Origin of the sequence: Streptomyces sp. MS06 (assembly GCF_047200655.1) — a bacterium.
Taxonomy (GTDB): domain Bacteria; phylum Actinomycetota; class Actinomycetes; order Streptomycetales; family Streptomycetaceae; genus Streptomyces.
In genome coordinates this window covers 1-113,420 of sequence record NZ_JBJZOJ010000003.1, presented here as the reverse complement: position 1 = coordinate 113,420, position 113,420 = coordinate 1, and the positions used below count along the sequence as shown (strand labels likewise).

General features: G+C 72.8%; 100 protein-coding genes, 1 tRNA gene, 1 other RNA gene, 4 pseudogenes and 1 riboswitch (1 of these 107 running past the window's edge). Of the genes and pseudogenes, 48 read left to right on the top strand and 58 right to left on the bottom strand.

The genetic code is table 11. The features are described 5' to 3' along the window. Positions 1–366, top strand: partial view of a MerR family transcriptional regulator gene (locus ACL02U_RS02580; RefSeq protein WP_412788917.1) — the end only. The gene continues 477 nt to the left of window position 1, outside the view; only the last 366 of its 843 coding nucleotides appear in the window; its start codon lies off the left edge, out of view; its stop codon occupies positions 364–366. A 23-nt stretch (positions 367–389) separates the two neighbouring features. Here the strand turns inward: ACL02U_RS02580 and ACL02U_RS02575 are convergent, their stop codons facing one another. The 3 genes from ACL02U_RS02575 to ACL02U_RS02565 all read right to left on the bottom strand — a co-directional run bounded on the left by ACL02U_RS02575 (position 390) and on the right by ACL02U_RS02565 (position 5,434). After that, complete coding sequence (locus tag ACL02U_RS02575) at positions 390–3,188, bottom strand: helix-turn-helix transcriptional regulator (RefSeq protein ID WP_412788916.1); 2,799 nt, start codon at positions 3,186–3,188, stop codon at positions 390–392. A gap of 448 nt (positions 3,189–3,636) precedes the next feature. Beyond that, a complete protein-coding gene (locus ACL02U_RS02570; RefSeq protein ID WP_412788915.1) occupies positions 3,637–4,863 on the bottom strand; it encodes an epoxide hydrolase family protein in 1,227 nt (408 codons plus the stop codon). Between the two features lie 127 nt (positions 4,864–4,990). Further along, entirely contained in the window at positions 4,991–5,434 is a 444-nt protein-coding gene (locus ACL02U_RS02565; protein WP_412788914.1) for a nuclear transport factor 2 family protein, read from the bottom strand. Between the two features lie 328 nt (positions 5,435–5,762). Here ACL02U_RS02565 and ACL02U_RS02560 point away from each other — a divergent pair, with 328 nt between their 5' ends. Further along, positions 5,763–6,437 (top strand): TetR/AcrR family transcriptional regulator, encoded by a 675-nt coding sequence (locus tag ACL02U_RS02560; RefSeq protein ID WP_412788913.1) that lies wholly within the window; start codon positions 5,763–5,765, stop codon positions 6,435–6,437. 136 nt (positions 6,438–6,573) lie between these two features. Here ACL02U_RS02560 and ACL02U_RS02555 read toward each other — a convergent pair whose 3' ends face one another. Beyond that, positions 6,574–7,131, bottom strand: coding sequence for a TetR/AcrR family transcriptional regulator (locus tag ACL02U_RS02555; protein ID WP_412788912.1), 558 nt, complete (start codon positions 7,129–7,131; stop codon positions 6,574–6,576). A 430-nt stretch (positions 7,132–7,561) separates the two neighbouring features. Continuing rightward, positions 7,562–7,963, bottom strand: a complete 402-nt coding sequence (locus ACL02U_RS02550; RefSeq protein WP_412788911.1) for a nitroreductase/quinone reductase family protein — start codon at positions 7,961–7,963, stop codon at positions 7,562–7,564. 263 nt (positions 7,964–8,226) lie between these two features. Between ACL02U_RS02550 and ACL02U_RS02545 the strand changes: the two genes are divergently transcribed. After that, complete coding sequence (locus ACL02U_RS02545) at positions 8,227–9,654, top strand: aldehyde dehydrogenase family protein (RefSeq protein ID WP_412788910.1); 1,428 nt, start codon at positions 8,227–8,229, stop codon at positions 9,652–9,654. Positions 9,655–9,916: 262 nt separating this feature from the next. Here the strand turns inward: ACL02U_RS02545 and ACL02U_RS02540 are convergent, their stop codons facing one another. From ACL02U_RS02540 to ACL02U_RS02520, 5 genes are all read right to left on the bottom strand, one after another. Beyond that, the gene (locus ACL02U_RS02540; protein WP_412788909.1) at positions 9,917–11,710 is read right to left on the bottom strand and encodes a dolichyl-phosphate-mannose--protein mannosyltransferase; all 1,794 of its coding nucleotides are present in this window, start codon (positions 11,708–11,710) and stop codon (positions 9,917–9,919) included. Next, the gene (locus ACL02U_RS02535) at positions 11,707–12,504 is read right to left on the bottom strand and encodes a L,D-transpeptidase family protein (protein WP_412788908.1); all 798 of its coding nucleotides are present in this window, start codon (positions 12,502–12,504) and stop codon (positions 11,707–11,709) included. Before ACL02U_RS02535 ends, ACL02U_RS02540 begins: the two co-directional genes overlap by 4 nt. 168 nt (positions 12,505–12,672) lie before the next feature. Further along, on the bottom strand, positions 12,673–13,899 hold the full coding sequence (locus ACL02U_RS02530; RefSeq protein ID WP_412788907.1) for a CU044_5270 family protein: 1,227 nt from the start codon (positions 13,897–13,899) through the stop codon (positions 12,673–12,675). Next, entirely contained in the window at positions 13,896–14,465 is a 570-nt protein-coding gene (locus ACL02U_RS02525; protein ID WP_412788906.1) for an RNA polymerase sigma factor, read from the bottom strand. The genes ACL02U_RS02530 and ACL02U_RS02525 overlap by 4 nt, the downstream gene beginning before the upstream one ends. Before the next feature lie 96 nt (positions 14,466–14,561). Continuing rightward, positions 14,562–15,044, bottom strand: coding sequence for a transposase family protein (locus tag ACL02U_RS02520; RefSeq protein ID WP_412788998.1), 483 nt, complete (start codon positions 15,042–15,044; stop codon positions 14,562–14,564). A gap of 153 nt (positions 15,045–15,197) precedes the next feature. On the opposite strand from ACL02U_RS02520, the gene ACL02U_RS02515 reads away from it, so the two are divergent. Then, the gene (locus tag ACL02U_RS02515; RefSeq protein ID WP_412788905.1) at positions 15,198–15,701 is read left to right on the top strand and encodes a hypothetical protein; all 504 of its coding nucleotides are present in this window, start codon (positions 15,198–15,200) and stop codon (positions 15,699–15,701) included. Positions 15,702–16,052: 351 nt separating this feature from the next. Here the strand turns inward: ACL02U_RS02515 and ACL02U_RS02510 are convergent, their stop codons facing one another. From ACL02U_RS02510 to ACL02U_RS02485, 6 genes are all read right to left on the bottom strand, one after another. Beyond that, on the bottom strand, positions 16,053–16,244 hold the full coding sequence (locus ACL02U_RS02510; protein ID WP_412788904.1) for a hypothetical protein: 192 nt from the start codon (positions 16,242–16,244) through the stop codon (positions 16,053–16,055). Between the two features lie 436 nt (positions 16,245–16,680). After that, positions 16,681–17,229: a hypothetical protein gene (locus ACL02U_RS02505; protein WP_412788903.1), complete on the bottom strand. Its 549-nt coding sequence runs from the start codon at positions 17,227–17,229 to the stop codon at positions 16,681–16,683. After that, positions 17,207–18,502, bottom strand: coding sequence for a WXG100 family type VII secretion target (locus tag ACL02U_RS02500; protein ID WP_412788902.1), 1,296 nt, complete (start codon positions 18,500–18,502; stop codon positions 17,207–17,209). Before ACL02U_RS02500 ends, ACL02U_RS02505 begins: the two co-directional genes overlap by 23 nt. Positions 18,503–18,509: 7 nt before the next feature. After that, positions 18,510–18,815 (bottom strand): DUF6317 family protein, encoded by a 306-nt coding sequence (locus ACL02U_RS02495; protein WP_412788901.1) that lies wholly within the window; start codon positions 18,813–18,815, stop codon positions 18,510–18,512. Next, a complete protein-coding gene (locus ACL02U_RS02490; protein WP_412788900.1) occupies positions 18,815–19,264 on the bottom strand; it encodes an SAV_915 family protein in 450 nt (149 codons plus the stop codon). The genes ACL02U_RS02495 and ACL02U_RS02490 overlap by 1 nt, the downstream gene beginning before the upstream one ends. Positions 19,265–19,377: 113 nt before the next feature. Next, complete coding sequence (locus ACL02U_RS02485; RefSeq protein ID WP_412788899.1) at positions 19,378–20,556, bottom strand: tyrosine-type recombinase/integrase; 1,179 nt, start codon at positions 20,554–20,556, stop codon at positions 19,378–19,380. Between the two features lie 75 nt (positions 20,557–20,631). Here ACL02U_RS02485 and ACL02U_RS02480 point away from each other — a divergent pair, with 75 nt between their 5' ends. Together ACL02U_RS02480 and ACL02U_RS02475 are read left to right on the top strand one after the other, a co-directional pair. Next, positions 20,632–20,892 (top strand): hypothetical protein, encoded by a 261-nt coding sequence (locus ACL02U_RS02480; protein ID WP_412788898.1) that lies wholly within the window; start codon positions 20,632–20,634, stop codon positions 20,890–20,892. Positions 20,893–20,916: 24 nt separating this feature from the next. Next, entirely contained in the window at positions 20,917–21,360 is a 444-nt protein-coding gene (locus ACL02U_RS02475) for a hypothetical protein (protein ID WP_412788897.1), read from the top strand. 102 nt (positions 21,361–21,462) lie between these two features. On the opposite strand, the gene ACL02U_RS02470 is transcribed toward ACL02U_RS02475, so the two are convergent. Next, complete coding sequence (locus ACL02U_RS02470; protein ID WP_412788896.1) at positions 21,463–21,795, bottom strand: hypothetical protein; 333 nt, start codon at positions 21,793–21,795, stop codon at positions 21,463–21,465. A gap of 101 nt (positions 21,796–21,896) precedes the next feature. Between ACL02U_RS02470 and ACL02U_RS02465 the strand changes: the two genes are divergently transcribed. Continuing rightward, entirely contained in the window at positions 21,897–22,079 is a 183-nt protein-coding gene (locus tag ACL02U_RS02465) for a hypothetical protein (protein ID WP_412788895.1), read from the top strand. 70 nt (positions 22,080–22,149) lie between these two features. Here ACL02U_RS02465 and rnpB read toward each other — a convergent pair. From rnpB to ACL02U_RS02450, 3 genes and pseudogenes are all read right to left on the bottom strand, one after another. After that, positions 22,150–22,556: RNase P RNA component class A (gene rnpB / locus ACL02U_RS02460), an RNA gene on the bottom strand. Positions 22,557–22,671: 115 nt separating this feature from the next. Beyond that, positions 22,672–23,388: pseudogene (locus tag ACL02U_RS02455) on the bottom strand (DMT family transporter); the annotation flags it as partial. An 85-nt stretch (positions 23,389–23,473) separates the two neighbouring features. Beyond that, positions 23,474–24,301, bottom strand: a complete 828-nt coding sequence (locus ACL02U_RS02450; RefSeq protein ID WP_412788894.1) for an AraC family transcriptional regulator — start codon at positions 24,299–24,301, stop codon at positions 23,474–23,476. 355 nt (positions 24,302–24,656) lie between these two features. Between ACL02U_RS02450 and yaaA the strand changes: the two genes are divergently transcribed. Continuing rightward, entirely contained in the window at positions 24,657–25,439 is a 783-nt protein-coding gene (gene yaaA, locus ACL02U_RS02445) for a peroxide stress protein YaaA (protein ID WP_412788893.1), read from the top strand. Positions 25,440–25,584: 145 nt separating this feature from the next. Here the strand turns inward: yaaA and ACL02U_RS02440 are convergent, their stop codons facing one another. The 3 genes from ACL02U_RS02440 to ACL02U_RS02430 all read right to left on the bottom strand — a co-directional run bounded on the left by ACL02U_RS02440 (position 25,585) and on the right by ACL02U_RS02430 (position 28,645). Next, complete coding sequence (locus ACL02U_RS02440; RefSeq protein WP_412788997.1) at positions 25,585–26,979, bottom strand: bifunctional RNase H/acid phosphatase; 1,395 nt, start codon at positions 26,977–26,979, stop codon at positions 25,585–25,587. Positions 26,980–27,041: 62 nt separating this feature from the next. Next, positions 27,042–27,785, bottom strand: coding sequence for a zinc ribbon domain-containing protein (locus tag ACL02U_RS02435; RefSeq protein WP_412788996.1), 744 nt, complete (start codon positions 27,783–27,785; stop codon positions 27,042–27,044). After that, on the bottom strand, positions 27,782–28,645 hold the full coding sequence (locus ACL02U_RS02430) for a Nif3-like dinuclear metal center hexameric protein (protein ID WP_412788892.1): 864 nt from the start codon (positions 28,643–28,645) through the stop codon (positions 27,782–27,784). The genes ACL02U_RS02435 and ACL02U_RS02430 overlap by 4 nt, the downstream gene beginning before the upstream one ends. 199 nt (positions 28,646–28,844) lie before the next feature. Here ACL02U_RS02430 and ACL02U_RS02425 point away from each other — a divergent pair, with 199 nt between their 5' ends. Together ACL02U_RS02425 and ACL02U_RS02420 are read left to right on the top strand one after the other, a co-directional pair. Beyond that, positions 28,845–30,086, top strand: coding sequence for a hypothetical protein (locus tag ACL02U_RS02425; protein WP_412788891.1), 1,242 nt, complete (start codon positions 28,845–28,847; stop codon positions 30,084–30,086). A gap of 96 nt (positions 30,087–30,182) precedes the next feature. After that, the gene (locus ACL02U_RS02420; RefSeq protein WP_412788890.1) at positions 30,183–30,341 is read left to right on the top strand and encodes a hypothetical protein; all 159 of its coding nucleotides are present in this window, start codon (positions 30,183–30,185) and stop codon (positions 30,339–30,341) included. A 227-nt stretch (positions 30,342–30,568) separates the two neighbouring features. Here ACL02U_RS02420 and ACL02U_RS02415 read toward each other — a convergent pair whose 3' ends face one another. After that, a complete protein-coding gene (locus tag ACL02U_RS02415) occupies positions 30,569–31,585 on the bottom strand; it encodes a MaoC/PaaZ C-terminal domain-containing protein (protein ID WP_412788889.1) in 1,017 nt (338 codons plus the stop codon). 250 nt (positions 31,586–31,835) lie between these two features. On the opposite strand from ACL02U_RS02415, the gene ACL02U_RS02410 reads away from it, so the two are divergent. Next, complete coding sequence (locus ACL02U_RS02410; RefSeq protein ID WP_412788888.1) at positions 31,836–33,224, top strand: sensor histidine kinase; 1,389 nt, start codon at positions 31,836–31,838, stop codon at positions 33,222–33,224. Here ACL02U_RS02410 and ACL02U_RS02405 read toward each other — a convergent pair. After that, the gene (locus tag ACL02U_RS02405; protein WP_412788887.1) at positions 33,202–34,770 is read right to left on the bottom strand and encodes an alpha-L-arabinofuranosidase B; all 1,569 of its coding nucleotides are present in this window, start codon (positions 34,768–34,770) and stop codon (positions 33,202–33,204) included. The genes ACL02U_RS02410 and ACL02U_RS02405 overlap by 23 nt on opposite strands. A 490-nt stretch (positions 34,771–35,260) precedes the next feature. Here ACL02U_RS02405 and ACL02U_RS02400 point away from each other — a divergent pair, with 490 nt between their 5' ends. After that, complete coding sequence (locus tag ACL02U_RS02400; RefSeq protein WP_412788886.1) at positions 35,261–35,698, top strand: hypothetical protein; 438 nt, start codon at positions 35,261–35,263, stop codon at positions 35,696–35,698. A gap of 155 nt (positions 35,699–35,853) precedes the next feature. Here ACL02U_RS02400 and ACL02U_RS02395 read toward each other — a convergent pair whose 3' ends face one another. After that, entirely contained in the window at positions 35,854–36,978 is a 1,125-nt protein-coding gene (locus tag ACL02U_RS02395; RefSeq protein ID WP_412788885.1) for a DUF2235 domain-containing protein, read from the bottom strand. A 30-nt stretch (positions 36,979–37,008) separates the two neighbouring features. Next, a pseudogene (locus ACL02U_RS02390) lies at positions 37,009–37,926 on the bottom strand (DUF6424 family protein). Positions 37,927–38,109: 183 nt separating this feature from the next. On the opposite strand from ACL02U_RS02390, the gene ACL02U_RS02385 reads away from it, so the two are divergent. Continuing rightward, complete coding sequence (locus ACL02U_RS02385; protein WP_412788884.1) at positions 38,110–38,754, top strand: response regulator; 645 nt, start codon at positions 38,110–38,112, stop codon at positions 38,752–38,754. Between the two features lie 42 nt (positions 38,755–38,796). Here the strand turns inward: ACL02U_RS02385 and ACL02U_RS02380 are convergent, their stop codons facing one another. Together ACL02U_RS02380 and ACL02U_RS02375 are read right to left on the bottom strand one after the other, a co-directional pair. Further along, positions 38,797–40,224, bottom strand: a complete 1,428-nt coding sequence (locus ACL02U_RS02380) for an MFS transporter (RefSeq protein WP_412788883.1) — start codon at positions 40,222–40,224, stop codon at positions 38,797–38,799. 237 nt (positions 40,225–40,461) lie between these two features. Then, a complete protein-coding gene (locus ACL02U_RS02375) occupies positions 40,462–42,399 on the bottom strand; it encodes a BTAD domain-containing putative transcriptional regulator (protein WP_412788882.1) in 1,938 nt (645 codons plus the stop codon). A gap of 183 nt (positions 42,400–42,582) precedes the next feature. Here ACL02U_RS02375 and ACL02U_RS02370 point away from each other — a divergent pair, with 183 nt between their 5' ends. The 5 genes from ACL02U_RS02370 (at position 42,583) to ACL02U_RS02350 (ending at position 48,476) form a co-directional block, all read left to right on the top strand. Then, entirely contained in the window at positions 42,583–43,461 is an 879-nt protein-coding gene (locus ACL02U_RS02370) for an alpha/beta fold hydrolase (protein ID WP_412788881.1), read from the top strand. Between the two features lie 447 nt (positions 43,462–43,908). Further along, the gene (locus tag ACL02U_RS02365; RefSeq protein WP_412788880.1) at positions 43,909–45,450 is read left to right on the top strand and encodes an MFS transporter; all 1,542 of its coding nucleotides are present in this window, start codon (positions 43,909–43,911) and stop codon (positions 45,448–45,450) included. Between the two features lie 94 nt (positions 45,451–45,544). Next, entirely contained in the window at positions 45,545–46,195 is a 651-nt protein-coding gene (locus ACL02U_RS02360) for a class I SAM-dependent methyltransferase (protein WP_412788879.1), read from the top strand. Positions 46,196–46,569: 374 nt separating this feature from the next. Continuing rightward, complete coding sequence (locus ACL02U_RS02355; protein ID WP_412788878.1) at positions 46,570–47,529, top strand: N-acetylmuramoyl-L-alanine amidase; 960 nt, start codon at positions 46,570–46,572, stop codon at positions 47,527–47,529. A gap of 158 nt (positions 47,530–47,687) precedes the next feature. Then, positions 47,688–48,476 (top strand): hypothetical protein, encoded by a 789-nt coding sequence (locus tag ACL02U_RS02350; RefSeq protein ID WP_412788877.1) that lies wholly within the window; start codon positions 47,688–47,690, stop codon positions 48,474–48,476. Positions 48,477–48,743: 267 nt separating this feature from the next. On the opposite strand, the gene ACL02U_RS02345 is transcribed toward ACL02U_RS02350, so the two are convergent. Genes ACL02U_RS02345 through ACL02U_RS02335 form a run of 3 tightly spaced genes read right to left on the bottom strand, consistent with a single transcriptional unit; the run spans position 48,744 to position 52,002 of the window. Beyond that, the gene (locus tag ACL02U_RS02345) at positions 48,744–49,814 is read right to left on the bottom strand and encodes a prenyltransferase (protein ID WP_412788876.1); all 1,071 of its coding nucleotides are present in this window, start codon (positions 49,812–49,814) and stop codon (positions 48,744–48,746) included. Further along, positions 49,811–50,608 (bottom strand): class I SAM-dependent methyltransferase, encoded by a 798-nt coding sequence (locus tag ACL02U_RS02340; protein ID WP_412788875.1) that lies wholly within the window; start codon positions 50,606–50,608, stop codon positions 49,811–49,813. The genes ACL02U_RS02345 and ACL02U_RS02340 overlap by 4 nt, the downstream gene beginning before the upstream one ends. Continuing rightward, positions 50,602–52,002, bottom strand: coding sequence for a glycosyltransferase family 4 protein (locus ACL02U_RS02335; protein WP_412788874.1), 1,401 nt, complete (start codon positions 52,000–52,002; stop codon positions 50,602–50,604). The genes ACL02U_RS02340 and ACL02U_RS02335 overlap by 7 nt, the downstream gene beginning before the upstream one ends. A gap of 231 nt (positions 52,003–52,233) precedes the next feature. On the opposite strand from ACL02U_RS02335, the gene ACL02U_RS02330 reads away from it, so the two are divergent. Beyond that, positions 52,234–52,956 (top strand): TetR family transcriptional regulator, encoded by a 723-nt coding sequence (locus ACL02U_RS02330; protein ID WP_412788873.1) that lies wholly within the window; start codon positions 52,234–52,236, stop codon positions 52,954–52,956. Here the strand turns inward: ACL02U_RS02330 and ACL02U_RS02325 are convergent. Next, positions 52,940–53,527 carry a hypothetical protein gene (locus ACL02U_RS02325; protein WP_412788872.1) on the bottom strand — a complete coding sequence of 196 codons (588 nt, stop codon included), beginning with the start codon at positions 53,525–53,527 and terminating at the stop codon, positions 52,940–52,942. The two genes, ACL02U_RS02330 and ACL02U_RS02325, sit on opposite strands and share 17 nt — an antisense overlap. 127 nt (positions 53,528–53,654) lie before the next feature. Then, the gene (locus tag ACL02U_RS02320) at positions 53,655–54,320 is read right to left on the bottom strand and encodes a phosphotransferase (RefSeq protein ID WP_412788871.1); all 666 of its coding nucleotides are present in this window, start codon (positions 54,318–54,320) and stop codon (positions 53,655–53,657) included. Positions 54,321–54,409: 89 nt separating this feature from the next. Beyond that, positions 54,410–54,476: riboswitch (cobalamin riboswitch) on the top strand. Between the two features lie 135 nt (positions 54,477–54,611). On the opposite strand from ACL02U_RS02320, the gene ACL02U_RS02315 reads away from it, so the two are divergent. From ACL02U_RS02315 to ACL02U_RS02285, 7 genes are all read left to right on the top strand, one after another. Next, positions 54,612–55,850: a prenyltransferase/squalene oxidase repeat-containing protein gene (locus ACL02U_RS02315; protein ID WP_412788870.1), complete on the top strand. Its 1,239-nt coding sequence runs from the start codon at positions 54,612–54,614 to the stop codon at positions 55,848–55,850. After that, positions 55,847–56,539 carry an SCO2322 family protein gene (locus ACL02U_RS02310; RefSeq protein ID WP_412788869.1) on the top strand — a complete coding sequence of 231 codons (693 nt, stop codon included), beginning with the start codon at positions 55,847–55,849 and terminating at the stop codon, positions 56,537–56,539. Before ACL02U_RS02315 ends, ACL02U_RS02310 begins: the two co-directional genes overlap by 4 nt. Before the next feature lies 1 nt (position 56,540). Continuing rightward, a complete protein-coding gene (locus tag ACL02U_RS02305) occupies positions 56,541–57,686 on the top strand; it encodes an energy-coupling factor transporter transmembrane component T (RefSeq protein ID WP_412788995.1) in 1,146 nt (381 codons plus the stop codon). Next, positions 57,683–59,446 carry an ABC transporter ATP-binding protein gene (locus tag ACL02U_RS02300; RefSeq protein ID WP_412788868.1) on the top strand — a complete coding sequence of 588 codons (1,764 nt, stop codon included), beginning with the start codon at positions 57,683–57,685 and terminating at the stop codon, positions 59,444–59,446. The genes ACL02U_RS02305 and ACL02U_RS02300 overlap by 4 nt, the downstream gene beginning before the upstream one ends. Further along, entirely contained in the window at positions 59,443–60,279 is an 837-nt protein-coding gene (locus ACL02U_RS02295) for an ECF transporter S component (RefSeq protein WP_412788867.1), read from the top strand. Before ACL02U_RS02300 ends, ACL02U_RS02295 begins: the two co-directional genes overlap by 4 nt. Before the next feature lie 344 nt (positions 60,280–60,623). Continuing rightward, on the top strand, positions 60,624–61,049 hold the full coding sequence (locus ACL02U_RS02290; RefSeq protein WP_412788866.1) for a transglycosylase SLT domain-containing protein: 426 nt from the start codon (positions 60,624–60,626) through the stop codon (positions 61,047–61,049). Positions 61,050–61,154: 105 nt separating this feature from the next. Further along, complete coding sequence (locus ACL02U_RS02285) at positions 61,155–61,862, top strand: YoaK family protein (protein ID WP_412788865.1); 708 nt, start codon at positions 61,155–61,157, stop codon at positions 61,860–61,862. A gap of 222 nt (positions 61,863–62,084) precedes the next feature. Here ACL02U_RS02285 and ACL02U_RS02280 read toward each other — a convergent pair whose 3' ends face one another. Next, entirely contained in the window at positions 62,085–64,136 is a 2,052-nt protein-coding gene (locus ACL02U_RS02280) for a bifunctional glycosyltransferase 87/phosphatase PAP2 family protein (protein ID WP_412788864.1), read from the bottom strand. 353 nt (positions 64,137–64,489) lie between these two features. On the opposite strand from ACL02U_RS02280, the gene ACL02U_RS02275 reads away from it, so the two are divergent. After that, positions 64,490–65,161 (top strand): O-methyltransferase, encoded by a 672-nt coding sequence (locus ACL02U_RS02275; RefSeq protein WP_412788863.1) that lies wholly within the window; start codon positions 64,490–64,492, stop codon positions 65,159–65,161. Positions 65,162–65,188: 27 nt separating this feature from the next. Here ACL02U_RS02275 and ACL02U_RS02270 read toward each other — a convergent pair whose 3' ends face one another. Continuing rightward, the gene (locus tag ACL02U_RS02270; protein WP_412788862.1) at positions 65,189–65,581 is read right to left on the bottom strand and encodes a hypothetical protein; all 393 of its coding nucleotides are present in this window, start codon (positions 65,579–65,581) and stop codon (positions 65,189–65,191) included. A gap of 109 nt (positions 65,582–65,690) precedes the next feature. Here ACL02U_RS02270 and ACL02U_RS02265 point away from each other — a divergent pair, with 109 nt between their 5' ends. Further along, positions 65,691–66,098: a DUF1992 domain-containing protein gene (locus tag ACL02U_RS02265; RefSeq protein WP_412788861.1), complete on the top strand. Its 408-nt coding sequence runs from the start codon at positions 65,691–65,693 to the stop codon at positions 66,096–66,098. A 335-nt stretch (positions 66,099–66,433) separates the two neighbouring features. Here ACL02U_RS02265 and ACL02U_RS02260 read toward each other — a convergent pair whose 3' ends face one another. Both ACL02U_RS02260 and ACL02U_RS02255 read right to left on the bottom strand, forming a co-directional pair. Next, the gene (locus tag ACL02U_RS02260) at positions 66,434–67,144 is read right to left on the bottom strand and encodes a hypothetical protein (RefSeq protein WP_412788860.1); all 711 of its coding nucleotides are present in this window, start codon (positions 67,142–67,144) and stop codon (positions 66,434–66,436) included. A gap of 5 nt (positions 67,145–67,149) precedes the next feature. Beyond that, positions 67,150–67,854 (bottom strand): hypothetical protein, encoded by a 705-nt coding sequence (locus ACL02U_RS02255; RefSeq protein WP_412788859.1) that lies wholly within the window; start codon positions 67,852–67,854, stop codon positions 67,150–67,152. A gap of 930 nt (positions 67,855–68,784) precedes the next feature. On the opposite strand from ACL02U_RS02255, the gene ACL02U_RS02250 reads away from it, so the two are divergent. Continuing rightward, complete coding sequence (locus ACL02U_RS02250) at positions 68,785–69,765, top strand: peptidoglycan-binding domain-containing protein (protein ID WP_412788858.1); 981 nt, start codon at positions 68,785–68,787, stop codon at positions 69,763–69,765. A gap of 54 nt (positions 69,766–69,819) precedes the next feature. Here ACL02U_RS02250 and ACL02U_RS02245 read toward each other — a convergent pair whose 3' ends face one another. Both ACL02U_RS02245 and ACL02U_RS02240 read right to left on the bottom strand, forming a co-directional pair. Continuing rightward, a complete protein-coding gene (locus ACL02U_RS02245) occupies positions 69,820–70,494 on the bottom strand; it encodes an HAD-IA family hydrolase (RefSeq protein WP_412788857.1) in 675 nt (224 codons plus the stop codon). Between the two features lie 158 nt (positions 70,495–70,652). Beyond that, positions 70,653–71,234, bottom strand: a complete 582-nt coding sequence (locus tag ACL02U_RS02240) for a TMEM165/GDT1 family protein (protein WP_412788856.1) — start codon at positions 71,232–71,234, stop codon at positions 70,653–70,655. A gap of 380 nt (positions 71,235–71,614) precedes the next feature. Here ACL02U_RS02240 and ACL02U_RS02235 point away from each other — a divergent pair. Next, positions 71,615–71,995, top strand: a pseudogene (locus tag ACL02U_RS02235) (hypothetical protein); the annotation flags it as partial. Between the two features lie 260 nt (positions 71,996–72,255). Next, positions 72,256–72,732, top strand: a complete 477-nt coding sequence (locus ACL02U_RS02230; RefSeq protein ID WP_412788855.1) for a hypothetical protein — start codon at positions 72,256–72,258, stop codon at positions 72,730–72,732. Positions 72,733–72,751: 19 nt separating this feature from the next. Here ACL02U_RS02230 and ACL02U_RS02225 read toward each other — a convergent pair whose 3' ends face one another. Genes ACL02U_RS02225 through ACL02U_RS02210 form a run of 4 tightly spaced genes read right to left on the bottom strand, consistent with a single transcriptional unit; the run spans position 72,752 to position 77,768 of the window. Then, positions 72,752–73,894 (bottom strand): DUF6183 family protein, encoded by a 1,143-nt coding sequence (locus ACL02U_RS02225; RefSeq protein ID WP_412788854.1) that lies wholly within the window; start codon positions 73,892–73,894, stop codon positions 72,752–72,754. A gap of 52 nt (positions 73,895–73,946) precedes the next feature. Further along, positions 73,947–74,354 carry a DUF6262 family protein gene (locus tag ACL02U_RS02220; RefSeq protein WP_412788853.1) on the bottom strand — a complete coding sequence of 136 codons (408 nt, stop codon included), beginning with the start codon at positions 74,352–74,354 and terminating at the stop codon, positions 73,947–73,949. Then, positions 74,351–76,603: a tyrosine-type recombinase/integrase gene (locus tag ACL02U_RS02215; protein WP_412788852.1), complete on the bottom strand. Its 2,253-nt coding sequence runs from the start codon at positions 76,601–76,603 to the stop codon at positions 74,351–74,353. Before ACL02U_RS02215 ends, ACL02U_RS02220 begins: the two co-directional genes overlap by 4 nt. Next, positions 76,593–77,768: a tyrosine-type recombinase/integrase gene (locus tag ACL02U_RS02210; protein ID WP_412788851.1), complete on the bottom strand. Its 1,176-nt coding sequence runs from the start codon at positions 77,766–77,768 to the stop codon at positions 76,593–76,595. Before ACL02U_RS02210 ends, ACL02U_RS02215 begins: the two co-directional genes overlap by 11 nt. A gap of 132 nt (positions 77,769–77,900) precedes the next feature. Here ACL02U_RS02210 and ACL02U_RS02205 point away from each other — a divergent pair. From ACL02U_RS02205 to ACL02U_RS02190, 4 genes and pseudogenes are all read left to right on the top strand, one after another. Then, positions 77,901–78,182 (top strand): annotated as a pseudogene (locus ACL02U_RS02205) (HNH endonuclease family protein); the annotation flags it as partial. A gap of 148 nt (positions 78,183–78,330) precedes the next feature. Further along, complete coding sequence (locus ACL02U_RS02200) at positions 78,331–80,010, top strand: alkaline phosphatase D family protein (RefSeq protein WP_412788850.1); 1,680 nt, start codon at positions 78,331–78,333, stop codon at positions 80,008–80,010. A 144-nt stretch (positions 80,011–80,154) separates the two neighbouring features. Then, positions 80,155–80,793, top strand: a complete 639-nt coding sequence (locus tag ACL02U_RS02195; RefSeq protein WP_412788849.1) for a DedA family protein — start codon at positions 80,155–80,157, stop codon at positions 80,791–80,793. A gap of 141 nt (positions 80,794–80,934) precedes the next feature. Further along, complete coding sequence (locus tag ACL02U_RS02190; protein WP_412788848.1) at positions 80,935–81,918, top strand: GNAT family N-acetyltransferase; 984 nt, start codon at positions 80,935–80,937, stop codon at positions 81,916–81,918. 90 nt (positions 81,919–82,008) lie between these two features. Here ACL02U_RS02190 and ACL02U_RS02185 read toward each other — a convergent pair whose 3' ends face one another. Continuing rightward, a complete protein-coding gene (locus ACL02U_RS02185) occupies positions 82,009–82,248 on the bottom strand; it encodes a DUF2277 domain-containing protein (RefSeq protein ID WP_412788847.1) in 240 nt (79 codons plus the stop codon). Between the two features lie 253 nt (positions 82,249–82,501). Beyond that, positions 82,502–82,828 (bottom strand): plasmid stabilization protein, encoded by a 327-nt coding sequence (locus ACL02U_RS02180; RefSeq protein ID WP_412788846.1) that lies wholly within the window; start codon positions 82,826–82,828, stop codon positions 82,502–82,504. Between the two features lie 358 nt (positions 82,829–83,186). Here ACL02U_RS02180 and ACL02U_RS02175 point away from each other — a divergent pair, with 358 nt between their 5' ends. The 4 genes from ACL02U_RS02175 (at position 83,187) to ACL02U_RS02160 (ending at position 90,358) form a co-directional block, all read left to right on the top strand. Continuing rightward, positions 83,187–86,270 carry an FAD-binding and (Fe-S)-binding domain-containing protein gene (locus tag ACL02U_RS02175; RefSeq protein WP_412788845.1) on the top strand — a complete coding sequence of 1,028 codons (3,084 nt, stop codon included), beginning with the start codon at positions 83,187–83,189 and terminating at the stop codon, positions 86,268–86,270. A gap of 46 nt (positions 86,271–86,316) precedes the next feature. Further along, positions 86,317–88,140 (top strand): thiamine pyrophosphate-requiring protein, encoded by a 1,824-nt coding sequence (locus ACL02U_RS02170; protein ID WP_412788844.1) that lies wholly within the window; start codon positions 86,317–86,319, stop codon positions 88,138–88,140. Next, positions 88,137–89,243: an enolase C-terminal domain-like protein gene (locus tag ACL02U_RS02165; RefSeq protein WP_412788843.1), complete on the top strand. Its 1,107-nt coding sequence runs from the start codon at positions 88,137–88,139 to the stop codon at positions 89,241–89,243. The genes ACL02U_RS02170 and ACL02U_RS02165 overlap by 4 nt, the downstream gene beginning before the upstream one ends. Positions 89,244–89,341: 98 nt before the next feature. Next, positions 89,342–90,358 (top strand): SDR family oxidoreductase, encoded by a 1,017-nt coding sequence (locus ACL02U_RS02160; RefSeq protein WP_412788842.1) that lies wholly within the window; start codon positions 89,342–89,344, stop codon positions 90,356–90,358. Between the two features lie 46 nt (positions 90,359–90,404). On the opposite strand, the gene ACL02U_RS02155 is transcribed toward ACL02U_RS02160, so the two are convergent. Continuing rightward, complete coding sequence (locus ACL02U_RS02155) at positions 90,405–90,572, bottom strand: transposase (RefSeq protein ID WP_412788841.1); 168 nt, start codon at positions 90,570–90,572, stop codon at positions 90,405–90,407. A 110-nt stretch (positions 90,573–90,682) separates the two neighbouring features. Between ACL02U_RS02155 and ACL02U_RS02150 the strand changes: the two genes are divergently transcribed. The 3 genes from ACL02U_RS02150 (at position 90,683) to ACL02U_RS02140 (ending at position 93,377) form a co-directional block, all read left to right on the top strand. Continuing rightward, positions 90,683–91,009 (top strand): hypothetical protein, encoded by a 327-nt coding sequence (locus ACL02U_RS02150; protein ID WP_412788840.1) that lies wholly within the window; start codon positions 90,683–90,685, stop codon positions 91,007–91,009. A gap of 396 nt (positions 91,010–91,405) precedes the next feature. Continuing rightward, a complete protein-coding gene (locus ACL02U_RS02145) occupies positions 91,406–92,800 on the top strand; it encodes a DUF1214 domain-containing protein (protein WP_412788839.1) in 1,395 nt (464 codons plus the stop codon). A 271-nt stretch (positions 92,801–93,071) separates the two neighbouring features. Then, positions 93,072–93,377 (top strand): hypothetical protein, encoded by a 306-nt coding sequence (locus ACL02U_RS02140; RefSeq protein WP_412788838.1) that lies wholly within the window; start codon positions 93,072–93,074, stop codon positions 93,375–93,377. Positions 93,378–93,660: 283 nt separating this feature from the next. On the opposite strand, the gene ACL02U_RS02135 is transcribed toward ACL02U_RS02140, so the two are convergent. Then, positions 93,661–95,652 carry a hypothetical protein gene (locus tag ACL02U_RS02135; RefSeq protein WP_412788837.1) on the bottom strand — a complete coding sequence of 664 codons (1,992 nt, stop codon included), beginning with the start codon at positions 95,650–95,652 and terminating at the stop codon, positions 93,661–93,663. Positions 95,653–95,855: 203 nt separating this feature from the next. Next, a tRNA-Val gene (locus tag ACL02U_RS02130) sits at positions 95,856–95,927 on the bottom strand. Positions 95,928–96,202: 275 nt separating this feature from the next. On the opposite strand from ACL02U_RS02130, the gene ACL02U_RS02125 reads away from it, so the two are divergent. From ACL02U_RS02125 to ACL02U_RS02115, 3 genes are all read left to right on the top strand, one after another. Then, positions 96,203–96,982, top strand: coding sequence for a DUF4097 family beta strand repeat-containing protein (locus ACL02U_RS02125; protein WP_412788836.1), 780 nt, complete (start codon positions 96,203–96,205; stop codon positions 96,980–96,982). Between the two features lie 190 nt (positions 96,983–97,172). Then, on the top strand, positions 97,173–98,531 hold the full coding sequence (locus ACL02U_RS02120; protein WP_412788835.1) for a hypothetical protein: 1,359 nt from the start codon (positions 97,173–97,175) through the stop codon (positions 98,529–98,531). A 39-nt stretch (positions 98,532–98,570) separates the two neighbouring features. Further along, entirely contained in the window at positions 98,571–98,795 is a 225-nt protein-coding gene (locus tag ACL02U_RS02115; protein WP_412788834.1) for an FmdB family zinc ribbon protein, read from the top strand. A gap of 167 nt (positions 98,796–98,962) precedes the next feature. Here the strand turns inward: ACL02U_RS02115 and ACL02U_RS02110 are convergent, their stop codons facing one another. The 3 genes from ACL02U_RS02110 to ACL02U_RS02100 all read right to left on the bottom strand — a co-directional run bounded on the left by ACL02U_RS02110 (position 98,963) and on the right by ACL02U_RS02100 (position 103,574). Further along, positions 98,963–99,793: an HAD family hydrolase gene (locus tag ACL02U_RS02110; RefSeq protein ID WP_412788833.1), complete on the bottom strand. Its 831-nt coding sequence runs from the start codon at positions 99,791–99,793 to the stop codon at positions 98,963–98,965. Next, positions 99,793–102,315: a phosphoribosyltransferase domain-containing protein gene (locus ACL02U_RS02105; RefSeq protein ID WP_412788832.1), complete on the bottom strand. Its 2,523-nt coding sequence runs from the start codon at positions 102,313–102,315 to the stop codon at positions 99,793–99,795. Before ACL02U_RS02105 ends, ACL02U_RS02110 begins: the two co-directional genes overlap by 1 nt. Before the next feature lie 92 nt (positions 102,316–102,407). Further along, the gene (locus tag ACL02U_RS02100; protein ID WP_412788831.1) at positions 102,408–103,574 is read right to left on the bottom strand and encodes an HpcH/HpaI aldolase/citrate lyase family protein; all 1,167 of its coding nucleotides are present in this window, start codon (positions 103,572–103,574) and stop codon (positions 102,408–102,410) included. Positions 103,575–103,777: 203 nt separating this feature from the next. Here ACL02U_RS02100 and ACL02U_RS02095 point away from each other — a divergent pair, with 203 nt between their 5' ends. After that, on the top strand, positions 103,778–104,710 hold the full coding sequence (locus ACL02U_RS02095; RefSeq protein WP_412788830.1) for a TerD family protein: 933 nt from the start codon (positions 103,778–103,780) through the stop codon (positions 104,708–104,710). 23 nt (positions 104,711–104,733) lie between these two features. On the opposite strand, the gene ACL02U_RS02090 is transcribed toward ACL02U_RS02095, so the two are convergent. From ACL02U_RS02090 to ACL02U_RS02065, 6 genes are all read right to left on the bottom strand, one after another. Then, positions 104,734–105,468, bottom strand: coding sequence for a TerD family protein (locus ACL02U_RS02090; RefSeq protein WP_412788829.1), 735 nt, complete (start codon positions 105,466–105,468; stop codon positions 104,734–104,736). Positions 105,469–105,571: 103 nt separating this feature from the next. Next, positions 105,572–106,723 (bottom strand): DUF475 domain-containing protein, encoded by a 1,152-nt coding sequence (locus tag ACL02U_RS02085; RefSeq protein ID WP_412788828.1) that lies wholly within the window; start codon positions 106,721–106,723, stop codon positions 105,572–105,574. A 49-nt stretch (positions 106,724–106,772) separates the two neighbouring features. Beyond that, entirely contained in the window at positions 106,773–107,348 is a 576-nt protein-coding gene (locus ACL02U_RS02080) for a TerD family protein (RefSeq protein WP_412788827.1), read from the bottom strand. A 288-nt stretch (positions 107,349–107,636) separates the two neighbouring features. After that, positions 107,637–108,212 (bottom strand): TerD family protein, encoded by a 576-nt coding sequence (locus ACL02U_RS02075; RefSeq protein ID WP_412788826.1) that lies wholly within the window; start codon positions 108,210–108,212, stop codon positions 107,637–107,639. Positions 108,213–108,371: 159 nt separating this feature from the next. Then, positions 108,372–108,830 (bottom strand): peroxiredoxin, encoded by a 459-nt coding sequence (locus tag ACL02U_RS02070; protein WP_412788825.1) that lies wholly within the window; start codon positions 108,828–108,830, stop codon positions 108,372–108,374. A gap of 141 nt (positions 108,831–108,971) precedes the next feature. Continuing rightward, positions 108,972–109,409: a DUF3052 domain-containing protein gene (locus ACL02U_RS02065; protein ID WP_412788824.1), complete on the bottom strand. Its 438-nt coding sequence runs from the start codon at positions 109,407–109,409 to the stop codon at positions 108,972–108,974. Positions 109,410–109,749: 340 nt separating this feature from the next. Between ACL02U_RS02065 and aceE the strand changes: the two genes are divergently transcribed. Both aceE and ACL02U_RS02055 read left to right on the top strand, forming a co-directional pair. Continuing rightward, complete coding sequence (gene aceE / locus ACL02U_RS02060; protein ID WP_412788823.1) at positions 109,750–112,497, top strand: pyruvate dehydrogenase (acetyl-transferring), homodimeric type; 2,748 nt, start codon at positions 109,750–109,752, stop codon at positions 112,495–112,497. Between the two features lie 79 nt (positions 112,498–112,576). Next, positions 112,577–113,344 carry an ion channel gene (locus ACL02U_RS02055; protein WP_412788822.1) on the top strand — a complete coding sequence of 256 codons (768 nt, stop codon included), beginning with the start codon at positions 112,577–112,579 and terminating at the stop codon, positions 113,342–113,344. Positions 113,345–113,420: the final 76 nt, after the last annotated feature.

The following is a 113,420-nucleotide window of genomic DNA, read 5'->3' as shown; positions in this document are numbered from 1 at the left end:
GCCGGCCGACGGCCGGTGCTCCCGCCGGGCGGCCGGTACGAACACCGGCTCTTCAGCGAGGGGCACGGCCGCGCCACCGTCTACCTCCCGGCGGACGAGCCGGTGCCACCCGGCGCACCGGCGACCGTGCGGGAACGCCGGCTGCCCCGGCGGACGGCCGCCGTGGCCGTCCACAGCGGTCCGCACGACGATCTCGACCTCACCTACGGCGCCGTGGGGTCCTTCGCCGCCCGAAACGGTCTGCGCTCCGACGACCTCGTCGAGGAGATCTATCTCGTCGGGCCGCGCGACACCGACCAGCCCGATCGCTGGCGCACCCTCGTCGCCTGGCTGATCGCCTCCGACACCGGTCGGTCCACGACGTAGGAGAGGCACACGGCGTCCGCGCCTCAGAGGTCGTCGCCGAGCACGGTCCTGATCTCGGTGCGCGAGGCGATGCCTCGCTTGGCGAAGACCTTGCGCAGGTGGTACTCGACGGTGCGCGGGCTCATGAACAGCCGGCTGCCGATCTCCGGGTTCGTCAGGCCCTCGCCGACGAGCCGGGCGATCTGGAGTTCCCGCGGCGTCAGGTCGCCGCCGGCCTCGACGCTTCGTCTGCGGACGCTCTCTCCGGTGGCCCGCAGCTCGCGCGCCGCGCGCTCGGCGAACGCCGCCATGCCCAGCGTGGTGAACACGTCGTGGGCGCGGCGCAGGTGTTCGCGTGCGTCGACCCGGCGCCGCTCGCGGCGCAGCCATTCGCCGTACAGCAGGTGGGTACGGGCGGACTCCGGCCGCAGCCGGGTCGCGCCGAGCCGGTCGATCGCCTCACGGTAGAGGGCCTCGGTGTCCCCACCCGGCTCGGCCAGCGCGCGTGAGCGGGCCTCGATACCCCGCGCCCAGTCGGTCCGGCTCGCCCCGGTCGACTCCATGAGCTGCTCAAGCGCTTGTGAGGCGAGTTCGGCGTCACCGCACCGGACGGCCGCCTCGACCAGTTCGGCCGGAGCCCAGTGGGCGGCGACTCCGGGTGCCGGGGGGTCGGCGCTGGCCTGTGCGGCGGCGGTGCGGGCCTCCTGGTAACGGCCCTGGCCGTTGCGGAGCACCGCGGTCGCCCACTGGGCGACGGTCAACCCGACGCCCTCGCCCCGCTTCCGCGCCTCGCTCACGGCCCGTCGGCCCAGTTCCTCGGCCTCCGCCTCCCTCCCCCGCCAGGCGGCGAGCGTGAGGGCCCCGTAGTCGGTGATCTGCATCCCGGTCACCGCGGTGATGGTGCTCACCTCGGTACTGAGCGCCGCGGCCTCGGGCAGTTCGCCTTCGAAGAGGTGCACGATGATCCGCGAGCTCAGGGCGAGGGGGAGGACGGACAGCGCACCGGTCGTGCGGGCGAGACGGACGTGCCGCTCGGCAAGGGCGCGCCACGCGTCGCCGTCCCAACGGGCCACGGCCGTGATGTAGGCGAGCCACAGCCACCGCAGTTCCTCCTCGGCACAGACGCCGTCGCCGAGGAAGGCGTTCACCGCCCGGTTCATCGCGGGGGCCGCCGCGACCGAGTTCTCGGTGAGGTACCGGGACAGCGCCTCCAGGAGGAGGTCGGCGGCTCCGGGGGAACCCGGTGCGGGCGGTGCCGCACGGGCCGCGGCGGCGATCTCCAGCAGACCGCAGCCGTGGGCCAGCCGGCCGGCGAACATGGCGGCGGAGAGGGTCTGGAGGTAGGTCTCGCGGGCCAGCCGGGCGTCCAGCGACTCCAGTCGCTTGGCGGCGTCGAGCAGCAGGGGCGGAGCGAGGTTGCCGTGGTGCGCGGTGAACGCGATCTCGGCCCGCAGCAGGCCGGCCCGGGCGTGCTGTCGCTCGTCGAGCGGGCCCGCCTCCGCGACGGCCAGCAGTTCACGGGCCGCTTCGGCGGCGCCGGCCTTCTGCTCCGCGTGGGCGGCGGTCAGGGCACGCTCCGCGCGACGCGCGGACTCGGGCGTGAGCATGACGGCGCGGTGCATGAAGGCCGCCGCCGCGGCCAGGCCGCCGCGGGCCTGCGCGTGCCCGGCCGAGAGCTCGAGTTCGGCGGCCACCTCCTCATCGGGTGCGGCCGCGGCGTGGGCGCGGTGCCATGCGCGCTGCTCCGGCAGGGCCTCGGCGTCGGTGGCCTCGGCCAGTGCCTCATGAGCGCACATCCGTTCTTTCGCCGACGCGGCACGGTAGACGGCCGAGCGTACGAGCGGATGGCGGAAACGGATCCGGGTGCCGAACTGGATCAGACGGGCCGCGGCAGCGGCGGCCAGGGCGCCCGCGCCGATTCCCAGCCGCGCGGCCGCGCGCCAGACCAGTACCGGGTCGCCGAGTGGTTCGGCAGCCGCCAGCAGCAGTAGCTGCCGGGTGTCCGAGGGCAGCCGCTCGAGCTGCCTCCGGAAGCTGTCCTCGATGCGGCCGGAGAGCGCCTGCGGGGCGGGGAGCCCGAAACCGCCCGCCAGTTCCGCGTGCGTCAACCCGCGGGGCAGTTCGAGCAGGGCCAGGGGGTTGCCCCGGGCCTCGGCGACGATCCGCTCGCACACTCTTTCGTCCAGCGGGCCGGGAATCGCCGTACGCAGCAGCTTCCGCGCGTCCTCGTCGTCCAGCCCGCCCAGCCGGATCTCCGGCAGGCCCCAGGCCTGCGCGCCGTCGCCCGGGCCGTCATCGGCGTCGCGGACGGCGAAGACGCAGACGACCGGCTCCGCGGTGAGGCGGCGCGCCACGAACGCGAGCACCTGGGCCGAGACCCGGTCGAGCCACTGGGCGTCGTCGATCACGCAGACGAGGGGCTTCTCCTCGGCGGCCGCGGCGATCAGGCCGAGTACGGCGAGCGAGAGCAGGAAGCGGTCCGGCGGCGGCCCGCTGCGCAGGCCGAACGCTGTGCCGAGCGCGTCGCGCTGCGGCCCCGGCAACCGGTCGAGCAGATCCAGCATCGGCGCACACAACTGGTGCACCGCCGCGAAGGCGAGTTCCATCTCGGACTGAACGCCCGAGACGGTCACCACGCGGCAGTCGGAGGCCTGTCGCACCAGGTGGTCCAGCAACGTCGACTTGCCGACACCCGGCTCACCGCGGATCACCAGGGCCCGGCTCTCCCCCGCACGCGCGGATTTGAGCGCCCCATCGAGCGCCTCGCGCTCCGTCCGCCGCCCCAGCAAGGGGATCAGGGGTGGGCCGACAGCGGGGTCAGGGCCTCGATGGCTTGTCGGCATTCCGCCTCCGTGTGGCGCCGTCCTGGCGACAGTCTATGACCGGACCGGCGTTCACGCTGATGAGGTGTGCCGGCCACCGCCCACCGCCCCCGCCCACCGGGCGCCTCGCGCCTCGGGACTCGGGGCTCGGGGCTCGGGGCTCGCGCCTCGGGCTCCGGCCTCGGGGCTCGCGCGCTGGAGGGTTCAGCCGCAGCTCGCCGGATGCGGTTCCCGGCCCGACCGCGCACCGGCACACGGCGAATACGCGGTCGCCCGGCACTACGGGACGGCGGGCGTCGCGACCCGGCGCAAGGCGCTGCACGGGACCGTGCGGTCGACGTACCGGAACGCGCCCGAGCGGCTGCCGCAGCACACGGCCGCACGTCGTGGTGGTCGACCGCGACGACCGTCGCGCATCCGTCCCGGGCAGCCCCCGGGCCTGCTCGGCTTGTTGGCGGTCCGGTTCCGCTCAGCGCAGCTCGCGGAAGGTGGCGCGCAGGTCGTGGACCCATGCCTCCGGGTTCTCCCACGGGCCGAAGTGCCCTCCCCTGCCGTGCACGTTGACCGCCCGGACGTCGCCGTAGAAACCGGTCCGGCCGAACGCCGCCCTGCGCTCTTCGGGGGTGTGTACTCCGGGCGGGGAGGCGTCACCGAGCAGGAAGGTGAAGCCGGCGGGCGCCCCGACGGCGGGTGTGCGCCCGTGCGAGGGCGTCCAGGGGTGCAGGTTGGCGTTGCGGTAGGCGCGTACGGAGGAACCGATGGCCTGGTTGGCCCAGTACAGGGTCGCGTTGGTGAGGATGTGGTCGGCGGGGAAGACCTCGTCGAAGTCGGTTGCCGGGTCGCTCCACTTCCTCCACCGCTTGAGGATCCAGGCCAGCATCCCCGCGGGGGAGTCGTTGAGGCCGTGGGTGAGTGTCTGGCCGTCGAGCATGTGGGCGACGACGTGTGAGACGTAGGTGTCGTTGAAGTCCAGGACGTCCCGGCGCAGTTGCTCGGGCATGCCCTCGGTCGTCGTCCGGCCGCCGGTCAGGTCCCAGTACCGGTCGCCCTGGAAGATGTTCAGCGGCATCTCGTTGCCCAGGTGGATGCCGTACAGCGAGTCGGCGTACTTGTGGCCGAGCTGCGCGCCGACGAGCGCGCCGTAGTCGCCCGCCCCGACGGCGAACCGCTCGTGGCCGAGGACGCGGGTCATCAGCTCGTGGAACCGGTCGGCCATGGTCACGAAGTTCTCGCCGGCGTTGGTGAGCGGGGTGGAGAAGGCGAAGCCGGGCAGGGAGGCCACGACGACGTCGAACGCGTCGGCGGGGTCGCCGCCGAACGCGGCAGGGTCGGCCAGCGGCCGGATCACCTTGCTCCAGTCCCAGAAGGACCAGGGCCAGCCGTGCAGCAGGAGCAGCGGCACCGGGTCCGCTCCCCTGCCCCGTTCGCGGAGGAAGTGCACGGGCGTGCCGCCGATGTCGAGGCGGTGGTGGCGGTAGGTGTTCAGCTCCTTCTCCACGCCACGCCAGTCGAAGCCGTCCGCCCAGTACTCGACGAGGGGTCTGAGGTGGGAGGTGGGCAGGCCGTACACCTCGTCCTCGTTGCCGGGGTCGGGTGCGAAGCGGGTCGCCCTGAGCCGGGCACGCAGGTCGTCGAGGACGTCCTGCGGGACACGGATGGTGAACTGCGGGAGTTCGGGGTCCTGTCGCATGGTCATGAGATCTCCTGGGTGCTCGGGGGACGGGAGAACGCGGTCGTGCGCGGTGCCGATCTCGCGCGAGGAGGGGCGGCCGGGACTCCGGCCCGGCACGGCGCCCGGCACGGCGCCCGGCACGGCCCGTGGATCAGGTGAATTCCAGCCGGACGCGGGTCAGTTCGAGTTCGGCGATGCGCCAGCCGTCCGCGGCCCGGACGAAGCGGGGACGGTAGTGCCCGAAGCCGTGCATGGTGCGGGGCGTGTCCGCGGTGCCCTCCGGACGGATGATGAGGTCCTCCATCGCCCAGGTCCCGTCGGCCGAGTCACGGGAGTGGACGTCGATCACGTCGGAGAACAGGTGGTGCACCACGGTCGCGTCCGGACCGACGCTGCGGCGGATCGAGTCGGCGATCTCCCGGCGCCCCCGCATGACGCGGACCGGTGAGCCGTCCACCAGCCGCGGGGTGAACGTGCCGTCCGGGGTGAACAGCTGAGCCAGTTCCTCCCAGCGCTGGTGGTCGGCGAGGTGGACGTAGGACGCCATCAGGCGCCGCAGGTCCTCGACGATGACGAGGCGATCGAGGTCGTGCACGGGGCGTCGCTTCCTTTCGCGGTTCGGGACTGCGACCGGTCGTGGTTCGGGAGTACCACCGGTCGTGGTTCGGGAGTGCGACCGGTCGTGGTTCGGGAGTGCGACCGGTCGTGGTTCGGGAGTACCACCGGTCGTGGTTCGGGAGTGCGACCGGTCGTGGTTCGGGAGTACCACCGGTCGTGGTTCGGGAGTGCGACCGGTCGTGGTTGGGGAGTACGACCGGCCCCCGGCGGACCGGGGCGAGGCCCACCGCACGGCGGCGCGGCGGCCCTGTCCGGTCACGCTCGCCCGTTTAAAATGGACCCGCAAGTCCAGAAGAGGAGGCGCCATGCGCACCGGCAGAGCGACCGCGCCGCACCTGACCGCGAAGGGAGCGGCGACCCGGCGCCGCATCGTGGAGGGAGCGGCGGCGGAGATCCGGGAGAAGGGAGTGACCGCCACCCTGGACGACGTCCGTGCCCGTACGTCGACCAGCAAGAGCCAGATCTTCCACTACTTCCCCGGCGGCAAGGACGAACTGCTGCTCGCCGTCGCCGCGCACGAGGCGGACCGGGTACTGGAGGACCAGCAGCCGTACCTGTCCGAGCTCGGTGAACTGAGCACCTGGCAAGCGTGGCGGAACTGGCGTGACGCCGTCGTACGGCGCTACGAGCAGCAGGGCGTCAACTGCCCTCTGGGCCTGTTGATCACCGAACTCGGCCGGACCACGCCCGCCTCCCAGGCGCTCACCGGGCAACTGCTCACCCGGTGGCAGCGCGCCCTGCGCACCGGCGTCCGGCGCATGCAGGACGCCGGGCGGATCGACGTCCGGCTGGACGCCGACCGCACGGCGGCCGCACTGGTCGCCGCAGTGCAGGGCGGGGTGGTCATTCTGATGTCCACGGGTGGCATCGCCCACCTGGAGGCCGCCCTGGACACCACGCTGATGCTGCTGCGGTCCGGTGCGCCCGCGGCCGAGCCGTCCGGCGGCAGCGGGGAGAGCCCCGGCTGCCCCGCCACCTGACGGCGCCCGGTCGCCAAGGGGTGCGAAGCTCCTCCCCTCCGGCCTCCCTTCGTCGAGGTCCGGAGGCGCCCAGGCCGGGAACCGAAGGCCCGGCGGGAGGCGCCCCTCGTCGAGGAGTAACCGGGGGCGGAGGGAGTCACCGGGGGCGGAGGCCGTCCATCACGTGCTCCATGATCCTGTTCGCCTGCGCCCTGCCGTCCGCGCCCGGGTCCACCCGCCACAGGAAGCCCATCAGGAGCAGGACGTCGGCCGGGTCCAGGCCGTTCCGCAGGCTGCCGTCGGCCGCGCAGGCGCGCAGCAGCTCTCCCACGGCTGCGGTGACCGGCGCGTACGTCTGGTTCACGGCGTCCTGGACGGCGGCGGTGTGCAGCGCTTCGCCGAGGCCGTGCTTGAGCCGTACGTAGTCCGCGAGGGTGTGGAACCAGTCGCGGAACGCGTCCAGCGGCTCCCGGGTCGCGAGCATGCCGGGGACGGAATCGGCGAGGCGCTGCACGTCGTGCCGGTAGACGGCGAGGATCAGGTCCTCGCGGGTGGGGAAGTGCCGGTAGAGGGTTCCCGCGCCGACTCCGGCACGTTTGGCGATGAGGTTCAGGGAAGCCGTGCCCGACTCCGCGAGGGCGTCGTGCGCCACTTGCAGGATGCGTTCGCGGTTTCTGAGCGCGTCCGCACGTTGCTCGGTCGATGGTCCTGGCATGACACGTCCATGATGTGTACGGCAACTGTCGCCGGTGTGGGCACCCCGGAGCGCCGGAGAACTCTCCGATTGCCCCCAGTCTAGGACCTGCCCGCCGGGCGACGGCACCGGAGCCGGTTCCGGGCGGAGCCTGTTCCGGGCGGAGCCTGTTCCGGGCGGAGCCCGCGCCCGGACCGGCGGCCGCGGAGCCACGGGCCCGCGGCCGCCGGTCCGGGCGCACGACGGGCGGCGAACCACGGCGGGGCCTCGGACGACCGGGCGCCGGCCGGCGGAGCCGGCCCGTTCCCGGACGGCACGGCGGGCCACTATCCGGGGGCGGGCAGTGTCGGACGGCGGGCGAAGACGCCGCCCTGCGGGCCCGGAAGGGGACCCTGCGGCCCGAGGGCTCCCCCGCCGGCCACCGCGACCGCTCCGCGGCGCGCGGCGGCCTTCACTCCCGGTCGTCGAAGTCGACTCGGACCAGGGGACTCCCGGCGACCCATTCCGCCAGCATCCCGGGGTCGCCCTCCCGGTTCGGCGACTGTTCGATGATCTCGGCGAGCACCCTCCGCCGGGTGTTCTCGTCAAAGATCGCCACGGCCGTGGCCGGCAGGTCGGCCTGCACCCCGTGCTTGAGGTGGAGGGTGAAGCGCGGGTGGGCGCGAAGGTTGGCGTACCAGGCGCGTGGGGTGGCGTCGCTGGCGAGGTACCAGAGACCGTCCACCCGCCACAGCCAGATCTCGATGCGGCGCGGCCTGCCGGTGCGCGCGCCGATGGTGGTGATGTCCACGGTGCGCTCACGTGTCGTGGACTGCGGGCCGATGTCCAGCGCGCGTGCGACGGAATCGAGCACGACGGGCTCCCTTCTGCGGTCTGTGCACGTCTCGGACCGCTGCGGCGTTCCGCTCCCGACACCGTCCGGGCCGCACGGGTTTGTTAACCGGAGAACTCTCCGATAATATTCCAGGACATCCGGAGAGCTCTCCGTTTGTCTCGGGGTGTGCCGTCCCGGCGGCCCGCGGCCGCCGCACCGCCCCGCACCGCCCGTCCCGCAGCACCCGAGCGGGCTCCGACCCGCCGCAGGGCGTCAGACCGATCCAGAGCAGGAGAACGACGGTGGAGCAGATCACCTCGCACTACATCAACGGCAGGTTCGTCCCCTCGCACGGCCAGGAGGTGTTCGACCTCGTCAGTCCCACCACGAGGGAGGTCGTGGGCCAGGTGACCCTCGGCGACGAGCGGGACACCCGCGACGCCGTCCGCGCGGCGAAGGAGGCGTTCGCCTCCTTCTCCCGGTCGCCCCTCGGGGAACGCCGCGACTACCTGCAACGGCTGCACGACGCCGTCACCGCCCGCACCCGGGAGCACTGCGAGGCGATGCGCGTGGAGTACGGCGCCCCGCCGCAGCGCGCCGCAGCCACGGTCGCCCGCGCGGCCAAGAGCTTCCTGAACGCCAGGGAAGTGATCGACGACGTGGCGTTCACGCGGGCCTTCGGCGACGTGCAGGTCCTGCTCAAGCCGGTGGGCGTGGCCGGACTGATCACCCCCTGGAACTCCAACATCCTCATGATCTGCCACAAGGTCGCCTCCGCGATCGCGGCCGGCTGCACCGTGGTCGTCAAGCCCAGTGAACTCAGCTCGATGCAGGCGCAGGTGCTGGTCGAGTGCTTCGACGACGCCGGGCTGCCGCCCGGGGTCGTCAACGTCGTCCACGGACGCGGTGAGGTGGTCGGCGAGGAACTCGGCACCAACCCGGACGTGGCGAAGATCTCCTTCACCGGTTCCACCGCGGTCGGCAAGAAGCTGATGCGCAACGCCGCCGAGACGATGAAGCGCGTGACGCTCGAACTGGGCGGCAAGTCCGCGCACATCGTGCTGGAGGACGCCGATCTGAACCGGGCGATCCCCTTCGCGTTGAGCGCCGCCTTCATGAACAGCGGTCAGGCCTGCGTGGCCGGGTCCCGGCTGCTGGTGCCCGAGAGCCGGCTGGCGGAGGTCGAGGAGGCACTCAGGACCCGGGTCGCCGAGCTCGCGGTGGGTGACCCGCTCGACCCGCGGACCGCGATCGGCCCCATGGTCACCGAGAAGCAGTACGAGCGGGTCCAGGGCTACATCCGCGCAGGCGTCGAGGAGGGCGCGGAGATCCTCATCGGCGGCGAGGGCCGTCCGCAGGGCCTGGAGTCCGGCTTCTTCGTCAAGCCCACCGTGTTCGTCGGCGTCCGCAACGACATGACGATCGCCCGGGAGGAGATATTCGGCCCCGTCCTGTCCGTCATCTCCTACGCGACCGAGGACGAGGCCGTCGCCATCGCCAACGACACCGACTACGGCCTGTTCGCCTACGTCACCACCGCGGACCCCGAGCACGGCCGACGACTGGCCACCCGCCTCGAGGCCGGCGGGGTCATGGTCAACGAGTTGTTCGACTTCTACGACCACCCCCACGCGCCCATCGGCGGTTTCAAGCAGTCCGGCTTCGGCCGCGAGTTCGGCGTGGAGGGCATCGGGGAGTACCTCGGCACCCAGTCCGTCTACTCCCGCTGAACAGCGGGCCCGGCCACATCCTCACGCCGTCGGCGAGAGGCATGCGGCGGAGCGACCGACCGACCGTCTCCAACCGCGGGCAGCGGCAACGGCCGGCCGATGCGCACCGGCTGCGCGGGACGTCGGCACCGGTCGCGGCCGGAAGCCGGAAGCCAGGAGCCGGGCACCGGGCACCGGGCACCGGGCACCGGGCACCGGGCACCGGGCACCGGCAGCAGATCACCTACCGGCCCGCCGGTGGGTCGGGACGGCGCGGACGGGCTCAGATCCAGGTGTCGAACCACATTCTGGCGTGCCAGTCGGCGTAGGGGATCGTCTGCCCGGTGTAGATCGGCAGGAAATGGAGGAAGTTCCAGGCGATGAGCAGGACGAGCACACCTGCGGCCACCGTCCCCCGCACACCTGCGGCCACCGCACCCCGCACGCGACGCCTGCCGGCCGCTCCCGGTGGACCCGACAGGGCGCCCAGCATCATCGTCACGGCCAGGCAGAGGTACGGCACGAAGACGACCGCGTAGAAGGAGAAGACGGTGCGGTCCTGGTAGAGGAACCAGGGCAGCCAGCCGGCACCGACCGCGCACAGAACCGCACCGGCGCGCCAGTCGCGGCGCAGCGCCCACCGGTGGAGCAGGTACACGAGCGCGCAGCACGCCGACCACCAGAGCAGCGGCGTGCCCAGGGCGAGAACCGTCTGCGAGCAGTCGACGGCCGTGTGGCAGCCGTCGGTCCCCGGCCCCGGGGACCGGTAGTGGAAGAGGACGGGGCGGCCGAGGACCAGCCAGCTCCAGGGGTTGGACTCGTAGGGGTGGGGGGTGTGCAGGCCCACGTTGAACCGGTAGACGCCGTACTCGTAGTGCCACAGGCTGCGCAGAGGCGCCGGTATCCACGACCATGCGCCGCCGCGGCCGTCTGCCCAGTGGCGTCCGTAGCCGTCGTCGGACACGAACCAGCCGGTCCATGCCGCCAGATAGGTCACCCCGGCGACCGGGACCAGGGACAGGAAGGACGGGCCGGCGTCCTTGCGCAGTACCGCCCGGTACGGGCGGCGAGCCCCGGCGGTGCGGCGGGCGCCGACGTCCCACAGCACCGTCAGGGCCACGAAGGAGGCCAGCACGTACAGGCCGTTCCACTTGGTGGAAGCCGCCAGTCCCAGGAGGCTCCCGGCTGCGAGCCGCCAGGGGCGCGCCCCCGTTCCGGCGTGGTCACCGGTGTACGCGTCCGGGCGCGCACGGCCGTCCGGGCCGACCGGTAGGGCTGCCGCCAGCCTGGCTCTTGCGCGGTCCCGGTCGATCAGCAGGCATCCGAACGCCGCCAGGACGAAGAACATGACCACGATGTCCAGCAGCGCGGTACGGCTCATCACCACGTGCAGCCCGTCCATCGCCATCAGCGTGCCGGCCAGGCAGCCCAGCAACGTCGAACGGAACAGGCGGCGTCCGATTCGGCAGAGCATGAGCACCGACAGGGTGCCCAGGACCGCAGGCATGAAGCGCCAGCCGAACGGGGTGAGGCCGAACATCCACTCGCCGAGGGCGATCACCCACTTGCCCGTCGGCGGGTGTGCGACGAAGGATCCCGTGTCGGAGAGCGGGATGACCTGAGGGTGGGCGAGTATCTGCGGGTCGGAGATCGTGCGGTCCGGCCAGGTGCCCTCGTAGCCCAGTCGCAGCAGGGACCAGGCGTCCTTGGCGTAGTAGGTCTCGTCGAAGACGACGCCCCGCGGCCGGTCGAGGTGCCGGAAGCGGATCGCTCCGGCCAGAACGGCGACGAGCACCGGCCCCAGCCAGTCCGTCGCCTTCGCGATGCGGTGGGCCCGTGCGGGATCGAGGCGACCGAGGCGACCGAGGCGGGCGAGGCGACCGAGGCGACCGAGGCGACCGAGGCGACCGAGGCGGGTGAACTCCCGTAGCCGGGCGTAGGGTTCGGGGAAAGGCGGAATCAGTCGCTCGCGAGTGTCGGTCCGGGGGCCTGCGGCGTGACCGAATCGGCGAAGTCGAGTCTGCCAGTCCTCGGGCGCGGTTGTCGGGCGGGCGCAGGCGGTGTGAGGACTCTTCACCGGGCGAGGGAGGCCGCGTCGCCCATGACGACGACAGGGTGCGCGGCGGGGTCGAGGGCTCGCAGCAACTGCTTCATGTGCGTCCTGGACAGGCTGACGCAGGCGTGCGTGGGGCCTCCGTGGTCCACGTGGATCCATATGCCCCCGCCGCGGTTCGCGCCCATCGGCTTGGCACCGTCCATCGGCGACGTTCCCGGCCTCCGGTTGTAGTTGATGGCGACCACGTAGTCGAAGGAACCGGCGAGCGGTTCGCCCTCGAAGCCGGATCCGCCGGCGGAGAAGGCACGGGACCGGTGGTAGGGCAACTCGGTGCCGGGGTCGGCCAGCCGTCCGCCCGCATCGGTGAGACCGAACACCCCTATGGGACTGCGCAGGTCACCCGCATGGTGATCGTCGGTCCAGCCCTTGTAGCCGTTGTGCGCGGCCCACACCGGCCCGGGGCGCCAGCCGCCGTCGACGCGCTGGTAGAGCACGGCTTTCGAGGACGCGGAGTCGCGTGCGGCTCCCGTGACCAGGACCACCTGGCGGGCGTCGGCCGGAACGTGCGACAAGGTCGTGGGACCGAGTCCCGGCAGCCGGGTGGGGATTTCGGGCCGCGGCGAAGCCGTCGTCCCCGGTGGGACGGTGGCGGCCGACGACCGCCCCGGTCCGGAGGCGGCGGCGTCATGGACGACCGAGGACGCCTGGGAGGCCGGGGCGGAGTTCGCCCGGGCCGTGTGGTGGTAGGCGACGATCCCCAGCGAGGAGACGAGGACTGCCGCGACTGCGGAGACGGAGGGCCTGTGAAGGCGCATGGTACGGGCTTTCTGAAGACGTAGGGAGGAGTGGGGCAGCCCACGGGGGTGCTCGCGACGACCCGGCCGGTGCCGGTGTGCCCGCGGGAGGCTGCGCCCCGGCTCCGGCCGTTTCGCCGGGGACACGGACCGGAGCCGGGGGACCACCGGCGGGGGTCGGCCGCCGGCTCAGCCGCGCGCGTTCTCCGGCACCGTGATCTGGCGCTCGCCCCAGCTCATGAGGGTGGTCGCCGAGTAGTTCACCGTCATGCCCGCGTCCAGACCCGCTTCCCGCGCCCTGGCCGAGGCCTTGACCAGGACGACCTGCTCACTGAGCATCGCGCCGGTGGAGGGGTCCACCACCAGCTGCTGCTGCGTGGTCCCCAACGGTGTGCGGTACGTGAGGGGGAACTCGACGGCGACGCCCTCCCGCCCCAGAGGGTCGTGGACGTGTCCGATCACCCGTACTCCGGGCAGATCCGCCATCATCCGGTAGGCGGCCGCCCGGACGCCGGGCTTCACGGGCATGGTGACGAGGTCGGCCGCCTGACGCAGCATCCAGGCGCTGCGGCCCGCGGCACCGGTCCCGGCGCCGTGGTCCTCGGCGTGCAGCCGCTCCAGGTAGCGGCGCAACCCGTCACTGGTGGAGGGCAGTTCGCGTAGAGCCTGGTAGGAGATGTTGTGCGAGCCGACGGCGTAGATCCTGTCGTCGATGTTCGTCCTCATGACCGTCGGCCGCCCGGTTCCCATCGGGTAGTCGATCGCGTTCTTCCCGGTACCGGTCGCGGCCTCGACCCGCACCGTGCCGGGCGAGCCCGCGGCGCGCCAGCGTGCCCTGTCCACGGCGGTCCGGGGCTCGGTCACGGCATCCAGTCCGGAGACCATGAGGCTCCCGGTTCCGGGTCGCACACCCACCGACCACTCCTCGGTGGACGTGCTGCGCACGGCGAAGAGGCGCCCTTCCTCGCCGGCGACGTCCACGTTCTCCGAGCGGGTGGTGGTCTGCCAGTACGTTCCCTCGGCGGCCGAACTCTCCGCCTTCTCGGCCGCGCCGAGCAGTTCGAGGTGTCCGTCGACGCGGACGTCCTCGCTGCCGCCCGGCTGCACCGCTGCGACGGAGGCCTGCGGCTGCACGGCCGGCCGATCGGCCGGCTGCCGGTCGAGCGCGCCCACGACCACCACCGACGCGGCCACGGCTGCGAGGGCCACCGCGCCCAGCGGCCGGAACCCGCTCCTCCGGCGAGGCGCGAGGAGGCCGGTCACGTGTCCGTCCGCCTGCTCGGTGACGATGCGTGCGAGGTCGCCCCGCTGTCGCGCGGGGTCCACCAGCCGGGACGGGTCCAGTTCGCCGGGCCGTGCTTCCCTGAGCACCTTCATGGCGTCGGGCCGCCCGAGCCGCTGGCGGTTCTTCTTCACGCGGGTGCTCCTTCGTGACGGGTGGGGTGGGGGGTCTTTGCGGGAGATGCGGGGGCCGTCTCCGACGGGGATGCCGCTTCCAGGGCCTTCTCCAGCCGGCGGCGGGCCCGGTACAGACGGACGGTCAGTGTCGGGCCGGTGCAGCCGAGGACCTGGGCGGCCTCCTTGGTGCTGAGGGCGTGCCAGGCGATGAGCGTCAGCAGTTCCCGGTCGGCCTCCGGCAGGCTGGCCAGGGCCTGGAGTGCGTTGTGCCGGTCGGTGACCTCCGCTGCGACGTCGTCACCGACGTCGGTCCGGGCGCCGCTGCTGATGCGCTGTGCCTCCTCGGCGGCGAGGAGGTACTGGCGGGCGTCCCGACGACGCAGTTCGCGCACCAGGTTGCGGGCCACCCCCAGGAGCCACGGCAGCGCCGGCTGGGGAATGCTTCCCATCCGCTGCCAGGCGACGGTGAACGTCTCACTGGTGATGTCCTCCCCCACCTGCCGCCCGACCAGGCTGGTGGCGTAGGCGAGGACGCGCGGATAGCACTCCTCGTACACGTCCCGGAAGCGTTGGGCATGTGTCACGCGCCGTCCCCTCGTTTCGCCTGTCTCACCAGGCAATGCGCGCAGCGGCCCGTTTCTTACATCCCGAACGGAGAAATCCTGCGGATGTGGCGCGCGTCACACCGGACAGGTGCGGTCCGTACCCCGCACCCCGTGCTCCGTGCTCCGTGACACGTGCCCCGCGCTCGGGCGGCAGCCCCGGCTCGGCCGGCAGTGCCCGGCGGCCTCGCCGGACGCCTCCGCGCTCTTCCGGAGCTGGTACGGAAAGAACCGGGCTCGGGCCGATGACCGTGAGCAGGCCGATGGGCGGGCTGGTCCCGCGGAGTTCCAGCAGGCGAGGTAGGCACCGACGGCCCGGTCCAGGGCGTCACCGTCGACGGCCGCCAGTACACGGCCGATCGTGGTCCGCGAGGGAGCATGACGCCACCGCAGCGGATGCCGTCGGACTCCGACGGCCGTCAGCGCGGCGTCCGAGGCCCGCGCCGCACGCTCGGCGATCTCGTCGACGCTCCCGGCTCCCGACACGGCCGCGCAGACGCAGACGAGGAGCATCGCGGTCAGCGAGTACCAGCGGCCCCGTCTCGCACGCGGGTCGGGCACCAGGTTCGGAAACGTCCGCAGGTACACGACTTGGCCGATGCCCAGCGGACCCAGCCTCACCAACACCGCTGGGATGAGGGAGGATACAGCGGCAGGCACGGGCTACGAACCCTTCGGACCGCTAGCTACATCTGTCACCATTCAGGATCCCTAATGATCACAGGCGAGTTCAGGCAGACGCTTGCGAGAGTTCGTGAAGCCATCCACTCCAGCGAAGAGTGGAGCATCTTCAATTCTGTTCCACCGGGCGTCTCCCGGCGGCCGGAACTGGATGCTCCGGAGGAGTACCTGGACTTCTTGCTTGCGGCCGACGGAGCTGTCATGGGGGCAGTGGTGGTCCTCGACAAGAGGTTCGCCGAGAAGTCGCAGGCGTTGATCTCGCCGGGTATGGTCGAAGTTCCCGAAGATCCAGATAACTGGTTCGTCGTCGGGAAGGTAAACGAGAATCCCGTACTGGTCAATCGCCCAGATGGCTCGATCTGGACTTACCCTGACATGTTGTCTTCCTGGTGGGCGAGTCGCCGATTCGAGAGAGTGGCGGACAGTCTTGCCGAGTTCGTATTGGAGTACGGACTCGGCTCCTGCTACTTGCGCATCACCGGCGCCACAGAATCTGATCAATGGTGGCAGTTATTGCGTCAATTGGGAGTCGCGTGAAAGAAGTTCCGCGGCTTTGCTACCTCTTGTCATTCACGGTAAGAGGTAGCGAAGCCGCTCTGCGGTCATGAAAGCAAAGACATGGAACCTGTTCTTCTCCAGGCTGCGGAGTCCCTGCCGGTTACGCCAGCTCCGAAGCGTGCCGAATGGCATGAGGAGTGTTTTGCGTGGTCACTGCCGTTGCCTGAAGCCCACTATGACTTCCGATCAACACCGCAGAGTTTACGATCTGTTGCCCCCTGCCGAAACCATCCTGTGAAGTTCACAGGAGCCCAACTGGCCCCCATTGGCGTGGGGGAGACGTCCTAAGTCTCGATAATCAGCGGGGCGTGGCTCGTTGCGGAGTCCGCGTCACCTGGCTGGTGGATACCTTGAGGAATCTCGGTAGTCGTCGCGGCTGACGAAGTAGCCCACGACGATGAAAACGCCCAGGATTCCTACACCGACGCCGACAAGAACCGCACCTATCCCCTTCCCCTCGGTTATGAAGCGTACCGCGCCGGTAAGCCCGAAGACTGCCATGCATCCGCCGAGGACGAGCATCCGCGAACTCTGGGGCTTCAGCCAGTGCCACAAACCGGGGCGGCTGCGGCCACTCAAGGGCGGACCGGCGGAGTGGGTCACTGGTACCTCGGCTTTCCAGGCCCGGTTGGGTATTTTTCGTCCGCTTTCTTGATCGAATGACACACTGTCACACTAGCCCCACCCTTCGATCAGGTGGGAGCCAGGTTACTTCTGACGGCATGAGGAATGCCTGGTGGGTCCAGTCACAAGAGGGAAGCCGTACCGATACATCCGGGGTGGTTGAGTCGCTCGTCGATCGGATCAGGAGCTTCTTCGAGTTGGCCACCGATCAGGTGACGGCCATGCAGGGTCCTCGAACTTGGACGGTGCATCACGTCGAGCACGCTGACTGTTCGCCAGAATGGGGGATACCCGCGCCGCCTTGCTCCAGGGTGAAGCCTCCACGGCTGCTTCGTCACCGACCCGTCGTTCGGGGCGTACCGGCCGTCTCCAGCCACTGGCGCGCGCCGACCTCGGCAGCGGATTCCCGCACCGTGAGCACGCCCAGGACCTGCCCGGCGGCGTACGCCATGAGCGCTGGCAGAACCGGCACGGCAAGGATGACGGCACCGCGCCGACCGAACGCGACGCCCACGTTGCGCCTGGCCCGACGTCGCTTGGCCGTCCATGCCTGATCCGGAGTCGGCGGGTCCAAGAGGGCTTCTCGGTGCCGCCGGCGCTGTGTCACCCACCCCCACACCAGACCGGCGCAGGACGCCACGCCCAGCGCCGCGTTCACCAGGGTGCGGCCGGTGCCGGAGAGCCCGTCGAAGAACCCCGTGAACATGGCGAGCGTGGCTGCGTAGAGGGCCGCGAAGAGGACGAGCCAGAGAAGCCCGGTAGCCGTCCGCCGCAGCCAGTAACCGAACCCGCGCCGGTACCAGCTGGTGCCGAGCCCGGGCAGGGCCGGGATCTCGGCGTCGGCATACGCTCTGTGGGCTTCAGAAGAAGCTCGTGACACCATGCCAGAGGTCCTTCCCGCAATCCTTGATGTCGCTTCCGTACCGCTTGAAGTCATCTCCGGTCTCGGACAGCACGTTTCCCGTGCCGTGCAGCACACCGCCTACCACTCCGTGGTCGTGGATGTCCTCGCTCCAGTGCTCGTGGAAGCTGTGGTCGAGGACGTTGGTCGCGACGAGTACCGTCCCGACCCCGACCGCGGTCGCCGCGACGGCCCCGTCGACGGGCAGTGAGGCCGCGATGCCCGCTCCGACCGCCAGGCCGCCCAGCGCGACTCCCCCGTCCACGGCGACGGATTTCTGCCACGACCATCCCTTGTCGTGGTCGTCCTCCGCCTCCACCAGACCGCAGGCGGCCGCAGCGGCGACATCGATCACCGGCACCTCCCTGAGGAACTCCGGCATGGCCTCCAGCGACCGGCTGGCACGCAGCGCCTCCGCGGCATCTCCCAGTTTGACGTTCAGCGACCGGTCGTACGGCAGCTTGGTACTGCCGTTGTCTGCGCGGGCGATGGCGTCTTCCAGGGAGTCCACCTTCATGACCGCGTCCCGGTACGCACCTTTGGCAGGCAGGTCCTCCGGCAGTGCCCTGCCCGCCTTCTGGTACGCCCTGCGCTCTGCTTTCAGATCCTTCTTCGCGGCGTGTGCCTCGTCCTTGGCGTCATCGATCAGCTTGCGGGCGTCCTTCCCCCGCGCACGCGCGTCCTCGGCGTCGTAGGCGTACAGTCCGCGCAGCGCATCAGCAATGGTGATCTTGTCCCCCGCCGACACCTTTCCCGTCACCTGCGCATACAGTCCTCGCAACTTGTCCGCCGCCACCAGGCGGGCGTGCTGCGCCGTATGCACGACCTCCCGGCGCACCTTGTCGTACTCGCCGAACGCGTCGATCGTCTTCTGCTCGTCCGCGCTGGGCGGATCTCCCGTGACGAACTGCTGCGGCACACCCTTGTCGCCCATGGGCACGCCCTTGCGCGTTGCAGTGTGCTCGGCGTTCTGCAGAGCCGTCTCACAGGCCGAAAGCTGACCGGCGAGGGTGTCGAGGATGTCGCCCGCGGAACTGACCAGTGTGGCGAACGCACCGGCGGTCAGCGCGTCCTCGCTCCACGCGGCGCGGAAGGCCTCGGCCGCGTCTCCCGTCCACCCGGCGTCGCCGACGAGCTTCTCGACCGCCCGGGAGACCGGCCGGACCGCCTCGTCCAGCGGCTTCTTCGCACCCTTGTACGTGTCGGCCATCGCACGGAGCCCGGCTATGTCACCGCCGACCCAACTGTCGCCCATCGCAGCCTCAGCCCTCCCCCGCCATCAGATCCTCGAAGACGCCGTGCACGTCGACGTCGTGCCGCCGGAACGAGTCACGCGCGTACGCCACCTTGTCGCCGTGGTCGTCGAGCCGGTCCGCGAACCCGATGTGCAGGGCGAGGATGAGATCCGCGACCTCCTTGATCGCATGATCGAGCCCGGGATCACCGCCCTCGGCCACCGGCGGCGCCACCTGCGCATGCAGCCCCCGGTAGTGCGTCGCCTCCCGGTGGAAGAGCCCGGCCATCGACGTGAGGTCGCTGAGGACGACCTTGTAACCAGCGCTGGACATCAGCGCATCTCCTCCGCGTAGACGGCCAGAGCAGCCGGCTGCCAGCTGGGCCGACCGGTCAGCGCGGCCGGGTCGAGCCGCACGGTCACCTCACGCTCGGCCATCGCCTCGGCCAACGGCCCGAGCGAGGTGGCCACCCACGGCTGGGAACCGCCGAGGAGCGCGACGAGCCGGTCCACACTCGTGAAAGCGAGCGCGACGGTTCCTTCAGTCGGATGCTCGAAGAGTTCGTACGCGATGAACGGAACCCGCACCGCACGGCCGTCGGCATCCGTGGCTCGCGCCGCCCGCGGATGCGCGGGCACGAACACCGGTGTGCGGTAGACGGGAACACCCGGTTTCGGACCCGGCTCCCGGACCTCCGGGGAAGGCGGCGACTCGGCCACACCGACGTAGTCGAGCAGCCGGGAGCGGCGCGGTCCGACCGGCTCCCCCTGCGGCGTCCCCATCGCCGACTCCCCCTCGCACCTCAGCCCGCATCTTTCGAACATCGCCACCCTAGGCACCGCCGCAACGAACAATCACGACCAAATGAACCGGTCACGGTCGATGCATTCGCGACCTATACGTGACTTTGATCGCGACTTGACCTCTGCTTGGGCTGATGATGACCTGTGCCCGCATCGCGACCAAGGGGCGGCACACCGCCCCGTCCACCGGCTTGACCCTGTATGCGCGACGCTCGAATGCGCTGTGTCTGGTACCGCCGAACTCCGCGGGTACGCCATCCCCACCTCAGGTCGGGGAGGAGGCCCGCCTCAGTTCCGCCCAAGGAGAGATAACGCTCTGACCTGCATGTTTGCGGGGATCCGGCGGCTGCTTCAGCCCTCTGGGACTTCTCAGGGACTTTCGGCCGAGTCCGTGAGCCAGGCCTCGATGGCGGACAGTCCTCGCGCGCCGCCTGCGGCAGGAAGTGGGTGTACGTCCGGAGCGTGAACGCCGGGTCGGAGTGCCCCAGCCACTTCGCGAGCGAGACGATCGACTCACCGGCTTCGAGCATCACCGACGCGTACGTGTGGCGCAAGACATGGAACCCGTGCTCGCGGCTCGGCTCCCATACGCGCGACGGCTTCTCGCCCGGTTGCCGTTCGGGCAGCGGCGGGATGACTCCCGTCTCGGCGAGCGCGGGCTTCCATGCCTTGGTGTTCCAGGTGGTGCGGTTGATCGCGCCACGCCGCCTTGTGTAGACGAGCAGCCGGACGGTCACCTTGCGCCGGTCCTCGCGTGCGAGGTCGGGCTCCTCGGGGGCCAGCCACGGCTGGGTGACGTCGATCGGTTCGAAGCGTTCCTGGTGCGTGAGGAGCCGCTTCGCGAGCACCTTCGGCAGGGGCCCGTCGCGTTCCTTGCCACCTTTGGGCGGGCCGAATGGGACTACTGCAGGGTTGGGCAGGTCGTCGCCGTCGTAGGCGTAGTGCCAGATCTGTGCGGTCGACGGGTCCTGCCCGTCGGCGGCATCGGTGGCGACCTGGACGACGTGACGGCTTGAGGAGTCCCAGGTGAGGTGGAGCGCCCGACCGCTGGAGTCGCTGGTGACCGTGGTCAGCGTTCCGTCGGCCGCGTAGTCGAGAGTCTCGGAGCGGCCGTTGCGGTCGGTCGCCTTGGTCAGCTGCCACCGTGAGCCCGACTGCCGCCCGAAGAGGTAGCTGGTGCCGGACTTGGCGACCAGGCTGTATCCAGTTGACCAGCCCGCACCGAACAAGGTGGTGGTGCGCGGGTCGAGCGAGTTGTAGGAGCGGGTCACGGACAGGGGCGGGCGCCCCAGGGCCAGTTCGCCACTCTGAAGACGACAGGCGGCGGCTATGAGCCGAACGGAACGATGCTCGCCAACGAAGTGAAGCTGTACCAGCGATACAGCACCGTCACCAGGGAGGTGGGTGGTGTCGAGCAGAGATACGCTCTTCAGCGGGAAGTGCCACTGAGTCCTCATATCGAAGAGCAGATAAATAAGGACGTCTATCTGCGCGCCACTGTTCGCGGATTCGATCCCAGATGGAGCTTCATGAATGCCAGTCCCAGCCAGGAACTCAGAGACCGCTTGGAGCAGGCTGGTATCATTTACCTCGAGTATGGGAATTGATGGACTCGAAAAGATAGTTGCGGTATGGCTGGCGAACCTGCTGAAATCGAAGAATGGTCCAGCGAGTCGAAGCGACTTTCCCGTGCCCTTTTGGAGGGTATGGGGGTGGACCCCAACCTCCTGGAAGCGGCGCCGAGTTCAGCCATCCAAAGGATCGACAAGGAAATTCTTCAAATTTCCTTCGATGAAATGTCACAAGAGGAGCGGGAGAGAATTCACGTCTATTGCATGACTTTTCTTGCGGAAGTTCTGATGCGACTGCACGGGGGAAGATGGTCATATGTCAATGACCCGTCCTCGCCATTGGCGGGTAGGTATGTGATCGTGGGGATGGCTCGCGCGGCAGGTGATTACTCCGGTCCAGTGGATGTTGCGCAGGTGGCATACGAGGTGCTGAGCGGAAAACAGCCGAGCTTTGTCGATATGCTGAATCGTGCGGAAGTCGAGGCTGATCTGCGCGCGTTCTGACCCCAGTTGATCGCGGTAAAGATCGCATGATGGGAAATCACACGGCAAGCGAGACCGGACGGATGCCAGGGCCGCCTCGTTCAGGTGAGGTGTCCTGGTTGATCACGTGATGCCGAGGGTGATCAGTGGACGGTTGGCGTCGCGGGTGTGGTGGCGGAGTCCGGCGGCGATGTTCGTGTGGTCGGCGAGTCGGAGAGCACCGATGACCAGGTTGCGCAGCGATGCCATGGCGCGTGGAGCGGTGCCGGTGCGTACGCGGGAGGCGTCCTCGGCGTACGTGGTGTCCCTGACATGGTGGATCTTGTTGTACGAGTCGGCCAGGGGCGCGCTTCCGTCGTCGGCGTACCGGACAAGCCGGTAAGTCGCTCCTCCCTCGCGGCGGTGGCGGCGCCGGTGCCATTCCTTGGAAAGGCGGGCCGCTTGCCACCGCCACACCTACGCTTCCTACGGCATGACGGCTGCCCTCTGCTTCACCCGGCTGCTGCGACAGCCGGGCGCCGGGGGTCTCTCACCCCCGTCCGGAAACAAAGCGCCTCATGGCGCACCTCGATGCCCCAGTGGTCGCGGACGCGGCGGGCGATCTCGGTTGCGCCGGCCTGCTCCGCGGTCAGGTCGGTCACCCCGAAGACGCGTTCCAGAGTGACCTTGCCGGTGGTCACGATCCGTCGGCGGCGCGCGATCTGGACGGCCTGCGCCGCGTGGGAACGCGATCCCGGTGACGGCGGCGACCTTGATCTGGCCTCCGACGCAGGTCAGAGGCCCTGTCCAAAGCAAAGCCGCAGGTGGCGGCAGACGAGTCGGGCTGTACGCCGGGTTCTGTTCCGGGGGGACCTCGCGGTCCGCCCGGCGACGGCCATCCATCTAGGGCCGGCGTTGCCGCCGGCCTCGTGCGGTCTACCCGGGGACTCGGGCGGGCAGCCCTCGAACGTCCCCGCAGGAGCATCCCGGAGGGTGCTCCCTCTTGACCTTGCTCCGGGTGGGGTTTACCTAGCTGCCCAGGTCACCCTGGGCACTGGTGGTCTCTTACACCACCGTTTCACCCTTACCGAGGACCGAGGTCCCCGGCGGTCTGTTTTCTGTGGCACTGTCCCGCGGGTCACCCCGGGTGGCTGTTGGCCACCACCCTGCCCTGTGGAGCCCGGACGTTCCTCGGGAAGCCCCCTAGGGGGACTCCACGCGGCCGCCCGCCCGGCTCGTCTGCCGTGGTGACCATGCTACCGGTCGCCGCGGGGGTGTCGGTGCCTTGGCCGTGGCCAGGACCGAACCGGCGAGGATGAGGGCGAAGGCGACGGCGACGGATGCCGTGACCTCCTCGCCCAGGAACAGGGCGCCCGCCGCCACCGCGACCGCCGGATTGACGTACGTGAACACCGTGGCCCGGGTCGGGCCCGCCTCCTTGATCAGCTCCAGGAAGACAACGAAGGCGACCGCGGTGCACAGGACGCCCAGTCCGGCCAGGGCGGCCAGCACCGTGGGGGACGGCAGTGCGGAGGGGCGGCCGGCCACCGCCGCGGGCGCGTAGACCAGGGCCGCCAGGGCCAGGCAGGGCGCGGTGAGCTGCAGGGAGGGGACGTTCCGGAGATACCGCGCGGCGATCAGCGGGGCGGTGGCGTAGCCGATCACCGTCACCAGCACCTCCGCCAGGGAGCGGGCGTCGCCGCCGGTCAGGTGGGGGACGGTGAGGACGCCGACGCCGGCCAGCCCGAGCGCCAGGCCGGTCAGGCGCCGGACGCCGAGGCGTTCGGTCTCGCCGAAGAATCGGGCCAGGGCCACGCCGACGATGGGCACACCGGCGATCAGCAGGCCGGCGGTGGAGCTGGACAGGTGGCGTTCGGCGTCGGTGAGGGTGAACCAGGGGCCGACGATCTCGATGCACGCGAAGGCCAGCATGGGGCGCCAGTGGGTGCGGATCGTGCGGGGCAGGCCGCCCTGGCGGAGGGCGAAGGGCAGCAGGAGGGCCGCGCCGAGTGCGCAGCGGGTGAAGACGACCGCGGACGGGGACACGGCGTCCACCGCCACCTTGATCATGAGATAGGGGATGCCCCAGATCACTCCCATGAGGGAGAAGAGGAGCCAGCCGCGTGCAGTCATGCCGGCAGTCTCGGGTGTCCGGTCAGCGGGTGTCTTGAACGCTGTTGCGGTAGACGGCGGGGGTCACCCCGAGGACCCGGCGGAACCAGCGGGTCAGGTGGGCCTGGTCGGCGAAGCCCACCAGACCGGCCACTTCGGCGGGGCGCAGGCCCGATTCCAGCAGCCGGCGGGCCCGGGCCACGCGGTGCTGGGCGAGCCAGGCGTACGGCGGCACGCCCATCGTCGTGCGGAAGGCACGCAGCAGCTGGTAGCGGGAGAGGCCGAGGTCGGTGGCGAGGTCGGCGAGGGAGGGCGGGGCGAGCAGTTCGTCGGCGAGGCGGCCGCGGACGGCGGCGGCGATCCGGTCGGCGCCGGGGACGGTGTCGTCCGCGGCGCGGGCCGTGGAGTGCCGGCGGGCCAGCGCGGTCAGCAGCCAGGGCAGGCGGGACTCGACCTCCAGCGGGTCGGGGCAGGCGACGAGTTCGGTGTGGGTGAGGCGGAGCGCGGCGGCGAGTTCGGGGTCGTGCAGGACGGGTTCACGGAAGTGCGGGAGGCCGGCGCCGAGCATGCCGTCGCCGAGCAGCCGGGGTGCCGCGTACAGGGCGCGGTAGGCGTAGCCGTCGGCGGTGGCGGGACCGCCGGTGTGCATCTCGCCGGGTTCGAGGACGACGAGGGTGCCGGGGCCGGAGTGGATGTGACCGCCGCGGTAGGCGATGACCTCGAGGCCGCCGAGGGTGACGCCGACGGTGTACTCCTCGTGGGCGTGGGGCGCGTAGACGTGCTTGTCGAAACGGGCGGTCAGCAGGTCCAGGGCGGGACCGCCGCGGCCGAGCCGCGCCCGGGTCCAGAGCGCCTTCTCCGGTCCGCTCACACCGGCACCCCCTTCTCCTCGGGCCTCAGGGGTGCAACGCCGTGGGTCCCTTGTTCCATGCCGTGCCGTGGTTCCGTGCCGCCCCCGGACCGGCGCCGGGTGGGAGTCGGCGGGGGCTGCGGGACGACGGTACGTCACGTGGTGCGCCGGTACGTCCCGCGGGGAGGGGCACGGCGGGACGGCGGAACGCCGGCAGTGCGCGCCCCCTGGGCGCGGTCCCGAGGCGCGGTTCCGGTGCCGCGGTTCCGGTACGCGGGCGGAGCGGGGCGGACGGCGTGCGCGGTGGCGGGTGGCCGGGAGTGTGCGGTGGCGGGGCCGTACGCTGTCCCGGAGCTCGAACGAAGGAGAGTCACTCGTGCTGGTCCTGCTCCCGCCCTCCGAAGGCAAGGCCGCCGCCGGTTCCGGCGCGCCGCTGAAGCCGGAGTCGCTGTCGCTGCCGGGGCTCGGCGGTGCCCGGGAGGCGGTGCTGGAGGAGCTGGTCGAGCTGTGTGCGGGCGACGAGGAGAAGGCCCGCGAGGTGCTGGGGCTCAGCGAGGGCCTGCGCGGCGAGGTGGCGAAGAACGCGGCGCTGCGCACGGCGGGCGCCCGGCCGGCCGGGGAGATCTACACCGGTGTGCTGTACGACGCCCTGGACCTGGCCTCGCTGGACGGAGCCGCGCGGGAGCGGGCGGCGGAATGGCTGCTGGTGTTCTCCGGGCTGTGGGGTGCCGTCGGGGTGACGGACCGGATCCCCTCCTACCGCTGCTCGATGGGGGTGAAACTGCCCGGCATCGGGGCGCTGGGCGCGTACTGGCGTGCGCCGATGGCGTCGGTGCTGCCGGAGGCGGCCGGGGACGGGCTGGTGCTGGACCTGCGGTCCGCGGCGTACGCGACCGCGTGGAAGCCGAAGGGCGAGGTTGCGGAGCGCACGGCGACGGTGCGGGTGCTGCACGCGCCGACCCGGAAGGTGGTGAGCCACTTCAACAAGGCGACCAAGGGCCGGATCGTGCGCAGTCTGCTGACCGCCGGGGCGGCGCCCCGGCACCCGGCCGAGCTGGTCGGGGTGTTGCGGGACCTCGGGTACGAGGTGGAGGCGGCGGCTCCGGAGCGGGCGGGACGGCCCTGGGCACTGGACGTGCTGGTGGCGGAGGTCCACTGATCGTCCGTCGCCGGTGCGACAGCTTCGGTGCGCACCGCCGCTGGCACGACCGTGGTCGGTGAGCCCGTGGTCGGTGAGCCCGTGGTCGGTGAGCCCGTGGTCGGTGAGCCCGTGGTCGGTACGGCCGCCGCCGGTGGGACGGTCGTCAGCGCAGGTGGGCCGTGTCGTTGAGCAGGCGGACGCTGGCGTTGCCGTCCGCGTAGTACGCCACCACGGACAGGGACGCCGCGGACAGCTCCATGCGGAACAGGGACTCGGGAGGTGCGCCCAGGGCGAGCCGGACGAGGGTCTTGATCGGGGTGACGTGGGTGACGAGGAGGACCGTGCGGCCGGCGTACGCCTCGGTCAGCCGTGAGCTGGTGGCGGCGATCCGGGTGGCGGTCGCGGCGAAGCTCTCGCCGCCGCCGGTGGGCTCCGCTTCGGGCGAGGCGAGCCAGGCGGTCAGGTCGTCCGGGTGGCGTTCGCGCACCTCACCGAAGGTGAGCCCTTCCCAGGCGCCGAAGTCGGTTTCGCGCAGCCCGTCGTCGACCGCCACCGGCAGGCCGAGGCGTGCGGCGACGATGCCCGCGGTCTCGCGGGCCCGGGCCAGCGGGGAGGCGACGATGTGCTGGATCGTTCCGCGCCGGGCCAGCGCCGCCGCGACCCGTTCGGCCTGCGCGCGACCGGTGTCGGACAGGGACGGATCGCTGCCGCCGCTGCCGGAGAACCGCTTCTCGGGCGTGAGCGGTGTCTCGCCGTGGCGCAGCAGCACGAACGTGGCGGGAGCGCCCATGTCGGGGGCCGCGCTCCAGCCGCGGGCCGCACTCGGGGCCGCCTGGGCGGAGGCGGGCGCGGCCTGGGCGGAGGCGGGCGCGGCCTGGGCGGAGGCGGCCGCCGGGACGGTGGGCGTCGCGCTGCCCGCCGACTCGTCCCGCGCCGCGGCAAGCGCCGCGCGTACGTCGGCCTCCGCACGTACATCGGCCCCCGCACGTACGTCGGCGTCCGGACGGGCGGCGTCGTCCCCGGCCCCGGCAACGACCCCGGTCCCGGCCCCGGCAACGACCCCGGTCCCGGCCTCGGCAACGGCTCCGCCGGCAGCGCTTCCGGCGTCCGCCGTCTCCGCGGTGGAGCGGGACGGGTCCCACTGCTCACCGCGCCGGCCGGCGTCCATCGCCTCGTTGGCCAGCCGGTCCGCGTGCTTGTTGCGTTCGCGCGGGATCCACTCGTAGGTGACCTGCTGCGGCGCGAGGACGCGCGCGGCCTCGGCCGCGAGCGGCTTCATGTCGGGGTGCTTGATCTTCCAGCGGCCCGACATCTGCTCGACGACGAGCTTGGAGTCCATCCGCACGTGCACCCGCGCGTCCGGGTCGAGGGCGTGCGCGGCGCGCAGCCCGGCGAGCAGGCCCCGGTACTCGGCGACGTTGTTGGTGGCGACGCCGATGTACTCGGCCCGCTCGGCGAGGGTCTGCCCGGTCGCCGCGTCGCGTACCACGGCGCCGTATCCGGCGGGCCCCGGGTTGCCCCGCGACCCGCCGTCGGCCTCGACGATGAACTCCCGCACGGCCACGGTCCCGTACCGCCCTCGCCCTCGCCCTCGTCCTCGACCCGGTCCTCGTCCTCGCTCTACAGGCCCGACTCCGCCGTACGCACCAGGATGCGGCGGCAGTTCTCGCAGCGGACCACCGTGTCGGGTGCCGCCGCGCGGATCTCGCTCAGCTCGGTGATGGCGAGTTCCTGGCGGCAGCCCTGGCAGGTGCGCTGGTGGAGCTTGGCGGCGCCGATGCCGCCCTGCTGTTCGCGCAGCTTGTCGTAGAGCTTCAGCAGGTCCGCCGGGATCGTGCCCGCGACGACCTCGCGCTCCTTGGTGACGGAGGCGGCCTCGGCGTCGATCTCCTCGAAGGCGGTGTCCCGGCGGGCGGTGGCGTCGTCGATCCTGGCCTGGACGGACGACACCCGTTCGGTCAGTTCCGCCACCCGCTCCTGCGCGGACTCCCGGCGTTCCATGACCTCCAGGACGACGTCCTCCAGGTCTCCCTGGCGCTTGGCGAGGGAGACGATCTCCTTCTGGAGGTTCTCCAGGTCCTTGGGCGAGGTGACGGCGCCGGAGTCGAGGCGCTGCTGGTCGCGGGCGGCGCGCTGGCGCACCTGGTCCACGTCCTGCTCGGCCTTGGTCTGCTCGCGGGCGCAGTCGCTCTCCTCGGTCTGCGCGGCCACCAGCAGGTCGCGCAGCTGGGCGTGGTCCTTGGTGAGCGACTCGATCTCGGCGTGCTCGGGCAGCGACTTCCGCTTGTGCGCCAGCTGCTGCAGGCGCGTGTCGAGGGCCTGGACGTCGAGGAGTCGGATCTGGTCGGCTGGCGCGGCGTTCAGTTGGGGGCTCCAAGGGGTTCTGTCGGGCTGGATGCCGCGTGGGCGGTCCAGGGGTCGGTGACCGTGTGCGAGACGTGGACCCGCAGGTCCCATCCGTGCCGGTCGGAGATTTCGTCGAGCTGGCTTGCGGCCAGCTCGCACCAGGGCCACTCGGTGGCCCAGTGCGCCGCGTCGAGCAGCGCGGGCGGGCGGTGGGCGCCGGGCTGCGTGAACTCCGACGCCGGGTGGTGGCGCAGGTCCGCGGTGAGGAAGGCGTCGACGCCGGCCGCGCGGACGTGGTCGAAGAGGCTGTCGCCGGAGCCGCCGCTGACGGCGACCGTGCGCACCGGTGCCTCGGGGTCGCCGGCGATCCGGATGCCCTGCGCGGTGGCGGGCAGCCGCGCGGCGGCGAGGGCGGCGAGCGCGCGGACGGTCAGCGGGCGGTCCGGTTCGCAGATCCGGCCCAGCCCGCGGCGGCCGTCCGGGTCCGTCGCGTCGGGCACCAGGGGGCGGGTGACCCGCAGGCCGAGCGCGGCGGCGAGCGCGTCGGAGACGCCCGGGTCGGCGGTGTCGGCGTTGGTGTGGGCGACGTGCAGGGCGATGCCGTTGCGGATCAGGGTGTGCACGACCCTGCCCTTGAAGTGCGTCGCCGCGACGGTGGTGGTGCCCCGCAGGTAGAGCGGGTGGTGGGTGACGAGCAGGTCGGCGCCCAGTTCGACCGCCTCGTCGGCGATCTCCTGGACCGGGTCGACGGCGAGGAGGACCCGGGTGACCTCCTGGTCGGGGTCGCCCGCGACCGTGCCGACCGCGTCCCAGGACTCGGCCCGCTCGGCGGGCCACAGGTTCTCCAGCGCGGCGATGACTTCAGACAGACGGGGCACGGGTGCAAGGCTACCTGGCTGGCCTGCCCGCCCGTACAGCCGTCGGCGACCGGCGGCCGGGCCGGTCCGGGCTCAGCACAGAGCTGACCACCCCCTCAGGAGAATCGCTTCTGCACCACCCTTATGTGTGAAGCCGCCGGCAGCCGGTCCCCCGCCCGCGCGTACGAAAACTAGCTTCGTCGCCGGAGGTGACCGAACTATGACGGCCTGCGCGATCGAGCCCGCCAGGGAGGACCGGGACGGCTTCTCCCCACGGCCCGGCTGTGTGATCACGAGGGACGGCGGTTACGCCGCACGCCTCGCCGGGGACGGCGAGTCCCTGTTCCCCGAACGCTGGACCCTCGACGGCCCCGAGCCCTACGCCGTCCCCCTGCACGGCAACCAGCCCGAGGAACCCGGCACCGAGGTGCAGCCGATGGGCGACGGGCGGGTGCTGATCCGCCGGTTCTCCGCCGGCCGGCACGCCTTCTCCCTGCTGTACCCGACCGGACCCGGCACCGGCGAACTCCCGCTCGGCGCGGTCGAGCACCCCGGCGGTCCGGGCGACGGGGGCCGGCTGCGGCTGCTGCCCCCGGCCCCCTGCGGTGCCCGCGCCTACGCCCTCGCCGCCGGCCCGCACTCGACCGAGGTGTGGCTGGTGACGGGAGGCGCCTTCGGGCCCGAGCGGCTGGCGGAGGTGCCCGGGCGCTGCTCGGGCGGGGCCTGGCTGGACGGCGCGGGCCGGATACTGGCACTGGACCGGGAGACCGACGGGCGCACCAAGACGGTGGTGGTGGACCTGGAACGGGGCGGCGAGGTCTCCCCGTTGCTGCAGATCGCCGAGGAGAGCGACGACCGGCTGCTGCTCGCCGATCCCGACAGCGGGCTCCTGCTGATCGCCTCGGACGCACCCTCGCCGGGGCTGCCGCGGCTGGGCTGGGGCGTCCTGGGCAGCACGCTCCCGGTCCGTTTCCCGGGCTGCCTGCGGCTGCCCGACTGCCGGGTGTCGCCGTTCGCGATCCAGCCGGCACAGGTGCTGGCACCGGAGAGCTGTGCGGTGGCGTTGCGCATCGACGGGCCGTCCGGGAGCTGGCTGGGCGTGTGGCGGCCGGTGGAACGGCAACTGCATCAGTTCGTGTCACCGCAGGGCTGGTTGGCGGGCGCCGGGCGCTGCACACCGGGCGGCGAACTGCGGCTGCCGTACGCCACCGCGGAGGAGCCGTGCGGGGTGGCGCGGATTGCTCCGCCCCCACTCGGAGGGGCACACCGGACGGGGACGGAGCAGGTGCAGGAGCAGGAGCGGACCGCTGCCGAACTCCCGCCGGAGCAGGTTGAGTTCGCCGACAAGGGGGTACCCGCGAACTCAGGTGCGGCGGAGTCCCGGACCCCGGCCGCGGAGCCCGCCGCACCGCGTCCGGTACCGCTGCAGCAGGCCCCACTGGACCGACTTGTAACGAAGTAATCCCAGTTGGCGTGTGCGGCTGGATTCGGCCCGCAGTGGGCCGGTTAGACTCGCCCGGCTATTGGAAAGATCATGTCGACGGGGTGAATTCATCCGATGAGCAACGCCAGCACGACCCAGCCGCAGGCCACCGGCACCGAGGTGGACGCCGGGCACGGCCGGCACCGGGGAGCAGTCTCCACGCAGGAGGGCGAGACGGCCCCCCGGGGCCGTCACCGCAAGCCCGCGGAGCAGCCCGCCGAGCGGGCTGCCTGACCGCCCCCCGGTACGTCTGACCGACGGCCCCGCCCGGATCAACCGATCAACGGGCGGGGCCGTCGGCGTGTTCGGCCGCGGTCGGTGTCCGGCGGGCGGGGCGTTCGGCGGGAGCGCGCACGAGGACGTTCAGCGACAAGTGCGCACGAGGCGTTGAGAGCCGGAGGTGCGTTCCGCGGAAGGTCGCGTTCAGCACGAGGGGGCGCGTTCAGCACGAGGGGGCGCGTTCAGCGGTACCGGACGACGGTGTCGGCGAGGACCGGCGCGTCGTCCCGTTCGACGGCGGTGACCGCGACCCGCACGGAACCCGGGCACGCGGACGGGCCGCACGGCGCGGCACGGTGGGCGGCGCTGCCGTCGGCAATGGAGCGGCCCTCCGGCGCGGCGGAACCGGCGGGCCGGGCAGCCGTATCCGCGGGGTCGGGCGCATCGGCGGGACCGGCCGTGTCGGCCGTACCTGCGGGGCCGGCCGGGTGCCACATGCGGATGCGGAGGGTCTCCCCCGGGTACACGACGCCGGCGAACCGCGTGCGGTACTCCTCGACCCGGGTCACCTCGCCGCCGAGCCGCGTGTCGACGACGGCTTTCAGCACCATGCCGTAGGTGCACAGGCCGTGCAGCACGGGGCGGCCGAACCCGGCGCGCCGGGCGAACCCGGGGTCGGCGTGCAGGGGGTTGCGGTCGCCGGAGAGCCGGTACAGCAGGGCTTGGTCCTCGCGGATCGCGCGTTCCACGGTCAGGTCCGGCTGCCCGGCGAGCGGGGCGGCCGGGCGGCGCGGTCCGGGATCGCCGCCCCGGCCGCCCTCCCCGCGCACGTGGATGCGGGCCTCCTCGCTCCAGAGCGGCCCGTCCGCGTCGGCGGCCTCGGTGCGCAGTACCAGGACCGCCGCCCCGCCCCGGTCGTGCACGGCGGCGATCCGGTCGGTGACCCGCGCGGTACCCCGCGCCGGGATGGCTCGGTGCACGGTCAGCGACTGCCCGGCGTGCAGCACGCGGGCCAGGTCGACGTGCACGCCCGGCATCGACAGCGCGCGGATCACCCCGGGCTCCCCGCGGCCCGCGACGGTGGCGAAACTCGGCAGGACGTGCAGCCGGTCCTCCAGGACGTAGCGCAGTTCGCCGGGGTCGGTGGCGGGGCGGCCGGCACCGACGCCGAGGTGGTAGAGCTGGACGTCCCCGGGGCTCCAGGAGATCGTGCCGGTGCGGGGCGGGGCGGCGAGTGCCGCGGCTGCGTCGATGGGCATACGGCTGTATAGCCGAGCGCCCGCGCGGGGCGGTAACCCGGGCGGGGCGGTAACCCGGGCCGGACGGGAGCCCGGCCACGGCGGGAGCCCGGGGGAACCGTGCGACGGGTCTCGCAACGCCGCACGCCCATGACATTTGTCCTGCCGCAGGGAGGACGGGCGGACCTGCCGCCGCGGGGCCCGCGCATGCCATCCTCGAGAAGCGCGGGAACGACCGAGGCCTCCGATCGGGGGCGGGAACGGTGGAACGGTGGAACGGCTGAGGAGCGTGCCGCGCCGGGCGGCGGCCCGGCTGCAGGCGCACCGGGCGGGGCGGGCGGACCGGGTACGGGCCGAGGAGTGTCGCGACGAGCAGGCGGCGAAGGCGGCCGAGGAGGAACCGGGACCGCCGTTCAGCGGCTTCACGCTGCTGCCCTGGCTGCTCATGGGGATGGGCGCCTTCTCCAACATCTTCCGGGGCGAGGCTCCCAATCCGTGGATCGGCAGCCTGGGCCTGCTGGCCTTCAACTCCCTCTACGTCTACGTGTCCTTCCGCGCCTTCGACCGGACGTGCCGCGGGGCGGCCTCCACCCGTGCGGCGCTGGTCCTGCTGGCTCTGGTGACCTGCGGACTCGCCATCGGCTACGGCGGCAGCTGGCTGATGTTCTTCCCGCTGCTCGGCCTCGCGACGGGAGCCGTCATGCGCGGGCCGCGGCTGCGGGCCACGAGCACGGGAGTGATGCTGCTGGCCCTCGCGGTCTCCTGCTTCCACGAGGGCTGGGACGGCATCGGCATCGGCTACGCGACCTGGATCTCGACGATGGTGACCGCGGCCATCCTGTCGCTGTCCGAGGCCGTGCGCGAGCTGCGCGCCGCACGCGAGGAACTCGCCCACCGCGCGGTGGAGAAGGAGCGGCTGCGCTTCTCCCGCGACCTGCACGACCTGCTGGGCCACACGCTGTCGGTCATCGTGGTGAAGTCGGAGGCGGCCCGCCGCCTGGCCGCCCGCGACCTGGACGCGGCGCTGGTCCAGGTCTCCGACATCGAGTCCGTCGGCCGCCAGGCGCTCACGGAGATCCGCGAGGCGGTCACCGGCTACCGCGAGGGGACCCTGACCACGGAACTCGACCGGGCCCGCTCGGCCCTGACCGCCGCCGGAGTCGAACCCTCCGTACGGCAGTCGGGGCCGCCGCCGGCCCCCCGGACCGCGGCGCTGCTGGGCTGGGTGGTGCGCGAGGCGGTCACCAACGTGGTGCGGCACAGCACGGCGAGCCGCTGCGAGATCACCGTCGACGGCACGCCCGAACGGGCCCGCCTCACCGTGGCCGACAACGGGGCAGACCCGAGCGTGGCCACGAACCCGAGCGGTACCGCGGGCCCGAGCAGTGCCGCGGACCCGAGCGTTGCCACGAACCCGAGCGGTACCGCCGACCCGGCGGGCGGCGGCACCGGGCTCGCGGGCCTCGCGGAGCGCCTCGCGGCGGCGGGCGGCTCGCTGCGCGCCGGCCCGTCGCCGCGCGGTTTCACGGTCACCGCGGAACTGCCCGTGGAGGACGGGGGGCCGCCCGCCGGGCCGGCGCCCGCACCGCTCCCGACCGCGTTGGCGGCGACCGGGGCCACGGCGTCCCGGGACCGGGTTACGGCGCCCAGGGGGCGCTGACGGCCCAGCTCACGTCGTCGGTCCAGAGGGTGGAGCTGTCGAAGGTGTGCGAGCCGCCGTCGCTGGCGAGGTAGACGTCGTAGTCGTAGTGCCGCAGGTAGCGGGACGGGTAGTTGTACGAGGCGAACGACGTCCCGGTGCCGCTCTTGCCCGCCGTCGGGCAGAACGTGGCGTCGGCTCGGAACAGCGGGGTGCCGTCCGTGGGTTGCCGGTAGAGCCGGAAGTCGGAGTGGCGCAGGTAGTCGCCCGGGTAGTTGCGTGACTCGAAGGAGACGCAGGAGGCGTCCGCGAGGCCGCGGCGGACGATCCAGGTGGCGTCGTTCCGGTCGACGGTGGAACTGCCGGAGGTGATCGGCGAGATGACGGCCGCGTCGTCCTGGTGGCGCAGGTAGTCGCCGGTGCAGCAGGGCGTGGTCGCGCGCAGGGAGATCTCCGAGCCGGGGGCGAGCGTTCCGGTCGAGCCGGTGGGGCCGCCGTAGCCGGCGGCGACGATGTCGGCCTGCACGGCGTCGTCGGCGGCGTCCGAGGGGATGCCGGCGGTCATGACGCCCTCGAAGAAGGACCCGATGGATCCGTTGCTGTTGTCGCCGCCGGTGCCGAGGACGATGGCGCCCTCCTGCTGCATGGGCGAGTATCCGCCGCCGTTGATGTCCGGTTCGGGGCCGGAATAGGTCGTGGTGAGGCCGCCGGACCGGGCGTTTCCCTGTTTCAGCGCGAAATGGTTCCGGCCGTTGTTCTTCAGGAGCGCGGTCACGAACGGAAGCGGTCCGGTGCCGGTGTTCGAGGTGTTCTTGCTGTAGCCGGAATCGGACTGGAACAACCCGTTCTCCAGGTCGGCCTGGACCCAGGGGCCCTGCCCGTAGCACGGCGAGAACCAGCACTCGGTACCGAAGTTGATCGCGTCCATGTGGCCGTTGCCGGTGTCCAGGTTGTTGGTCTCGGCGTTGCCGTAGTCGAAGCAGCAGCGGCCGTTGACGTGGGTGCCGGAGGTCACCATGTACATGCCCTCGGGCTGCCCGTTCACGGCGACGCCGGAGGTGGAGTCGTCCCGGTAGCCCATGCCGGCGGAGATCTCGAGCCCGTAGACCTGGTGTCCGCCGACGGTCACCGGCAGCGCGTCCGCGGGCGCCCCGACGTCGGCCGCGCCGGCCCCGCCGGCGCCCTCGACCGTGAGGTCGTTGTGGCGCGGGGACTGGTCGTAGATCTCGGTGATGATGCAGGTCGTGCCGGTGCAGAAGGAGTCCTGGGCGGCGGCGTCGGCGTATCCTCCGGCGGACAGCAGGCCGATGTCCCGGGTGGCCCCGTCGGAGGCGCGCCGCACCTGGTAGAGCGGCCCGCCGTACGAGGCGTACAGCGCGCGGACCAGGCTGTGCGCGGCGACGCAGGGGGTGCCCGCGGCGCCGTAGACGTCGCAGGGCAGGGAACTCGCGGCCTGCGCCTGCGCGATGCCGACGGCGAGCGCGAGCACGGTGACGAACGCCGACAGCACGGCCAGGACCGCGCTTCTCGCGCCGCGGGGCCGCCGGCGCGGGGGTGGTGTGGACACGGGTGCACCTTCTTCCGTTTCTGGTGGGGCAGTACGGGCATCGGAAGGACCGATGCTGTTCGAGATTCCGGACGGCGTTCGATCGAAATACCGAACTTCAATCCGGTCGAGATGTCGAACAATTGCGGGGTGCATTCGGCTCCCGATTCGCAAAAGCGGTCGGGGTAAAGCCGAAGTGATTGTTTTCCGGAATCCGGGGGCCGTCAAGACGTACGGAAGGTCCGGATTCGGCGGACGGGCCGACCGGACCCGGGGCGCACCCGGTCTCTCCCCCCGCTGGTACCTGCGGGTGAAGAGAGCAGCCGGCCCGGACCGGTTGCCGCGACGAGGGAAGCCCATCCGCCAGGATCGAACCGACGGGAGGAGGCTGACGGCATGACGAGCGATGCTCCGCAGGAGGGTGCCCCGGCCCCGGGCGACCTGCGCGCAAGCGCCAGGGGATGGCAGGGCGTCCAGTTGGCCGTTCCTCGGCTTCGTCGGACTGTGCGGCGTGCTGAAGGACAGCGGCCCGGCGCAGGCCCCGCGGGGTATCCAGGTGGCCAGTGCCGTACTGGCGCTGAGCGCCCTGGGCATCGCCTGCTGCGCGGTCCTCTTCGTCGGCTTCGCCGCCTGGCCGCTGTACCGGGGCGAGGCCCGCCCGGCCGCTTCCCGGCGAGCGGGTCGTGCCCTGCGCACCGGAATCGTCCTGACCTTCGTGGCCGTCGCGCTGCTTGCTCTGTCGACGGCGGCATCCTGGTGGCCCGCCACGGCGGACGGCGCGGGCGGCGCGGCACGGAGCCTCGTCCTGGTGAGCACCGTGGGCGGGACCGTCTGCGGGCCTCTGGGCGAGGGCGGCGACGGGTTTCTGGCACTCCGGGTGGAGGACCACGTGGTCGACGTGCCGCTCAGCGCGGTCACGGCCCTGCATCCGGTCTCTTCCTGCGCCTGACACCCCCGGCGCGGCGACCGAGGCGACCGACCGCCCCGGCACACCTGCCGGTCACTGCCAGTGCCAGCGGCAGCGGCAGCGGCAGCGGCAGCGGCAGCGAGGATGCCGACGGCGGAACTTCGGCGTCCGGCCGGCGGATCGTTCCGTCCGGGCCGTCAAGCGGTCTGCGGAGGTGCGGGCTTGGTCCAGTCCGGGTCGGCCCAGCGGTCCGACTCCGCGGGATCGGGCAGGTCGGGCCGGTAGCGGGGGTCGTGTTGCCGGCGCAGCCGGACGCTCGCGTGCAGTTCGGCGTCCTCGGGTACGGGGCGCGAGCGCCGACCGGACAGGATCCACAGCGTGCCGTTGGGATGAACGGCCGCGTCGGCGAAATCCTCCGTCACCGCGCAGGCTTCGGCGTAGGCTCCGGGGCGGAAGAGCAGGTCCTGGACCACACCGTCGGTGATCCACTTGAGCGTGACGGTCGACAGCAGGGGACCGTCCCCGGCGTGGCGGAAGGTACCGCCGACGTCGGAGTGCACCCCGGCGAACCAGACCTCCCGGGCCGTCTCCCGCAGTGGCTCCGGACGGCGCGTCACCGGGAACTCGCGGAACGGGCGCCGCTTCTCGTCGAGGGAGACGGCGTGGCGGATGCGCGCGGCGTTGGGGAGTTGGTGCGTGTAGGGCCACTGCAGGGTGCCCGGGCGGAGGACGCCCGCCGCCTTCACCGTGTCCCACACGCCGAGGTAGGCGACCGGCAGGGCGTGGTGGGACACCTGCCGCGGGTTGTTGCGTTTGACCTCCGCCCACAGCGGCTCGTGCTCGGTGCGCCGGCAGAACGCGTGCGAGAAGCGCGCCACTTCCCGCTCGCTCGTGTCGATGTCGTGGTTGAAGGCGTACTTGGCGACGGCGTAGGGGACGAGGTTCTCGGAGCCGGGTCGCATGAGTCCGGGCTTGTTGAGCATCCCGACCAGCGCACGTGCGGTGTAGGCGCCGCGGCTGAAACCGAAGGCGTACACGCCGTCGCCGGGTTGCCAGTGCTGCATGAGGTAGGTGTACGCCTCGGCGAGATTGGTCCTCAGTCCGGTCCCGAAGGCGAGCCCGGAGAGCCGGGACAGCCTGCGTCCGACCGGACCGCGGGCCCGGGCCGACGACATGGTGCCGACGCCGGGGTCGTAGTAGACGAGCTGGCGGGCGGGGTCGTCCGCCTCCAGCATCTCGAACAGCCGGACGACATTGGTCGGATCCCGGGCACCCACCTGATTGCCCGTTCCGTCAAGGCAGATGACGATCCTGCGCGGCATGGCGCCTCTCGCCTCTCTCGAATTCGTCCCTCAACGTCCCCGGGAGCCATGGCCGTTCCCGGGTGCCCGGGAGCCGTGGCCGTTCCCGGGTGCCCGGCGGTCGGACGGCGGCCCCGACGCGGTGCGCCGGCCCGGCTCGATCTGCCCGGCGAACGCCTGCAGCGCGGCCGAGCTGTTCGGGGGCAGGACCGCCATCAGCCCGAGCTCCTGCGCCTCGGCCACCGCGCCCGCGGCCCGGCTGCCCTCCTCCGTGTGCAGCAGACGCACATGCCCGTCGCCGGCTCCCCGCCGGTCCACCGGCGCCACGGCCCCGTGCGTGCCGTCGGGCAGGGGCACCCACAGCTGGAAGTCGTCGTAGCGGAAGAAGTCCGCGCTCTTCACGGGCCACGGGTAGTGGTGCTCCCCGGGCACCGCGGGCAGGATCCCCTGGTGGTTCCCGCGGCTCATCGGCACGCACGCGTTGAAGAGGGAGTCGGTCCACGCCTCGACACCGTCAGCGTCCCTGATCGGCGTGAGCAGCAGTTCCTCGGCCTCCTCGTAGCCCAGTTCCGCCAGGGCGGGCAGCGTCCGGGGGAAGCCCGCCAAGAGTACGGCCGCGTCCCGGCGCAGCCGGTCGATCCTGGACGGATCGGCTCAGAACTGCATGCTCCACTCGATGCCCACGCGGGCGCGGTACATCCGCCAGCCACTCGGCGTCCGCACCCACAGGCTGCCGCCGTGATGCATCTCCCCGTATCCGGTTCCGGCGGGCCGGGGTCCGTAGGGCAGGTCCTCGTCGTCCATCTCGTCGAGAATCCGGTGCGCCGTCCGCTTTGCGGCCCTGAAGTACGACGACTCGAAGCGCTTCGGGTGCTCCACCAGCCGGATCCGCCAGGGATGGTCCTCGGACAGGACGCCGCCGGGCGTGAGCGTGTCGGGCGTCCGTGACGTGGCGGCGGCGCCGGTCATGGCGGCCTCCTCGTGCCGTTCGCAGCCCCAGGCGGGGCCCACGGTGCCGAGTAACCCCCTGTGACCATCGTGCGCCTTCCGGCGGACGTGCGCCAACCGGCGGCGTGTCCGCTCCGATGCCGGCGCGCGGAACTCTCCCGCGGATGCCCGGCCCTTTCGGGGCGGCGGCCGTAGCCTGTGCCGATGGCCGACGAGATGCCCGCAGACGGACGACCCCTGCCGCAGGTGAAGGTGCTCCTGGCGGAGGACCAGGGGATGATGCGCGGTGCGCTCGCCCTGCTCCTCGGCATGGAGGAGGACCTGGAGGTGGTGGCCCAGGTCGCCGCGGGGGACGAGATCGTGGACACCGCGCTCACGCACCGCCCGGACGTGGCCCTGCTGGACATCGAACTCCCGGGCCGCAGCGGTCTGGACGCCGCCGCCGAGCTCCGCGACCGGCTGCCCGGTTGCCGCGTCCTCGTCCTCACCACGTTCGGCCGGCCCGGCTACCTGCGCCGCGCCATGGAGGCCGGGGCCTCGGGCTTCATGGTCAAGGACGGGCCGGTGGAGGACCTGGCCGGGGCGATCCGCCGGGTACTGGCCGGGGAGACGGTGGTCGACCCCGCGCTCGCGGCGGCCGCGCTGAGCGCCGGCCCCAATCCGCTGACTGCCCGGGAGCGGGACGTGCTGGAGGGCTCCGCGGACGGCGCCACCGTCGCCGACATCGCCACCCGGCTCCACCTGTCGGAGTCGACCGTCCGCAACTACCTGTCCTCGGCGATCGGCAAGACCGGCACCCGCAACCGCATGGAGGCCCTGCGGGAGGCACGGCAGCAGGGCTGGCTCTGACGTACCGGGGCCGGGCGGCGGCCGCCCGCTCCCGCCGGGGTCTCAGTGCGCGGCGGTGCGGCGCGGCAGCCAGAGCGCCATCAGCACCGCGCCCGCCAGCAGCAGGGCCGCGGAGGTGCGGAACGCCAGCGCGTAGCCGTCGGTCAGCGCCTGCGGGGTGGCGGCGCCCGCGGTGCGGGCGGCGGCGATGGTCGACATGACCGCCAGGCCGAGCGAACCGCCCATGGTGCGTGACGTGTTGACGAGTCCGGACACCAGACCCGCCTCGCCCGGGGCCGCCCCGGAGGTGGCGAGCGCGGCGAGCGGGGTGGCGGTCAGACCGGCGCCGAGCATCATCAGTACGCCCGGCAGCATGATGCCGGTGACGTACCGGCCGTCCGCGCTCATCGTGGACTGCCAGCCGAAGCCGGCCGCCGCCACCAGCGCGCCGAGCACCGCCACGTTGCGGGGTCCGGCCAGCGGCATCAGGCGGGGCGCGAGCTTGGAGCCGGCGACGACGGACAGGGAGCTGGGCACCAGGGCGACGCCGGCCTGCAGCGGGGTGTAGCCCAGCACGTTCTGGGCGTAGAGGGTCATGAAGAACCACATGCAGAACATGGCCGAGCCGCTGACCAGCATCGCCGCGTTCGCCGAGGCCACCGGACGCAGCCGCAGCAGGCGCAGCGGCATCAGCGGGGCCGCCGAGCGCGCCTCCACCGCGAGGAAGAGGGCGACGAGGAGGAGACCGGCGGCAAGCGGCAGCACGGTCGCCGCGGACGTCCACCCCCGGGCCTCCGTCTGCGAGATGCCGTAGGCCAGCGTGGCCAGGCCCGCGGTCACCAGCACCGCGCCGGGCAGGTCCAGCCGGCGTGCCCGCCGGGTGCGGCTCTCCGCCAGCAGGCGCGCGGCGCCGAACAGGACGACCGCGCCGATCGGTACGTTGATCAGGAGCACCCACCGCCAGGACAGCGTGTCCACCAGGACGCCGCCGACCAGGCCGCCGGCGGCCCCGCCGCCCGCGCCGACCGCGGTCCAGGTCGCGATGGCGCGGGCCCGGGCGGCACCCTCCGGGACGGCGGCGGTCAGCAGGGTGAGCGTCGACGGCGCGAGCACCGCCGCGCCCAGCCCCTGCACGGCTCGCGCGGCCAGCAGCTGCCCGCCCTGCTGGGCGAGGCCGCCGCCGAGCGAGGCCAGCGTGAACAGGGCGAGCCCGAGCAGGAACATGCGCTTGCGCCCGTACAGGTCGCCGGCCCGGCCGCCGAGCAGCATGAATCCGGCGAAGGCGATGGCGTAGGCGTTCACCACCCACTGCAGTGCGGAGGCGCTGAGGCCGAGGTCGGTGCGTATCGAGGGCAGTGCGACGTTCACCACGGACACGTCGAGGACGACGAGGAACTGCCCGGCGCAGGCGAGCGCCACCACCAGCCAGGTGGGCGGGGCGGAGCGGGTGGCGGCGGAGGCGGTCTGTGCGGTGTCGAGCATGGGTGTCATGGTCTCAACCCGCTGTCACTCCTGGCACCGGAATTTCGAGCCGTGGCCGTATCGCCGTGGCCGTATCGCCGTGGTCGTGTCGCCCTGGTCGTGTCGCCGTTCCCGGGATCGTGGGCCCGGGTTCAGGGACTCCGCGGATCAGAGGGCGGCGCACGGTGATGGGAGGCCCGGAACACCCCGGCGGTCCGGTCCCGGCTGCGTCGGGGCGGGCGCGCGGTGCGCGTGCTGCTCTGTCGTTCACCCCGCTCCGGCGCACGACTCCGCCTCCTCCAGGTACCGCGCCACCGGGCCCAGGGTCAGCATCCCGCCGGCGGCGCCCGCGTGTTCGGCACGGGCGTCGCGCAGGGAGGCCCCGGCGCGTGCGGCGACGGCACGCTCGCCGAGGCGTACGGCGGCACGGGCGGTCAGGCACCACATTGCCTCCTGCATGTGGTCGCGCGGTGGTTCGGGTGCGGCGGCGAGGGCTGTGCGGGCCTCCTCGCTCCGGTCCTGGGCGAGCAGCACCAGGGGGCGCGCCCAGGGCCGGTACGGGCCCCAGTCGAGGTGCGGGCCGGTGGGCGCGGGCCGGTCGTGCAGCAGGCGCAGTCCCAGGAGGGCGAGGGGGAGCAGGCCACGGTGCAGCCCCGGCATCCCGGCCGCCCGGAGGGCGCTCTCGGCGGCGCGGTAGCGCGCTGCGGCGGTGGCGGCGGTCGGTCCGCCGGGTTCCGTGCTGCGGGCGGCCGCCGCCCGGGCCCTGAACCACCCGGTGAGGACGGGGACGAGGGGCGCCTCGGTGGTGTCGGCGAGCCGGTCGGCTGCGTCGGCGTGCGAGTGCGCGGCGTCGAGGTCGCCGAGGGCCGAGGCGGACTGGAGGCGGACGAGTCGGCCGAGTACGGCGAAGTTCGGCAGCCCGTGCCGGGTGGCCAGGTCGAGGATCTCGGCGCCGATCCGGTCCCGTACCGGCGCGAGCCCGGGGCGGGGGAAGGACTGCAGGAACACCCCGTTGAGGGCGAAGGCCAGCAGAGCGGGATCGGCCAGGTCCCGTGCCATCGCCTCGGCCTGCAGTGCCGCCTGCCGTGCACGCTGCTGCTCGGCCCCGGACAGGTCGGCGCCGCGGCTCTCGACGGCGATCGTGGCCAGGAGGCGGGCGGCCGGGTCGGCGGGGGCGTCGGGGCCGAGCGCGGTGAGTGTGCGCTCGGCGGCCGCGACGACGGCGCGGGTCTGCTCGGGGTCGTCGGCCCGGCTCCAGACGGCGGGGACGTCGTAGGCGCCGATGATCCGGGCGGTCAGGGAGAGGTCCCCGGTGCGTTCCGCCGCCCGGATGGCGGTGAGGCGGTCGCGCCGCGAGTGGACGAGGGCGTCGCCGCCGGCCAGTGCGAGGGTGCGGGCCAGGTCCACGGTGGTGCGCGGGCCGAGCCGGACACCGGGGCCGGTCCACGCGGTACGGGCGCCGTCGAGGGGCGCGGACCCGTTGAGGATGTCGGTCTCCAGGCGTTGGAGTTCGGCGCCGGGGTCGAGTCCGAGCCGGTCGACGAGCATCGTGCGGGCGCGGCGCAGGGTGGCCAGCGCGTCGGCCCGGCGGCCGGCGCGGTGCAGCGCGCGGGCGAGGAGGCCCCAGGCCGGCTCGCGCCAGGGGTGCTCGGCGACGTGGGCACCCAGTTCGGCGACGAGCTCGGCCCCCTCCCCGGAGTCGAGGAGGATACGGGCGCGCAGTTCCGCCCCCTCCCACCTCAGTTCCTCCAGCCGGGTCCGCTCGCGCTGCGCCCACGGGGAGCTGGTCACGTCGGCGTAGGCGGGTCCGCGCCAGTCCGCGAGTGCCGTGCCGAGGTCGGTCACCGCGCCGGGGTCGCGCCGGGCTCGGGCCAGGGTGTCCTGGAACCGGTGGACGTCCACGTCCTCGCGCGGCAGGCGCAGCGCGTAGCCCGGACCTTCAGTGACGATGACGCGGGGTGGGCTGCGGGGCGGCCGGTCGGGTTCGAGGGCGCGGCGCAGCGCGGCGACGAACGTACGCAGAGCGCCCACGGCGCGGGCCGGCGGATCGGTCCACAGGTCGTCGACGAGGGTGCCGGTGGCGACCATCCGCCCCTCGGCGGCGACGAGCCGGGCGAGTACCTCACGGTGGCGGGGTCCGCCCAGGTCGACCGGGCTGCCGTCGTCGCGGAGGGCCCGCACGGCACCGAGCACGTCGATTCGCATGCCCCCATCCTCCGTGCCGGGCGTCGGCTGCGCCCGACCGTCCCGATCGGCCGCTGATCGGCCGCTGATCGGCCGCTGATCGGCTGCTGATCGGCTGCTGATCGGCTGCTGATCGCCGTCGCCCAGGCTGATGCGGTCGGTGCCCCAACCGAGTCGGTGCCACCAACCGAGAGGACGGCCTTCATGACACTCACCATTCCCGGCTTCGACCACCTTCGCCTGCCCGGCGCGGACGGTGTGGAGCTGGCCGCCGCAGTCGGCGGCAGCGGCAGCCCGCTCGTGCTCCTGCACGGTTTTCCGCAGACCCACCTGATGTGGCGGCACGTCGCCGGGCGACTCGCCGACGAGCACACGGTGATCTGCCCCGACCTGCGCGGCTACGGCGCCAGTGACAAGCCGGCGGCCACCGGCCCGGGTACGTACGCCAAGCGCACCATGGCCGACGACGTCGTGACGCTGGCGGCGGCGCTCGGCCACGAGCGCTTCGCCCTGGTCGGCCACGACCGGGGCGCCCTGGTCGCCCTCCGGGCGGGGCTGGACCACCCCGAGACGCTCACGCACCTGGGCATCCTCGACATCGTGCCGACGCTCGACATGTGGAACGTCCTGCACGGCACCTCGGCGGCGGTCGGCTACCACCTCTTCCTCATGGCGCAGCCGCCGGGCCTCCCGGAGGTGATGATCGCCAACAGCGCGGACGCGTTCTTCGGCTCCTTCCTCGACGCCTGGGCCGGCGACCCGGCCGCCATGCCGGAGGAGGTGCGTGCCGAGTACCTGCGGGCGAGCGCCGCGGCGGTGACGTCGATCGTCGCCGACTACCGGGCCTCGGCGGGCGTCGACGTCGAGCACGACCAGGCGGACCTGGACGCCGGGTCGCAGCTGGCCATGCCCGTGACGGTGGTCCAGCAGGACTGGGGCGCGCAGTTGGGCTACGACGCTGCCGCGGTGTGGAAGGCGTGGGCACCGGACCTGGACCACCGGCTGACCCGGGCGGGGCACTTCATGGCCGAGGAGGCACCCGACGAGATCTCGGCGGCGATCCAGGACCTGCTGGCCCGCTGAGGCCCGGGTTCTCGACTCGCCGGCCTGCCGGGCCCGGCAGGCCGGCGAGTCGGCGGGCCGTGGAGGGCCGACGGATCGGCGAGTCGACCGGCCGTGGAGGGCGACGGATCGACCGGCCGTGGGGGGCGACGGATCGACCGGCCGTGGGGGGGGCGACGGATCGGCGAGTCGCACGGCCCCGGAGGGCCGACGGGTTCGGAGGCGGCAACCGGCCGGAAGAGGCAGCAGGCAACCGGTCGAAGGAGGCAGACCGGCCGAACCGGCCGAAGGAGGCAACCGGTCGAAGGCGGTCGCCGACTGGGAGAGGGCGGCGGCGCGGACCGCGCACGGACCGGACCGTCAAGAGAAGGTCAAGGATTCATTAGGTACCCGAAGCATCGGAATAGTTGCCTGTGCATACGAGGTTCTGCCTGCACGTCCCGACTTCAGGCCTGGAGGCCCCACCCCATGACGCGCACGTCGACCGACCAGCCCGCACCGCGAGCCGGCCGGGCCGTCGTCCCGGTGCTCGCCTTCGCGGGCATCGTGGTCGCGGTGATGCAGACCCTGCTCGTGCCGGTCATCAAGGACCTGCCCCGACTGCTCGACACCGCGCCCAGCAACGCCGCCTGGGTGCTGACCTCGACGCTGCTCTCCGGAGCCGTGGCCACACCGATCATGGGTCGGCTCGGCGACCTGTACGGCAAGCGGCGCATGCTGGTCCTCAGCCTCGCGATCATGGTGGTCGGCGCCCTGGTGAGCGCCCTGACCAGCGAGCTGCTCACGATGATCGCCGGGCGCACCCTGCAGGGCTTCGCGATGGGCGCGATACCGCTCGGCATCGGCCTGATGCGCGACATGCTGCCGCGGGAGCGGCTCGGCTCGGCCATGGCGCTGATGAGCTCCTCGATCGGCGTCGGCGGCGGCCTCGCGCTGCCCGCCGCTGCCCTGGTCGCCCAGCACTCCGACTGGCACGCCCTGTTCTACGGCGCCGCCGCCCTCGGCGTGCTCTCCATCGGCCTCACCCTCCTCGTGGTGCCCGAGTCCCCGATGCGCGCCCGGGGTTCCTTCGACCTGCTCGGCGCGGTCGGTCTGTCCGCGGGCCTGGTGCTGCTCCTGCTGCCGATCACCAAGGGCAGCGACTGGGGCTGGGCCTCCGGCACCACGCTCGGCCTGTTCGCCGGATCCGTCCTGGTCCTCTTCCTGTGGGGGGTGTACGAGCTGCGCGTCCCCGCGCCCCTGGTGGACCTGCGCACCACGGCCCGCCGCGAGGTGCTGCTCACCAACCTGGCGTCGATCATGGTCGGGGTCAGCTTCTACGTGGTGTCCCTGGTGCTGCCCCAGCTGCTCCAGTTGCCCGCCGCCACCGGATACGGCCTCGGCCGGACCATGGTCGTCGCGGGCCTGTGCATGGCGCCGCTGGGCCTGACCATGATGCTGACCGCACCCGTCTACGCCCGCCTGTCCGCCCGGTACGGCCCCCGCACCACGCTCGTCCTGGGCCTCCTCGTCATCGCCCTCGGCTACGGCGGCGGCCTCGGGCTGATGGACGCCGCCTGGGAGACGGTCGTCACCTCGGTCGTCCTCGGCGCGGGCATCGGCCTCGCGTACTCCTCGCTGCCCGCCCTGATCGTCGGGGCGGTGCCCGCGTCGGAGACGGGCGCGGCCAACGGCCTGAACACGCTGATGCGGTCCATCGGCACGTCGGTGTCGAGCGCCGTCGTCGGCATGGTGCTGGCGAACACCGCCCACACCGTCGGCGGAGTCGCGCTGCCCACCATGCACGGTTTCCGCGTCTCGTTCCTGATCGCCACGGCCGCCGTCGCCCTCGGCCTGCTCGCCGCGCTGTTCCTGCCCGGCAGCCGCCCGCAGCGCGGCCCGCGGCTGGTCGCCTCCGCCGAGGAGGACGCCGCCGCACGGCAGGCGGCCGGGTCCGTCGCCGCCCACTCCGGTGCCGGCGGCCCGGTGCGCCTGGACCTGTCGCTTCCGGACGAGACGGTGGGCGCCTGACCCGCACCTGCCGCCGCACCCCCGGTCGCCGCCCCGGCCCGGGGGTACGGCAGCATGGGCGCCGCTGCCGCGCCCCGCACCGGAAAGGCCCTCCATGCCCGCCATCCCCCAGCCCGAGATCCTGGCCGCGTTCGAGGCGGCGAAGGGGTTCATGCCCGCGGACGAGGGGCTGGCGCTGTACGCGGCGGCCACCGAGGCCGCACGGCTGGGGCTGCCCCTGCTGGAGGTCGGCACGTACTGCGGGCGTTCGACGATCCTGCTGGCCGACGCGGCCCGCGCGGCCGGGGTCACCGCGCTCACCGTGGACCACCACCGGGGCAGTGAGGAGCAGCAGCCGGGCTGGGACTACCACGATCCGGAGACCGTCGACCCGGAACTGGGCCTGATGGACACGCTGCCGACCTTCCGCAGGACGCTGCACCGGGCGGGCCTGGAGGAGCACGTCGTCGCCCTCGTCGGCCGTTCCCCGCAGATCGCCGCAGTCTGGAACGGCCCGCTGGGCCTGGTCTTCGTCGACGGCGGCCACACCGACGAGCACGCCGGCGCCGACTACGAGGGCTGGAGCCCGCACCTCGCCGAGGGCGGCCTCCTCGCCATCCACGACGTGTTCCCCGAACCGGCCGACGAGTTCACCGGCCAGGCTCCGTACCGCGTCTACCTGCGGGCCCTGGCGTCCGGCGCGTTCGACGAGATCGCGGCCACCGGCTCACTGCGCGTCCTGCGGCGCACCGCGCCGGCCCGCTGAACACCGCGCCGGCCTCGCTGAACACGGCGCACGCCCGCTGAACACCGCGGGCCCGCGCCACCGGAGCCGCCGGCACCCGCCCGCACCCGCCTGCACCCGCCTGCACCGCCCACCGGAGCCGCCCGCGCCCACCCCGCCGGGCGCCGACGCCCACCGCCGGACCCGCGGCCGGACCCCGCCCCCACGGGACCGCCGCCGCGCACCCCGCCGGACCGCCGCCGCGCACCCGACCGGGCCGCCGGTGCCCCACCAAACCGCCGCGCGCCCGACCGAGCGCCGGTGTGCACCCCGCCGCCCCGCCCTGCCGTCGGCGACACGGCAGCGTGCGGCCCGGTCGCGGGTGCGGGCCGCGGGCGCCGGATAGGGTGGCCCGCGTGTCGTACACAGGTCCGGACCCCGACCCGTCCCCGCCCCGGCGCTTCCCGCGCGGCCCGCTGACCGTGGCGGTCGCCGCGCTGCTGCCCGGAGCGCTGCTCGGGTGGGCGGTGTACCAGGCGGTCGGCTCGCCGGGCGGCTCGGCGGACGTCCGCGGCCCGGCCGGACCGGCCTCCGCGACGGCGGGCAACCCGACCGCCGGCACCCCGGCCGCGGCCGGGGACGCCAAGCCCGACGCGCCCTCGCCCGCACCGTCCGGCCCGGCGGACCCGTCCGCCGCCGCCGGACCGCTCGCGGGAAGGGTCGTCGTCATCGACCCCGGGCACAATCCGGGCAACGCCCGGCACACCGCGGAGATCGACCGGAAGGTCGACATCGGGACCCGCCGCAAGGAGTGCGACACCACGGGCACCTCCACCAACGCGGGTTACGCGGAGGCCCGGTTCACCCTGGACGTCGCGCACCGCCTGCGGCATCTGCTCGAAGAGCAGGGAGCCACGGTGGAGTTGACGCAGGACGGGGACCGGCCGTACGGGCCGTGCATCGACGAGCGGGCCCGCATCGGGAACGCGGCCCACGCCGACGCCGTGGTGTCGATCCACGCCGACGGATCCGCCTCCGGCAACCGCGGCTTCCACGTCATCCTGCCGGCCGCCGTGCACGCGGGCGCCGCCGACACCCGTGCGATCGTGGGGCCTTCACGCGTGCTCGGGGAGCGCATCGCCGGAAGCTTCGTACGGGCCACCGGGAGCGCCCCCGCCAACTACGTCGGCGACGGCACCGGGCTCGTCACACGTGAGGACCTGGGCGGTCTCAATCTGTCAACGGTTCCCAAGGTGTTCATCGAGTGCGGCAACATGCGCGATAGCAAGGACGCGGCACTACTGACCAGCGGTGCCTGGCGGCAGAAGGCGGCGCAGGGCATTTCCGAGGGCATCGCGGGGTACCTGCGCGGGTAGCGGTCAGCGCGCCGATCCCGGCGGGCAGCCTCGTCGGACGGACGATAAGGTCGTCCGTACCATGAGGGGCCACCCCCGCGCTTCCCACCGGGGCCTGACGGCGACTCGGTGACGGCGACGCCTCTTCCGACGACGAGACGACTGACGAAGGACCTGAAGTGAATATCCGCTCCCTCACTCGGGGCGACGGCGTGGTGATCGGAGCAGCGGTATTGCTGTTCATCGCGTCGTTCCTCGACACCTACGACTCGGCGTTCAGCGGCAGCGCCTGGGACTCACTCGGGCTGGGCCTCGGTACCTACATGGGCGGAGTGATCGGCGCCGGACTCATCGTGGCCGGACGCGTGCTGCCGCAGCCCCTCAAGGTGCTCGGGCTGAACCTCGCGGACCTCGGGGTGGCGTTCACGATCCTCGTGGCCTGGATCACCTTCTGGAACCTGGTCGACGTACCGGACCAGATCGACGCCGGCGGGGGCCTGATCCTCGCCTTCATCGCGGCGGTGGTCCTCGCGGCCGCCGCCGTCGCGACCGGCCTGCTGCCCGCGCTGCAGGCGCCCCTGCTCCCGGCTCAGCAGGCGTCCGCCCCCACGCCCTACGGGGCCCAGCAGCCCACCGGTTACGGGTACCCGGGTGCGCAGCAGCAGCCGTACCCCGGTCAGCAGCCGCCGGCCGGGCAGCAACCCTACCCCGGTCAGCAGCCTCCGCCCGGTCCGCAGCAGGGGCAGGCGCCGGCGCAGGCGCCCGCCGGGGACTTCTCCCCGTTCTGGTTCGCCGTTCCGGTGCCGCGTCCGCTGTTCGCGGAGGACGGATCGTCGGCGCAGATCGCCGAACTGGCGCCCGGCACCTGGTACCTGGCGGTCGAGCAGCGCGGTCCGAACCTGGTCGCGCAGACCCAGGACGGCCGCCGCGGCGTCCTGCAGGACACCTCCGGCATCCAGCGCGGCTGAGACCCCCGCCCCGCCGCCTCGGCCCCCCGCCCTGCAGAGGGCAGGGGGCCGTTCCAGTGCGCGTGCGGCGGCGGTCCGCGGCTGCGCCTGCGCCTGCGCCCTCGCCGAGCGGGCACAGCGCAACCGACCCGGCAGGTGCCCCGACCGCCCCGCACGGGCTCAACCGCCTCCGCACGGACCTCGATCGCCGCACGGGCCTCAACCACCCCCGCACGCACGGACCTCGATCGCCGCACGGGCGCCGACCACCCCCGCGCGGGACTCGGCTCAACCGCAGCAGTCGGGGTCCAGGCCCCTCGGCAGGTGGTGGCCGCCGAACACCGCGCAGGTGGCCTCGTGGCCGCCGAGCACGGCGACGGCGAGGAGTACCGAGCCGGCGGTCCAGGTGGTCAGCTCGCGGGGCCAGACCGCGTCGTCGTCGAAGACGTAGCCCGTCCAGTACAGTCCGGACTCCTCGTCGCGCAGGTGCCGGATGGAGCGCAGGACGTCCAGGGCCCGGTCCGACTCCCCCGCGGCCCAGAGCGCGAGGGCGAGTTCGGCGGACTCGCCGCCGGTGACCCAGGGGTTGGGCGACACGCAGCGCACGCCGAGGCCGGGCACCACGAACCGGTCCCAGCCCTCGGCCAGCCGGTCGGCCGCCTCGGATCCGGTCAGCGCGCCGCCGAGGACGGGGTAGTACCAGTCCATCGAGTAGCGGTCCTTGTCCAGGAAGCGCTCCGGGTGGCGGCGGATCGCGTGCCGCAGCGCACCCGCCGCCAGCTCCCAGTCGGGCTGGGTGGTTCCCCGCTGGTCGGCGATGGCCAGCGCGCAGCGCAGCGCGTGGTGGACCGAGGAGCAGCCGGTGAGCAGGGCGTCCCGGGTGGCGGTGCCGTCCTCGTCGCGCCGCCAGCCGATCTGCCCGCCGGGCTGCTGGAGCCGCAGCACGAACTCGACGGCGGCGTGGACGGTGGGCCACATGCGGTCCAGGAACGCGTCGTCCCCGGTGGTCAGGTAGTGGTGCCAGACGCCCACGGCGACGTAGGCGACGAAGTTGCTCTCCCTGGTCCGGTCGGTGACGTCGTCGTACGCCCCGTCGGCGTAGGCCGCGTACCAGGAGCCGTCGGCGTTCTGGTGCCGGGCCAGCCAGGTGTAGGCGCGTTCGGCCGCGGTGTGCTCGCCGGCGGTGTCCAGGGCCATCGCGGCCTCGACGTGGTCCCAGGGGTCCAGGTGGTGGCCCCGGAACCAGGGGATCGCACCGTCCTCGCGCTGTCCGGCGAGGATGCCGGCGACGGTCGCGGCGGCCTGCCGGTCGGTGAGGACCCCGGGCAGGACGAGGTGCTGGGTGCGCGGCGTCGTCACCGGGTCGCCGCCGTGTCCGCCGCGCCGGAAAGGTCGGCCGCGTCGGACAGGTCGGCCGCGTCGGGCGTCCGCGCACCGGGCAGGTGCGGCTTGGTCGCGTACGCCACGAAGCTCTTGCCGATCAGCGGGTTCAGGGCCCGCTCGGCCGCCCGGGTGGCCAGCGGCTTCTTCATGATGTCCCAGACCAGCAGCTTGTGGTAGGCGCGCACCGGCAGCGCCCTGTCGTTGTCGACGCCGAACGCGCACTTCAGCCACCAGTACGGGGAGTGCAGCGCGTGTGCGTGGTGGGTGCCGTACGGCCTCAGCCCGGCCTCGCGGATCTTCCCGAGCAGTTCGTCCGCCCGGTAGATGCGGATGTGGCCGCCCTCCACCTCGTGGTACGCGTCGGACAGGGCCCAGCAGACCTTCTCGGGTCCGTGGCGCGGGACGGTGACGGCGATCCGTCCGCCCGGCCTGAGCACGCGCACCATCTCGGCGAGCACGCCCTTGTCGTCGGGGATGTGCTCCATCACCTCGGAGATGATGACGACGTCGAAGGACTCGTCGGGGAACGGCAGGGCCAGCGCGTCGCCCTCCATGGCGGTGGCGGTGGCGCCGGCCGGCGCCTCACCGGCCTCCCGCATCGCCGCGAACCAGGTGGCGACCTCGCGGATCTCCTCCGCGTTCCGGTCGAGCGCCACGACCCGCGCGCCGCGCCGGTAGCACTCGAAGGCGTGCCGGCCGGCCCCGCAGCCGAGGTCCAGGACGCGGTCGCCCGGGGCGAGCGGGAACCGGGTGAAGTCGACGGTCAGCACGTGGCCCTGCTTTCGCGGTCGGATCCGACATCGGTGGTGGGGGGTGCGGTGGCGGTGGGCGCGGCCGGGCCGGGGGCCGCGCCGTGCGCGCGGGCGGCGGCCTCGCGGTAGCGGGCCACCGTGCCCTCGGCGGCGCGCGCCCAGGTGAAGCGGCTCAGCACCCGGTCGCGTCCGGCCGCTCCCAGCCGGGCCCGCAGTTGCGGGTCGCCGAGCAGCCGGCCCAGCCCGGCGGCGAGTGCGCCCGGGTCGCCCGGCGGCACCGCCAGGCAGGTCTCGCCGTCGCGGCCGGCGACCTCGGGGATGGCGCCGCCGGTGGTGGCCAGCAGCGGGGTGCCGGTGGCCATGGCCTCGGCGGCGGGCAGGGAGAAGCCCTCGTACAGCGAGGGCACGCAGGCGACCTCGGCCGAGCGCACCAGGTCGACGAGTTCGGCGTCGGTGATGCCCTTGACGAAGTCGACGGCGCCTTCGAGGCCGTACCGTTCGACGGCCTGGGCGACGGGCCCCTCGGCGGGGCGTTTGCCGACCACGACGAGGTGGGCGTCCGGCTGCTCGGTGCGCACCTTGGCCAGCGCCTCGACGAGGTGCACCAGCCCCTTGAGCGGTACGTCCGCGCTGGAGGTGGTGACGATGCGGCCCGGCACCACCGGCACCGACGGGTCGGGGGAGAACAGGTCCGTGTCGGCGCCGATGTGGACGACGTGGATGCGGTCCTGCCGTACACCGAGGTGGTCGACGATCTCCTGGCGGGAGGTGCCGGAGACGGTGAGCACGGAGGGGAGCCGGCGGGCGACCCGCTTCTGCATGCGGGTGAAGGCGTACCAGCGGCGCACCGACAGGCGGCGCCTGAAGGTGGCGGCCGCGTCCAGGTCGAGCCGCCGGTCGACGGTGATGGGGTGGTGGATCGTGGTGACCAGCGGGGCGCCGAGGTCGCCGAGCAGACCGTAGCCGAGCGTCTGGTTGTCGTGGACGATGTCGAACTCGCCGCGGCGGGCGCGCAGATGGCGGCGGGCACGCAGGGAGAACGTCAGCGGTTCGGGGAAGCCGCCGGTCCACATGGTGGCGACCTCGGCGGCGTCGATCCAGTCGCGGTACTCGCCCCGCCCGGGGGTGCGGAAGGGGTCGGGCTGCCGGTACAGGTCGAGGCTGGGCAGCTCGGTCAGGCTCAGCCGGCCCTCGGTGCCGGGGAGCCGGTCGAGGACGGGGTACGGCTGCGCGCCGATGACCTCGACCCGGTGCCCGAGGCGGGCCAGCTCTCGGGAGAGATGGCGGACGTAGACGCCCTGGCCGCCGCAGAACGGGTTCCCCTTGTAGGTGAGGAGCGCGATGCGCAGCGGTCGCCCGCCGTCGGCGGCGAGGTCCGCGAAGGGCCCCGTCTGACTGGCCTCGGCGGTCACTTGGGGCCCCCTTCTCCCTGCCTGGTCCCGCGAGACTACGACGGGACGCTATTCTAGAACAAGTTTCAGACTTGATCGTTCAGGAGGCTCTGAATCTACCGGCAGGTAGCCTCGTTGTGAGCAGTGGATCAGGTGATTCACGCCACGGCCGGCGCCTGTGCCGCATCCGGGCGGGCGAGCGCCCTGCCGTCCACCGGCCCGCCCGCACGGACTGTCACGAACGGGGAGCCCATGTCTGCGCAAGCCGAAGCGCCGAGACCACCGAAGGCGCCGAAGGCGTCGAAGGAGGCCGCGCCGCCGCGGGCGGCCCGCACGGCCAGGGGGGCGAGGGCGGGCAGGGCGGAGGCCGCCGGACCGCCCGTCCCACCGCTCACCGAGCAGCAGGAGGCCCGGCGCCGCCGCATCCTGGACGCGGCCGCGCAACTGGCCGGACGGGGCGGCTTCGACGCGGTGCAGATGCGGGAGGTGGCGGAGGCCTCCCAGGTGGCCCTGGGCACCCTGTACCGCTACTTCCCCTCCAAGATCCACCTGCTGGTCGCCACCATGCAGGACCAGTTGGAGCGCCTGCACGGCACGCTGCGCCGGAACCCCCCGGCCGGCGACTCGGCCGCCGAACGGGTGGCGCAGACGCTGATGCGGGCCTTCCGCGCCCTCCAGCGCGAACCGCACCTGGCGGAGGCGATGGTCCGGGCGCTGACCTTCGCCGACCGCAGCGTCTCCCCCGAGGTCGACCAGGTGTCCCGGCAGACCACCGCGATCATCCTGGACGCGACCGGCCTGGCGGAGCCCACGGCGGGCCAGCTCTCCGCGGTCCGCGTCATCGCGCACACCTGGCACTCCGCCCTGATCACCTGGCTCTCCGGCCGCGCCTCCATCGCCGAGGTGCGGGCGGACATCGAGACGGCCTGCCGACTGCTCGACCTGACGGAGCGGGAGGTCAGAAGGAGGGCGTAGAGCCCGGCGGCGGGAGCGGCTCACCACAGGTGTTCGATATTTGATCGAACACCAGGCCGGTGAAGTCGTCCACCTCGTCCTTCCGGTCGGCGGGCAGCTTGGCCGCCAGGTCCTCCTTCCGGAAGAACCCGGAGTTGATCGTTCCCGCCCAGGGCCTCCGATCGACTCCCCACGCCGACATGCCGTCCTCGGAGCCGAACGCGTCGACGTTCCAGCCGCGCTTCCTCAGTACGGCGGCGGCCTTCTCCACGTCCGCCGGGTCGGGTGGCGTCTTCGTCGGCAGCCATGCCATGAGCCGGCAGGCGTGAGGGAGCTCCGGGTAGTGGATCGTGTCGAACACCGGTCGCGGAAAGCCCCCGGCCTCGGCCGCCATCCGGAAGTCGGCCTCCACCCGGGTCGGCGTTCTCCGCCTTCCACCGTCCCAGGACGGCGACGGCGAGGCGCTGCTCGCGCTCGTCCGCGGCGTGCCCTCGCCCGCCTCGTCCGCCGTGTCCCCGCCGGCTCCGCCGCCGCAGCCCGTCAGGACCGTTGCCGTCACTGCCGCGGCGACTGCCGCCCCCACCCCGCGCACGCTGCTCCTCCACGACGAACCGCTCGATGCAGTGCGCAAGCTTCACACAGGGCCCGGCGACCGCACCAGCCCCGCAGGCCCGTGTTCGGCGGCGCGCCGAGGCTCCGGACCGGGCGGGGCGGGCCGTTCACCCCAGGTGGTCGCGGATCAGGCGGTCCGCGTCGGACAGCAGTTCCAGCTCCCAGCGGTCCATCGTCGGATTGGCCGCACGTCTGCGCCGGGCCTCGCGCAGCCCCTCGCCGGTGAGGCCGGCGGGGTTGGCGAGCAGCGCGGTGAGCATCGCGCGGGCCGGTCCGGCCAGTTCGTCCGGCCCCACGGCCACCTGGGCGAGGATCATCGCGGACATGCCCCAGTCCAGCCCCGGGTCGCCGTCCTCGGCGTTGGTCCAGTCGATCACCCGGGGACCGTCCGCGGTGAGCAGCACGTTGTCCGGGTGCAGGTCGAGGTGGAGGACGCGGGTGCCGGGGCTCCGGCCGGGCAGGGCGTGCAGTACCCGCAGCAGCTCGGCCAGCGCCGCGCCGGCCTCCTCGGCGCCGAGTTCGCCGTCGAGGCAGGCCCGCAGCATCGTCGGCCCGGACAGCCGCTCCAGCACCAGCTCGGTGCGCGAGCAGTCGGGGAGGCGTACCCGCGGTGCCGGGTATCCGTGCCCCCGGACGTACTCCATCACCGCGCCCTCCGCGAGCGCGTCCCCCCGGCCCTGCCGGTCGCGGCGCAGCACCCACGCCCGGTCGATCTCGTACACGTCCGCGCTGCGGCCGGAGCCGAGCAGCCTGCCCGTCGATGCCGATGCCATGGCGGGGAAACTACTCCCGGCGGGCGGCCCCCCTCGGGCCGCCCCCCGAAGGCCGGTAAGGTGGCCGCGTCGTCATCACACCCGTACGAGGGAAAGCCGGTGCAATTCCGGCGCTGACCCGCAACCGTGAGCCGCCCTCGGGCGGTGAGCCGGACCGCCTCGTACGGACGTGACCGGCTCAGTGCGCCGGCAGTCCGCCGCCGCACGGCACCGTCGAGGTCTACGGAGCCGGAGCCGCCGGGGTCGTCCCGTGCTGCCCGCGCTCCCTTCAGGGAAGGCAGCAGCCGTCTAATGAAACTCCCCCGCAGCGCCGCGGCCGTGGCCGCCGTCGCCGTGCTCGGCGCCGCCGCCGCACCCGCCGCAGCAGCCGACCCGACCCCCTCGGCGTCTCCGTCGATCGTGATCCCGTCCGGGCTGTACGGCACCGGTGACCCGACGTACGACGGCGTCTGGCGCCAGTCCCTCGCGCTGCTCGCCCAGCACACCGTCGGCATACGCCCGGCCGGGAAGGCGGTCGACTGGCTGACCGGCCAGCAGTGCGCGAACGGCGCCTACGCCGCCTTCCGGGCCGATCCCTCCAAGGCCTGCGACGCGAAGACGATGGTCGACACCAACAGCACGGCCGCCGCCGTGCAGGCGCTCGCCGCGCTCGGCGGGCACCGGGCGCAGACCTCCGAGGCGGTCTCCTGGCTGACGTCGGTGCAGAACGCGGACGGCGGCTGGGGTTACACCCCGGGCGGCGCGAGCGACACCAACTCCACGTCCGTCGTCATCGGTGCGCTGGCCGCCGCCGGCGAGAAGCCCGCCGAAGTGGTGAAGAACGGCAAGTCGCCCTACGACGCGCTGCTGAAGCTGGCCCTGCCGTGCGGTGACGGCGGCGCCTTCGCCTACCAGCCGGACAAGGCGGGCAAGCTCACCGCCAACGCCGACGCCACGGCGGCCGGAGTGCTCGGCGCACTCGGCCAGGGCATGGTGGCCAAGGCCGGGAAGGCACAGGGCGCCGCCGGCTGCGCCGCCCCCGGCACGCCCGCGCAGGCCGCCGCGAACGGCGCCGCCTACCTCGCCGCCGCGGTCGCCGAGGACGGCCACCTGGTCTCCGCCCTGCCCGGCGCCGACGACCAGCCCGACTACGGCAACACCGCGGACGCGGTGGTCGCGCTCGCCGCGCAGGGCGGCGCCGAGCAGGCGGCGAAGCCGCTCGACTGGCTCCGGCAGAACTCTGCGGCCTGGGCGAAGCAGAGCGGCCCGGCGGCCTACGCCCAGCTCGTCCTGGCCGCCCACGCGGCCGGCGCGGACCCGCGCCACTTCGGCGGCCAGGACCTGGTCGCGCAGCTCAACGCGACCGGCCCGGCCCCGCAGGCCGCGCCGGCGGCCTCCGCGACCGCCTCGGCGGCGGGCGCGCAGGCGGCGACCGAGAAGAAGGACGACGGCTCCTCCTTCAGCGTGTGGTGGTTCGTCGGCGTCTGCCTGGTCGCGGGCGCCGGGGTCGGTTTCCTGCTGAGCGGCCGCCTCAAGGGGCGGCGGGCGTGATCCGCCGCGCCCTGGTGCTGCTGGCCGCCGTCCTCCTGCCGCTCGCGGGCGCGTCCCAGGCGCAGGCCACCGGCTACCGCTACTGGTCCTTCTGGGAGCGGGACGGCGGCCGGTGGGTCTACGCGACCCAGGGCCCCTCGACGGCACGGCCGGAGGACGGCGCAGTGCAGGGCTTCCGGTTCGCGGTGAGCGAGGACTCCTCCGACGCGGCCCGGCCGCGCGGCACGGCCGACTTCGCCGCGATCTGCGCGCGGACCCCGGCCCGGGAGGGCAGCAAACGGGTCGCGCTCGTCCTCGACTTCGGCGTCCCGGCCGACGCCCCGGCCGGCGAGGCCCCGCCCGGGGAGCGCACCGCGTGCGCCCGCGTCGCCCCGGACGCGACGACGGCCGAGGCGCTGGCGGCGGTGGCGAAACCGCTCCGCTACGACGGCAACGCCCTGCTGTGCGCGATCGCCGGCTACCCGCGGAAGGGCTGCGGGGAGCAGGTGTCCGGTGCGGGCGGCGGCGGAACCGCGCAGGGCACCGGGGACGCGGGCGGGGCGACCCCGGCGGCGACACCGGCGACGGCGAGCGGGCAGCAGGGCGGCGGCTCCTCGGACGGGGGGCCGTCGGTGGGGCTCCTCGCGGGCGGTGCGGTGATCGCCGCGCTGGCCGGGGCGGCCGTGTGGCAGGCGCGCCGCCGTGCCTGACCTGCCGGGCACCGTGCCCGGCCCGGCCGCCCCGGCGCCGGCCGGGCGCCGCCGCCGCCCGGGCCGCCCGACCGGGCGGGCCGGCGGCTCCGTGCACCCCGGCGCGTGGTGGCTGTGGGCCCTCGGCCTGGGCACCGGCGCCACCCGCACCACCAACCCGCTGCTGCTGGCACTGCTGCTGGCGGTGTCGGGCTACGTCGTCACCACCTGCCGGTCCCGCGCTCCCTGGGCCCGCTCCTACTCCGCCTTCCTCCGGCTGGCCCTGGCCGTGCTCGTGGTCCGCCTCGTCTTCGCCGTCGCGCTGGGCTCCCCCATCCCCGGCACGCACGTGCTCGCCTCCCTTCCCGAGGTGCCGCTGCCGCACTGGGCGCAGGGCATCCGGCTGGGCGGCGACGTCACCGCCGAGGGCCTGCTGTTCGCGCTGTACGACGGCCTGAAGCTGGCCGCGCTGCTGGTCTGCGTCGGCGCGGCGAACGCGCTGGCGAACCCGGCGCGGCTGCTGAAGTCACTGCCGGGCGCCCTGTACGAGACGGGGGTCGCCGTCGTCGTGGCGCTCACCTTCGCACCGCATCTGATCGCCGACGCGCAGCGGCTGCGCGCCGCCCGCCGGCTGCGCGGCCGCCCGGACCGGGGCCTGCGCGGCCTGCTGCAGGTCGGGCTGCCCGTCCTGGAGGGCGCGCTGGAACGCTCGGTCGCGCTGGCCGCCGCGATGGACGCCCGCGGCTACGGCCGTACCGCCGACGTGCCCGCGGCGGTGCGCCGCACCACGGCCGCGCTGACCCTGCTGGGCCTGCTCGGCGTGTGCGCGGGCACGTACGGGCTGCTCACCGCCGAGGGCGGCACCTACGGGCTGCCGGTGCTGCTGGCCGGGGTGGCGGCCGCGCTGGCCGGGCTCTGGCTCGGCGGCCGCCGGACCCCGCGCACCCGCTACCGGCCGGACCGCTGGGATCTGCGGGCCTGCCTGGTCGCCGTCTCGGGCGCGGCGGTGGCCGCGCTGCTCACCGTCGCCGCGTCCGCGGACCCGGCGGCCCTGCACCCGGGCGTGGTGCCGCTGGTCGCCCCGGGGCTCCCGCTCGGCGCGGCGGCCGCCGTGCTGCTCGGGCTGGCCCCCGCCGTGCTCGCCCCCTCCCCCAAGGAGCCGTCGTGATCCGTTTCGAGAACGTCTCCGTGACCTACGACGGCGCCGCCGAACCGACCGTGCGGGGTGTGGACCTCGACGTCCCGGAGGGCGAACTGGTGCTGCTGGTCGGCCCGTCGGGGGTCGGCAAGTCCACCGTGCTGGGCGCGGTCGGCGGTCTGGTACCGCACTTCACCGGCGGCACCCTGAGCGGGCGGGTCACCGTCGCCGGCCGGGACACCCGCACCCACAAGCCGCGCGAACTCGCCGACGTGGTGGGCACGGTGGGCCAGGACCCGCTGTCGCACTTCGTCACCGACACCGTGGAGGACGAACTCGCCTACGGCATGGAGTCGCTGGGGCTGCCGGCGGACGTCATGCGGCGGCGCGTGGAGGAGACGCTGGACCTGCTGGGCCTGGCCGGGCTGCGCGGCCGGCCGATCGCCACGCTGTCCGGGGGCCAGCAGCAGCGGGTGGCCATCGGCTCGGTGCTCACCCCGCATCCGAAGGTGCTCGTGCTGGACGAGCCGACCTCCGCGCTCGACCCGGCGGCCGCCGAGGAGGTCCTCGCGGTGGTGCAGCGGCTGGTCCACGACCTCGGCACGACGGTGCTGATGGCGGAGCACCGGCTGGAGCGGGTGGTGCAGTACGCCGACCGGATCGCGCTGCTGCCCGGCCCGGGCGCGCCGCCGGTCGTCGGCACCCCTGCCGAGGTGATGGCGGTGTCGCCGGTGTACCCGCCGGTGGTGGGGCTGGGCCGGCTGGCGGGCTGGTCGCCGCTGCCGCTGACGGTGCGGGACGCGCGGCGGCGGGCCGGGGGGCTGCGGGAGAGCCTGGAGGCCCGGCGCCGCGACACGGAACGACCGGCGCCGCGGCCGGGCGGCGCAGGCGCGCGCCCCGCGGAGCAGCCGGGCGAGGGAGCCCGGGGCGGGCGCCGGGGCGGGCCTCCGGCTCCCGCGCGGCCCGCCGCACCGGCGGCCGCGCGCCCGGGCCGCCGCCTGTTCCGGCGTGCCCCGGCCGCCGCGGCGCCCGCGCCGGGTCCCGTGGCGGAGGTGGACGGCCTCGCCGTGCGCCGTGCCCAGGTCCAGGCACTGCGCCGGGTCGACCTGACACTCGCCGGGGGTGAGACGGTCGCCCTGATGGGGCGCAACGGCGCGGGCAAGTCGACGCTGCTCGGCGCGCTCGTCGGGCTGGTCCGGCCGACCGCCGGCTCGGTACTGACCGGCGGCGCGGTGCCGCACCGCACGGCGCCGCGGGAGCTGGTGCGCCGGGTCGGCCTGGTGCCCCAGGAACCGCGCGACCTGCTGTACGCCGACACCGTCGCCGCCGAGTGCGCGGCCGCCGACCGGGACGCGGGCGCCGGACCCGGCACCTGCCGCGCGCTGGTCGCGGAGCTGCTGCCCGGCGTCGCGGACGCGACCCATCCGCGGGACCTCTCCGAGGGGCAGCGGCTCGCTCTCGCACTGGCGGTCGTGCTCGCCGCGCGCCCGCCGCTGCTCCTGCTGGACGAGCCGACCCGCGGGCTGGACTACGCGGCGAAGGCCCGCCTGGTAGCGATCCTGCGCGGACTGGCCGCCGAGGGGCACACGATCGTGCTGGCCACGCACGATGTGGAGCTGGCGGCCGAACTGGCCGACCGGGTCGTGCTGCTCGCCGAGGGCGAGGTGATCGCGGACGGGCCGACGGCCGAGGTGGTGGTGTCCTCCCCTTCGTTCGCACCGCAGGTGACGAAGATCCTCGCGCCCCAGGAGTGGCTCACCGTGTCGCAGGTCAGGGAGGTGCTGGCATGAGCGCCCGGCGGTCCGGGGCGCGGCGGGCCCGCGCGGTCCGCCTCGGCCCCCGGTCGGTACTGGCTCTGCTGCTGGTCAGCGCCGTGGGCGCGGTGGGATTCGGCTGGCCGTTCCTGGCGCCGCCGGCTTCGGGTCTGTCCGCGCACGCCCAGGACGCGCCGTGGCTGTTCGCCGGCCTGCTGGTGCTGCTGGTGGCGGTCCTCGCGGCGACGATCGCGGAGTCGGGGCTGGGGCCGAAGGCGGTGGCGATGGTCGGGGTGCTGGCTGCCACGGGTGCCGCGCTGCGCCCGATCGGTGCGGGCACGGCGGGCATCGAGCCGATGTTCTTCCTGATGGTGCTCAGCGGGCGGGTCCTGGGCCCGGGTTTCGGCTTCGTCCTCGGCTCGGTGACGATGTTCGCGTCGGCCCTGCTGACCGGCGGGGTGGGGCCCTGGATGCCGTTCCAGATGCTGGCGATGGGCTGGTTCACGCTGGGCGCGGGGCTGCTGCCGGGCCCGGAGCGGCTGCGGGGGCGGGCGGAGTCGGCGCTGCTGGCCGGCTACGGATTCCTCGCGGCCTTCGCCTACGGCACGGTGATGAATCTGGCGGGCTGGCCGTTCATGGGCACGCTGGCCTCGACGATCGCCTTCGACGCGCACGCGCCGGTCGCGGTGAACCTGGCGCACTTCCTGGCGTACTGCCTGGCCACCTCGCTCGGCTGGGACCTCGGCCGGGCCCTGGTCACGGTCGCGCTGACGGTGTTCCTCGGTCCGGCGGTCCTCAAGGCGCTGCGCCGGGCGACCCGGCGGGCGGCCTTCGAGACGCCGGTCACGTTCGACGCACCCGCCGCGTGAGCTGCCGTACGCCCACCGTCACACCGGGCGGGCCGGGTGGTGAAGCACCCCACATGACGCACGTCACCTACGATCCCGGGCCGTAGCCGAAAGGCATGACACGTGCACCACAAAAGCGCTTCCGACCTGCACGGTGAGAGCCCGGTCACACCACCACCGGGACCGACGGATGCGACCACAACTAGTAAAAGGGGTCATTGCGGACACTTCGCCGGCCTGTTTCCGTGGAGGACGTCGCACGGCGCCGACGTGCCCTCAGGGCCGCGGCGCCGAGGCATGCCCCCGCCGCGCACCGCGGTCACGGGCCTCGCCCGGCACCCACGTCCCCGAAGAAAAGGTTCTCCGTGTCCGTCTCCCGCATCGTCCGCAACGTCGCCACCCCCAAGAAGGCCCTCACCGCCGTCGCCCTGGCCGCCGCCACCACCGGCATGGCCCTGACGGCCGCACCCGCCCAGGCCGCGACCACGTCCGTCGCGTCGGCTTCCCAGGCCAAGGCGATCGCGCACAAGATGATCCCGGACGCCGCGCAGTACAACGCCTTCTCCAAGATCGTCCAGCACGAGAGCGGCTGGAACGTCAACGCCCGCAACGCCTCCTCCGGCGCCTACGGCCTGGTCCAGGCGCTGCCCGGCTCCAAGATGGCGTCCGCCGGCTCCGACTGGAAGACCAACGCCGCCACGCAGATCAAGTGGGGCCTGAACTACATGGACTCCCGCTACGGCAGCCCGGTCGCCGCCTGGAACTTCTGGCAGTCGCACGGCTGGTACTGATCCGGCAGCGGCCGGCACCGGCACCGCGCCCCCGAAGGCGGCGACCCCCACTCCGGGGCCGCCGCCTTCGCCGTGTCGCCGCCCCCGCCGTGATCCACTGGGGCGATGAGCTCCGAGGCACCGAGGCGGGCGGCAGGCACGGCACGGCACGCACCCGGAACGGGCGGTCTCCCGCTGGTCCCCGTGCTGCTGGCGCTGACCGTGGTCAGCGGCCTGGTCGACGCCGTGAGCTATCTGGGGCTGCACCACGTCTTCACCGCCAACATGACCGGCAACATCGTGATCCTCGGGTTCGCGGGAGCCGGCGCCCCCGGCTTCTCGGTGCAGCACACGGCGACGTCCCTGGCCTGCTTCCTGCCGGGCGCCGTGATCGGCGGCCGCTTCGCGCGCCGCCTGCGCGCCGGAACCCGCCCGCGCACCTGGACCCGGACCGCGCTCGCCATGGAGGCGGTACTGCTCGGCGCGGCGGCGGCCACGGCCCTCGCCGCGCCGGCCGCACCCGCCCGGGCGTACGTGATGATCGGGCTGATGGCGTGCGCGATGGGGCTGCGCAACGCCACCGTGCGGAGGCTGGGCGTGCCCGACCTCACCACCACGGTCATGACCCGGACCCTGGCCGGTCTCGCCGCCGACACCTGGCTCGGCGGCGGCGACGGACGGCGTTCCGCCCGCCGCGTCCAGGCGGTGACCGCGATGCTCGCCGGCGCGACCGCCGGCGCCTGGCTGGTCGTCCACGACGCGCTGGCGGTCGCCCTGCTGATCGCGACGGCCACCACGGGCGCGCTGGCGCTCACCGCGTCCGGCCGGGAGTGACCCGCGGGCGGCCCCGCGCGCCACCCGCACGGTCCACCGCCGGTTCGGCCCGGCACAGCACGGCGCGGCACGGCCCACCATCGGCCCGGCACCACGCACCACCGGCACGGCGCCACGCACCACCGGCCCGGCGCCACGCACCACCGGCCCGGCGCCACGCATCACCGGCCTGGCGCCACGAACCGCCGGATCACCACCGGCCCGGCGCCGGGCACCACCGGGTCAGCCGGGTGTGCGGTCCTTCTCCCGCTCCGCCGGCACCCGCCCGACGGCGGCCGCCGCCCGCGCGGGCCCCAGGCGCGGCCCCTGAAGGACGTACGTCAGACCGAAACCCGCACCGACCACGGCGGCACCACCGAACGCGTCCAGCACCCAGTGGTTTCCGGTGCCGATGATCGCCGCCACCGTGAGCAGCGGGTGCAGCAGACCCAGCGCCTTCATCCACCGCTTCGGCGCGCACACCGCGATCACCAGGCCGCACCACAGCGACCAGCCGAAGTGCAGCGAGGGCATCGCCGCGTACTGGTTGGTCAGTTCGGTGAGCGTGCCGTAGTCGGGCCGGGAGAAGTCCTGCGGGCCGTGCACCGTGTCCACGATGCCCAGGCCCGGCATCAACCGGGGCGGAGCCAGCGGATAGAGCCAGAACCCGACCAGGGCGAGCACCGTGGCGAAGCCCAGCGCCGAACGGGCCCAGCGGTAGTCGACGGGGCGGCGCCAGTACAGCACGGCGAGGACGGTCAGCGGCACGGCGAAGTGGAACGACTCGTAGTAGAAGCTGAGGAAGCCGTCCAGCCAGCCGTGCTGCACCACGGCGTGGTTCGCCCGGTGCTCGATGTCGATGCCCAGCAGATCCTCGAGCCGGAGGAGCTGGTGGCCGTGGTCCTCGGCGAGGGCCCGGCCGCTGCTGTTGGAGTCCCCGGCCGCCGCCAGCCTGATCTGCGAGTACGCGTAGTACGTGAGGCGGATCAGCAGCAGCTCGAACAGCAGGCCGGGCCGGCTCAGCGCACGCCGCAGCGCGGGAACCGGCGACAGGCGCCGGCGGCCCGCGGGCGCGGTCTCGGCGTACCGGGTAGGGACCGGCGTACGGAAGTACGGGGAGCCGCGCAGCAGGAAGGGCACGACGGTCGCGGCGGCGACGGCCGCGAGCAGCACCAGATCGTCGCGGACCGGCTGGAACAGCGCCTTCCCCGGCAGCAGGACCGCCGGCGGAAGCGTCATCACCAGCACGACGGCGACCGGCCACACGTAACGGTCGGAGGCGCGCCGCCCCACCCGCCCGACGACCGCGAGCAGCACCCACAGCAGCTGGTGCTGCCAGGCGGTGGGTGAGACGGCGATGGCGGCGCACCCGGTGACCGCGACCGCGAGGAGGAGCTGGCCGTCGCGTGCGTAGCGCACGGCACGGCGCAGGCCGAGGACGGCGACGGCGGTGCCCAGCGACAGGAAGAGAGCGACCTCCGGGAGCCCCTCGACGCCCAGCCGGAGCAGCGCCCCGTGCAGGGACTGGTTGGCCAGGGCGTCGGCGGGTCCACCGAGGCCGGTGCCCGCCATGTGGTGCACCCAGTAGGTGGCGGAGTCCTCGGGCATCGCCGCCCAGGCGAGCCCGGTGCACGCGGCGAAGACGGCCGCGGCGGTCAGCGCGGCCCGCCGGCGTCCGGTGCGCCACAGCAGCGGCGCGAACAGCAGCAGCGGCGGCTGGAGCGCGACCGCCAGACCGACCAGCAGCCCGCTCGCCCGCTGCCCGCGCACGACGAAGCAGCCGAGCAGCACCAGCAGTACCGGGATGATGCTGGTCTGGCCCAGCCACAGGGCGTTGCGCACCGGCAGCGACAGCATCAGCAGGGTGACCGCGACGGGCGCCGCGAGCACGGAGGCACGCCGGTTGACCGGTTGCGGCAGGGCGCGCGCGGCGACCAGGCCGAGCGCGACGACGAGCAGCAGCGTGCCGAAGGTCCATCCCCAGCCGAGGGCCTGTTCGGCGGCCCGGGTGAGCGGCTTGAGAACAAGTCCTCCGAAAGGAGTACCGGTGAAACTGGAGGAGGCGTAGAGGGAACCGTTGACGTGCAGCACGCCGTGCGGGCCGACCCAGGTCTCCAGGTCGGTCAGCCGCTCCCCGCGCGGGCTGGTGACGACGACCGCGACCTCGCGGGCCGCGAGCACCGCCGCGAGCAGCCACAGCAGCAGGCGCGTCGCGTGCAGCCGTGTCGTGGCCGTCCCGGAGGCCGTCGCCTGAAGGGCTTCCGCCGGTCGTCCGCCGTGCTCCGCATCCGCCACGCCCCGTCGGCCTCCCGCCCCATTCGTCCGCCGCACCCTGTACGCGGGGAATTGCTCTGCGCACCCTACGAGGCTCACACGGCCCCTGGGTACAGACGCAGGCAACCGGCGCTTCACCTGACGTCGCCCCTCCCCTCGGACCCACCGTGACGGCACGCGCCGGGATCCGGGAACGCCGTGATCCACGCGCGCACCGTGATCCGGGTGCGGGTGGCGCGCCCGGAGCCGGTGCGGGTGGCGCGCCCGCTCGTCTGAAATCCTGGCAGGGCAGCGAGGACCATCCGGAACAGCCGAAACGAGCGGCCGGGGCAGCACCGGCGGCCGGCCGGCCAGAGGAAAGGCAGGCAGCACGCATGAGCGGGTCGCAGCTCTGGAACGACGTGGACACGTACTTCGCCGACCGCCTCGCGCCGGACGACGAGGCGCTCAGGGCCGCCCTGCGCGACAGCGAGGCCGCCGGGCTCCCACCGATCAGCGTCACCCCCACACAGGGCAAACTGCTGCAACTGCTGGCGCAGACGCAGGGGTCCCGCACCGTACTGGAGATCGGCACGCTCGGCGGCTACAGCACGATCTGGCTGGGCCGCGCGCTCCCGTCGGACGGCCGGCTGGTCTCCCTGGAGTACGACCCGACGCACGCCGAGGTGGCCGTGCGCAACCTGACCCGGGCAGGCCTGGACAAGATCGTCGACGTCCGGGTGGGACCCGCTCTGGAGTCGCTCCCCCAACTCGCCGACGAGAACCCGGCCCCCTTCGACCTGGTCTTCATCGACGCCGACAAGGCCAACAACGCCCGCTATGTGGAGTGGGCGCTTCGGCTGACCCGCGCGGGCAGCCTGATCGTCCTCGACAACGTGGTGCGCGGCGGACGGGTCACCGACCCGGACTGCACCGACGGCGACGTCCGGGGCACCCGGGCCGCGATCGACCTGATCGCCGACCATCCGCGGCTGAGCGGCACGGCGATCCAGACGGTCGGCGCCAAGGGCCACGACGGGTTCGCGCTCGCCCGGGTGCTCGCCTGAACCCGCGCCCCGGCCCTCCGGTCCGGCTCAGGCCTCGTGGTAGAAGCCGACGTTGACACTGCGCGGCCCGGTGCGGTCCACGACGACGACCTCTCCGGCGCCGCCGCGCGGCAGCGGCACCGTCCCCCCGTAGGCGACGGGCTGCTCACGCCCGTCGACCACGAGCCGCACCTCGGAGGACGGGTGGGCCTGCGAGCCGCGCAGCCAGGTGAGCTGCCAGGCGCCGTCCGGACCGCAACGGAACTCCAGGTGGGTCCGGGACACGAACAGCCAGTCCTCGGGTGCCGCGAGCCGGCACGCGGACCTGTCCCGGCCCACCCGCAGCACGGAACCGGGCGCGCTCGGCGCGTCGGCCATCAGCATGCCGGCCGTGGCACCCGCGTCGGCTCCGGAGACGGTGGCCATGGTCAGTTCGAGCACGCGTGCCCCTCCTTGACGTCCTGGTAACGCCCCTGCGCGACGGCCGGGTTGGACGTCCACCGCCGCATGATAAGTCGACCCGCACCGCGGCGTCCGGCACAATGTACCCATGAGCGAGCGAAAGCCACCGGGGGTGAGCTTCGACTCCTGGACCGAGAAGCAGATCCGCGACGCCGAGACACGCGGCGACTTCGACCGGCTGCCCGGCGCGGGACGGCCGCTTCCGCGCGAGGTGGAGGCCGCGTACGACGAGCTGTGGTGGGTCAAACGCAAGATGGCCCGCGAGGGGCTGTCCGTGCTGCCTCCCACGCTGGCGCTGCGCAAGGAGGCCGAGGACGCCCTGCTGTCGGCGCTCGCGGCGCCGTCCGAGCGGGCCGCCCGGAAGATCGTCACGGACGTCAACGTCAAGATCCGCGACATGATGTTCAAGCCGCCGCCCGGACCGCCGCTCGGGATGAAGCCGTACGACGTCGAGGAAGTCGCACGGCAGTGGCGGCAGCGCCGGGCGGCGCAGTAGGGCGCCGGGCTGCGCAGTAGTGGGAGGTAACCCGGTCGGTCGCCCCCGAGCCGGCGCCCCGGCCCTCCCCGCCCCTCCCGGCCTGGCCCCCTCCCGGCCTGGCCCCGTCCCTGCCCGCGGGTCCGATCCGACCGGCTCCGGCCGGAAGCCGCCCGGGGCCGGCCCAGCAGCCCGGCCCGGCCCCGCAACCCGGATCCGACCTGGGCGCGGAGCCCGGATCCGACCTGGGCGCGGAGCCCGGATCCGACCTGGGCGCGGATCGGAAGCGGGTGCGTATCGGAAGCGGATGCGGACGGGCGGCGGTCCCGGCACCCCGGGTGGAGGGGTCGTGCGGCTCAGCCGCGCAGCAGGCGGTGTGCCAGGTCGCGGTAGTCCCGCAACGCCAGCCGGAGCTGCTCGGTGTCGGCGGAGCCGTCGCCTTCGCCCTCCGCGGTCTCCCAGGACGCGCGCAGACCGCTCCGGCGCCGGTTCACCGCCTCCGTGAAGCGGGCGGCGACGTCCTCCAGCACCCGGTCGGCCTCCTCGACGGACTCCCTGGGGGCGTCGACGAATCCGGAGAGCACCCGGGTCAACTCCCGGCCCAGCCGGTCGGACTCCTCGCGGGCCAGCAGCGGAGCCTCTTCGGGGGGCGCCGCCTGCCGGTCCGGGCGGTCCTTGGACTCCGCTCGGTCCGTCGCCGCCGCGCCGGTACGCTCCGCAGGGCCCGGGCCGGACGGCGTGCGGGCATCCGGATCGCCGGAGTGCGGGGGGCCCGCGTCCGGCGTGCCGACCGTTCCGGATGCGGAGGCGGCACCGGCGGCGGGGGCCGTGCCCTCCGCGGTTCCCGAGGCGACCGCTTCCCGGGGCTTCTCCGCGTCCCCGGGCTCCTCCACGTCCCGGGGCCTCTCCGTCGCCGGCGGCCGCTCCAGCGTGCGTGTCCCGTCCGCCGCGGGTGCGCCCGCCGGGGCCGTGTCCGCGGCGCTCTCACCGCGCACGTCCGGGGCCCGGTCACCGTTCGGTGCGGGCGGGACGGAGGCCGGGGGTGGTGTGGTCCGAGGCTTCGGCATGGGTGTCAGCTCCCCTTCGCGTGCCGGCGGGTGAGTGCCCACGGCAACCGGTCCGCAAGCGCGGCCGGCTTCGTCCGTTCGGCCTGCTCTGCTTCGCCCCGGTCGGGGGTGGCCGCCCCGGCTTCCGCGGAGGCGCGGTGCGGGCCGGCCTGCCGCTCCTCACGGGTCAGGTCCTCGAAGAGTGCCCGCCCCTCGATCACGGCTTCGCGCAACTGCTCGGTGCCCGGGCTGCCTTCCTGCCGTGCGGCGTCGCCCCGGGCGAGGCGGTGCACCGTGCGGTAGCCGTGCACGTGCTCGGCGTGGTGCACGGAGAGTGCGGCGAGCCGGTCCTCGTGGTCCTCGCCGCCCGGGAAACCGCGCGCCTCGCTCACCTCGGCGATCAGCCGGTCGGCTTCGGCCACGGCTTCCTGCGGTGCGTCGACGAACCGTTCCTGTGCCGCGGTCCAGCGGGCGGCGTACCGTTCGCGCGCGGCGGGCCCCAACGGAGCACGGTGGAGGTCGCCGTAGCGCCGGACGCGCTCGCCGAGTTCCCGTTCGGCGGCCTCGACGTCCCCGCCGTGCCGGGCCACCGCCCGGTCGTACTCGGGGCCGAAGCGCTTCTTCAGGCCGCGCCCGCCGTGCCGTCCGCGGTTCCGCACGGTCGGGGCGGCCAGGGCGGCGGCAACGGCCACCGCGATCACGATCACAGCGATGATCAGGCCTGAGGTCATGGTTGCCTTTCCGTGTGTCGGCTCCGGTGGACTCCGGGGCCGGTCCCGCTTCGGGTTGCCCGCCGCCGACCGCGCAAACGGCCCCACCCGCGTGCCGCTGACGTTCCGTCACGGAGCGCGGGCACGCCGGGGGCCTGTCCACCGCGCATGTGAGGCCCCTCCCGGAAGCCGGGGTTCCGGGGGTTCCGGCCGACGGATGCGCAGAAGGTCTGCATAATCTCTGGAGTTCGCATGGGGAGGGACGGACGAGTGGACCAGTACGGCGCCGGAAGCGGCGGGCGGCAGTGCCCGGAGTGCGGCGCGCCCGGAGCGGCCGGCAACGAGCCCTCCTGCGGCTGCGCACTGCGGGTGTCCGACACCCCGCACCATGCACGTGCGGCGGAGCCGCCAGCGACGGAGGAGTTCAACCCGCTGCGCATACGGCCCTACGTCGCGCTGGACGGCGGCAACGGTGCGGACGGGCGCCGTGCGTTCGCGCCGGAGAGCGGGCCGGCGCCCGGGGCGGAGAACGGCCCGGAGACCGGTCGGCAGAGCAGGTCGGAGAACGGCCCGGAGAGCGGGGCCGGCGGGCCTGCAGGGCCGCCGGAGGCGGACGGCGGGGTCCCGCGGGCCGGGTCGCAGGGCGCGGCGGGGGTCGAGGTCACGCACCCCGGGACCCGCCACGGGGCAGGGCCCGGAAACTCCCGCACGCCGCACCCCGGCTCCCGTGTCCCGCCCGAGTCGGGAGATCCGGGAGATCCGGGCGCCCCGGGCGCCCCGGGAACGGGCCCGCGGACCGCCGCACCGAACGCCGCCGCACCGGACACCGTCGCACCCGCCGCAACAGCCGCTCCGGGGCCCGCGGTCCACGGCACCGCCACTGCGGACGGGCGCCCCGCTCCGGACGGCGGGGCGGGCGGGGCACGGGGCGCGTCGCCCGCGGAGGAGACCATGCCGCTGCGGGCGGTCACCGAGGAGACCGTCGTACTGGGGGCGGTCACCGAGGAGACCGTCGTACTGGGGGCGATCGGGCCGGACACCGGCGGGAGCGGCGCACCGGCGCACGGTGCACCGGCCGCCGCCGCAGCGCCGGCGCGCGCGACACCGGCCGCCGACCCGGCGCCGGCGCCCGCGGCGCCCGGTGCCGCGGGCTCGGCGCTGACGGCCCCGCTGGCCCCTCCGACGACCCGTCCGAGCGATACCGACCTGGACCTGTTCCAGGCCGAGGGGGCGGGCTTCGCGGCCGGCCCGGTCTCCGGTCCGCACGGTGGCCCGCGGGGGCGGGCGCGGGCACGCCGCCGCCGCAGCCGTACGGTCCTGCTCGGCGCGGCCGGTGCCGCGGCCGGAGTGGTCGCCGTGGCGGGGCTGACGACCGGGCTGTTCTCGTACGCGACGCCGTCGCGGGAGGTCGCGTCGCCGGAGGACGTGCGGGTGGCCGTGCCGGACGCCTCGACGACCGGGGCCGAGACGTCGCCCGAGGCCGCCGCGCCCTCCTCCGCGCGGCCCTCCTCGGCATCCGCCTCGCCCTCGGCGAGCGCCGACGCGTCGCCCTCCTCCTCCCCCTCGGCGTCACCGTCGCCGTCGCCGTCCCGGTCCAGCGCGGCACCGAGCCCGTCCCGCACGGCGCAGCCCGGCCCGACGCCGGCGACCTCGGCTCCGGCCCCGCCGCCGGGGCCGACCGCCACCGCGCAGGACACGGACTCCGCCGCTCCGGTGCTGCGCCGCGGTGACCACGGGCCGGAGGTCGTCGAGCTGCAACTGCGCCTGCACCAGCTGTGGCTCTACAACGGGGACGCCAACGGCAACTTCAACGCGCAGGTCGAGAACGCCCTGCGCAGCTACCAGTGGGCGCGTGGGACCCAGTCCGACGGCCTGGGCGTGTACGGGCCGCGGACACGCCGGATGCTGGAGTCGGAGACCCGGGAGCCCTGAGGGTCGGGCGGCCGGCCGTCCGGCCCTCGGGGCTCCGCTTCACGGCGGTGGGGCTCAGGCGAGGTGCAGCCGGATCGCGCCGTCGCCGTCGGCGGACACCCGCACCCCGGTCAGGTCGCGGAGCCAGACGTCGGGTCCGGGTCCGTGGATCCCGGCGCGCGGGCCCACGCCCACGACGCGCATCCCGGCGGCCCGCCCCGCCGCGATACCGGCGCCGGAGTCCTCGAAGACGACGCACTCGGCGGCGGGGACGCCCAGCTCGGCGGCGCCCTTGAGGAAGCCCTCCGGGTCGGGCTTGCTCGCTCCCACCGACTCGGCGGTCACCCGCACGTCGGGCAGCGGCAGTCCCGCGGCCGCCATCCGTGCGGTGGAGAGGGCGACGTCGGCGGAGGTGACCAGCGCGTGCGGCACCCCGGTCAGCGCGGCGAGGAAGTCCGGTGCGCCGGGCACGGGGACGACGCCGTCCATGTCGGCGGTCTCCTCCGCGAGCAGGCGCGCGTTCTCGGCCAGGTTCTGCTCCAGGGTGCGGTGGGGCAGCAGCACCGCCATCGTCGCGTAGCCCTGCCGCCCGTGGACGACCTTCAGCACCTCGTCGCCGTCCAGGCCGTGCCGGTCCGCCCAGCGCCGCCAGACGCGCTCCACGACGACGTCCGAGTTGACCAGGGTGCCGTCCATGTCGAGCAGGAGGGCGCGGGCGGTGAGCACGGCGGGTGTGGCGGTGGCCGTCATCGGCAGCAGCTCCAAGCAGGTGGGTGCGGTCCCGTGGGGCAAGGTGGCCCCGTCCGCCGGTCAGGGGGAACGGACAGGGACCACTTTGTTTCAATACGATACAAAACAATTCCGGCATCCCGCCACCGCACCCCGGGAGCGCGCGCCCGGCCCCGCGGTCAGCGGGCCACCGACTCCACCAGACTCCACACTCCGAGGCCGAGCATCAGCAGCGCCGCGATCTTCGTGACGAGCGCCAGCGGCACCCGCCTCATCAGCGCCTTCCCGCCGACGATGCCGAGCCCGGCCACCGACCACAGGGCGAGCACCGCGCCGAGACCGACGGAGAACGGCGCGTCGTAGCGGGCCGCCATGTTGGCCGTCATGATCTGGGTGAGGTCGCCGAACTCGGCGACCAGGATGAGCATGAAGCCGGCTCCGGCGACCGGCCAGAAGGACTGGTCCCGCGGCTTGCGGACCTCTTCCCCGTCCTCGCCCTTCCGCAGCAGCAGCACCGCGGCACCGCCCAGGAAGAGCACTCCGGTGAGCGCGTGCACGAGGCGCTGCGGCAGCAGCGTCAGCACGCTGCCGGCCGCCACCGCCAGCACGACGTGCAGCGCGAAGGCGGCGGCGACGCCGGCGAAGACGTACGAGGCGCGGTAGCGGGTGCCGAGCACGAGTCCGGCGAGCGCGGTCTTGTCCGGGAGCTCGGCGAGGAAGACGACGCCGAAGACGAGCGCCGTCACGGTGATGCTGATCAAGGTTCCTCAATCGGTCGGGGCCGCCCCGCCGAGAGTGCCGAACCCTTCGCTCACGACACCTCGGCACGGCAGCGCACTCGACGCCCGCGCCGTGCGGCGCGGGCGTGCACTGCTTGCCGAAGGTCTCGCTGGCGCGGCCCGCCCCGCGGCGGAACGCGCTCCGGGCGCCGGCTCAGGCTGGCTGAGCAGTATGTCGACGGTCCGGCGAAGAGCTACTCCCCTTCCGGGCCGATGATACGGGACGGGAAGTTCAGCCGTGAACCTTGTCGTGTCATGCACCCGTCATTAAGGTGCCACCGCGCGCACCCCCGTTCGCCACACAGCAGGACGAGCATTCCCCCGCTCGCAGTTCAACACCCCCACACCTCGATGGAGTTGACATGTCGAAGCGCTACGCGCGTCGACCGCTGGGCGTCCTCGCGGCGCTCACCGGGCTCATAGCATCCGCCGCCCTGTTCTCCGCCCCCACCGCCTCCGCCGCCCTCCCCACCCCGATCAGCGCCTCCACCGCCCGCACCTACCTGTCCCGGCTCACGGTGGCCGCCGAGAACCACGCCGGCTACGACCGCGACCTGTTCCCGCACTGGATCACCATCAGCGGCACCTGCAACACCCGCGAGACGGTCCTCAAGCGCGACGGCTCCGGAGTGGTCACGAACTCCTCCTGCTACCCCACCAGCGGCCGCTGGTACTCCCCCTACGACGGCGCCACCTGGTACGCGGCCTCGGACGTGGACATCGACCACCTGGTATCCGTAGCCGTGACGATCTGAATCAGCATTTTTGCAGTTCAAAACGTCGGCGCCATGCCGCTGACAACTGGCGGCTGCGAGATGATCAGCGCATGAGTTTCCGGGTGTATGCCAGGCACGTTCGTGACCGTGATCTCCCTTTCGGCAGGCGCCACCGAGCTCTGAGGAACGCCGTGAGCTGCTACTGCCCACTTGGATTTCACGGAACGTGGTCATACCTGAGCACGACGGGTGACCTCAGGAACGACGAGACGGCACTGCTTCACACGTTGGAGAAGCTGGAGGCCAGCCGCAGGGTGTGGCTGCAGGAGATGGCGTCCTTCGCAGATCGCCGCCGCGTCGAGAAGGCTCTGCACCGCAGAGCTCCCCGCCAGGCGGAGGTGCGATACCTGCTCGGGTGGAGGTGGCCCGGCCCCGACGGCAAGCAGGCGATGCTCGGCGAGGTCGGACGGCTCTGGGCTACCCATCGCCGATCCCCTTTTCCCGACGTTCCAGCCGGCAGCAAGGGGGACCTGGTCGAGCTGGACACGTGGCTGGCCGGCTGCGTCTCCACCTATCTCGCGAATGACGGGGATCTTGACCGGGGTCGACAGTACGTCATGACGAAGTGCCTGCCGAAGCTGCGCCGGTGCGTTGCCCAGCTGGGCCATCCGTGGGTCTTCCCCGAGGCGTTTGCATACTTCCGCCTCCTGCTGAAGATGGCCGAGCTGATCCACAACGACAAAGCCCGGGAGGGCGGCGGGTGATCCGAGCTCCTCAGCTGGATCAGTCCGTGTCCGTGGCTGCCAGCACAGCGATGCGCCGAGCCCCCGGGACGACGGAGACCAGCCCTATGTCCCACGCCACGCGTTCGAACCACTTCGTGGCGGCCCCGAAGCTGTACCAGTCGCATTCCTGGATGTATCGCTCCACTTCACCGACCGGCGCTGTCGTGGATGCTCCGGACAGGGCAGTGAGGGAACGCCAGGCGGCCAGTCGCCCGTAAGCGCCGTAGACGCCGTTGTTGTACGCACCACCGGTCGATGCCGCCGCGAAAAGCATGCGCCAGGCGTGTTCCGGGCGACAGACGGAGAGAGCGAAGCGATTACGCGGACCGACACCACTCAGGCACTCCAGCCCCAGTGCCGCCAACAGGCCCGGAAGAATCTCCGCCTCAACCGGCTCCGCCAGCTCGTACGTCCCGGCCTCGCTGCGGCCGTTGGACTCCTCCGCCCAGTTGGCCACCGCTGCGGCAGCGGCCGCGCTGAACCCTTCCGTCGTTGTCTCGGTCGCTTGCGGCAGGGACGTAGAGCCGCCCAGGGCGACACCGGGGCCGTCCTGTGGCCCGTAAGGCATCGAATAACTGGCCCCACCCACTGAGTAGCTCGGGAGAGGCGGCGTCTCCTCGATCACCGACAGCTCCAGCGGCAGCCACGCGAACGGATGATGACTCCAGTGCGGTGACGTCGCCCATGCCTCGATCGCCGGCGACTCCGCGATCGTGACGCTCCTGAGCACCAGCTCCTGCACGAGGCAGGCCCGAAGCTCCTCGGAGGCTGCCGCGCGCGAACTGCCGCCCGCGAAGGGAATGGCCAGGTCCTTCGCGTTCTGGCCGTCGGCGAGAAGGGAAGCCGCGTAGCGGGCCATCTTCCGATTGCCCGGCGAGGTGGCCGACACGAGCCGCAACGCCTGCTCGACGCACTCCTGACCAGAGGTCGTGGTCAGGAGGCGGAGGAGACGGTCGAAAACACTGCGGTACTGCCAGACCTGAGCGGCGGAGGAACCGTATCGGTCGGCCAAGGCGATGCCGAGATCGGCCACGAACGCCACATCGCCTTGATCAAGCCGTCGCTCAGCCATGTCCCACACCTTGGTCACGCTCTTCAGGTCGGGCAGTCGCGTCACGATCTTCTGTATCCGGTCGCTCACGCCGTGAGCCTATGGGAGGGGTAGCCGGAGGGGCAGGCCCTTTTCTGCGGCCTCAATCGACCTCGTAGCGAGCCAGGCGCCTGCGCAGCTCGAGGTTCTCACCTTGCGCGATCTCGAGCGCCTGGCGGAGTCTCGCCACCTCCTCGCGGTGATCCTCCTGCTGCCGCGTGAGGCGGGCACTCAGTGCCCTCACCGCGGCGGAGGTCGACGGGTCGCCCGGCGGTTCTGCAGGCGCTGCCGGCACGGGCCCGCTCCTGGCGCGGTGGCGTTCGATCCGGGTGCGCAGTTCCGGGTACCGGTAGAGGAAGTCGGTGCTCACCCCGGCCTGGCGAGCCACGGCAGTGAAGCTGATGGGCTTGCCCCCCTTGGCCAGCTCGGCAAGCGCGGCGCGGGCCCGCTTCTCGGCTTCCTCGGTACGGGCGCGGGTGGCCTGGCGAAGGTGCTCCGGCATGGGCGTCATACGGTCGGCTCCTGTCGTCGCATGGTGGACCGTGGTTCGGGGCGGTCGACCACTCCTGCCCCGCGCACCGCCCTCAGCTGTCCGTCCTCTCGGACCTTGACCTGGTCCAAAGCGACGAGAACCTTGTTCAGAGCGCGGGTTTCGGCGAGGCGGCCGGCGAGCCAGATATTGTCCTCGCCCATCGGTTCACCGTGGCGGGCGGTGAACTGCGCCTGGCGGCGTGCGATCAGTGCTTCGGTCTGGCCGAGCTGGTGCTGAAGCTCGTCGCGGTGGCTGGCGTCGGTGACGAACTTGTCGCAGGTGAGACAGGCGTTGCCCTTGGAGCAGACCTGTCTGGGCGGGAGCATGCACCAGCCGTTGGGCAGGACGCGGTCGGCGCGTTGATCCAGGTGGAGTAGGTCGTAGAGGTCGCTCGGGTTCACCTCGGCAGTCCGGCCGTCGGCCGTCACCTTCTTGTAGCGGAGGAACTCGCGCTCGGCCGTCACGGCCAAGGTCTTGGCGTAGTGCATGGTCATGGACGGAGTGACGTGTCCCAGGTAGCGCATGACGACGTGGATCGGGACCCCGGCGTTCATCAGGTCGGTTGCTCGCGTGTGCCGGAAGGTGTGGGTCCTGGAGATCTTGACGGGGCGGCCGACGCTGTCGCTGATCGACAGAGTCTTGGTCAGCGCGCCGAGTCGGGCGTGGAAGGTTGCCGAGGCGTAGGGCCTCATGCCGAGCGGGTTGTTCCGGGTCTGCAGGAACAAGTAGCGGGGGGTCGTTCCCTCCGGTGCACCCTGGGCTGCGATGAACTCACGAGCCCACTCCTGCTGGCGGCGGATGATGTCGACGATCTCCTCGTCGACCGGGATCGTCGGCGGATCCCCGCCGGTGATCTTCGTCTGCTGGTAGGCGAGCCGGGCCACGAAACCGTCCGGCTCCTTGTCCTCCTGCTTGCTCGTTGTCAGGAGCGGCAGCAACGGTTCGAAGTCCATCATCAGAACCTCGTTCATGCGTCGGCCGGTCCGGATCAGCAGCATGAGCGCGTGGAACGCCTGTCGGTCGTCGAGCCCGCCCTCGGACTTGGGAGTAGCAAGTGTTCCGGAGCCAGCGGCGATCTTGCTGATCACCTCGTCCTCCAGAGCCATGTCTTCCGGTGGCTGGTTGGTGAGCCGCGGCTTGTCCTCCAGCCGGAACAGCACGCAGTGGTGCGCACCGAGGGCACCCCAGCGTCGGTCACCGAGCACCGAGACCGCCTCGGCGCGGTTGTCGTACATCCAGCGGTAGAACGCCTCGATGGTCACCAGTGTGCTGCGGCGAGTGTTCTTGGACAGCTTGCCGCCCTTGTTCGGCCCGCTCATCACCGTGTGGCTGTTGAGGGAGTCCACGAAGCCGCGTAGCCAGGGCCTCAGTTGCTCGGGAAGACCCACGAGTTGAGGACCCGAGCAGCCGACCTGGTCGATGTACCACTGGAGCCACTTCAGGTGGTCGAGGCGACTCTTCACCGACGACCAGACGTACCGCTCCGTCGTAAGCTGCACCGACAGCCACCATTTCGCGGCCTCACGGAGCCAATTTGTCGTGAGTTGACTGAAGTTGGCTACGGACCGGCCCCAGGGCTCGTGCTCGCGCTGCGGGATGCGCCGGTCGAGGCCGGGGTTCCACACGTCCAACTGCCACCACTCGCCTTCGTGGTAGGCGTGGGCCAAGCGGTCCTGGAGGTGCTTGACGCTGTGCAGCACATGCGTGACAAGCCTCCTGTTCCTCGCCGAACCGTTCCGCGTGACCGCCCCCTGCACTTCGCGTGCCCAGTCCTCGTGGGAGAGCGCTGTCAGCGACCTCGCGGAGCGTGCCTGCGGTCCGCCGTGCTCGATCGCAAGAACGAGTCCCCGCCTGAGTTCCTGGAACCGCTCGGGAGTGATGGCGTAGCCCTCGGCCACTTGCTGATGAATGCACCAGGCCAGCTCCCAGATCATGGGATCGGGGAGGCCGTGGAAGCTGATCGCCTGGGTGAACCAGCCCTTCTCGCGGTTGATGGTCTGCCGCCGGAAGGCCCGGCCGTAGTCGTCGGGCATGTTGGTCGAGTCGAAGTGGTCCTGCCTGTGCTCCTCCGGCATGCTGTCCCACAACAGCTTCGCCTTCTCCTCGCTGAAGAGCCGGGCCACAGACAGACGTGGGTCGCGCTTGTCCTGCCGCTTGCGTTCCGGCGTGCGTGGGGCCGGGACCGGCGCTGCGTCGGCCACGGCTCGGACGACCGGCTCAGACTTCATGGCGGCTCCCCCAGGTCTGCGTGATCTTCTGCCAGTCCGCGCACGCGCGCAGTTCGGCGTCCTCGGTCACGTGGGCATAAGTGTTGATCGTGGTCTGGATGTCCGCGTGGCCGAGTCTCCGGCTGACCACGTGCATCGGCACGCCGGACAGCAGCAGGGCTGTGGCGTGGGTGTGCCGGTACCAGTGCGGTGTCATGTCCGGCGGCAGACCGGGTACGTCCTTCTTCCGCGCGGCCAGGTGCTTGTAGACGCTCTCCGGCCGGAGCGGGGCAAAACTGCGCCCACGGTGGACGTTGCAGAAGATGTACGCGTTGTCCCAGTCGTCCAGCTCGACATCGGCGCCTGCCTCGCACAGCGCCCAGACCCAGTCCCCGTACAGACGGTCCAGGGCGGAACCGACGAAGACGCGACGGTGGCCGCTCTTGGCGCGCAGGCCGTGCGGGTGGTCCTCGCGATGGACGACCTCGACCTGCGCGGTCGTGCCCGTGCCGGTCTTCCAGTCGCGGTGTCGCAGGCCGAGCGCCTCGCCGAGCCTCAGCCCGGTCTCCTCCAGCAGCGCCCAGAGCAGGCGATACCGCAGCTCGCCCGACCAGACCGCACCCGCGGGGTCCCAGGACGCCTCCGCGTCGCGGATCGCCGCCATCTGATCGGGCAGCAGCACCGGCAGCGGTTTCGCCCGTACACGGACCTTGACCACGCTCGAACGGCGTCCGGTCCTGCGCGCCACGTGCTCCAGAAACGGCAGATAGCTGCCCGGCCTGGTCTGCACCGTCTCGTACAACCGGCCCGCGACCTCGACTCCGCGCGCGGCGTGGTAGCGGTAGAACCCCATGACCGCGCGGGCCCGGCTCGCCACGGTCGCATCGGCCGCCTTCCTCCCGTCATGGAGCGGCACCACATCCTCAGCCACGCTCCCTCTACGCAACTGCCCTACGAAGGTGCCGAGTTCACTCACCCCGACCGTGTCCCACGACTGTGCCCGCCGTTCCAGGAACGTCCACCACAGGGCAAGTCCCCGTGCATAACTCTTGATGGTGTTCGGGGAGCAGTCCCTCGATCTCAGGTACTCCAGGTACTGCTCCACCGGCACCGCGACACGGTAGTCGTCATCGAGAACCGTCCACGTGACGCCTTCGCCCGCGGCCACCCGTTGCGTACTCGCCACCGCACCCCCTCAGTCATCGCTGTCAGCGGCACCTAACCGCTGTACCGGATAACGCACCGCTCACAGGGAGGACACGGCCCGCAACACTCGTGTCCCAGATGTCAGCGGCACCGCATGGCGAGGTACGGATAACACCTGGTCCCGCTCTCGGAAGCCTGGGACTCCGGCGCGAGCCACTGGACCACGTCCGAACGCCGGGCCTTCGCCAACGACCTCACCCGCCCGCAGCTCATCGCCGTCACGGACAACGTCAACCAGGCCAAGGGCGACAAGGACCCGGCCGAGTGGATGCCCTCGCGCAGCGCCTACCGCTGCACCTACGTGCGCGCCTGGGTGCAGGTGAAGTACTACTACGACCTCTCGGTCGACTCCGCGGAGAAGTCCGCGCTCAGCTCGTACCTGTCCGCCTGCTGACCCGGCCGCCGGGCGGCGGTCCGCCGACCGCCCCTCCCCCGCTCCCGCCCCGTTCCGTACCGTACGGGGCGGGAGCGAGGACGTGGCGAGAGGGCCGGGACGCCCGTGCGAAGCGGGCCGCCGGCCACCGGGAGGGACGGTCGATCGCATGGCGGAACTGCTGCTGGGACCACTGCTGAGATACGCCGGCGGCACGGCCGCCACCGTCTGGGTCGAGGCGAGCCGGCCCTGCACCGCCGAGGTGCGCTGCGCCGACGGCTCCGGCGGCACGGCCGCCACCTTCCAGGTGGCGGGCCACCACTACGCCCTGGTGCCGGTGACCGGGCTCACCCCCGGCGAGGCGACCGCCTACGAGGTGCTGCTCGACGGCGCCCGGGTCTGGCCGCTGCCGGACTCGCCGTTCCCGCCCTCCACGATCCGCACCCCGCCCGAGGGCGGAGCCCTGCGCATCGCCTTCGGCTCCTGCCGCTGGGCCGCCCGGCCCGCGGGCGGAAGGGACCCGGTCGGCCCGGACGCCCTGTGCGGACTGGCCGCCCGCGTCGCCGCCGACCCGGGCGGACGACCCGACGTCCTGCTGCTGCTCGGCGACCAGGTGTACGCGGACGAGACCTCCGAGGCGACGCGGCGGCGGCTGGCCGCCCGCCGCGACCCGCACGACGCCCCGGGCGGCGAGGTCGCGGACTACGAGGAGTACACCTGGCTGTACCGCGAGTCCTGGCTGGACTCGGAGGTGCGCTGGCTGCTCTCCACCGTGCCGAGCTGCATGATCTTCGACGACCATGACGTGATCGACGACTGGAACACCTCCGGCGCCTGGCTCGCCGACATGCGCGCGACCCACTGGTGGCGGGAACGGCTGCTGGGCGGCCTGATGTCGTACTGGGTGCACCAGCACCTCGGCAACCTCTCCCCGGCCGCACTGGCCGTCGACCCGCTCTACGCCGCCGTGCGGGACACCCCCGACGCCACGGACGTGCTGCGCGCCTTCGCCGCCGGGGCCGACGCCGAACCGGCCGCCGCGCGCTGGAGCTACCGGCGCGACCTCGGCCGGGTGCGGCTGCTGATGGTGGACAGCAGGGCCGCGCGGGTTCTGGACGAGAAGCAGCGCGCGATGCTCGCCCCCACCGAGGAGAAGTGGCTGCGCGAGCAGGCGCTGGCGGAACCCGGCTCCTTCGACCACCTCCTCGTCGGCACCTCGCTGCCCTGGCTGCTGCCGCGGCTGGTGCACGACACCGAGGCCTGGGCCACGGCACTCTGCCGGGGCGGGAAGGGCGCCCGGTGGGCACGGTTCGGGGAGCGCCTGAGGCGGCGGGCCGACCTGGAGCACTGGGCGGCCTTCCCGGAGTCCTTCACCGCACTCACCGAGCTGCTCGCCGAGGCCGGTTCGGGACCGGAGGCGCCGGCGACGGTCTCCGTACTCTCGGGTGACGTGCACCACGGTTACGCGGCCGAGCCCTCCTGGCCGAGCGGCCGGACACCCGAGGCCCGGGTGACACAACTCACCTGCTCACCGCTGCACAACTCGGTGCCGCTGTCGATCCGGCTGGCCTTCCGCTGCGGCTGGGGCACGGCCGCGCGGACACTGGGCAGGCTCCTCGCCCGGCACGCCCGCTGCCCCCGCCCGCCGGTGAACTGGCGCAGGACTGGTGGGCCGTGGTTCGGCAACCTCCTCATGACGCTGACGGTGCACGGCCGTTCGGCGGTCCTCCGGCTGGAGCGGGCACGCGCGGACGGCACGCTGCGCACCGTGACGGACCTCGAGCTGACCGGCGCGGACGGAGGACCCGGGCGGCGAGCGGCCGGGCGCGGTGCGGCGGCAGCCGGGTGAACTTCCGATACCGATCCCCCGCGTCCCCCGTGACCCTTCCGTCACTGTGCACGCGTACGCTGTATCGCTGTCATCGGCCGCCCTGCCGCTTCCCGCGACGCCGCGGCCCGGGCCGGCCCGCGGGGGAGCGATGGGGAGTCAGCAGTGCTGGAGAGTGTGGAGCAGGTCGGATCGCTGACCGCCAGTCCGTGGATCTACGTGCTGGTGGCCGGCTCGGTCCTGCTCGACGTGTTCCTGCCGCTGCTGCCGAGCGGTGTCCTGGTGATCACCGCGGCCACCGCGGCGGCCGCGGGTTCCGGCGCCGCGGGCGGTGAGGTGCCCCGCCAGGTCCCCGACATCCTGTTCCTGATCCTGTCCGCCGCCACCGCCTCCGTGCTCGGCGACGTCGCGGTGTACCGGCTGGCCTGGCGCGGCGGGGACAGGCTGGACCGCGCGCTCGCCCGCTCCCGCAGGCTGCGCGGCGCGCAGGAACGTCTCGGCTCGGCGCTGGCCCGAGGAGGGGGCACACTGGTCATCCTCGCCCGCTTCGCCCCGGCGGGCCGCTCCGTGGTCTCCCTCGGCGCGGGCGCCGCCCACCGCCGCGCCCGCGACTTCGTGCCCTGGTCCGCCCTGGCCGGCCTGTCCTGGGCCGCCTACAGCACCGCCCTGGGCTACTTCGGGGCGAGCTGGCTCGGGACCCGCTGGCTGGGGACGCTGGTGTCGCTCGCCGCGCTGTTCGGCGCCGGAGCGGGCGCGGCCTACCTGGTACGGCGCAGGCCCGCGGAGGCGGGCGCCCAGGCCTGACCGGCCGCGGCGCGGGCCGGCAGGCCGCCTGTCCGTCCCCACCCGGGCACGCGGCGAACGCGTCCGGCTCGTGAACGGCCGCGGACGACCGCCGCGGGAATACGGTGGCGGAACTGCCGCGAAGTCCGAGATCATCCGGGCATGTCGGATCGCACCGCAGGACAGGACCTTCCGGTCGGCTTCGAGTTCCGGCCGTACCGCGGCGACGAGGACCACGAGGCCATGGCCGCGCTGCGGCGGGGTTGTGCCGAACAGGACCGGGTCGACGCCCATTCTGTGGTGGAAGGGCTCCCGACAGCGGCCGAGATCGCCGAAGCCTCCGCCAAGTCGGAGGAGCCGTCCCGGAACCAGATCCTGGTGGTGCGCGACGGGAGCGTCGTCGGCTACGCGACGATCCGGTGGTGGCAGGAGCGGGACGGTACCCGGCTGTACCTGCACCGCGGCTACCTCTTGCCCGAGCACCGTCGCCAGGGCATCGGCTCAGCGATGCTGAGCTGGGCCGAAAGGCGGATCCGCCGGCTCGTCACCCAGCACGGAACGTCGCGGACGGCGGTGATCGGCGCGAACGCGGCGGCCTCCGAGCAGGACGCCACGGCACTTCTGCGCGCAGCCGGCTACCGGCGTGTCTTCAGCCTGGTCGAGCTGGAGCTGGGCGATCTGCGGCAGGTGCCGGAGCCGGGAGGGGAACTGCCGGCCGGGATACGGACGGGGCCGATCGGGACAAGCCACTACCGTGCCGCCTGGCGGACGGTCGTCGATTCGTATGCGGACACCCGCTTCACTCAGAGATGGCCTTTCCAGGACTTCGTCGACACCGCCGACCCGGCGTGCTGGAGGGCTGCCTGGAACGGGCCGGACATGGTCGGCGTCGCCCTCTGCTCCCTGCGCCGTCACGACCGCACCGTGGGCGAGGTGGAAGAGCTGAGTGTCCGGGCGGACCGGCGTCGCCTCGGAATCGGCCGGGTCCTGCTGCTGGACGGTCTGCGGAGCCTTCGCGAGCACGGTGCGACGACCGCCCGGCTGTTCACGGGCACGGCGAATCCGCACCGGTCCTACGACCTCTACGAGAGCGTGGGGTTCCGGCGACGGAACGAGCACGTCCGTTACCGCAAGCCGCTTGCCTGAGGAGGTCGGCCTCGCCGAGTCCGGCGAGGCCGGGGCGCCCGACGCGTTGACGCCGTGGCGGGTTTCCGGCGCATCCGGGTCATGCCCCTCCTACTCCCGCCCGGTCGGCGGCCGCCCGGCGGCGCCGCGCACCTCAAGGCTGTCCAGCAGTTCGGCCGTGGCCTGAGCCACCGCGTCCACGGCGCGGTCGAACGCCTCCCGGTTGTGCGCGGCCGGCGCCCGGAACCCGGACACCTTCCGCACGTACTGGAGGGCGGCTGCCCTGATGTCGTCCTCGGTGGCCTCCTCGGGCAGAGCGGGCGGTCGCAGGGTCTTGATGCTCCGGCACATGCCCCCAGTCTCCCGCCCGCGGGGGAACAACACCCGGCCTTCCCCGGATTGCACCGGCCATGACCGCCGTGGAGATCACCTACGTCGGCGACCCCACCGCCCTGCTCGCCCTCGGCGGCCTGCGGCTGCTCGCCGACCCGGCCTTCGACCCGCCGGGGACCGACCCCGTCGGCTCCCGCGCTGGTCACGACGGACCGGTCCCGTCAGCCCGGGGCTGCGCATCCGGTCCACCTCGGGGTGCATCAGCCTCACCTCAACGGCCGAGGGCGTTCTGCAGCTGCTTCTTGGTCATCGAGGAGCGGCCCTCGATGTTGCGCTTCCTCGCCTCCTCGTAAAGCTGGTCCCTGGTCGGTCCCTCCGCACCGCTGTGCGAGCGCTGCCCGCCGCGCTGGGATGCCGACTTCGGGTCACGGGTCGAGGTCCTGCTCGCGGTCTTCGACTCGCCCGACCTGGCACGTTCCTTGTTGACCGTGCGTGCCGCGATCTCCTCGGCCCGCTTCGTCGACTCACCACGATCCAGAGCACTCTTCTTCACGTGTTCGTACTGGCGCTCCCGCTTGGGACTCGATCCAGCCGGCATGACGCCTCTCCTCTCTCGTGCGGACCGTGTGCCGCTCGACGAGTTCCCCCGAGGAGACGGCCGAAGCGCCCGTCCGGGATCCGGCACCCCCACGGAGTCGGCTCTCTGCGGGGACGACGGCGAGCGGCTGCGTGGCCCGGTCCGTGACCGCGACCTGGTGGTACGCGCGGTGGCCGCAGGCGGCGACCCGAACAGCACGACCGTGGCCGACGCGTGCAGCGACGATCTCGTCACGTCGGGCCCCGATGGAGATCGACTTCGCCCTCCTCTGAGGACCGGGAAATCAACACTCTTGCAGTGCTCGACCTCGGGTACCCGGCAGCAGCGGACGGTCCACGGCTCCGGAAGGCGGGCACCGATGACACCGATGACACCGACCACACCCACCCCTTTCGATGTCTCCGGGAAGGCCGTGGCGGAGCTGGAGTCGGCTCTGTGCGAGTCGGTGGACGGCGAGATCAGATTCGACGCGGGCAGCAGGGGCGCCTACGCCACCGACGGCTCCAACTACCGGCAGCCGCCGATCGGGGTCGTGGTGCCCCGTACGGTGGAAGCCGCGGTGGAGGCGGTGCGGGTGTGCGCCCGGTTCGGTGCCCCGGTCCTGTCACGGGGTGGCGGGACCAGCCTCGCCGGACAGTCGACGAACACGGCCGTGGTGATCGACTGGAGCAAGTACTGCCACCGGCTCGTCGCCGTCGATCCCGACGCCCGGACCTGTGTGGTCGAGCCGGGCATCGTGCTGGACGTGCTCAACCGGCGGCTGGCCGGCCACCGGCTGCAGTTCGGCCCGAAGCCGTCGACGCACAGCCACTGCGCCCTGGGCGGCATGATCGGCAACAACTCGTGCGGCGCGTCCGCACAGGCGTACGGCAAGACCGTCGACAACGTGCGCCGCCTGGAGGTGGTCACCTACGACGGCGCCCGGATGTGGGTCGGGCCGACGTCGAAGGCCGAGCGGGCGCGGATCGCGGCGGAGGGCGGCCGCCGCGCCGAGCTGTACGCCGGCCTGGACCGTGTCGTCACCGAGTACCTGGCCGACATCCGCCGCGGCTACCCGAAGATCCCGCGCCGGGTCTCCGGCTACAACCTCGACTCGCTGCTGCCGGAGAACGGCTTCGACGTGGCGCGGGCGCTGGTCGGCAGCGAGGGAACCCTGGTGACCGTGCTGCACGCCGAGGTCGACCTGGTGCCGGTGCCCGCGTACCAGTCGCTGCTGGTACTCGGCTACGACGACATCTGCGCGGCCGCCGACGACGTCCCCCACCTCCTGGAGCACTGCGACCCCGGCCAACTGGAAGCGCTCGACGGGCGCATGGCCCAGCTGATGCGCGAAGAGCACGCCTACCAGGCGTCTCTGAACGCCCTGCCGGAGGGCGACAGCTGGCTGATGCTCCAGTTCGGCGGCGACAGCCAGGACGACGTCGACGAGCAGGCGCACTCCCTGTTGCACGCCCTCGGCCGGACCGAGAAGGACGGCGATGTCGCCTTCTCGGACGACCCGGAGCGCGAGCAGCGGATGCTCAGGGCGCGCGAGGCCGGGCTCGGCGTCACCGCCCGGCCACCCGACGACCGGGAGACGTGGGAGGGCTGGGAGGACTCGGCCGTCCCACCCGAGCGGCTCGGCGACTATCTGCGGGACCTGAAGGACCTGTTCGGGGAGTTCGGCTACGACCACCCGTCGCTGTACGGGCACTTCGGGCAGGGATGTGTCCACACGCGTATCCCGTTCGGGCTGCGCACCGCCGAAGGCGTGGCCGACTTCCGGCGCTTCCTGGAGCGGGCCGCCGATCTCGTCGTCTCCTACGGCGGCTCCCTGTCCGGCGAGCACGGAGACGGCCAGTCGCGGGGAGAGCTGCTCACCCGGATGTTCGGTGAGCGGCTGGTGGCCGCGTTCGGCGAGCTGAAGGCGCTGTTCGACCCGGGCAGCCGGATGAACCCCGGCAAGGTCGTCCGCCCCAACCCGGTCGACGGGCAGCTGCGCCTCGGCTCCTCCTGGCGTCCGAAGACCCCCGAGGCGCACTTCGGCTTCCCGCAGGACGACCGTTCCTTCAACCGGGCGGTGATGCGCTGCGTGGGAATCGGCAACTGCCGCAGCCACTCCGGCGGCGTCATGTGCCCTTCCTACCGGGCCACCCGGGAGGAGGAGCACTCCACCCGCGGCCGGGCGCGGCTGCTGTTCGAGATGCTCGACGGCCACGCCGACTCGGCCGTCACCGACGGCTGGCGCTCGACCGAGGTGCGCGACGCGCTCGATCTGTGCCTGGCCTGCAAGGGATGCAAGTCGGACTGCCCGACCGGCGTCGACATGGCCACGCTCAAGGCGGAGTTCCTCGCCCATCACTACGAGGGTCGGCTGCGCCCCGCCGCCCACTATGCGATGGGCTGGCTGCCGGTGTGGGCGCGTCTGTCTCGTGTTGCTCCCGGACTGGTCGACAGCGTCCTGCACGCGCCCGGTCTGGGACGGGCGGGCAAGCGGCTGGCCGGCGTGGACGAGGCCCGGCAGCCACCCGTGTTCGCCCGGCAGTCCTTCCTCCAGTGGTGGCACCGGCGCCGCGCCGGGGATCCCGATCCGGCCGATCCGCGCACCGTCGTGCTGTGGCCCGACACCTTCAGCACCTACTTCCACCCCTCCGTCGCCCTCTCGGCCGTACGGGTCCTGGAGGAGGCCGGCTTCCGCGTCGCCGTGCCGGACCAGCCGGTGTGCTGCGGTCTGACCTGGATCTCCACCGGTCAGCTGCCGCGTGCGCAGAAAGTGCTGCGGCACACGCTCGGCGTGCTGCGGCCGTATCTGGAGGCGGGGACCCCGGTCATCGGCCTCGAACCCTCCTGCACGGCCGTCTTCCGCTCCGACACCCTCGAGTTGATGCCCGACGACCAGGACGTGCAGCGGCTGGCCGGGCAGGTCCGCACCTTCGCCGAGCAGCTCGTGCACCACGCGCCCGAGGACTGGCGACCACCGCGGCTGCACCGGCGGGCGACCGTGCAGACGCACTGCCATCAGCACGCGATCATGAAGTTCGGCGCCGACCGCGAACTGATGCGCCGCGCCGGTCTCGACGCCGACGTCCTCGACGAGGGCTGCTGCGGCCTGGCCGGCAACTTCGGCTTCGAACGCGACCACCACGAGGTCTCCATGGCCGTCGCGGAACTGGGCGTCCTGCCCGCCGTACGCCGGGCACCAGCGGACGGTCTGGTGCTCGCCGACGGTTTCAGCTGCCGTACCCAGATCGAACACGGCGACACCGGCCGACGGGCTCTCCACCTGGCCGAAGCCCTGGCCCTCGGGCTGGAAGGCGCCCTCCCGGACGAACACCCCGAGCGGCTCGCCGTACGCCCCGACCCGCCCTCCCGCACGTCCCGGTGGGCCGTCACCGCGGGCGCTACCGCCCTCACGGCGGTAGCCGGCCGAGCCGCCGTGCACGCGCTGCGCCGGCACTCCTAGCCCCTCCACCAGTCCCTCCGCACACCTACGAGAAAGGTCTTCGAACATGTCGCAGAAGGTCTCCGACCACATTCTCGAGCGCCTGCGCGAGTGGGGGGTGGAGCGTGTCTTCGCCTACCCCGGCGACGGCATCAACGGGCTGCTGGCCGCCTGGGGCCGCGCCGACGACCGTCCTCGGTTCATCCAGTCCCGCCACGAGGAGATGTCGGCCTTCGAGGCCGTCGGCTACGCGAAGTTCTCCGGCCGGGTCGGGGTGTGCGCAGCCACGTCCGGCCCCGGCGCCATCCACCTCCTCAACGGTCTGTACGACGCCAAGCTCGACCACGTGCCCGTCGTCGCGATCCTCGGACAGACCGACCGCAGCGCCATGGGCGGCTCCTACCAGCAGGAGGTCGATCTGATGAGCCTGTACAAGGACGTCGCCTCCGACTTCTGCGAGACGGTCACGGTCCCCGAGCAACTGCCCAACGTGCTGGACCGGGCGATGCGCACCGCCCTCGCCCGCCGCTCGGTCACCGCGGTGATCATTCCCGCCGACGTGCAGGAACTGGACTACTCGCCCCCCGGGCACGCCTTCAAGATGGTCCCCTCCAGCCTCGGCGTGCCGCAGTACGCGCCGGTGCCCGGCGACGAGGACCTCGCTCGGGCCGCCGAGGTGCTCAACGCCGGCGAGAAGGTGGCGATCCTGGTCGGGCAGGGCGCCCGCGGAGCCCGTCAGGAGGTCATGGCCGTCGCCGACCGGCTCGGTGCCGGTGTGGCCAAGGCGCTGCTGGGCAAGGACGCCCTCGACGACGACCTGCCGTATGTCACCGGCTCCGTCGGACTGCTCGGCACCCGGCCCTCCTACGAGCTGATGACCGGCTGCGACACCCTGCTCGTCATCGGCTCCTCCTTCCCCTACACCCAGTTCCTGCCCGATTTCGAACAGGCACGTGCGGTGCAGATCGACATCGACCCGCGCATGGTCGGCCTGCGCTACCCCTTCGAGGTCAACCTGGTCGGCGACGCCCGCGAGACCCTGACCCGGCTGCTGCCACTGCTCGACACGGCGAAGCACCACAGCTGGCGCGAGCAGATCGAGAAGAACACCGCCCGCTGGTGGGAGGTCATGCAGCGGCGGGCCGCGGTCGACGCCGACCCGCTCAACCCCGAGTACGTCGTCCACGCGCTCGACGACCTGCTGCCGGAGAACGTGATCCTTTCCGCCGACTCAGGCTCGGCCGCCAACTGGTACGCCCGCCATCTGCGGCTGCGAGGCGCCATGCGCGGTTCGTTGTCCGGCACGCTCGCCACGATGGGACCCGGCGTACCGTACGCGATCGGCGCCAAGTTCGCGCACGGCGACCGCCCGGCCGTCGCGCTCGTCGGCGACGGGGCGATGCAGATGAACGGTATGGCCGAGCTGATCACCGCCGTGAAGTACTACCGGGAATGGGAGGACCCCCGGCTGATCGTGGCGGTGCTGAACAACCAGGATCTCAACCAGGTGACCTGGGAGATGCGGGCCATGGAGGGCGCCCCGCAGTTTCTGCCCTCCCAGTCGATCCCCGAGGTCGCCTACGCCGACTTCGCCCGCCTGGTCGGCCTGGAGGGCATCCGGATCGAAAAGCCGGCCGATGTCGTGGGCGCCTGGGAGGCCGCGCTGGCCGCCGACCGGCCCTGCGTCCTGGACTTCGCGACCGACCCCGCCGTACCGCCGATCCCGCCGCACGCCACCCTCGACCAGATCGAGGCCGCGGCCTCGTCGATCCTCAAGGGCGACAGCGACCGCGCGGACATGGTCCGCCAGGGCTTCAGGGCCAAGGTGCAGGAGTTCCTGCCCGGCCACCGTCGTCGTGAGGACCGGCCCGGCGCGCAGGACGAATCGTGAGCGACACCCCTGTCGTGGATCGCGTGGAGACCTCCGTCTTCGCCGTTCCCACGGATGTGCCCGAGGCTGACGGCACGCTCTCCTGGGACACGACCACCGCGGTCGTGGTCACCGTCGGTTGTGCGGACCTCACCGGCCTCGGCTACACCTACGCGCCCGCGGCGACGGCCCGAGTCGTCGACGGCCTCCTCGCCTCCGTGGTCACCGGCTCCCCGGCGCTCGACGTGCCGCGCGCGAACGAAGCCATGCAGCGAGCCGTACGCAACGCCGGCCTGCCCGGCATCGCGGCCCAGGCGATATCGGCTGTGGACATCGCGCTGTGGGACTGCAAGGCCCGCCTGCTCGGTCTGCCACTCATGCGCCTGCTGGGCGCGGCCCGCGACGAGGTGCCCGTCTACGGCAGCGGCGGCTTCACCACCTACGACGACGAGCGGCAGGAACGTCAGCTGCGCGGCTGGGTCGAGGAGGACGACGTCCACCGCGTCAAGATCAAGATCGCGGAGTCGTGGGGCGGCCGGGAGGAACACGACCGGCAGCGCGTGGCCCGGGCGCGGTCCGCCATAGGCGATTCCGAGTTGTACGTCGACGCCAACGGCGGCTACGGCGCCAAGCAGGCCGTGCGTGTGGGCCGGGCACTCGCCGACGAGGGCGTGACCTGGTTCGAGGAGCCGGTCTCCTCGGATCACCTGACCACCCTCGCCGCGATCCGCGACCAGGTGCCGCAGGAGGTGGCGGCCGGCGAGTACGGCTACACCCTGCCCTACTTCGAACACATGCTCGCCGCCGGAGCGGTGGACTGCCTCCAGGCCGACATCACCCGGTGCGGCGGCATCACCGTCTGGCTGCGCGCCGCCGCCCTCGCCCAAGCCCGTGGGATCGACATCTCCGGGCACTGCGCCCCGCACGCCCACGCGCACGCCGCCGCAGCGCTGCCCAACCTGCGGCACTTGGAGTGGTTCCACGACCACGTCCGCATCGAACGGATCCTCTTCGACGGCGTCCTCTCCCCCGACGGCGGCACCCTCACCCCCGGCGCCGACGGCGCACCCGGCCTCGGCCTCACCCTCAACGAGAAGCGGGCACGACCCTACCGGGTGGGCTGAGAGCCGAGGGTGGCGCGGAAGGAGAGACGGCACCCCCCGTGAAACACACGCCATCGCGACTCGCCGGCGGCGCAGTTCCGCCGGGAAAGGAGCCGACCATGCGCACCACGCCCGAAACCGTCGTCATCACCGGGGCGAGCGCCGGTATCGGCCGGGCCACCGCCCGCCTCTACGGCCGGCGCGGCGCCAACGTGGTGCTGATCGCCCGCGGCCAGGCCGGCCTGGAGGCCGCCGCGCAGGAGGTGGCATCCCTCGGCGGCCGCCCGCTCGTCCGGATCGTCGACACCGCCGACGCACAACAGGTCGAGGCCGCCGCCGAGGCCGCCGAGCACGCCTTCGGCCCCATCGACGTCTGGATCAACTCCGCTTTCACCAGCGTCTTCGCCCCCTTCGACGAGATGGCCGCCGAGGAGTACGACAGGGTCACCCAGGTGGCCTACCTCGGCTTCGTCAACGGCACCCGAACCGCGCTCATGCGGATGCTGCCCCGTGACCACGGCACCGTCGTGCAGGTCGGCTCGGCGCTCGGCGAGCGGGCGATCCCGCTGCAGTCCGCTTACTGCGGGGCCAAGCACGCCATCAACGGCTTCACCTCCTCGGTGCGCACCGAACTGCTGCACCGCGGCAGCAAGGTGCACATCACCATCGTCCAGATGCCCGCCGTCAACACGCCGCAGTTCTCCTGGGTACGCTCCCGCCTGCCCCGGCACCCGCAGCCCGTCCCCCCGGTGTACCAGCCGGAAGTCGCCGCGCGGGGCGTGCTGCACGCCGCTGACCGTCCGCGCCGCAAGCAGTACTACGTCGGCGCCACGACCACGGCGACGATCTGGGCCAACCGCCTGGCCCCCGCCCTCCTCGACCGCTACCTGGCCCGCACCGGCTACGCCGCCCAGCAGACCGACCGGCAGCCGCCGAGCGGCGAGAACAACCTCTTCGCACCGGTCGACCGGCTCCAGGGCTCCGACCACGGCGCCCACGGCGTCTTCGACAGCACCTCCCGCAGCCGGTCCTTCGAAGCCACCCTGTCCCGTCACCCCGCCGCCTCGGCCCTCGCGGCCGGCACGATCGCGACGGCTGCGGCCGTGCTGAAACGCCGTGCCCGCACCTCGTCATGAGGGCGTCGTTCCTGAGCGAGTTGCTCGGCACGTACTCGCCCGGCGTTCAAGGACCCGCACTCTCGGCTTGGCCGCGGTACCAGCCGCGCGGGGACTCCGAGCTGATCCCGAACTCCCGGGCCACCGCGGTGAGCGTCTTGCCCGAGGAGTCGACGAGCGCAATCGCGTCCCGTCCGAACTCCTCGGTGCACCGCTTCCTGCGCTTGCCTCCCACCTGGCGCCACTTCCTCCGGCACCTCACGACCCAGCCCCCAGGTATCCACGCTCAAGGGGAAGTCCGGAAGCCGCTCGCCCCACTAATTCGAACAGGCGTAGCATTGCGATGTGGCGACGACTCCCCAGTTCCCCAGTGACCTCCGCGCCGGACAGGAGGAGCTGCACCAGGTCCGGGCCGAGCTGTCGGCCCTGCTCAGGCGGCTGCCCTGGTCGGTCGAGCCCTCGGAGGGCTTCCGCGACGACGGCGGCTGGCGCACGGTGGAACGCCCCGCCTCGCCCGGCTGGACCGCCGACGAGCAGGCCGAGGTGGAGAAGCTCCGGGGGCGCGAGCACGAGCTCGCCGTGTTCGTGAGCACCCACCGCTTCTGGGCGGAGGTGGCCGCCCCGGACCGCGTGGCGGCACGCATGCGCCTCAAGCACGCCGGCGAGCCCTGAGCACCGCCTCCCCGCGAACTCTCGGAAGCCGAGCCCGACCGCCCGAGCCCGACCGCCCGAGGTCCCCGACGGAGCCACGCCGAGTGCGGGTGGTTCCAGCCGGTCCCTGATGCTCTTCCGCCGCCCCCGGCACGGGAGACATCTCCTACTGGGAGCGGTCGAGCGGCTGCCGGACCACTGCGAAGCCGTGGCCCCCGCCGGCCGCTTCGCCGCGAACCGACCCGCGAATTTCTGACACGCCGTCAGCATTGGCGCTCCGGTCGGCGCCGCCACCGGCAGACTGTCCCCGCACCCGCCGGTCCGACGTCGGTACCGGTCGCGGACCGGGGCGGGGGCTCGGCCGGACCACCGGTCCGGCGGCCGACTCGGCACTCCCGAAGGGAATTCCGGCAGTCCATGCTGCACCTGACGACGCACACCCGATGGAAATGGCTGACGGCGCTCCTGGCCCTCGGCATGCTGCTCGGCGCCTCCCCTGCGCAGGCGCACGGCCCCCGGCACCAGTCCGACGCCTACTGCGCATCCCGGTCCTACATCGAACGGTTCTACCCGCGCTGGTTCAGCTACCAGCAGACCCGTCTGCTCGGCGAGGGCAACGCGCTCTTCGGGCCCGACCGGGTGACCCCGCTGTACGGCGCGGTCGTCGCGATCAACGTCGACACCCTGTACGCCAGCGCGCTCGTCGAGCCGGCCGACCAGCCGGTGATCCTGACCATCCCGAAGACCTCCGTCTCCTACTCCCTGCTGACCGCGACTCCCTTCGGCGACGTCTTCGACTCCGGCATCCCCGCGGGCCGGGCGGGCACCTACGCGATCACGACACCGGACTGGCACGGCAAGCTGCCCCGCGGAACCACCCGGATCACCGTCCCGTACTCCCAGTCCTACTGGATCTTCCGGGCCGACAAGTACGCCGGCGACGGCCAGGACACGACCGCGGAAGCCGAGAAGTTCCGGCGCAACCTGCACATGGCGACCTTGTCCGACTACCGGACCGCCCCGGAGTCCGGACCCACGAAGATCGTGCCCGAGGCCCTGTTCGCCATCCGGTTCAAGGTGATCGCCGACGGTCTGGTCGACTACCTGCCGATCTCCTTCCTGCGTCAGCTGCAGACCGCCGTGCACGATCCGGGCACGCCCCCGCTGACCCGCGAGGACAGGGCGGCGGCCGCGAGGTTCGACCGGCTCTTCGGCAACGGCAGGAACCTGTCGCCGGAGCAGCGCGACCAGTTCGCCCGCGGCGCCCGGGACGGCCACGCCCGGATCGTCGACAACTACCTCGACCACACCGGTGACACCAACTGGATCAACTTCCGCAACATCGGGAACTGGGCTCCCTCGGCCTACCTGGACCGCTCCTCGATCGCCGAGTTCCTCCAGTGGGGCAACGGCTACCCCACCGCCGCCTACTGGCACGCCTTCAAGGACCGCTCCGGCGCCGCGCTCAACGGGGCCGAGCACGGCTACGTGCTGACCTTCCCGGCCGGTGCGCTCCCGGAGGTCAGCCGATTCTGGTCGCTCACCGCGTACACCCCGGAGGCGATCACCCTCATCCCGAACGAGGCCGACAAGTACGCCGTGGCGAGCTACACCCCGGGACTGGAGTGGAACAAGGACGGATCGCTGTCGATCTACCTGTCCCGCACCCGGCCGCCGGGAGTGAACCCGGCGAACTGGCTGCCTGTCGGCGACGGCCCGTTCAACATCATGCTCCGCGCGTACGGCCCGCAGGGTGCGGCACTGGACGGAAGCTACGTCCCGCCCGCCGTCGACCCGCTTCCGGCCGGCTGATCCGTCCGTCGAACCCGCCCGCCCGGTTTCAGACCGGGCGGGCGGCGGTGTCCTCGGGGGCGAAAGGAGGGTGCGCCACACCTGGTGACCCCGGCGAGGGCACACCGGGGGATGCCGAAAGGCCCCTCCCGGCCCGGGGAGGGGAGTGGAGAGGGCTGATCGTTTCCTCGGGTCGGGTGTGCCGAACGGCGATCCGCTGGTGCCGTTCGGCCCACTGCCCCGGCAGGTGAGGCGGCTCCAGTGTTGACCACGGGAACAGCAGGGGGGAGCTATGGAGGGTTCCGACATCCAGGCGCGCCGGATGGTCGACGAGTTCTTCGACGCGGCGCAGGTTCGACGCGAGGACGCTCACGCACGGTGGAGGGACCACGACGAGCTGGACGCAGTCACGGTCATGCTTCTCCGGCTGTGGGCGGCCAACCGAGCACTCGCGGCCCTGTCAGCAAGCCCTGCCGTCGCCCGGCCGACTGCGGTGGTGGAGCGGCACGCCCTGGAGCGGTGGCTCCACTCCCGTGGACTTGTCACCCAGGGTGGTCTTCCCTCCGACCTGCCGAAACAGCCCCCTCCCGGCCCGTAGGCCGGGAGGGGGCGTTTGAACTCGGGATTCCACCTGGAATTCAGGCCGCTCCACAGCGGTCGTGCAGCCACGGCCAGCCGCTCGCGGGCGATGGCCGGGCAGGTGTGGGACCGCTCGGCCGAGCGTGCTGGCGATGTGGACGGGGTCGCAGCGGGGCGGCCGCGCGCCCCCGGGCGGCGCGGGTGACGAGTTGCACGAGCCCTCCCAGGGCATGGGAAAGCCCCGCGGCCGGGCGGCATCGGGGCGGGAGTGGGGACGGGGGCTGGGGCTGGGGCTGGGGCGGTCAGGACACGGCGGCCCAGCGGCTGACGTAGTCCGTGTCACCGGAGCCGAGCGCGACCGACGCGGGCAGCGCCGTCTGCCCGGTCCCCGACGTCAGGAACCGCGCGTTCGCCGCGGTCAGGCCGGCGTTCAGGGTGCTGGACGAGTACGAGTGGCCGCGCAGCAGCGGCGGCGGGGTCGTCCCGTTGGCCAGGAACGCCACGTAGTAGACGCCCGGGCCGACGTCCTGCGCCGTCGACAGCGCGATGGCCTTGTGCCCGGCCGAGGTCCACGAGCCGGACTGGTCGGCGGTGCCCGACAGCAGTGTGCCCGCGGAGTCGTAGAGGCCGGCCAGGTTCTGACCGGCGGTCAGCCCGGACCCGGGCTCGGCCACGCCGATGTGCACGGTGGAGATCGTGCGCGGCGACGGCACCTTGACCGCGAGGAGGTACAGCACGCCGGCCGTCGTGGGGTCGGTGCCCGCGCCGAGCGTGGCCGGGTCCTGCGTCCAGCCGATCAGCCCGTGATCGGCCGGGGTCCACAGCGGGCCCGTGGTGTCCGTGCGCGGGTGCTGGAGAAGTCCGGACTGCACGCTGCCGGTGTCGAGGCCGATGATGTCCCGTAGCACGGTGGATGCCGCCGCGGTGCAGGTGACGGTGCTACCAGGGTTGGCCTCGATCCGGATGCCGTCGAAGGTGTTCGGCGCTTCGTCGGTGGTGTTCGCGTCCTCGAGGAGCGACAGCGAGTCGCCGTCGGCGACGTTGACCCACTTCGCTGAGAACCGGTTGTTGAACGCGTATGCCCCGCAGACGAAGGCCTTGTTCCCCGCGGCGCCGTCGCGGCAGGTGACGTAGTTCAGGTCGAACACGTTCGACTCGCCGGTGTCGACCCGGATGAGCGTGTCGAACTGCTCCAGGTTCGTTCCCCAGAACCTTTGGCTCGCGCTGCCGGCGGCGCCGTCGAGGAGGATGCCGGTGGTCCCGGCGCCCGTTCCTCCGCTGTTGGCGGCCTCCACCATCGACCAGTTGTTCTGGTTCATGTTGCCGGTGATCGACTCCACGTGGATCGCGGTGCCGTTGTCGCCGACCAGCTCGATGAACATGCGACTGAAGGTGCAGTCGCCGGCGTTCTGGATCGCCGAGTTGTTGCTGATGTGGAGGCCGTTGCGTACGCCTTCGATCTCGATGTTGTCGAACACCGACCGGAACGGCATCTCCATGTCCATGGCCCAGCCGGTGCGTGTCGGGTCGTACTCGCCGTTGATCCGCAGGTTGCGGAAGCTGGAGTCCCAGAACGAGCGGGTGTCGCTGCCGGTGGTGACCGCGGTCGCGACGATCCCGGACCCGGCTCCGGAGATCACGATGCCGAAGTCACGCAGGTGGCACTGCGCCCAGTTGGTGATCTCGACCGCGTTCACGTCGGAGGCCGGGCGCAGGATCGTCGTGAACTCCCCGCAGCCCTCCACGGTGACGGTCTGCAGGTTGTCCTCGTTCGCGGTGCCCGCGATGGACAGCGGAGCGGTCAGGTCGAAGTCCCCGACACTCAGCAGGACGCGCCCCCCGCCGTCGTTCTGCGCGGCATCGATCGCGGCCTGGATCTCCGCCTGGTCGGCGGTGCCGTCGCAGACGTAGGCGGCGGCCGCGCGCACGTCGGCCGGGGCGGTCGACGAGGCGACGACCCGCACCAGCGACGTGTACGCCGCGGTTCCGCCGCCCCCTCCGCCGCCTCTTCCGCCTCCGCCGCGGGCGGCGATCCACGCGCGACTGCTGCCGCCCGCGTCCGCCCACATCGCCGTCACCCCGTCAGGGCCCTGAAAGCCGGGGACGACCCCGTACTCGTCGGCGGTGATCCCGGACACGGCCACGCCGCCGGCGTCCAGCAGGTCGGTGTACTGGGTGCCCCCGGTCCGGGCGTCCCAGAAGGTGATCGCGGCGCCGGGGGCGACGCCCCACAGGCCGTTCGCCGGCTGGACTGCATAGTCGGCGAGCGTCGCGCCGAAGGTACTGCGGGCCATGTCGTCACATCGTCCAGGAGATCGAGTTCGGGAGCACCGCTTCCGCGTTGCTGATGGCGGGATGGCGGCTCGGTGGCGGCGTGGGCGTCGGGGGTGACACCGCGGAGTGCGGCGTGAGGACTCTCGGGAGTCGATCTCCCGAAGATCCCCTCAACGATCTTCAGGGCCCTCTCGCCGATCTTGCGAGAGAGCCCTGACCTGTGTGGGCGCGGACGGTTTCGAACCGCCGACATCCTGCTTGTAAGGCAGGCGCTCTACCCCTGAGCTACGCGCCCCGGTCCCGGGCCACGGGCCCTGGACGAGTCGACAGCCTACCCTGCCGCCCGCGTGGTCCCGCAAACCCGTGGGCGCGCGCGGTGCGCGCGCTGCCGACCCATCCCGCGCGCTGCCGACCGGGGGCCACGGCCGGGGACGCCGCCGAGGGCCGAGGGCACGGCCGGGAGCAGGGACGGGGGTTATCCCCCGGGCGGAACGGGGAGGACGCCGGATCCCGCCCGGGGCGGCCGGCCGCCTACGGTCGGAACCACTCGACGTCCAGGGGGAGATCAGCGTGACCCGTACCGTTCCCGTCCGCGCCGCCCGTGCCGCCTTCGCCGCCGCGGCCGTCGCCGTCCTCGCCGCGGGGGCCGTCGGCTGCGGGGCCTCCGCGGAGGACGACGAGCACCCCGACCGGCGGACGTTCACGCTGCACGGAGACACGCTCACCGTCGACTCGGACGACTCCTCGCTGGAGATCGTCGCCACGGACTCCGGCCCCGCCGGCACGGTGCGGGTGACCCGGTGGTTCGAGGGGTCGGTGGTGATGGGCGGGAAACCGAGGGTGACCTGGTCCATGAGGAACGACCGGCTGGTGCTGCGGCTGCACTGCTCCGGCCTCGTCGCCGACTGCGCGGCCAAGCACCGCATCGAGGTCCCGCGCGGGGTCGCGGTGAAGGTGGCGGACGGGGACGGCGGCGTGGAGGCGCGCGGGTTCCGGGACGCGCTCAGCATCCGCACCGGCGACGGGCACATCCGCGTCACCGACACCAGCGGCCCGCTGACGCTGCGTACCGGCGACGGCTCCGTGCACGCGGAGGTGTCCTCGCGGCGGATCTCCACCCGCACCTCGGACGGTTCGGTGCACCTGGACCTGCGTACGGCGCCGGACCGGGTGGAGGCCGTCACCGGCGACGGCTCGGTCACCCTCGTACTGCCCCCGGCGGAGTACCGGGTGTCGGCCGAGAGCGGCGACGGGGGAGTGCACGTCGCGGTGCCCCGGGACGGCTCCAGCCCCCACCTGGTGTCCGTACGGACAGGTGACGGAAGCATCTCGGTGCGCCCGGCGAACTGAACGGCCCGTGTGTTCGTCTTCCACCGGTGGGAGAATGGCACCGGCCACGGGCGTACACACACGGGAGAGGGACGTGACGGCGACTCCAGCGCAGCCGAACTCGTCAGCGTTGGCGCCGCACGCGCATCGCGGACACAGCCCCGGGTCGCACCGTCCGCCCGGGCCGCACCGCCCACCCGGTACGCCCCAGATGTCGCATGCACCCCGTACGTCCCGGATGGCCCTGGGGCTGCGGGACGCGCTGCTGCTGGCGGGCCTCCCGCTGGTCGCCGCGCTCGCGCTGCCCGCCGCGTTCGCAGGGGGCGGGACCCGGCGCTGGTTCGGCGGGCGGGCGGAGAGCCAGCGTGCCGAGGCGCAGGCCGCGAAGGACGCCGCCGCGGCCGCGTTCTACACGCTCGACACCGCCCAGCGCGATCTGCGGATCTCCATCGAGACGATCGGCGCGGTCGACGACTCGCCCGCCGCCCGACGGGCCCTCGCCGACTTCCAGGCCTTCGGACTCCGCATCGACGAGGTCAGCCACCGCTACATCAGCGCGGTCGACTCGCACGATCTCGACCGGGACGACCTGGAGGCGTCCGCGGCCACCCGGGCCCGGACCGAGCTGACCCGGGCCAAGGACGAACTGGAGCAGGTCAGGCGGGAGCTGGAACGGTTCGGCGAGGGGCTCGGGCCGCTGCTCGGGAAGGCCGAGACGCAGCTCGCCCGGGTGGCACCCGCCGTGGAGCGGGCCCGGCAGGCCCTGCTCGGCGCGTCGGAGGCACTCGACGGGGCGCGGAGCGAGGGACTCTCGGCGGACGAGCTCGCGGCCCGGCTGGCGGCCCTGTCCCCCGAGCTGACCCGGCTCAACCAGGGCGCCGGGCAGCACGGGGTCACGGGGACGCTGGAGCGGGCCGAACGGGTCTGCCGGGAGGCCGAGGCGATCCGGGTGGAGGCGGAGCGGCTGCCGGAGAAGGCCGCGGAGATCGACCGCCGGCTGGTGTCGCTGCGGACCCGGGCGCAGGCGCTGACCACCCGCGCCGGGCAGGTGGAGCCGGTGCTGAGCGAGCTGCGGCGGCGGTTCTCGGCGGCCTGCTGGCAGGACCTGCAGCCGGTGCCCGAGCAGGCCGCGGAGAGCGTACGGCAGGCGGAGCGCAAGCTCGCCGAGGCGCGGGCCGCCCGCGAGGCGCAGCGCTGGGCGGACGCCACCGCGCTGCTCTCGACGGTGCGGGCGCTGCTGAACACCACCGACGAGGCGGTGTCCGCCGCCGGCGACCGGCTGACCCGGCTCAACGCCGTGCAGAAGGACCCGCAGCAGGAGATCGAGCGGACCCGGTTCGCGATCCGGGACGCGCAGCGGCTGGCCATGGCGGGGCGCACCACCCCGGATCCGCGGCACGCCCGGCCGCTGGACGACTCGGTGGCCCGGCTGGACCGGGCCGCCGCCGCGCTGGAGAGCGGCCGGCACCCGGACTACTGGCACTTCCTGACCGAGACCGAGGCGGTGCGCGAGACGGTGGCCGGCGTCGTCGGGCGGATCCGCGAGGAGCGCGGCGCCGGCGGCCGCTGAGGGGGCCGGAAACCGGCGGCGGCCGGTTAGTCTGGGCCCATGCCTCGCTACGAGTACCGGTGCCGTACCTGCGGTGACACCTTCGAACTGAACCGTCCGATGGCCCAGTCCGGCGCGCCCGCCGCGTGCCCGGCGGGCCACGACGACACGGTCAAGCTGCTGTCGACGGTGGCCGTGGGCGGCACGGCCGCGGCGTCCGCGCCGGCCCCGGCGCCCGGGGCGGGCGGCGGTGGCGGCTGCTGCGGTGGCGGCTGCTGCGGCTGACCGGCCCCGTACGCACCGTCCGGCCGGCCCTCGCTGCGGGCGCGACGACCTGAGTCCGGGCCCGACTCCCTCGTTCACGCCCCGCGGTCCGGGCACGAGGACCTCGGTTCGGGCACGGCGGACCGGTTCGGGCCGCACCCGCCCGGTTCGAGCCGCACCCGCCCGGTTCAGGCCGGGCCCCCGCCGGTGGCGCGCGCCCGTGACGCGCGCCCGAACTCCCGCAGGATGCGTTCCCCGGCCAGCACGCCGCGGTCGGGCAGGGCGGTGATGCCCGGCGCCGACCAGCCCGCGTCGGCGAGTTCGCCGTGCCCGGGGCGCCAGCCGCGGTCGGCGGCGAGCAGCAGATCGGCGTCGAGGAGGGAGTCGCCGGCCGCCAGGGTGAGGTCGGCGCCGGTGCGGCGGGCGACCTCGCGGACGGCCGCGCTCTTGGTCAGCGGCTTCGGCACGGCGTAGAGCTTTCGGCCCTGCAGCGACACCGTCCAGCCGCGGTCCTCCGCCCAGGCGGCGAGTTCCTTGACCCAGCTCTCGGGCATCAGCTCCCGCTCGACGACCAGGTAGGCGAACAGGTCCTCGGCGACCCGGTGCTTGCGCAGCCACGCCGGGTCCGCGGTGGCCTGGAGGTGCGCGCGGACCTCGGCGAGCGGGGCGCACTCCTCGGCCAGGCGGGCGGTCACCCGGGCGTGCCAGTCGGGGTCGGTGACGCCGTCCACGAGGAGCTGGCCGCCGTTCGCGCAGATCGCGTACGCGGGTGCCGGGCCGGGCAGGTTGATGCGCTGGTACTGCTTGCGGGTCCGGGTCGTGACGGGTACGAACACCGCGGTGTCGCCGAGTTCGGCGAGCAGCCGGGCCGCCGTCTCCGTCATGTAGGAGAGCGGGCGGCTCTCGTGCACCTCCACGCACAGCAGCCGGGGCGCCCGCGCGTCGGGCATGGTCAGGTGGAGCGCCGCCGAGGAGTAGATCAGCGTGCGGTCGAGGTCGCTGGCCACCAGCACGGGCATCAGACGTTCACCGCCCTGCCGTCGGCGCCGGTCGCACCGCGCGTGTAGCCGGGATGGATGAGCCCGACGCAGGTGTACGGCAGGTCGGCGACCTCCTCGACGGGGACGCCGCGCTGCTCGGCGAGCAGGCGTACGTGGTCCAGGTCGGCGCCCGCCCCGGCGCGGGCGAGGACCTTCCAGGGCACCCGGCGCAGCAGCACCCGGGTGGTCTCGCCGACACCCGGCTTGACCAGGTTGACGTCGTGGATGCCGTGCTCCCCGCTGATCCGCTCGACGGCCGACCAGCCCGCCCAGGTGGGGGTGCGGTCGGTGGCGGCCAGTTCCTTGACGGCGGTCCCGACGGCGTGGGCGACCTCCGGGAAGCGGGCGGAGACGGCGTCGAGGAAGGCCGCGGACAGGTCGGCGCCGGCGAGTGCGCGGTAGTACTTCGCGCCGTGGAAGTCGTGCGGGCCGACCAGGTCGGCCCGCAGGACGGTGCGGGAGACCAGCCCGGAGACGGTCGAGTTGAGGCAGGCGGAGGGGATCAGGAAGTCCTCGCGGGTGCCGTAGGTCCGCACGCAGGAGCCGGGGTCGGCGAGTACCGCGATCTCCGGGTCGAAGCCGGTGATGCCGGTGGCCCGTTCGAACTCCTCTACCGCGGCGGCCAGTTCGCGGGTGATGGCGCCCTTGCCGGTCCAGCCGTCGACGAAGACGGCGTCGGCGGGGTCGTGGTGGGCGGCCAGCCAGCGCAGGGCGTTGGCGTCGATGCCGCGGCCGCGGACGATGGACACCGCGTAGTGCGGCAGGTCCAGACCGTGCCGTTGCAGCGCCCAGCGTCGCATCAGCACGCCGACCGGGGTGCCGGCACGGGCCAGGGAGACCAGCACCGGGCGCGGGGACCGCTCGGCGAGCACCGTCTCGGTGACGACGCCGACCGCGTGCGCGATCCGGGCCGCGGAGGTCTGCAGCGCCTCGTGGAAGAGGCGCTGGTACCGCTCGCTCGGCTGGTACTCCACCGGCAGCGACTCGGCGTAGTGGGCGCCACCGCTCTGGACCGCCTCCTCGCGCTCCTCGGTCGGCGCCTCCAGGGCCACGTCCGAGAGGTCCTGGAGGAGCCACCCGACCTCCTCGGGCGCGTAGGAGGAGAAGGCGGGGCCGCGGAGCGGCTCGGGCGGCATGGCGGGCCTTTCGGGGGCGGGGGACTGTCCGGGAGCGGACCGCCCGGGAGCTGAATGCCCGGGAGCGGACCGTCCGGGAGCTGAATGCCCGGGAGCGGACCGTCCGGGGACGTACGACGGTACGACCGTGAGGACGACGTGCGGGGTGTGCGCGGCGAGTTGCGCCAGCAGGCCGTCCGGGGCGTGCAGGGCGGGGGTGTCGCCGGCCGAGTCGACGACGGCGACGACGGCGTCGAAGCCGCCGCCGGCCACGTTGTAGGCGAAGCGCTCCCCGGGACCGTCGGCCGGTTCGTCGTGGGCGGGGAAGACCAGGCGGGTGCGGATGGCGTAGCCGGGGTCGTCGACGGCGAGGACCGGTGAGCGGGTGGTGGTGGAGAAGCGGACCTCGGCGTCGGTGATCTGCTCCAGCTCGCGGGCGAGCCGGAGCGGGGCGTACATCAGCTCCTCGCTGCCGAGCACGAGCAGGCGGCGGGTGCCCGGGGGGACCGCCTCGGCGAGGCGGGCGGCCATGGCGGGCAGCGCGGCCTCCAGGTCGGTACGCCGCTCGGCGGGGAAGCCGTGCCGGCCGCCGTCGGGCAGGCCGTCCGGCCACTGCAGCTCGGCGCGGGTGATCCGGCCGGACGGCTCCGGGACGGCCGGCGTGCCGGTGTCGTGGCGGGCGACCAGCTCGCGGCCCCGGTCGAGGACGCCTTCCGGCAGCCGTACGGTGCCGCTGGTCGCGGCGACCAGGTCGACGCGGGCACCGATCTCGCGGGCGAAGCCGGCCAGCCGGTCCGCGTCGGCCGGTGCGCGCATGTCGGCCAGGGCGACGACGACGTACCGCTCGCGCGGGTGGCCGCGGTGCAGGGCGCGGAGGGTGTTGAGGACGGTGTTGCCGGTGGAGAACTCGTCGTCGACGAGGACGAGCGGGCCGTCCCCGGCGAGCAGGGCGGGGTCCTCGGGCAGCAGCAGGTGCGTGGTGGCGTGGGAGTGGGACTCCTCGAAACCGCCGGCCCGGTCGGCACCGGGCACCGGGCGGCGGGTCGAGTGCAGGTAGGGCACCGGGCCGAGCCCGTCGGCGACGCAGTGGCCGAGCCCGGTGGCCGTCTCGGCGTAACCGAGGACGACGGCCGAGCGGGCTGCGTCTGGGCCCAGCAGCCGGCGCACCCGGCGGCCGAGGGCGAACCCGGAGCCGTAGACCACCGCCGGTGACTGCGGGACGTGCTTGCCGAGCACCCGGGACACCAGCAGGTGCGCCCGCTTGGGGTTGCGGCGCAGTGCGAGCCCCAGCAGGTCCTTGACCCCCTCGTCCCCGTCGAGTTCGACCCCGAGCCGCTCGGCGACCCAGGTTCCGGTCCAGACCCCGTCGTTCACTGTGTTCGTCATCCGTCCTTCACTGTGTTCCTCAGCCGTCCCCGTCGCCGTCCCTGTCCCTGTCCCTGTCACCGTGCCCGTCCTCGTGCCCGTCGCCGCCGCGCTCAGCCGGGTATTCCGGCGGTGAGCAGTTCCACGAAGCCGACGTCCTCGTGGGCGACGCCGAAGACCTCCGCCCGCAGCAGGGTCCGCTCGGCCCAGGCGCGGTGCGGCTTCACCTCGTTCATCTTGTTCGTGTACGCGGACCTGAGCACTCCCCCGCCGCTGCGTTCGGGCCGCAGGATGTCCTGGGCGTCGCTGTACTCCTCGTGGCTGACGACGGACAGCGCGTGCACCGGCAGCACGTGCGAGGGGTGGATGCAGGTCTTGCCGAGCAGCCCGTTGGCGCGGTCCAGGGAGATCTCCCGCAGCAGTCCGTCCATGGCGTGCTCGATGAGTCTCTCGCGCAGTTCCACGGCCTGCCCCTCCAGGAAGGGGCTGGTGCGCAGCAGCGGTTTGAACATGCGCTCCGAGGTCCGGAAGTACTCCCAGACGGGTCCGGTCACGGTGAAGCCGGTGCCGTCGGCGCGGCCGAGCACGTTCACCACGTCGGCGATGACGGAGGCGACGATCTGGACGTCGTACGCCGTCATGTCGGGGGCCCTGCGCAGGCCGTAGGCGGAGCAGAAGTCGGTGACGCCGAGGCGCAGGGCGAGCACCCGGTCGCGGTACTTGTCGACGGCGCGGGAGATTCCGGCCAGGGTGTCCCCGCGCGACTCCAGGTAGAGCAGTTCGGGCGACTCCAGGACGGGCATCGCGAACAGCCGCAGGCCGTCGGCGGCTTCGGCGGCGGCCAGCGCCTCCAGGAAGGGCATGCCTCGCTCCTCGCTGAACTTCGGCAGCACGAAGCCGGACAGCAGGGCGGCGGCGGGGCCGAGTCGGCGCACCAGGTCGGGGATCTGCTCGGGGGCGCGGACCCGGACGAAGAGCAGCGGCAGTTCGGTGGCGGTGCGTCGGGCGAGGTCGCCGAGGTGCCGGACGAGGTTCTGCTCGCCGTGCGGGACGTCCTCGTCGCCGATGGCGTCCTCCAGGCACAGCACCATGGAGACCACCCCCCGGTCGGCCTGGCTGACGATGTCGTCGGCGAGGCGGGGCCGGGTGGCGGGGCTGTACAGGGTGGCGCCCAGGGCTGCGGACAGCAGCCGTGCCGGGGAGTCGGCGGTGAACTCGCCGGGCTCCCGGTGGAAGAGGCGGCGCCGGACCTCAGGGGCGATCTGCCCGAAATGACGCATGGAACTCCCCCGCGGTGTGGCCGGACCGATCGGTTGGGACCTGTGGGATGACGAAAGGTGGCCGGTAATAGTACGTACGAACCGATGTCGGAGGTTCCCTCCGGGCGTGAACTTCCGGTGAAGCGGATGCCCGTCGGGGCGGCGCGGTGTCCGCTGCGGCCCCCGCATTGTCGTGGTCAGGACCGAGCAGGCAGGATGACGCCATGACGCACGCGATGCTGAAGGGGTCGAACATCCCGCTGGAAGCGGCCACGGTGCGTGCCGTGCTGCGCTGGACGCCGGGGCCCGAGGTGCCTGACGTCGACGCGTCCGCGCTGCTGCTGGGCCTCGACGGCCGGGTGCGCTCCGACGAGGACTTCGTCTTCTACAACCAGCCGCGGCACCCCTCGGGGACGGTGTGGCGGCTGGGCAAGAAGCGGAACGCCGAGGGGCTGACCGACACGATCCAGACAGACCTGTCCGGTGTGGAGTCCGGCGTCGGCCGGGTCCTGCTCGTCGCCTCGGCGGACGGCGTCACCTTCGACCGCGTGCCCGACCTGCGCATCGAACTGCACGACGCGGCCGGCACCGATCCGGAGCCGGTGGCGCGGTTCGCCATCACGCCGCAGACCGGCGCGGAGACGGCGCTGATCTGCGGGGAGTTGTACCGGCGCGGGGAGGGGTGGAAGTTCCGGGCGCTCGGCGAGGGCTACTCGGACGGCCTGCGGGGGCTCGCGACCGACTTCGGCATCTCGGTGGACGAGTCGGAGGGCGGGGCGGAGGGCGGACCGCAGGCCGAGCCCTCGGCAGGAGTCACCGCTCGGCCGCCGGAGACCACGGCCGGTTCCGCGGCGGCGGGCGAGCCCGAGGTGTCCAGGCCGCTGCCGCCGGAGCAGCCGACCGGTGTGCCGCCGCAGCCGGCCTACGGCTACCCGCAGACCGCGGCGGCTCCCCCGGTGCACTCCGCGTTCGCGTCCACGGCCCCGGTGCAGCCGGCCTACGGCTATCCGCAGACGGCGGAGGGGCCGGACCACGGGTATCCGCAGCCGGCGGCCGCGGGCGAGCCGGCCGGGTACGGCTTCCCCCCGGCGGAGGCACCGGTGCCGGATCCGGAGTTCCGGCTGCCTCCCATGGGTCCGCAGTTCGTCCGGCACTGAGCGGTACTCCGCCGCGCCGGGCCCTACTGGGCGGGCTGGTTCTTGTAGCCCCTCCCCCACTGCAGGCCCCAGCCGTAGAGGCGGTCGAGTTCGGCCTGGAAGCCGTACACGAACTTCACCTCGCGGCGGACGAGCATCTCCCCCTTGACGTTCTCGATCATCACCACGGCGCAGGAGCGGGCCTGCGGGTGCCGTTCGTCGAGGCCGATCTCGATGCGCGGCCCGTTGCTCGGGTAGAGGGTGACGACGGCGTGGGTGCGGTCGAAGGCGGGCGTCTGGTCGTAGATGTAGACGAAGACCAGCAGCCGTTTGATGTCGTCGCGGTGGTCGAGGTTGACGTAGATCGTCTCGCCGGACGCCGAGCCGAACCGGTCGTCGCCGCTGAGCTTGACGTAGGGCGGTGCGTTGGTGTCGCCGAGGAGGTTGCCCAGCGGCTGGACGACTCCCCGGGTGCCGTCGGCCAGTTCGTACAGGCAGCCCAGGTCGAGGTCGACGTTGACCATGCTCTGGCTGTGGCCGACCACCTCCGGCGGTTTGAGGGCCCGCAGCGGATGGCGCAGCAGGCTCTCCCGGTACGGGCCGCCGAAGTCGGAGGTCCGCATCCGCCAGGTCAGGTTGATGCGCAGGTGGCCGCTGGCGGCGCCCTGCTTGGTCAGGGAGATCTGCTGGTGCCTTTTGGTCAGCTCGATGGCGTTGGTGGCCGTGCCGGAGTCGAAGTCGGTGGCACGGCCGCCCAGCAGCCCGTCGAAGAAGCCCATTCCCGCCCCCCAGGCGCAGTGGTGAAACGAACGGCGGGGCGGCCGGAGCACGACACGTCCTCCGGCCGCCCCGCACGGAAGCGTTCCCTCACGGGGGTGGCGGTCACACCCCGGACGAGACCTCGGCTGCTCTGTTGTCAGAGCTGCCCGCTTTTCCCTCTTCGGCCTCCAGGGCGCGGTTGCGGCGGACGGAGGACCAGAAGGACCAGGCGATCAGGACCACGCCGACGAGGCCGGTGATGACCTCGTTGATCTGGTACTGGATGGTGACCATGAGGATCACGGCGAGCGCGCCGATCGCGTAGTGGGCGCCGTGCTCCAGGTAGACGTAGTCGTCGAGGGTGCCCTGGCGGACCAGGTACACGGTGAGCGAGCGGACGTACATCGCGCCGATGCCCAGGCCGAGGGCCATCAGGATGATGTCGTTGGTGATGGCGAAGGCGCCGATGACCCCGTCGAAGGAGAAGGACGCGTCCAGGACCTCCAGGTAGAGGAACATGAAGAACGCGGCCTGGCCCGCCAGGGCGACCGGGGAGCGTTTTCTGCCGGTGCGGGCGGCCTGTTCCTCGGCCTCGTGCTCGCGTTCCTCCTCGTCCTCCAGCCGGTCCTCGAAGTAGCCGGAGAGGCCGCCGACGACCATGTAGGTGATCAGTCCGGCGATGCCGGCGATCAGGACGGTCTGCGCCTTGTCGGTGTGGGCGCCGCCGTGCTGGTGGGCGTGGGTGGCGAAGGTGAAGGAGGTGATCAGCAGGACGATCAGCGAGATGCAGACCGACAGCATGTCGACCTTGCCGAGCTTGGCCAGGGGCCGCTCCAGCCACTGCAGCCACTGGATGTCCCGGTCCTCGAAGATGAAGTCGAGGAAGATCATCAGCAGGAACATGCCACCGAACGCCGCGATGGCCGGATGGGCGTCGGTGACCAGTTCCTGGTAGCGGTCCTTGTTGTTGAGTGCGAGGTCGACGGCCTGGATCGGCCCCATCTTGGCGCTGATCGCGACGATCACGACGGGGAAGACCAGCCGCATGCCGAAGACCGCGATGAGCACGCCGACCGTGAGGAAGATCTTCTGCCAGAAGGCGTTCATCTTCTTCAGGATTCCGGCGTTGACCACCGCGTTGTCGAAGGAGAGGGAGATCTCCAGGACGGAGAGGATCGCCACGATGCCGAAGGCCTCCCACCCCCCGTAGAAGACCGCCGCGACCAGGCCGAGCGCGGTGACCGCGAACGACCAGCCGAAGGTTTTCAGAAGCACTGGCTACCCAATCCGTACGCGGACGGGATTCCCCGCGCCGCACTCGGCTTTACGAAACATTGACCCCGAAGTCTAGAGCGATGCCCCGAAGCCCGGACGCGTACCCCTGGCCGACCGCTCGGAACTTCCATTCGCCCTGGTAGCGGTAGACCTCACCGAAGATCATCGCGGTTTCCGTGGAGGCGTCCTCACTGAGGTCGTAGCGGGCGAGCTCCTGGCCGTCGGCCTGGTTGACGACCCGGATGAACGCGTTGCTGACCTGACCGAAGGCCTGGCCGCGCTCCTCGGCGAGGTGGATGGAGACCGGGAAGACGATCTTGTCGCACCGCTCCGGCACCTTGGCCAGGTCGATGAGGATCGACTCGTCGTCGCCCTCGCCCTCGCCTGTGAGGTTGTCGCCGGTGTGCTCCACCGAGCCGTCCGGGCTCTTGAGCTGGTTGTAGAAGACGAACCACTCGTCGCCCAGTACCCGCCCGCCGGCGCACAGCAGCGCGCTGGCATCGAGGTCGAACGGGGCTCCGGTGGTGGAGCGCGCGTCCCAGCCGAGCCCGACCATCACCTGCGTGAGGTTCGGCGCGGCCTTGGACAGGGAGACGTTTCCTCCCTTGGCGAGCGTGACGCCCATGATGCTGGTCCTCCCCTAGTGCCTCTCCGGCCGATGATGCCGGAAGAACGGGGGTCCTGGCACGCCCGGCCGCCGCGTCGCCTCCGGTCGCCGATGCCCCGCATCGGCGACTTCGCCGCCGTGCGGCCGCGCACCAGCCCCGTTCGGTGTGTGTTTCCGGAGCAGCCCGGCCCCCGCCCGCCGCGCGGGCCGGCGGAGGCCGGGTGCCTCTCCGGTCGTCCTGCGCGTCCGGCGCCGCCCGGAAACGGGACGGCGCCGGACGGTGCGGACCTCGGAAGGCTGCCCGGTTCAGACGTTGACGCCGAAGTCCTGGGCGATGCCGCGCAGGCCGGAGGCGTACCCCTGGCCGATGGCGCGGAACTTCCACTCCGCGCCGTTGCGGTAGAGCTCGCCGAAGACCATGGCGGTCTCGGTGGAGGCGTCCTCGCTGAGGTCGTAGCGGGCGATCTCCTGCTGGTTGGCCTGGTTGACGACGCGGATGAAGGCGTTGCGCACCTGACCGAAGGACTGCTGGCGGCTCTCGGCCTCGTAGATCGAGACCGGGAAGACGATCTTGTCCACGTCGGCCGGGACGCCGGCCAGGTTGACCTTGATCATCTCGTCGTCGCCCTCGCCCTCACCGGTGAGGTTGTCACCGGTGTGCTCGACGGAGCCGTCGGGGCTCTTGAGGTTGTTGAAGAAGATGAAGTGCTGGTCGCTGACGACCTTGCCGGCGTTGCTCAGCAGCAGTGCGCTGGCGTCCAGGTCGAAGTCGGTGCCGGTCGTGGTGCGCACGTCCCAGCCGAGCCCGACGTTGACCGCGGTCAGGCCGGGGGCCTCCTTCGTCAGCGATACGTTGCCGCCCTTGCTGAGGCTGACTCCCACGAGTCCTCCAGTGGTCTCCAGGGGCGGGACGCCCCGTCGTGCTGTGACATCGGATCAACGATTCGATCCTAGTGACGGGTTCCCGCACCCTGCAGGCCCTGGTACCGAAGAATCACAGGTGTCGGCCGCTTTCGCACGGCCGGCGGTGCTCCCGGCCGGTCAGAGCGCGTCCAGCGCCTTGACGTACTCGCCGAGGTCGCGGGCGTCCGGCAGGGCGTTCACGACGGTCCAGCGGACCACGCCCTCCTTGTCGATGACGAAGGTGCCGCGCACCGCGCAGCCCTTGTCCTCGGCGAAGACTCCGTAGGCGCGGCTGGCCTCGCCGTGCGGCCAGAAGTCGCTGAGCAGGGGGTATTCCAGCCCCTCCTGCTCGGCGAAGACCCGCAGGGTGTGGATGGAGTCGTTGGAGACGGCGAGCACCTGGGTGTCGCGGTCGGAGAACTTCGGCAGGTTGTCGCGCACCTCGCACAGCTCACCGGTGCACACGCCGGTGAAGGCGAAGGGGTAGAAGAGCAGGACGACGTTCTTTTCGCCGCGGAAGTCGGACAGCTTCACGGTCCGGCCGTGGTTGTCCTTGAGCTCGAAGTCGGGTGCCTTGTCGCCGACCTGGATCGCCATCGTGGTGCATCCCTTCGGGGGCTGTCGGGGTGGCGTTCGGGAGGAACGCCGCCCCCACCCTACGAGGCGATCAGGGCAGCACCCCGGACGGGCCGACGGCGGCGGCCCGTCCGGGGTGCTTTTCAGCCTGTCGTGCGACGACTAGCGCTTGGACTTCCCGGCCTTCGGCGTCGCCAGCCGGCTGCCGCTCCAGTCCTTGCCCACGCTGACGCTCTTGGACGCCGTCAGGCCGGCGGTGGTCGCGGCTTCCGAGATGTCGCTCGGCTCCACGTAGCCCGTACGGCCGGTCTTCGGCGTGAGGAGCAGGACGGCGCCGCCCTCCTCCATGTACGTGGTGGCATCCACCAGCGCATCCGTCAGGTCGCCGTCGTCGTCACGGAACCACAGCACAACGGCGTCGGCCACGTCGTCGTAGTCCTCGTCCATCAGTTCGCCCTCGACGGCGTCCTGGACGGCCTTGCGGAGCTCCTGGTCGACGTCGTCGTCGTAGCCGATCTCCTGGACCACCTGCCCGGGCTGGAAACCCAGCCTGGCGGCAGGGTTGGTCCGCTCCTCCGCGTGGTCCGCGGTCGCGCTCACGGGTTGCCTCCTGATCATGTTTTGGGAATAACTCAGCCACGCGCGTGCGCGTCGCATGGGGCGTAGTCCACACGGGCGGGACCGATCGCGCAAGTACCCGGCGGTCGAGACCGCCGAAACGGTGACGATCCCGGCCGTGTCGCCGCAACTCCCTGCACCGTACCGAAGCCCGTGGTGACGTGCACCACACCTATCTGCCCCGTTTGCGAGATTGGGAACCTTCCGTCGTTACCTGGTGGTAGAGATGACGTTTGCCGTCCCGCGGTAGACGATGGGGGGCAGTGCAGTCCCACCGCTTCACCGACCGAAGTACCCCGCCCTTCGACAGGTAAGGAACAGCGTGGCTTCCGGATCCGATCGCACCCCGATCATCATTGGCGGCCTGCCGAGTCAGGTTCCTGACTTCGACCCCGAGGAAACCCAGGAGTGGCTCGATTCACTCGACGCCGCCATCGACGAGCGCGGCCGGGAGCGGGCCCGCTACCTGATGCTGCGGCTGATCGAGCGGGCCCGAGAGAAGCGCGTGGCCGTGCCGGAGATGCGCAGCACGGACTACGTCAACACGATCGCCACCAAGGACGAGCCGTTCTTCCCCGGCAACGAGGACGTCGAGCGCCGGATCCTGAACGCGACCCGCTGGAACGCGGCGGTGATGGTCTCCCGGGCCCAGCGGCCCGGCATCGGTGTGGGCGGGCACATCGCCACCTTCGCCTCCTCCGCCTCGCTGTACGACGTGGGCTTCAACCACTTCTTCCGCGGCAAGGACGACGGCCGCGGCGGCGACCAGGTCTTCTTCCAGGGCCACGCCTCCCCGGGCATCTACGCGCGGGCGTACCTGCTGGACCGGTTGACCGAGCAGCACCTGGACGGTTTCCGGCAGGAGAAGTCGAAGGCCCCGTACGGGCTGTCCAGCTACCCGCACCCGCGCTCGATGCCGGACTTCTGGGAGTTCCCGACCGTCTCGATGGGCCTCGGCCCGATCGGCGCGATCTACCAGGCCCGGATGAACCGCTACATGCAGGCGCGCGGGATCGCCGACACCTCCGGCTCGCACGTGTGGGCCTTCCTCGGCGACGGCGAGATGGACGAGCCGGAGTCGCTCGGCCAGCTCACCATCGCCGCGCGCGAGGGCCTGGACAACCTGACGTTCGTGGTGAACTGCAACCTCCAGCGGCTGGACGGGCCGGTCCGCGGCAACGGCAAGATCATCCAGGAGTTGGAGTCGGTCTTCCGCGGCGCCGGCTGGAACGTGATCAAGCTGATCTGGGACCGCAGCTGGGACCCGCTGCTGGCCCGGGACCGCGACGGCGTGCTGGTCAACCGGATGAACACCACCCCGGACGGCCAGTACCAGACGTACGCCACCGAGTCCGGCGCCTACATCCGCGAGCACTTCTTCGGCGACGACCAGCGGCTGCGCGCCATGGTCGAGAACATGACCGACCACCAGGTCCTGATGCTGGGCCGCGGCGGCCACGACCACCGCAAGATCTACGCGGCGTTCAAGGCGGCCGTGGAGCACACCGGCCAGCCGACGGTCATCCTGGCCAAGACGGTCAAGGGCTGGACGCTGGGCCCGAACTTCGAGGGCCGCAACGCCACGCACCAGATGAAGAAGCTGACGGTGGACGACCTGAAGCACTTCCGGGACCGCCTGCACCTGCCGATCTCGGACCGGGAGCTGGAGTCCGGCCCGCCGCCGTACTACCACCCGGGCCGCGACTCGGAGGAGATCCAGTACATGCACGACCGGCGCCGGCAGTGCGGCGGGTACGTGCCCACCCGGGTGGTGCGGTCCAAGCCGCTCGCGCTGCCGGACGAGAAGGCTTACGAGACGGTGCGCAAGGGCTCCGGCCACCAGTCCATCGCGACGACCATGGCCTTCGTCCGCCTGCTCAAGGACCTGATGCGGGACAAGGAGATCGGCAGGCGGTTCGTGCTGATCGCGCCCGACGAGTACCGCACCTTCGGGATGGACTCCTTCTTCCCGAGCGCCAAGATCTACAACCCGCAGGGCCAGCAGTACGAGGCGGTGGACCGGGAGCTGCTGCTCGCCTACAAGGAGTCGCCGACCGGCCAGATGCTGCACGACGGCATCTCCGAGGCCGGCTGCACGGCCTCGCTGATCGCGGCCGGCTCGGCGTACGCCACGCACGGCGAGCCGCTGATCCCGGTGTACGTCTTCTACTCGATGTTCGGCTTCCAGCGCACCGGCGACCAGTTCTGGCAGATGGCCGACCAGCTCGCCCGCGGTTTCGTGCTGGGCGCCACCGCGGGCCGCACCACACTGACCGGCGAGGGCCTGCAGCACGCGGACGGGCACTCGCAGCTGCTGGCCTCGACGAACCCGGCGTGCGTGGCCTACGACCCGGCGTTCTCCTTCGAGATCGCGCACATCGTCCGGGACGGTCTGCGCCGGATGTACGGCGGCGACGAGGAGCACCCGCACGGCGAGGACGTCTTCTACTACCTCACCGTCTACAACGAGCCCATCCAGCACCCGGCCGAGCCGGCCGACGTCGACGTCGAGGGCATCCTCAAGGGCGTCCACCGGTTCAGCGAGGGCACCGCGGGATCCGTCCCGGCGCAGATCCTCGCCTCCGGCGTCGCCCTGCCGTGGGCCCTGGAGGCGCAGCGCATCCTGGCCGAGGACTGGAACGTGCGGGCGGACGTGTGGTCGGCGACCTCCTGGAGCGAGCTGCGGCGCGAGGCGGTCGAGGTGGAGCGGCACAACCTGCTGCACCCCGAGGAGGAGCAGCGCGTGCCCTACGTGACGGAGAAGCTGACCGGGGCGCAGGGGCCGTTCGTGGCGGTGTCCGACTGGATGCGCTCGGTCCCGGACCAGATCGCCCGCTGGGTGCCGGGGACCTTCCAGTCCCTCGGCGCGGACGGCTTCGGTTTCGCGGACACCCGCGGCGCGGCGCGGCGCTTCTTCCACATCGACGCGCAGTCGATCGTGGTGGCCGTGCTGACCGAGCTGGCGCGGGAGGGCAGGGTCGACCGCTCGGCGCTCAAGCAGGCGGTCGACCGGTACCAGCTGCTCGACGTGACGGCCGCGGATCCGGGCGCGGCGGGCGGCGACGCCTGACCCCGGCCGGCGGCACCGGCGGCGGCCCGCGGAACCCCGGCCGGGTTCCGCGGGCCGCGGCGTTTCCTACCATGCGCCCATGAAGGAAAAGTCCGCGCTCCTCCGCTGGGAACGACACACCCAGCGTCCGCTGCTCGCGCTGGCGCTGGTGTTCGCCGCCGCCTTCGCCATACCGATCATGGCGCCGCACGCGCCGCGGGCGGTGACGCTGACCTGCACGGTGGCGGAGTGGGTGGTGTGGGCCGCGTTCGCCGTCGACTACGCCGTACGCCTGTGGCTGGCCGGGAACCACTGGCAGTTCGTGCGCACCCACTGGCTGGATCTGCTCGCCGTGCTGCTGCCGATGATCCAGCCGCTGCGGCTGCTGCGCCTGGTCTCCACGCTGATGCTGGTGGGGCGGCGCGCCCGGATGGCGTCCCAGGTGCAGCTCACCACGTATGTGATCGGTTCGGTGGCCGGTCTCCTGATGTTCGGCTCGCTCGCCGTGCTCTCCGTGGAGCGGGACGCGCCGGGCAGCAACATCAAGACGCTCGGCGACGCGGTCTGGTGGTCCTTCACCACGATGACCACCGTCGGGTACGGCGACCTGGCCCCGACGACCGGGCTGGGACGGGCGCTGGCCGTGGGGCTGATGCTGTCCGGGATCGCGCTGCTCGGTGTCGTCACGGCGAACATCGCGGCCTGGTTCATCTCCCGGTTCGAGAAGGAGGACGCGGACGAGCAGCGGCAGGCGGTGGCGATCGAGGCGCTGACGGAGGAGGTGCGGGCGCTGCGGGCGGAGGTCGCCTCCCTGTCCCGGGCCCGGGCGATCGTGCCGGAACCGGTGGGCGAGGAGGCGGCTCCCTAGGGACCGGCCCGAGGCGGTTGGAGCCGGCCCCGGCGTGCGGACGGCCGGCGTGGAGCCGGCCCCGACACGCGGAGCG

Coding starts and splice junctions, on each gene's coding strand:
- ACL02U_RS02070 (WP_412788825.1), bottom strand. CDS start 108,830: ATGGCGATCCAGGTCGGCGACAAGGCACCCGACTTCGAGCTCAAGGAC.
- ACL02U_RS02100 (WP_412788831.1), bottom strand. CDS start 103,574: ATGCGTCATTTCGGGCAGATCGCCCCTGAGGTCCGGCGCCGCCTCTTC.
- ACL02U_RS02090 (WP_412788829.1), bottom strand. CDS start 105,468: ATGGGCTTCTTCGACGGGCTGCTGGGCGGCCGTGCCACCGACTTCGAC.
- ACL02U_RS02420 (WP_412788890.1), top strand. CDS start 30,183: ATGAGCAACGCCAGCACGACCCAGCCGCAGGCCACCGGCACCGAGGTG.
- ACL02U_RS02170 (WP_412788844.1), top strand. CDS start 86,317: ATGTCGCAGAAGGTCTCCGACCACATTCTCGAGCGCCTGCGCGAGTGG.
- ACL02U_RS02200 (WP_412788850.1), top strand. CDS start 78,331: ATGGCGGAACTGCTGCTGGGACCACTGCTGAGATACGCCGGCGGCACG.
- ACL02U_RS02490 (WP_412788900.1), bottom strand. CDS start 19,264: ATGGGGACGCCGCAGGGGGAGCCGGTCGGACCGCGCCGCTCCCGGCTG.
- ACL02U_RS02135 (WP_412788837.1), bottom strand. CDS start 95,652: ATGGCCCGCAGTACCTTCGGCGCGACGCTCGCCGACTATGCAGTCCAG.
- ACL02U_RS02425 (WP_412788891.1), top strand. CDS start 28,845: ATGACGGCCTGCGCGATCGAGCCCGCCAGGGAGGACCGGGACGGCTTC.
- ACL02U_RS02475 (WP_412788897.1), top strand. CDS start 20,917: ATGGCTGGCGAACCTGCTGAAATCGAAGAATGGTCCAGCGAGTCGAAG.
- ACL02U_RS02465 (WP_412788895.1), top strand. CDS start 21,897: ATGGCGCACCTCGATGCCCCAGTGGTCGCGGACGCGGCGGGCGATCTC.
- ACL02U_RS02185 (WP_412788847.1), bottom strand. CDS start 82,248: ATGTGCCGGAGCATCAAGACCCTGCGACCGCCCGCTCTGCCCGAGGAG.
- ACL02U_RS02395 (WP_412788885.1), bottom strand. CDS start 36,978: ATGCCGCGCAGGATCGTCATCTGCCTTGACGGAACGGGCAATCAGGTG.
- ACL02U_RS02285 (WP_412788865.1), top strand. CDS start 61,155: ATGAGCTCCGAGGCACCGAGGCGGGCGGCAGGCACGGCACGGCACGCA.
- ACL02U_RS02145 (WP_412788839.1), top strand. CDS start 91,406: ATGCTGCACCTGACGACGCACACCCGATGGAAATGGCTGACGGCGCTC.
- ACL02U_RS02295 (WP_412788867.1), top strand. CDS start 59,443: ATGAGCGCCCGGCGGTCCGGGGCGCGGCGGGCCCGCGCGGTCCGCCTC.
- ACL02U_RS02505 (WP_412788903.1), bottom strand. CDS start 17,229: ATGGTGTCACGAGCTTCTTCTGAAGCCCACAGAGCGTATGCCGACGCC.
- ACL02U_RS02110 (WP_412788833.1), bottom strand. CDS start 99,793: ATGCCCGTGCTGGTGGCCAGCGACCTCGACCGCACGCTGATCTACTCC.
- ACL02U_RS02275 (WP_412788863.1), top strand. CDS start 64,490: ATGAGCGGGTCGCAGCTCTGGAACGACGTGGACACGTACTTCGCCGAC.
- ACL02U_RS02120 (WP_412788835.1), top strand. CDS start 97,173: ATGTCGCATGCACCCCGTACGTCCCGGATGGCCCTGGGGCTGCGGGAC.
- ACL02U_RS02115 (WP_412788834.1), top strand. CDS start 98,571: ATGCCTCGCTACGAGTACCGGTGCCGTACCTGCGGTGACACCTTCGAA.
- ACL02U_RS02500 (WP_412788902.1), bottom strand. CDS start 18,502: ATGGGCGACAGTTGGGTCGGCGGTGACATAGCCGGGCTCCGTGCGATG.
- ACL02U_RS02555 (WP_412788912.1), bottom strand. CDS start 7,131: ATGCCAGGACCATCGACCGAGCAACGTGCGGACGCGCTCAGAAACCGC.
- ACL02U_RS02365 (WP_412788880.1), top strand. CDS start 43,909: ATGACGCGCACGTCGACCGACCAGCCCGCACCGCGAGCCGGCCGGGCC.
- ACL02U_RS02515 (WP_412788905.1), top strand. CDS start 15,198: ATGATCACAGGCGAGTTCAGGCAGACGCTTGCGAGAGTTCGTGAAGCC.
- ACL02U_RS02320 (WP_412788871.1), bottom strand. CDS start 54,320: ATGGCATCGGCATCGACGGGCAGGCTGCTCGGCTCCGGCCGCAGCGCG.
- ACL02U_RS02250 (WP_412788858.1), top strand. CDS start 68,785: ATGCCGCTGCGGGCGGTCACCGAGGAGACCGTCGTACTGGGGGCGGTC.
- ACL02U_RS02265 (WP_412788861.1), top strand. CDS start 65,691: ATGAGCGAGCGAAAGCCACCGGGGGTGAGCTTCGACTCCTGGACCGAG.
- ACL02U_RS02190 (WP_412788848.1), top strand. CDS start 80,935: ATGTCGGATCGCACCGCAGGACAGGACCTTCCGGTCGGCTTCGAGTTC.
- ACL02U_RS02180 (WP_412788846.1), bottom strand. CDS start 82,828: ATGCCGGCTGGATCGAGTCCCAAGCGGGAGCGCCAGTACGAACACGTG.
- ACL02U_RS02215 (WP_412788852.1), bottom strand. CDS start 76,603: ATGAAGTCTGAGCCGGTCGTCCGAGCCGTGGCCGACGCAGCGCCGGTC.
- ACL02U_RS02495 (WP_412788901.1), bottom strand. CDS start 18,815: ATGTCCAGCGCTGGTTACAAGGTCGTCCTCAGCGACCTCACGTCGATG.
- ACL02U_RS02480 (WP_412788898.1), top strand. CDS start 20,632: ATGCTCGCCAACGAAGTGAAGCTGTACCAGCGATACAGCACCGTCACC.
- ACL02U_RS02055 (WP_412788822.1), top strand. CDS start 112,577: ATGAAGGAAAAGTCCGCGCTCCTCCGCTGGGAACGACACACCCAGCGT.
- ACL02U_RS02570 (WP_412788915.1), bottom strand. CDS start 4,863: ATGACCATGCGACAGGACCCCGAACTCCCGCAGTTCACCATCCGTGTC.
- ACL02U_RS02095 (WP_412788830.1), top strand. CDS start 103,778: ATGACGCACGCGATGCTGAAGGGGTCGAACATCCCGCTGGAAGCGGCC.
- ACL02U_RS02560 (WP_412788913.1), top strand. CDS start 5,763: ATGCGCACCGGCAGAGCGACCGCGCCGCACCTGACCGCGAAGGGAGCG.
- ACL02U_RS02535 (WP_412788908.1), bottom strand. CDS start 12,504: ATGCGCCTTCACAGGCCCTCCGTCTCCGCAGTCGCGGCAGTCCTCGTC.
- ACL02U_RS02105 (WP_412788832.1), bottom strand. CDS start 102,315: ATGACGAACACAGTGAACGACGGGGTCTGGACCGGAACCTGGGTCGCC.
- ACL02U_RS02385 (WP_412788884.1), top strand. CDS start 38,110: ATGGCCGACGAGATGCCCGCAGACGGACGACCCCTGCCGCAGGTGAAG.
- ACL02U_RS02510 (WP_412788904.1), bottom strand. CDS start 16,244: ATGCTCGTCCTCGGCGGATGCATGGCAGTCTTCGGGCTTACCGGCGCG.
- ACL02U_RS02315 (WP_412788870.1), top strand. CDS start 54,612: ATGAAACTCCCCCGCAGCGCCGCGGCCGTGGCCGCCGTCGCCGTGCTC.
- ACL02U_RS02575 (WP_412788916.1), bottom strand. CDS start 3,188: ATGCCGACAAGCCATCGAGGCCCTGACCCCGCTGTCGGCCCACCCCTG.
- ACL02U_RS02375 (WP_412788882.1), bottom strand. CDS start 42,399: ATGCGAATCGACGTGCTCGGTGCCGTGCGGGCCCTCCGCGACGACGGC.
- ACL02U_RS02415 (WP_412788889.1), bottom strand. CDS start 31,585: ATGCCCATCGACGCAGCCGCGGCACTCGCCGCCCCGCCCCGCACCGGC.
- ACL02U_RS02370 (WP_412788881.1), top strand. CDS start 42,583: ATGACACTCACCATTCCCGGCTTCGACCACCTTCGCCTGCCCGGCGCG.
- ACL02U_RS02140 (WP_412788838.1), top strand. CDS start 93,072: ATGGAGGGTTCCGACATCCAGGCGCGCCGGATGGTCGACGAGTTCTTC.
- ACL02U_RS02080 (WP_412788827.1), bottom strand. CDS start 107,348: ATGGGCGTCACGCTCGCCAAGGGAGGAAACGTCTCCCTGTCCAAGGCC.
- ACL02U_RS02380 (WP_412788883.1), bottom strand. CDS start 40,224: ATGACACCCATGCTCGACACCGCACAGACCGCCTCCGCCGCCACCCGC.
- ACL02U_RS02175 (WP_412788845.1), top strand. CDS start 83,187: ATGACACCGATGACACCGACCACACCCACCCCTTTCGATGTCTCCGGG.
- ACL02U_RS02160 (WP_412788842.1), top strand. CDS start 89,342: ATGCGCACCACGCCCGAAACCGTCGTCATCACCGGGGCGAGCGCCGGT.
- ACL02U_RS02245 (WP_412788857.1), bottom strand. CDS start 70,494: ATGACGGCCACCGCCACACCCGCCGTGCTCACCGCCCGCGCCCTCCTG.
- ACL02U_RS02220 (WP_412788853.1), bottom strand. CDS start 74,354: ATGACGCCCATGCCGGAGCACCTTCGCCAGGCCACCCGCGCCCGTACC.
- ACL02U_RS02330 (WP_412788873.1), top strand. CDS start 52,234: ATGTCTGCGCAAGCCGAAGCGCCGAGACCACCGAAGGCGCCGAAGGCG.
- ACL02U_RS02255 (WP_412788859.1), bottom strand. CDS start 67,854: ATGACCTCAGGCCTGATCATCGCTGTGATCGTGATCGCGGTGGCCGTT.
- ACL02U_RS02360 (WP_412788879.1), top strand. CDS start 45,545: ATGCCCGCCATCCCCCAGCCCGAGATCCTGGCCGCGTTCGAGGCGGCG.
- ACL02U_RS02260 (WP_412788860.1), bottom strand. CDS start 67,144: ATGCCGAAGCCTCGGACCACACCACCCCCGGCCTCCGTCCCGCCCGCA.